The 115,343-nt window shown below is 62.8% G+C and carries 96 protein-coding genes, 5 tRNA genes, 3 rRNA genes, 1 pseudogene and 1 riboswitch (1 of these 106 cut by a window edge); of the genes and pseudogenes, 56 read left to right on the forward strand and 49 right to left on the reverse strand.

Annotated elements, in window-relative coordinates; genetic code table 11:
* Positions 1 to 149: 149 nt before the first annotated feature.
* Positions 150 to 217, forward strand: a riboswitch (S-adenosyl-L-homocysteine riboswitch).
* An 81-nt stretch (positions 218 to 298) separates the two neighbouring features.
* Together metH and AT959_RS15615 are read left to right on the forward strand one after the other, a co-directional pair.
* Positions 299 to 3,961, forward strand: coding sequence for a methionine synthase (gene metH / locus AT959_RS15610; protein ID WP_066886402.1), 3,663 nt, complete (start codon positions 299 to 301; stop codon positions 3,959 to 3,961).
* Between the two features lie 69 nt (positions 3,962 to 4,030).
* Positions 4,031 to 4,246 carry a type II toxin-antitoxin system HicB family antitoxin gene (locus AT959_RS15615; protein ID WP_066884939.1) on the forward strand — a complete coding sequence of 72 codons (216 nt, stop codon included), beginning with the start codon at positions 4,031 to 4,033 and terminating at the stop codon, positions 4,244 to 4,246.
* 38 nt (positions 4,247 to 4,284) lie between these two features.
* On the opposite strand, the gene AT959_RS15620 is transcribed toward AT959_RS15615, so the two are convergent.
* On the reverse strand, positions 4,285 to 5,139 hold the full coding sequence (locus tag AT959_RS15620; protein ID WP_066884942.1) for a hypothetical protein: 855 nt from the start codon (positions 5,137 to 5,139) through the stop codon (positions 4,285 to 4,287).
* A 139-nt stretch (positions 5,140 to 5,278) separates the two neighbouring features.
* On the opposite strand from AT959_RS15620, the gene murB reads away from it, so the two are divergent.
* Entirely contained in the window at positions 5,279 to 6,292 is a 1,014-nt protein-coding gene (murB, locus tag AT959_RS15625; protein WP_066884945.1) for a UDP-N-acetylmuramate dehydrogenase, read from the forward strand.
* On the opposite strand, the gene AT959_RS15630 is transcribed toward murB, so the two are convergent.
* A complete protein-coding gene (locus AT959_RS15630) occupies positions 6,243 to 6,980 on the reverse strand; it encodes an N-acetylmuramoyl-L-alanine amidase family protein (protein ID WP_066884948.1) in 738 nt (245 codons plus the stop codon). The two genes, murB and AT959_RS15630, sit on opposite strands and share 50 nt — an antisense overlap.
* A gap of 56 nt (positions 6,981 to 7,036) precedes the next feature.
* On the opposite strand from AT959_RS15630, the gene AT959_RS15635 reads away from it, so the two are divergent.
* The 3 genes from AT959_RS15635 to AT959_RS15645 are packed head-to-tail and all read left to right on the forward strand — an operon-like array spanning position 7,037 to position 8,382.
* Positions 7,037 to 7,405, forward strand: a complete 369-nt coding sequence (locus AT959_RS15635; protein ID WP_066884950.1) for a c-type cytochrome — start codon at positions 7,037 to 7,039, stop codon at positions 7,403 to 7,405.
* 1 nt (position 7,406) lies between these two features.
* On the forward strand, positions 7,407 to 7,781 hold the full coding sequence (locus AT959_RS15640) for a cupin domain-containing protein (protein WP_066884953.1): 375 nt from the start codon (positions 7,407 to 7,409) through the stop codon (positions 7,779 to 7,781).
* 31 nt (positions 7,782 to 7,812) lie between these two features.
* Positions 7,813 to 8,382, forward strand: a complete 570-nt coding sequence (locus AT959_RS15645) for a hypothetical protein (protein WP_066884956.1) — start codon at positions 7,813 to 7,815, stop codon at positions 8,380 to 8,382.
* 6 nt (positions 8,383 to 8,388) lie between these two features.
* Here AT959_RS15645 and AT959_RS15650 read toward each other — a convergent pair whose 3' ends face one another.
* Positions 8,389 to 8,727 (reverse strand): DUF1840 domain-containing protein, encoded by a 339-nt coding sequence (locus tag AT959_RS15650; protein ID WP_066884960.1) that lies wholly within the window; start codon positions 8,725 to 8,727, stop codon positions 8,389 to 8,391.
* A 75-nt stretch (positions 8,728 to 8,802) separates the two neighbouring features.
* Between AT959_RS15650 and AT959_RS15655 the strand changes: the two genes are divergently transcribed.
* The 4 genes from AT959_RS15655 to AT959_RS15670 are packed head-to-tail and all read left to right on the forward strand — an operon-like array spanning position 8,803 to position 12,284.
* Positions 8,803 to 9,453 (forward strand): class I SAM-dependent methyltransferase, encoded by a 651-nt coding sequence (locus AT959_RS15655; RefSeq protein ID WP_066884964.1) that lies wholly within the window; start codon positions 8,803 to 8,805, stop codon positions 9,451 to 9,453.
* Positions 9,454 to 9,456: 3 nt separating this feature from the next.
* Complete coding sequence (locus AT959_RS15660; protein WP_066884967.1) at positions 9,457 to 10,350, forward strand: ROK family protein; 894 nt, start codon at positions 9,457 to 9,459, stop codon at positions 10,348 to 10,350.
* A gap of 18 nt (positions 10,351 to 10,368) precedes the next feature.
* On the forward strand, positions 10,369 to 11,070 hold the full coding sequence (locus AT959_RS15665; RefSeq protein ID WP_066884970.1) for an MOSC domain-containing protein: 702 nt from the start codon (positions 10,369 to 10,371) through the stop codon (positions 11,068 to 11,070).
* The gene (locus AT959_RS15670; protein ID WP_066884973.1) at positions 11,067 to 12,284 is read left to right on the forward strand and encodes an MFS transporter; all 1,218 of its coding nucleotides are present in this window, start codon (positions 11,067 to 11,069) and stop codon (positions 12,282 to 12,284) included. The genes AT959_RS15665 and AT959_RS15670 overlap by 4 nt, the downstream gene beginning before the upstream one ends.
* Here the strand turns inward: AT959_RS15670 and AT959_RS15675 are convergent.
* The 9 genes from AT959_RS15675 to rsmB form a co-directional block, all read right to left on the reverse strand.
* Positions 12,228 to 13,211: a hypothetical protein gene (locus tag AT959_RS15675; protein WP_066884976.1), complete on the reverse strand. Its 984-nt coding sequence runs from the start codon at positions 13,209 to 13,211 to the stop codon at positions 12,228 to 12,230. The genes AT959_RS15670 and AT959_RS15675 overlap by 57 nt on opposite strands.
* A gap of 51 nt (positions 13,212 to 13,262) precedes the next feature.
* The gene (locus tag AT959_RS15680; protein WP_066884979.1) at positions 13,263 to 15,245 is read right to left on the reverse strand and encodes a primosomal protein N'; all 1,983 of its coding nucleotides are present in this window, start codon (positions 15,243 to 15,245) and stop codon (positions 13,263 to 13,265) included.
* Between the two features lie 300 nt (positions 15,246 to 15,545).
* Entirely contained in the window at positions 15,546 to 16,613 is a 1,068-nt protein-coding gene (gene hemE / locus AT959_RS15685; RefSeq protein WP_066884982.1) for a uroporphyrinogen decarboxylase, read from the reverse strand.
* A gap of 95 nt (positions 16,614 to 16,708) precedes the next feature.
* Positions 16,709 to 18,163: a TrkH family potassium uptake protein gene (locus tag AT959_RS15690; protein ID WP_066884985.1), complete on the reverse strand. Its 1,455-nt coding sequence runs from the start codon at positions 18,161 to 18,163 to the stop codon at positions 16,709 to 16,711.
* Between the two features lie 10 nt (positions 18,164 to 18,173).
* Complete coding sequence (trkA, locus tag AT959_RS15695; protein WP_066884989.1) at positions 18,174 to 19,607, reverse strand: Trk system potassium transporter TrkA; 1,434 nt, start codon at positions 19,605 to 19,607, stop codon at positions 18,174 to 18,176.
* A 90-nt stretch (positions 19,608 to 19,697) separates the two neighbouring features.
* Positions 19,698 to 20,963 carry a sigma-54-dependent transcriptional regulator gene (locus AT959_RS15700; protein WP_066884992.1) on the reverse strand — a complete coding sequence of 422 codons (1,266 nt, stop codon included), beginning with the start codon at positions 20,961 to 20,963 and terminating at the stop codon, positions 19,698 to 19,700.
* Complete coding sequence (locus tag AT959_RS15705; RefSeq protein ID WP_066884995.1) at positions 20,941 to 23,097, reverse strand: sensor histidine kinase; 2,157 nt, start codon at positions 23,095 to 23,097, stop codon at positions 20,941 to 20,943. The genes AT959_RS15700 and AT959_RS15705 overlap by 23 nt, the downstream gene beginning before the upstream one ends.
* Positions 23,094 to 23,765 carry a DUF4390 domain-containing protein gene (locus AT959_RS15710; RefSeq protein ID WP_066884998.1) on the reverse strand — a complete coding sequence of 224 codons (672 nt, stop codon included), beginning with the start codon at positions 23,763 to 23,765 and terminating at the stop codon, positions 23,094 to 23,096. Before AT959_RS15710 ends, AT959_RS15705 begins: the two co-directional genes overlap by 4 nt.
* A complete protein-coding gene (gene rsmB, locus AT959_RS15715; protein ID WP_066885002.1) occupies positions 23,728 to 24,987 on the reverse strand; it encodes a 16S rRNA (cytosine(967)-C(5))-methyltransferase RsmB in 1,260 nt (419 codons plus the stop codon). The genes AT959_RS15710 and rsmB overlap by 38 nt, the downstream gene beginning before the upstream one ends.
* Before the next feature lie 34 nt (positions 24,988 to 25,021).
* On the opposite strand from rsmB, the gene AT959_RS15720 reads away from it, so the two are divergent.
* The 4 genes from AT959_RS15720 (at position 25,022) to AT959_RS15735 (ending at position 27,417) form a co-directional block, all read left to right on the forward strand.
* Positions 25,022 to 25,909 (forward strand): S1/P1 nuclease, encoded by an 888-nt coding sequence (locus AT959_RS15720; protein ID WP_083518455.1) that lies wholly within the window; start codon positions 25,022 to 25,024, stop codon positions 25,907 to 25,909.
* 9 nt (positions 25,910 to 25,918) lie between these two features.
* A complete protein-coding gene (locus AT959_RS15725; RefSeq protein ID WP_066885008.1) occupies positions 25,919 to 26,338 on the forward strand; it encodes an S-adenosylmethionine decarboxylase family protein in 420 nt (139 codons plus the stop codon).
* Positions 26,339 to 26,436: 98 nt separating this feature from the next.
* Positions 26,437 to 27,018 (forward strand): DJ-1/PfpI family protein, encoded by a 582-nt coding sequence (locus AT959_RS15730; protein WP_066885011.1) that lies wholly within the window; start codon positions 26,437 to 26,439, stop codon positions 27,016 to 27,018.
* Positions 27,019 to 27,066: 48 nt separating this feature from the next.
* Positions 27,067 to 27,417: a ribbon-helix-helix domain-containing protein gene (locus AT959_RS15735; protein WP_066885014.1), complete on the forward strand. Its 351-nt coding sequence runs from the start codon at positions 27,067 to 27,069 to the stop codon at positions 27,415 to 27,417.
* Between the two features lie 8 nt (positions 27,418 to 27,425).
* Here the strand turns inward: AT959_RS15735 and fmt are convergent, their stop codons facing one another.
* Positions 27,426 to 28,349 (reverse strand): methionyl-tRNA formyltransferase, encoded by a 924-nt coding sequence (gene fmt, locus AT959_RS15740; protein WP_066885016.1) that lies wholly within the window; start codon positions 28,347 to 28,349, stop codon positions 27,426 to 27,428.
* A complete protein-coding gene (gene def, locus AT959_RS15745) occupies positions 28,346 to 28,849 on the reverse strand; it encodes a peptide deformylase (RefSeq protein WP_066885019.1) in 504 nt (167 codons plus the stop codon). The genes fmt and def overlap by 4 nt, the downstream gene beginning before the upstream one ends.
* Before the next feature lie 142 nt (positions 28,850 to 28,991).
* Here def and AT959_RS15750 point away from each other — a divergent pair, with 142 nt between their 5' ends.
* From AT959_RS15750 to AT959_RS15760, 3 genes are all read left to right on the forward strand, one after another.
* Entirely contained in the window at positions 28,992 to 30,029 is a 1,038-nt protein-coding gene (locus tag AT959_RS15750; RefSeq protein WP_066885022.1) for a LysM peptidoglycan-binding domain-containing protein, read from the forward strand.
* The gene (dprA, locus tag AT959_RS15755; protein ID WP_066885025.1) at positions 30,026 to 31,102 is read left to right on the forward strand and encodes a DNA-processing protein DprA; all 1,077 of its coding nucleotides are present in this window, start codon (positions 30,026 to 30,028) and stop codon (positions 31,100 to 31,102) included. Before AT959_RS15750 ends, dprA begins: the two co-directional genes overlap by 4 nt.
* Before the next feature lie 79 nt (positions 31,103 to 31,181).
* Entirely contained in the window at positions 31,182 to 33,704 is a 2,523-nt protein-coding gene (locus AT959_RS15760; protein ID WP_066885027.1) for a DNA topoisomerase III, read from the forward strand.
* 63 nt (positions 33,705 to 33,767) lie between these two features.
* Here AT959_RS15760 and AT959_RS15765 read toward each other — a convergent pair whose 3' ends face one another.
* Positions 33,768 to 34,682 carry a hydrogen peroxide-inducible genes activator gene (locus AT959_RS15765; RefSeq protein ID WP_066885031.1) on the reverse strand — a complete coding sequence of 305 codons (915 nt, stop codon included), beginning with the start codon at positions 34,680 to 34,682 and terminating at the stop codon, positions 33,768 to 33,770.
* The gene (locus AT959_RS15770) at positions 34,679 to 35,386 is read right to left on the reverse strand and encodes a 16S rRNA pseudouridine(516) synthase (RefSeq protein WP_066885034.1); all 708 of its coding nucleotides are present in this window, start codon (positions 35,384 to 35,386) and stop codon (positions 34,679 to 34,681) included. Before AT959_RS15770 ends, AT959_RS15765 begins: the two co-directional genes overlap by 4 nt.
* Positions 35,387 to 35,409: 23 nt before the next feature.
* On the opposite strand from AT959_RS15770, the gene AT959_RS15775 reads away from it, so the two are divergent.
* Positions 35,410 to 35,880: an SRPBCC family protein gene (locus AT959_RS15775; RefSeq protein ID WP_066885037.1), complete on the forward strand. Its 471-nt coding sequence runs from the start codon at positions 35,410 to 35,412 to the stop codon at positions 35,878 to 35,880.
* A 90-nt stretch (positions 35,881 to 35,970) separates the two neighbouring features.
* Here AT959_RS15775 and AT959_RS15780 read toward each other — a convergent pair whose 3' ends face one another.
* A complete protein-coding gene (locus AT959_RS15780; RefSeq protein WP_066885040.1) occupies positions 35,971 to 37,593 on the reverse strand; it encodes an ABC-F family ATPase in 1,623 nt (540 codons plus the stop codon).
* Positions 37,594 to 37,740: 147 nt separating this feature from the next.
* Here AT959_RS15780 and gshA point away from each other — a divergent pair, with 147 nt between their 5' ends.
* The 6 genes from gshA to AT959_RS15810 all read left to right on the forward strand — a co-directional run bounded on the left by gshA (position 37,741) and on the right by AT959_RS15810 (position 47,546).
* On the forward strand, positions 37,741 to 39,027 hold the full coding sequence (gshA, locus tag AT959_RS15785; protein WP_066885043.1) for a glutamate--cysteine ligase: 1,287 nt from the start codon (positions 37,741 to 37,743) through the stop codon (positions 39,025 to 39,027).
* Between the two features lie 8 nt (positions 39,028 to 39,035).
* Positions 39,036 to 40,061 carry a glutathione synthase gene (gene gshB / locus AT959_RS15790; protein ID WP_240481862.1) on the forward strand — a complete coding sequence of 342 codons (1,026 nt, stop codon included), beginning with the start codon at positions 39,036 to 39,038 and terminating at the stop codon, positions 40,059 to 40,061.
* Positions 40,046 to 41,074 carry an FAD:protein FMN transferase gene (locus AT959_RS15795; protein ID WP_066885046.1) on the forward strand — a complete coding sequence of 343 codons (1,029 nt, stop codon included), beginning with the start codon at positions 40,046 to 40,048 and terminating at the stop codon, positions 41,072 to 41,074. The genes gshB and AT959_RS15795 overlap by 16 nt, the downstream gene beginning before the upstream one ends.
* 124 nt (positions 41,075 to 41,198) lie before the next feature.
* Positions 41,199 to 45,518 carry a response regulator gene (locus AT959_RS15800; protein ID WP_066885048.1) on the forward strand — a complete coding sequence of 1,440 codons (4,320 nt, stop codon included), beginning with the start codon at positions 41,199 to 41,201 and terminating at the stop codon, positions 45,516 to 45,518.
* Between the two features lie 13 nt (positions 45,519 to 45,531).
* The gene (locus AT959_RS15805) at positions 45,532 to 46,668 is read left to right on the forward strand and encodes a response regulator (protein ID WP_066885051.1); all 1,137 of its coding nucleotides are present in this window, start codon (positions 45,532 to 45,534) and stop codon (positions 46,666 to 46,668) included.
* 50 nt (positions 46,669 to 46,718) lie between these two features.
* Positions 46,719 to 47,546: an SIR2 family NAD-dependent protein deacylase gene (locus AT959_RS15810; RefSeq protein ID WP_066885054.1), complete on the forward strand. Its 828-nt coding sequence runs from the start codon at positions 46,719 to 46,721 to the stop codon at positions 47,544 to 47,546.
* A gap of 17 nt (positions 47,547 to 47,563) precedes the next feature.
* Here AT959_RS15810 and dtd read toward each other — a convergent pair whose 3' ends face one another.
* The 8 genes from dtd to AT959_RS15850 form a co-directional block, all read right to left on the reverse strand.
* The gene (gene dtd, locus AT959_RS15815) at positions 47,564 to 48,016 is read right to left on the reverse strand and encodes a D-aminoacyl-tRNA deacylase (protein ID WP_066885057.1); all 453 of its coding nucleotides are present in this window, start codon (positions 48,014 to 48,016) and stop codon (positions 47,564 to 47,566) included.
* Between the two features lie 89 nt (positions 48,017 to 48,105).
* Positions 48,106 to 48,218, reverse strand: a 5S ribosomal RNA gene (rrf, locus tag AT959_RS15820).
* A gap of 102 nt (positions 48,219 to 48,320) precedes the next feature.
* Positions 48,321 to 51,201: ribosomal RNA gene (locus tag AT959_RS15825) — 23S ribosomal RNA — on the reverse strand.
* 211 nt (positions 51,202 to 51,412) lie between these two features.
* Positions 51,413 to 51,488 (reverse strand) — tRNA-Ala (locus AT959_RS15830).
* 13 nt (positions 51,489 to 51,501) lie between these two features.
* Positions 51,502 to 51,578, reverse strand: a tRNA-Ile gene (locus AT959_RS15835).
* A 61-nt stretch (positions 51,579 to 51,639) separates the two neighbouring features.
* A 16S ribosomal RNA gene (locus AT959_RS15840) occupies positions 51,640 to 53,177 on the reverse strand.
* Together the 16S, 23S and 5S rRNA genes with 2 tRNA genes alongside form the textbook arrangement of a ribosomal RNA operon.
* Before the next feature lie 418 nt (positions 53,178 to 53,595).
* Positions 53,596 to 53,853, reverse strand: coding sequence for a hypothetical protein (locus tag AT959_RS15845; protein ID WP_066885060.1), 258 nt, complete (start codon positions 53,851 to 53,853; stop codon positions 53,596 to 53,598).
* 63 nt (positions 53,854 to 53,916) lie between these two features.
* Positions 53,917 to 53,992: transfer RNA gene (locus AT959_RS15850), tRNA-Ala, on the reverse strand.
* Positions 53,993 to 54,121: 129 nt separating this feature from the next.
* Between AT959_RS15850 and AT959_RS15855 the strand changes: the two genes are divergently transcribed.
* A complete protein-coding gene (locus AT959_RS15855) occupies positions 54,122 to 54,457 on the forward strand; it encodes a 4a-hydroxytetrahydrobiopterin dehydratase (RefSeq protein WP_066885063.1) in 336 nt (111 codons plus the stop codon).
* Between the two features lie 4 nt (positions 54,458 to 54,461).
* On the opposite strand, the gene AT959_RS15860 is transcribed toward AT959_RS15855, so the two are convergent.
* From AT959_RS15860 to AT959_RS15885, 6 genes are all read right to left on the reverse strand, one after another.
* Complete coding sequence (locus AT959_RS15860; RefSeq protein WP_066885066.1) at positions 54,462 to 55,457, reverse strand: L-threonylcarbamoyladenylate synthase; 996 nt, start codon at positions 55,455 to 55,457, stop codon at positions 54,462 to 54,464.
* On the reverse strand, positions 55,454 to 56,596 hold the full coding sequence (locus AT959_RS15865) for a 5-(carboxyamino)imidazole ribonucleotide synthase (RefSeq protein ID WP_066886408.1): 1,143 nt from the start codon (positions 56,594 to 56,596) through the stop codon (positions 55,454 to 55,456). The genes AT959_RS15860 and AT959_RS15865 overlap by 4 nt, the downstream gene beginning before the upstream one ends.
* Positions 56,597 to 56,610: 14 nt before the next feature.
* The gene (gene purE, locus AT959_RS15870) at positions 56,611 to 57,108 is read right to left on the reverse strand and encodes a 5-(carboxyamino)imidazole ribonucleotide mutase (RefSeq protein ID WP_066885069.1); all 498 of its coding nucleotides are present in this window, start codon (positions 57,106 to 57,108) and stop codon (positions 56,611 to 56,613) included.
* The gene (gene folD, locus AT959_RS15875) at positions 57,105 to 57,959 is read right to left on the reverse strand and encodes a bifunctional methylenetetrahydrofolate dehydrogenase/methenyltetrahydrofolate cyclohydrolase FolD (protein WP_066886411.1); all 855 of its coding nucleotides are present in this window, start codon (positions 57,957 to 57,959) and stop codon (positions 57,105 to 57,107) included. Before folD ends, purE begins: the two co-directional genes overlap by 4 nt.
* 73 nt (positions 57,960 to 58,032) lie before the next feature.
* A complete protein-coding gene (locus AT959_RS15880; protein ID WP_066885072.1) occupies positions 58,033 to 58,644 on the reverse strand; it encodes an indolepyruvate oxidoreductase subunit beta in 612 nt (203 codons plus the stop codon).
* A complete protein-coding gene (locus AT959_RS15885) occupies positions 58,641 to 60,515 on the reverse strand; it encodes a thiamine pyrophosphate-dependent enzyme (RefSeq protein WP_066885075.1) in 1,875 nt (624 codons plus the stop codon). The genes AT959_RS15880 and AT959_RS15885 overlap by 4 nt, the downstream gene beginning before the upstream one ends.
* Positions 60,516 to 60,796: 281 nt before the next feature.
* Here AT959_RS15885 and aceE point away from each other — a divergent pair, with 281 nt between their 5' ends.
* The 4 genes from aceE (at position 60,797) to AT959_RS15905 (ending at position 67,154) form a co-directional block, all read left to right on the forward strand.
* Entirely contained in the window at positions 60,797 to 63,472 is a 2,676-nt protein-coding gene (aceE, locus tag AT959_RS15890; protein WP_066885078.1) for a pyruvate dehydrogenase (acetyl-transferring), homodimeric type, read from the forward strand.
* 15 nt (positions 63,473 to 63,487) lie between these two features.
* Positions 63,488 to 64,792, forward strand: coding sequence for a dihydrolipoyllysine-residue acetyltransferase (gene aceF, locus AT959_RS15895; RefSeq protein ID WP_240481863.1), 1,305 nt, complete (start codon positions 63,488 to 63,490; stop codon positions 64,790 to 64,792).
* Positions 64,793 to 64,802: 10 nt separating this feature from the next.
* Positions 64,803 to 66,587, forward strand: coding sequence for a dihydrolipoyl dehydrogenase (lpdA, locus tag AT959_RS15900; RefSeq protein WP_066885080.1), 1,785 nt, complete (start codon positions 64,803 to 64,805; stop codon positions 66,585 to 66,587).
* Positions 66,588 to 66,662: 75 nt separating this feature from the next.
* On the forward strand, positions 66,663 to 67,154 hold the full coding sequence (locus AT959_RS15905) for a thioesterase family protein (protein WP_066885082.1): 492 nt from the start codon (positions 66,663 to 66,665) through the stop codon (positions 67,152 to 67,154).
* On the opposite strand, the gene ppk2 is transcribed toward AT959_RS15905, so the two are convergent.
* Together ppk2 and AT959_RS15915 are read right to left on the reverse strand one after the other, a co-directional pair.
* Entirely contained in the window at positions 67,155 to 68,273 is a 1,119-nt protein-coding gene (gene ppk2, locus AT959_RS15910; RefSeq protein ID WP_066885085.1) for a polyphosphate kinase 2, read from the reverse strand.
* Positions 68,274 to 68,330: 57 nt separating this feature from the next.
* Positions 68,331 to 68,786 (reverse strand): SixA phosphatase family protein, encoded by a 456-nt coding sequence (locus AT959_RS15915; RefSeq protein ID WP_066885088.1) that lies wholly within the window; start codon positions 68,784 to 68,786, stop codon positions 68,331 to 68,333.
* A gap of 310 nt (positions 68,787 to 69,096) precedes the next feature.
* Between AT959_RS15915 and AT959_RS15925 the strand changes: the two genes are divergently transcribed.
* Positions 69,097 to 70,056, forward strand: a complete 960-nt coding sequence (locus AT959_RS15925) for a TerC family protein (protein ID WP_088178993.1) — start codon at positions 69,097 to 69,099, stop codon at positions 70,054 to 70,056.
* Here AT959_RS15925 and AT959_RS15930 read toward each other — a convergent pair.
* The 9 genes from AT959_RS15930 to AT959_RS15970 form a co-directional block, all read right to left on the reverse strand.
* Complete coding sequence (locus AT959_RS15930) at positions 70,053 to 72,401, reverse strand: fatty acid cis/trans isomerase (protein ID WP_066885094.1); 2,349 nt, start codon at positions 72,399 to 72,401, stop codon at positions 70,053 to 70,055. The two genes, AT959_RS15925 and AT959_RS15930, sit on opposite strands and share 4 nt — an antisense overlap.
* Before the next feature lie 154 nt (positions 72,402 to 72,555).
* Positions 72,556 to 73,344, reverse strand: coding sequence for a class I SAM-dependent methyltransferase (locus tag AT959_RS15935; protein WP_066885096.1), 789 nt, complete (start codon positions 73,342 to 73,344; stop codon positions 72,556 to 72,558).
* 71 nt (positions 73,345 to 73,415) lie between these two features.
* Positions 73,416 to 73,491 (reverse strand) — tRNA-Phe (locus AT959_RS15940).
* Between the two features lie 85 nt (positions 73,492 to 73,576).
* Positions 73,577 to 75,061 (reverse strand): sensor histidine kinase N-terminal domain-containing protein, encoded by a 1,485-nt coding sequence (locus AT959_RS15945; RefSeq protein WP_066885099.1) that lies wholly within the window; start codon positions 75,059 to 75,061, stop codon positions 73,577 to 73,579.
* Positions 75,062 to 75,733: a response regulator transcription factor gene (locus tag AT959_RS15950; RefSeq protein ID WP_066885102.1), complete on the reverse strand. Its 672-nt coding sequence runs from the start codon at positions 75,731 to 75,733 to the stop codon at positions 75,062 to 75,064.
* A 328-nt stretch (positions 75,734 to 76,061) separates the two neighbouring features.
* Positions 76,062 to 77,747, reverse strand: coding sequence for a cation acetate symporter (locus tag AT959_RS15955; protein WP_066885105.1), 1,686 nt, complete (start codon positions 77,745 to 77,747; stop codon positions 76,062 to 76,064).
* Positions 77,744 to 78,061 carry a DUF485 domain-containing protein gene (locus tag AT959_RS15960; RefSeq protein WP_066885108.1) on the reverse strand — a complete coding sequence of 106 codons (318 nt, stop codon included), beginning with the start codon at positions 78,059 to 78,061 and terminating at the stop codon, positions 77,744 to 77,746. Before AT959_RS15960 ends, AT959_RS15955 begins: the two co-directional genes overlap by 4 nt.
* A gap of 217 nt (positions 78,062 to 78,278) precedes the next feature.
* Entirely contained in the window at positions 78,279 to 79,931 is a 1,653-nt protein-coding gene (gene groL, locus AT959_RS15965) for a chaperonin GroEL (protein WP_066885111.1), read from the reverse strand.
* A gap of 47 nt (positions 79,932 to 79,978) precedes the next feature.
* Positions 79,979 to 80,269 carry a co-chaperone GroES gene (locus AT959_RS15970; RefSeq protein WP_066885114.1) on the reverse strand — a complete coding sequence of 97 codons (291 nt, stop codon included), beginning with the start codon at positions 80,267 to 80,269 and terminating at the stop codon, positions 79,979 to 79,981.
* A gap of 296 nt (positions 80,270 to 80,565) precedes the next feature.
* Here AT959_RS15970 and AT959_RS15975 point away from each other — a divergent pair, with 296 nt between their 5' ends.
* From AT959_RS15975 to AT959_RS15985, 3 genes are read left to right on the forward strand one after another with little or no spacing between them, the layout of a single operon-like run.
* Positions 80,566 to 80,940: a response regulator transcription factor gene (locus AT959_RS15975; RefSeq protein ID WP_066885117.1), complete on the forward strand. Its 375-nt coding sequence runs from the start codon at positions 80,566 to 80,568 to the stop codon at positions 80,938 to 80,940.
* A 4-nt stretch (positions 80,941 to 80,944) separates the two neighbouring features.
* Complete coding sequence (locus AT959_RS15980; RefSeq protein WP_066885120.1) at positions 80,945 to 81,556, forward strand: chemotaxis protein CheC; 612 nt, start codon at positions 80,945 to 80,947, stop codon at positions 81,554 to 81,556.
* The gene (locus AT959_RS15985; protein WP_066885123.1) at positions 81,553 to 82,542 is read left to right on the forward strand and encodes a GGDEF domain-containing protein; all 990 of its coding nucleotides are present in this window, start codon (positions 81,553 to 81,555) and stop codon (positions 82,540 to 82,542) included. The genes AT959_RS15980 and AT959_RS15985 overlap by 4 nt, the downstream gene beginning before the upstream one ends.
* A gap of 3 nt (positions 82,543 to 82,545) precedes the next feature.
* On the opposite strand, the gene AT959_RS15990 is transcribed toward AT959_RS15985, so the two are convergent.
* Positions 82,546 to 84,696, reverse strand: coding sequence for a diguanylate cyclase domain-containing protein (locus tag AT959_RS15990; protein WP_066885127.1), 2,151 nt, complete (start codon positions 84,694 to 84,696; stop codon positions 82,546 to 82,548).
* Between the two features lie 154 nt (positions 84,697 to 84,850).
* On the opposite strand from AT959_RS15990, the gene AT959_RS15995 reads away from it, so the two are divergent.
* The 11 genes and pseudogenes from AT959_RS15995 to AT959_RS16050 all read left to right on the forward strand — a co-directional run bounded on the left by AT959_RS15995 (position 84,851) and on the right by AT959_RS16050 (position 98,677).
* Positions 84,851 to 86,935 (forward strand): methyl-accepting chemotaxis protein, encoded by a 2,085-nt coding sequence (locus AT959_RS15995; protein WP_066885130.1) that lies wholly within the window; start codon positions 84,851 to 84,853, stop codon positions 86,933 to 86,935.
* Between the two features lie 64 nt (positions 86,936 to 86,999).
* Positions 87,000 to 88,439 carry a D-alanyl-D-alanine carboxypeptidase/D-alanyl-D-alanine endopeptidase gene (dacB, locus tag AT959_RS16000; protein WP_066885134.1) on the forward strand — a complete coding sequence of 480 codons (1,440 nt, stop codon included), beginning with the start codon at positions 87,000 to 87,002 and terminating at the stop codon, positions 88,437 to 88,439.
* Positions 88,436 to 89,149 (forward strand): hypothetical protein, encoded by a 714-nt coding sequence (locus AT959_RS16005; protein WP_066885137.1) that lies wholly within the window; start codon positions 88,436 to 88,438, stop codon positions 89,147 to 89,149. The genes dacB and AT959_RS16005 overlap by 4 nt, the downstream gene beginning before the upstream one ends.
* 15 nt (positions 89,150 to 89,164) lie before the next feature.
* Positions 89,165 to 89,773, forward strand: a complete 609-nt coding sequence (locus AT959_RS16010; protein WP_066885140.1) for a YitT family protein — start codon at positions 89,165 to 89,167, stop codon at positions 89,771 to 89,773.
* A gap of 160 nt (positions 89,774 to 89,933) precedes the next feature.
* Entirely contained in the window at positions 89,934 to 91,001 is a 1,068-nt protein-coding gene (gene ada, locus AT959_RS16015) for a bifunctional DNA-binding transcriptional regulator/O6-methylguanine-DNA methyltransferase Ada (protein WP_066885143.1), read from the forward strand.
* The gene (gene alkB / locus AT959_RS16020) at positions 90,998 to 91,639 is read left to right on the forward strand and encodes a DNA oxidative demethylase AlkB (protein ID WP_066885145.1); all 642 of its coding nucleotides are present in this window, start codon (positions 90,998 to 91,000) and stop codon (positions 91,637 to 91,639) included. The genes ada and alkB overlap by 4 nt, the downstream gene beginning before the upstream one ends.
* Before the next feature lie 6 nt (positions 91,640 to 91,645).
* Entirely contained in the window at positions 91,646 to 92,578 is a 933-nt protein-coding gene (locus AT959_RS16025) for a DNA-3-methyladenine glycosylase 2 (RefSeq protein WP_066885148.1), read from the forward strand.
* Between the two features lie 453 nt (positions 92,579 to 93,031).
* A complete protein-coding gene (locus AT959_RS16030) occupies positions 93,032 to 95,563 on the forward strand; it encodes an ATP-binding protein (RefSeq protein WP_066885151.1) in 2,532 nt (843 codons plus the stop codon).
* Complete coding sequence (locus AT959_RS16035) at positions 95,560 to 96,660, forward strand: HD-GYP domain-containing protein (RefSeq protein WP_066885153.1); 1,101 nt, start codon at positions 95,560 to 95,562, stop codon at positions 96,658 to 96,660. Before AT959_RS16030 ends, AT959_RS16035 begins: the two co-directional genes overlap by 4 nt.
* 1,047 nt (positions 96,661 to 97,707) lie before the next feature.
* Positions 97,708 to 98,228, forward strand: a pseudogene (locus tag AT959_RS16045) (IS5 family transposase); the annotation flags it as partial.
* Between the two features lie 83 nt (positions 98,229 to 98,311).
* A complete protein-coding gene (locus AT959_RS16050) occupies positions 98,312 to 98,677 on the forward strand; it encodes a hypothetical protein (protein ID WP_066885158.1) in 366 nt (121 codons plus the stop codon).
* Positions 98,678 to 99,073: 396 nt separating this feature from the next.
* On the opposite strand, the gene AT959_RS16055 is transcribed toward AT959_RS16050, so the two are convergent.
* The 3 genes from AT959_RS16055 to AT959_RS16065 form a co-directional block, all read right to left on the reverse strand.
* Complete coding sequence (locus AT959_RS16055) at positions 99,074 to 99,379, reverse strand: type II toxin-antitoxin system RelE/ParE family toxin (protein ID WP_083518456.1); 306 nt, start codon at positions 99,377 to 99,379, stop codon at positions 99,074 to 99,076.
* On the reverse strand, positions 99,379 to 99,651 hold the full coding sequence (locus AT959_RS16060; protein ID WP_066885161.1) for a type II toxin-antitoxin system ParD family antitoxin: 273 nt from the start codon (positions 99,649 to 99,651) through the stop codon (positions 99,379 to 99,381). The genes AT959_RS16055 and AT959_RS16060 overlap by 1 nt, the downstream gene beginning before the upstream one ends.
* A 481-nt stretch (positions 99,652 to 100,132) precedes the next feature.
* Positions 100,133 to 100,209 (reverse strand) — tRNA-Met (locus tag AT959_RS16065).
* A 128-nt stretch (positions 100,210 to 100,337) separates the two neighbouring features.
* Between AT959_RS16065 and miaB the strand changes: the two genes are divergently transcribed.
* The 5 genes from miaB to lnt are packed head-to-tail and all read left to right on the forward strand — an operon-like array spanning position 100,338 to position 105,376.
* Positions 100,338 to 101,675 carry a tRNA (N6-isopentenyl adenosine(37)-C2)-methylthiotransferase MiaB gene (gene miaB, locus AT959_RS16070; RefSeq protein WP_066885164.1) on the forward strand — a complete coding sequence of 446 codons (1,338 nt, stop codon included), beginning with the start codon at positions 100,338 to 100,340 and terminating at the stop codon, positions 101,673 to 101,675.
* A complete protein-coding gene (locus AT959_RS16075; RefSeq protein WP_066885167.1) occupies positions 101,656 to 102,651 on the forward strand; it encodes a PhoH family protein in 996 nt (331 codons plus the stop codon). The genes miaB and AT959_RS16075 overlap by 20 nt, the downstream gene beginning before the upstream one ends.
* Positions 102,623 to 103,072: an rRNA maturation RNase YbeY gene (gene ybeY, locus AT959_RS16080; protein ID WP_066885170.1), complete on the forward strand. Its 450-nt coding sequence runs from the start codon at positions 102,623 to 102,625 to the stop codon at positions 103,070 to 103,072. Before AT959_RS16075 ends, ybeY begins: the two co-directional genes overlap by 29 nt.
* A gap of 5 nt (positions 103,073 to 103,077) precedes the next feature.
* Complete coding sequence (locus tag AT959_RS16085) at positions 103,078 to 103,929, forward strand: HlyC/CorC family transporter (protein WP_066885172.1); 852 nt, start codon at positions 103,078 to 103,080, stop codon at positions 103,927 to 103,929.
* A gap of 10 nt (positions 103,930 to 103,939) precedes the next feature.
* A complete protein-coding gene (lnt, locus tag AT959_RS16090) occupies positions 103,940 to 105,376 on the forward strand; it encodes an apolipoprotein N-acyltransferase (RefSeq protein WP_240481864.1) in 1,437 nt (478 codons plus the stop codon).
* An 8-nt stretch (positions 105,377 to 105,384) separates the two neighbouring features.
* Here lnt and AT959_RS16095 read toward each other — a convergent pair whose 3' ends face one another.
* From AT959_RS16095 to AT959_RS16105, 3 genes are all read right to left on the reverse strand, one after another.
* On the reverse strand, positions 105,385 to 106,080 hold the full coding sequence (locus AT959_RS16095; protein WP_066885176.1) for a transglycosylase SLT domain-containing protein: 696 nt from the start codon (positions 106,078 to 106,080) through the stop codon (positions 105,385 to 105,387).
* 315 nt (positions 106,081 to 106,395) lie between these two features.
* Positions 106,396 to 108,912, reverse strand: coding sequence for a PEP/pyruvate-binding domain-containing protein (locus tag AT959_RS16100; RefSeq protein ID WP_066885180.1), 2,517 nt, complete (start codon positions 108,910 to 108,912; stop codon positions 106,396 to 106,398).
* Entirely contained in the window at positions 108,909 to 109,523 is a 615-nt protein-coding gene (locus AT959_RS16105) for a TetR/AcrR family transcriptional regulator (RefSeq protein WP_205629944.1), read from the reverse strand. Before AT959_RS16105 ends, AT959_RS16100 begins: the two co-directional genes overlap by 4 nt.
* Before the next feature lie 148 nt (positions 109,524 to 109,671).
* On the opposite strand from AT959_RS16105, the gene glyQ reads away from it, so the two are divergent.
* The 7 genes in view from glyQ to AT959_RS16140 are tightly spaced (at most 58 nt apart) and all read left to right on the forward strand, a layout consistent with a single transcriptional unit that may run on beyond the window.
* On the forward strand, positions 109,672 to 110,616 hold the full coding sequence (gene glyQ, locus AT959_RS16110; RefSeq protein ID WP_066885186.1) for a glycine--tRNA ligase subunit alpha: 945 nt from the start codon (positions 109,672 to 109,674) through the stop codon (positions 110,614 to 110,616).
* A gap of 2 nt (positions 110,617 to 110,618) precedes the next feature.
* Positions 110,619 to 112,727, forward strand: a complete 2,109-nt coding sequence (glyS, locus tag AT959_RS16115; RefSeq protein WP_066885189.1) for a glycine--tRNA ligase subunit beta — start codon at positions 110,619 to 110,621, stop codon at positions 112,725 to 112,727.
* Entirely contained in the window at positions 112,724 to 113,269 is a 546-nt protein-coding gene (gmhB, locus tag AT959_RS16120; RefSeq protein ID WP_066885192.1) for a D-glycero-beta-D-manno-heptose 1,7-bisphosphate 7-phosphatase, read from the forward strand. The genes glyS and gmhB overlap by 4 nt, the downstream gene beginning before the upstream one ends.
* On the forward strand, positions 113,266 to 114,018 hold the full coding sequence (locus tag AT959_RS16125; RefSeq protein ID WP_066885195.1) for a lysophospholipid acyltransferase family protein: 753 nt from the start codon (positions 113,266 to 113,268) through the stop codon (positions 114,016 to 114,018). The genes gmhB and AT959_RS16125 overlap by 4 nt, the downstream gene beginning before the upstream one ends.
* Positions 113,996 to 114,715, forward strand: coding sequence for a M48 family metallopeptidase (locus AT959_RS16130; protein WP_066885197.1), 720 nt, complete (start codon positions 113,996 to 113,998; stop codon positions 114,713 to 114,715). The genes AT959_RS16125 and AT959_RS16130 overlap by 23 nt, the downstream gene beginning before the upstream one ends.
* A gap of 13 nt (positions 114,716 to 114,728) precedes the next feature.
* The gene (gene gloA, locus AT959_RS16135; RefSeq protein ID WP_066885200.1) at positions 114,729 to 115,112 is read left to right on the forward strand and encodes a lactoylglutathione lyase; all 384 of its coding nucleotides are present in this window, start codon (positions 114,729 to 114,731) and stop codon (positions 115,110 to 115,112) included.
* Between the two features lie 58 nt (positions 115,113 to 115,170).
* Positions 115,171 to 115,343, forward strand: partial view of a hypothetical protein gene (locus AT959_RS16140; RefSeq protein WP_066885203.1) — the 5' end (the start) only. 439 nt of this gene lie beyond the right edge of the window; the window shows 173 of its 612 coding nt (coding positions 1–173); it begins with the start codon at positions 115,171 to 115,173; its stop codon lies beyond the right edge, outside the window.

Consider the following 115,343-nt stretch of genomic DNA (forward strand, 5'->3'; position numbering starts at 1 on the left):
CGGCGTGCCGCCGACCGAGGAAACCTACTTCAGCGTGCATTTCGACCTGCGCAGCGGCGGGGTCGGCAAGACCGCGAAGCGCGTCGCGATGAAAGGCTAACTAAATCAAGGCACTTGGCAGTCCGGGCGGCGACCAGTAAACTAGCAGTCCTGCCGAGGAGCGCTGCGACCCTGCAATGGGGCCAGGCTCGGCAATGATCAACGGCGCTCGCAAACCCAGCCGGTTTGTGGCGCCGTTTGTTTTTGCGGTGCCCCCGGTGTGTTTTCTGGTTTTTGCCGATTTGCCGAGGTGATCATGATTCAAGCCGACCGTACCGCCGAACTTTCCGCCCTTCTTGAGCAGCGCCTGCTCGTCCTCGACGGCGCCATGGGCACCATGATCCAGCGCCACGGCCTGCAGGAAGCCGATTACCGCGGCACGCGCTTCGCCGCCCACCCGCACGACCTGAAGGGCAACAACGACCTGCTGGTCCTGACCCGGCCCGATATCATCGGCGGCATTCACCGCGAGTATCTGGAAGCCGGCGCTGACATCCTCGAAACCTGCACCTTCAACTCGACTGCCGTGTCGCAGGCCGACTACAACCTGTCGGAGCTGGTCTACGAACTGAATTTCGAAGGCGCCAAACTGGCCCGCCTGCTGTGCGACGAATTCACCGCCGCCAACCCGGCCAAGCCGCGTTTTGTCGCCGGCGTCCTCGGCCCGACCAGCCGCACCGCCTCGATCTCGCCGGACGTCAACGACCCCGGCTACCGCAACGTCACGTTCGACGAACTGGTTGGCAATTACATCGAAGCAATTACCGGCCTGGTCGAAGGCGGCGCCGACATCCTGCTCGTCGAGACGGTGTTCGACACGCTGAACGCCAAGGCCGCGCTGTTCGCCATCGAAACTTTCTTCGACCGTGCCGGCCGCCGCTGGCCGGTGATGATCTCGGGCACCATTACCGACGCCTCCGGCCGTACGCTGTCCGGCCAGACCGCCGAAGCTTTCTGGAATTCGCTGAACCATATCCAGCCGCTGTCGTTTGGCCTGAACTGCGCGCTCGGCGCCAAGGAGTTGCGCCAGTATATCGAGGAGCTGTCGCGCGTCTGCGATTGCTACGTCTCGGCCCACCCCAACGCCGGCCTGCCCAACGCCTTCGGCGGCTACGACGAGACGGCCGAGATGCTGGCCGACGAGATCGAAAGCTGGGCGAAGACCGGCATCGTCAACATCGTTGGCGGCTGCTGCGGCACCTCACCCGAGCACATCGCGGCGATCGCCGAGCGGGTGGCTGCGGTCAACCCGCGTAAATTGCCGAAAATCGAGAAGAAGCTGCGCCTGTCCGGCCTCGAACCGTTCAACGTCGGCGCCGATTCGCTGTACGTCAATGTCGGCGAGCGGACCAACGTCACCGGCTCGAAAGCCTTCGCCCGGATGATTCTCGAAGGCCGCTTCGACGACGCGCTGGCCGTCGCCCGCCAGCAGGTCGAGAACGGCGCCCAGGTCATCGACATCAACATGGACGAGGCGATGCTCGACTCGCTGGCCGCGATGGACAAGTTCCTCAAGCTGATCGCCTCCGAGCCGGACATCTCGCGGGTGCCGATCATGATCGACTCGTCGAAGTGGGAAGTCATCGAGGCCGGCTTGAAGTGCATCCAGGGCAAGGGCATCGTCAATTCGATCTCGATGAAGGAAGGCGAAGCCAAGTTCCTCGAACAGGCCAAACTCGCTCGCCGCTACGGCGCCGCGGTCATCGTCATGGCCTTCGACGAAAAGGGCCAGGCCGACACCTTTGCCCGCAAGACCGAGATTTCCAAGCGCGCCTACGACCTGCTGCTGAGCATCGGCTTCCCGGCCGAGGACATCATCTTCGACCCGAACATCTTCGCCATCGCCACCGGCATTCCGGAACACGACAACTACGCCGTCGATTTCATCGAGTCGGTGCGCTGGATCAAGCAACACCTGCCGCACGCCCACATTTCCGGCGGCGTCTCCAACGTTTCCTTCAGCTTCCGCGGCAACGACCCGGTGCGCGAGGCGATCCACACCGTCTTCCTCTACCACGCGATCCAGGCCGGCATGACCATGGGTATCGTCAATGCCGGCATGCTCGGTGTGTACGACGACCTCGAGCCGGAACTGCGAGTCAAGGTCGAGGACGTCGTATTGAACCGCCATCCGGGCGCCGGCGAGGCACTGGTCGACTTCGCCCAGACCGTCAAGGAAGGCAAGGCCAAGGACAGCGGCCCGGATCTTTCGTGGCGCGAACAGTCGGTCGAAAAGCGCCTGGAACACGCCCTCATTAAAGGCATCACCGATTTCGTCGTGGCCGATACCGAGGAAGTGCGCGCCCAGCTCGAAGCCGCCGGCAAGCCGCCGCTCGCCGTCATCGAAGGCCCACTGATGGCCGGCATGAACCACGTCGGTGACCTCTTTGGCGCCGGCAAGATGTTCCTGCCGCAGGTCGTCAAGTCGGCCCGCGTCATGAAACAGGCAGTCGCCCACCTGCTGCCCTACATCGAAGCGGAAAAGAGCCGCACCGGCCTGGGTAGCAAGGGCAAGATCCTGATGGCTACCGTTAAAGGCGACGTGCACGACATCGGCAAGAATATCGTTGGCGTCGTCCTCGGCTGTAACGGCTACGACGTCGTCGACCTCGGCGTCATGGTCTCCTGCGACAACATCCTGAAGGCGGCGCTCGAACACCGTGTCGATATCATCGGCCTGTCCGGCCTGATCACCCCGTCGCTCGAGGAAATGGCCCACGTCGCCAGCGAAATGCAGCGCCTGAACATGAAGCAGCCACTGCTGATCGGCGGCGCGACGACCAGCCGCGCCCACACCGCGATCAAGATCGCCCCCAATACCGAAGGTGCCGTGGTTTACGTGCCGGACGCCTCGCGCGCCGTCGGCGTCGCCACCAAGCTGTTGTCCACCGACCAGCGCGCCGGCTACATGGCCGAAATCGTTGCCGAGTACGAAACCGTGCGCGCCGAGCATGCCGGCCGCAAGGGCGCGACGCTAGTCACGCTGGCCGAAGCCCGTGCCAACCGTTTCACGTGGAACCAGCCCTACACGCCAGTAGCACCGAAGCAACTCGGTTTGCAGGCGATTGACCTCGAACTGGAAGACCTCGCGCTGTTCATCGACTGGTCGCCCTTCTTCCAGAGCTGGGATCTGGCCGGCCGCTACCCGGCCATCCTCGAAAACGAGGTGGTCGGCGAAACCGCCCGCCAGCTGTTCGCCGACGCCAAGGCGATGCTCGACAAAATCGTCGCCGAGAACTGGTTGACCGCCCGTGCCGTCTTCGGCCTCTACCCGGCCAAGGCCGAGAATGAAGACATCATCATTTATAGCGACGAAAGCCGGACCACCGAGCTGACCCGCTGGGTCGGCCTGCGCCAGCAGCACAAGCAACCGAAGGGCCGCTTCAATGTGGCGCTGGCCGATTACCTCGGCGACCACGACTACGTCGGCGCCTTCGCCGTCACCGCCGGCCTCGGCATCGACGCCAAGGTGGCCGAGTTCGAAGCTGCCAACGACGACTACTCGGCAATCATGCTCAAGTCGCTGGCCGACCGCCTGGCCGAAGCCGCCGCCGAGTGGCTGCACATGCGAGTGCGCACTCACTACTGGGGGTATGGCGCCAATGAGGCGCTCGACAACGAGGCGCTGGTCGCCGAGCAATACCAGGGCATCCGCCCCGCCCCCGGCTACCCGGCCTGCCCCGACCACACCGCCAAGCGCGAACTGTTCGCCCTGCTCGACGCCCCGGCCAATGCCGGCATGCAGCTCACCGAGTCCTGCGCGATGACGCCGGCCGCCGCCGTCTCCGGCTTCTACATCGGCCATCCGGCGGCTGCCTACTTCGCCATTCCGAAGATCGCCCGCGATCAGCTGGAAGACTGGGCGGCGCGCAAAGGCATGTCACTGAAGGATGCCGAATACTGGCTGGCGCCCTTGCTGTAATCGCCTAATCCCTGCACGGCAGGACGCCGACCGGCATCCTGCCCGCCAAACCATTGAACCGATAGCACCATGAACGAACCCGCACCCTTCAAAATCAAATACGAGGTCTATCCCGAAGACGGGATTTTTGTCGCGCGCTGCCTGGATCTTCCGATCAGCAGCGACGGCGCCACCGAAGAAGAAGCCCTCGCCAACCTGCAGGAAGCGATCGAGCTGTACGCAGAACGCAATGCCGAAGCGCTGATCCGCAAGCTCGAAGAACAAGACGAAGACGACGAGGAATAGCCGGCCGCCGACGGCCGGCTTTCCGGCGAGCCAAATGCTCAGAAGCGGAAGTTCGCCCCCAGGGCAAAGCCGCCCAGTTCGATCTTGTGCAGCAGCTTGTCGTCATCCTGGCCGTAGGCGAGATGACGGTAATCGAGCCGGACGTCGCCCCACTTGAAGGCATAGCCCAGGCCGCTCGCCACCTGCCAGGTATAGGCCGAACCATCACCGCCGAAGTCGGCGTAGTACGGAACGAACCAGTCGCTCTGCCCCAGCTTGAAGCGGCCCTTGGCACCGACGATGAAAGTCGTGATGTCCTGCGACTTCCTGGCGCTGCCCGAGCGATTGAAGTTCATCGTGCTGTTCGGCAGGCTAACGGCAGCATTGAGATTCCACGAACTGCTGACTTCCAGATCCAGGTAGCGGAAGCCGGCCAGCACATCGAGGCTGACTGCCGGTTCGCTGATCAGCGCATAGCCACCGGCCAGGGTCCACACCGAGCCTTTGAAGGACGAGTTGGCGTTGCCGCCAATCTGCGTCGTCGAGACATTGACCGGCCCCGAGCCGGGATTGAAGTCGACACTCTTGACCTTGCTCTCGGTATTGCCGAGGTCGAGATAGACGAAATCAGTCGCCACCAACCACGGCCCCTTGCGCGCCTCGCCGGCAATCATCAGCATCATCTGGATACTGCTCAGGACATCGTTTTCGTCGGCATCGACGTTGGCCGAAGCCGTCCCCCCGGCCGGCGGGCCGTACTTCAGGTCAGCCTTGACGCCAGGCAGCCAGAGATAGGGCATCACCGAGAACTGCCAGCCGCCGGCCGGCTCCTGGGCACTGGCCGCAACCGGCAGCAACAGGCCGGCCAGGGCTGCCGAAGCAATCGAAACAGTTTTTGAAAGCACAGTAGTCATGTGACGAATTCTCCTGTTGGCCCGCTATTTCGAATATGAATCGCAGATATTGGCAGTGTAATGCCGAGATCGCCAGGCAAGCGGATTCCTCCGTCGCAAAGCAAGCAAACTCAGTTGAAATCAACGAAAATGCCACGCCATGAACCTGCAACAAAACGTCGACCTCTGCCCCTTCAACACCCTCGCCCTGCCCGGCCGGGCGGCCCGCTACCAAAAGATCACCGCCCCCGGCCAGCTGACAGCCCCCGAGCTGCGCGCCGCCCGCCGCTTCATCCTCGGTGGCGGCAGCAATCTGGTGCTGACCGGGGATTTCGACGGCCTGGTGCTGCACATGGCGATTCCCGGCAAGCGCCTGCTGCGCGAGGATGCCGAGGCCTGGTATGTCGAGGCGGCGGCCGGTGAGAACTGGCATGACTTCGTACAGTGGACGCTGGCCCAGGGCTGGCCGGGGCTGGAAAACCTCAGCCTGATTCCCGGCCTGGTCGGCGCCGCGCCGATCCAGAACATCGGCGCCTACGGGCTGGAAGTCGGCGAACTGCTGCATTCGCTGAGCGCCTGGGATTTTGAAAATCAGGCTTTTTTGACCGTCGACCGCAAGGATTGCCGTTTTGCCTACCGCGACAGCCTGTTCAAGCAAGAAGGCTGGCATTTGAGCGGCCGGCTGGCCATCGTATCGGTGATTTTCCGCCTGCCGAAAGCCTGGCAGGCCAATATCCGCTACGCCGATGTCGCCCAGGAACTGGCCAGCCAGGCCATCGGCACGCCGACGCCGCAGGACATCGCCGCCGCGATCAGTGCCGTGCGCCAGCGCAAGCTGCCCGACCCGGCGCTGATCCCGAACAGCGGCAGCTTTTTCCACAACCCGGTGGTCAGCCCGGCCCAAGCCGCGACGCTGGCCGCCGAGCACCCCGGCCTGCCGCGCTATCCGCAGGCCGACGGCCGGGTCAAGCTGGCCGCCGGCTGGCTGATCGAGCAGGCAGGCTGGAAAGGCAAGGCGCTCGGCCCGGTCGGCATGTACGAAAAACAGGCCCTGGTCCTGGTCAACCACGGCGGTGCTCGCGGCGACGACGTCAAACGGACGATGGCGGCGGTGCAGGCCGCGGTCAGGGCGAAGTTTGCGGTGGATCTGACGCCGGAACCGATATTTCTCTGACCGACAGGCAGGCCGCGATGCCGGTCGCCACGGCGTCGGCCATCCGCGCCTGGCGTTCCGGGTCGCGCAGTTCCAGCTCCTCCTCGCGGTGCTTGATGACGCCGGCCTCGAACAGCACGGCCGGCAGCGTCGTCCGGTAGAGCACCACCAGATTGTCGTAATACCAGACGCCATTCTCGGCATCGGCCGCCAGGTGCCGGCGACCATGCCAGGTGGAAGGCACGAAGCCGGCCCGGCGCAGCATGGCGCCAATGGTCGAAGCGCAGCGCAGGCTGGTCGACAGGTCCGGATTCTGCGCCGAGACGAAAATGCCGTAACCGCGCTTGACCTCGGTGTAGCTCGCCTCGCGGCCATCCCAGTCCCAAAACTGCAGCCAGGCTTCGCTGATCGAGTCGTGGTGGATTGAAATGAAGAAGTCACTGCCCCTGGCCTGAGCCGGCCGCGCTGCCAGGCTGCCGATATCGCCGGCGAAGTTTATTTCGGCGACGCCCAGTTGCCGGCTGCGCAGCGCGTCGGCGAGCACGCCGGCAAAGACCTGGTTGAATTCGAATTCCGGGCGGCCGCGGGCACTCAGCGCACCGCTATCCTTGACGCCATGGCCGACATCGACGGCGACCAGGGCCGGCGCGGCGAGTGCGGCGGTCGACCAGAGCAAGAGGGCAAAAATCGTCGGGCGGAGGAAAGGCATGCGCAAATTATCGCGGCAATTTAAGATACGCGCCCGACCATAGCCGAGATTTGCCGATGCGTCCGCTCCTAGCCCTGCTTGCCATGATTGCCCTGCCCGCTCTCGCCGAAGACAAGAACGGGGCCGAGGTTTATGAATCGACCTGCAAGGAGTGCCACGGCGACGGCAAACTGAATGCGCCGCGGCTCGGCGACAGCAAACGCTGGGGCGGGCTGGTTCGCGAAGGCCTCAACGAACTGGTGCCAACCGCCCTGCGTGGTATCCGCCAGATGCCAGCGAAGGGCGGCAACCCGGCCCTGAGCGATCTCGAAGTCGCCCGTGGCGTCATCTTCATGGCCAATGCCGGCGGCGGCAAATTCAGCGAACCGACGCCGGCCGATATCGCCCGCTGGCGCAAGAAAGCCGATGCCAGCAAGAAGAAATGAGATGCCGCAACTGACCATTTTCGCCACCGCCAACCCGGAACCGAGCTACGACCGACCGCGCCCGGAGCGCCTGCTCGCCGGCAATCCGCTGCGCACCACGCACCAACACTTTCTCGCCCCTGGCGGCGACCTCTCGGCCGGCATCTGGGCCTGCGAACCGGGCGCCTGGCAGATCGCCTTCGCGCCCGGCAAGGACGAATTTTTCTGCGTCATCGAAGGTCGCCTGCGCATTACCGATGCCCAAGGCAAGGCCAGCGAGTTCGGCCCGGGCGACGCCTGTGTCATTCCCGGCGGCTTTACTGGCACCTTCGAAGTCCTGCAGGCCGTCCGCAAGCACTACGTCGTGCTGGAACGTCCAGCCGGAAGTGCGCTATAGTTTTTCGCCTGACCACGGAGCAAACCCCATAATGACCGAGCCTTCCAGCCTGCCGCGCGGCACCAGCGCCCACATGCCCGACCTGAACTGGAGCCAGGTCCGCGAAACGGTGCTGATGCTGGAACTGGCGGCGATGCAGATCGAGTCGGCGATGAAGGACAGCAACAGCTCGGTCGAAGTGCTGACCAACTCCTTCACCACCATGGCCGGCTACATGCAGACCATCTCCGACACCATCCAGACCCTGCCCGACGACGGCGCGGTCGGCCAGGCCAAGCAGAACCTGGGCGGTGTGTCAGAACACGTGTTGAGCATGGTGCACCAGGCGATCATCGCCTTCCAGTTCTACGACAAGCTGGTTCAGCGCCTGGCCCACGTCGGCCTCAGTCTCGGCGAACTGAGCGACCTGGTGGCCGATACCGGCCGCCTGTTCAATCCGACCGAATGGGTCGGCCTGCAGGGGCGGATCAAGGCCAAGTACTCGACCCGCGAGGAAATCGCCATGTTCGACGCGGTCATGCAGGGCATGCCGGTACAACAGGCGATCGAGCAGTTCATGGCCGACATGAAAGAGAAGAGCGACGATATCGAGCTCTTCTGAGGCGACTCAGAAGTCGGCGGCGGCGCTCCACACGATGTGCGCATCGGGGCCGGAACGCGCCGTCCGCTCCAGCATGTCGATCAGCGGCCAGGCCCGCTGACGCAACACGATCACTGGCTCCTTCTTCTTTTTCAGTTCTTCCTCTTCGTCCTCGTCGACCGGCGGCGCCGCCTCCTCCGAGCGCTGCACGGCCTGGCGCAAGGCATCGGCGGCCGGCTGCATCTCGGCCTGGGTGAACGTCCCACGCTTGGTCGTTTCCTTGCCGATGGCCTCGAGCAGCATCTTGGCCGTTTCGGCGAACATCAGGACTTCGCTTGTTTCGCTTGATTCGAAGGTCACTAGCATATTTTTTCCTTGGCTTTTTCCCGGTTGTCAGAGCGCCCGGCCTTCGTGCACAATGGATCGGGTGGGAGACAAATCATGAAAACTAATATTACTGCGAATCCCCTGGAGACGGGGACCGATGAACTGGAGCGCTATGCGCTCGAAGAATGCAACAAGCGGCAACGGGTCGAGCACCGGGTTTCGGTACTCATCCTGCCAGCCGGCAAAGGCGGACTGGCCGTCAAGTTTGCCGGCCTCGGCGCCCAGGTCACGGTAGTCGACGAAGAGTCACGCCGCCAGGACATCGAAGGCCGCGTTCTCGCCGCCGGACTGCGCGACGAAATCCACTTTACCGCCGGCTCGCTGACCGAACTACCGGAAAAGCTGCGCGGCGAAGCCTTCGACATCATCGTCATTCGCCGCGGTCTGTGCGGCATGCGCTACGGCGAGGCGCGCCAGGTCGTGCGCCAGTTGATGCGCCGCCTGAAAATCGGCGGCAAGCTCTACCTGTCGATCCTCGGCCTGCATTCCGAACTGAGCGAAGCCTATGCCGGCTCGGAAGCACCGATCGACCAGCGCTTTGCCGAACTGGCCCCGGCCATGATCAGCAAATACGGCATCCGCGGCCCGGTCTGCCTCTATAGCGAACGCAACCTGTTCATGCTGCTGCTCGAAGCCGGGGCCAGCGTGCTGCGCACGCTGACCACCACCTACGGCAACGTCAAGGGCATCGCCGTCCGCGTCTGATCCGTGCGTCTCGGTATCGACCTCGGTGGCAGCAAGATCGAAATCATCGCCCTCGGTGACGACGGGCAGGCGTTGCTGCGCCGGCGCGTCGCCACGCCGCAGGGCGATTACCCGGCAACGCTGCAGGCGGTGGCCGGACTGGTCGCCGCGGCCGAAAGCGAACTCGGCCGACGCGGTACGCTCGGCATCGGCATTCCCGGTACCGAGTCGCAGACCAGTGGTTTGATCAAGAATGCCAATTCGACCTGCCTGATCGGCCAGCCGCTGCGCCAGGATCTGCAAAGCCTGTTGCGGCGCGAGGTTCGGCTGGCCAACGACGCCAACTGCTTTGCGCTGTCGGAAGCGATCGACGGCAGCGGCCGCGACGCAGAAATCGTCTTCGGGGTCATTCTCGGCACCGGCGTCGGGGGTGGCATCGTCGTCCGCCAGCAGGTGCTGAGCGGGGCCAATGGCATTGCCGGCGAATGGGGACACAACCCCTTGCCGCTGCCCGATGCCGCCGACCTGCCGCTGCCGCCCTGTTATTGCGGCCGGGCCGGCTGTGTCGAAACCTACCTTTCCGGCCCCGGGCTGAGTGCCGACCACCGGCGCCACGCCGGCGCAACGCTGAGCGCCGAACAGATCGAACAGCGCGCGGCGGCCGGCGATGCCGCCTGCGAAGCGACCCTGCAGCGCTACGAAGAACGCCTCGGACGGGCGTTGGCCGGCATCATCAACGTCCTCGACCCGCAGATCATCATCCTCGGTGGCGGCCTGTCGAAAATGCAACGCCTCTACCGCAACCTGCCGGAGCGCTGCGGTCCACACGTATTTTCCGACGTTTTTTACAACAAGATCCTGCCCCCGGCGCATGGCGATTCCTCGGGGGTACGCGGCGCTGCCTGGTTGTGGAATTGATGGCAAAATCCGGCGACCATGGCAAACATCTCCCTTTTCATCGGCGGCATCCGGCCGCTGCCTGAGTCCGGTCGGCCGACCGGGATCTACAAACAAGCCGTCAGCAGCGCTCTCGAACTCGGTCCGGAAGGCTTCGTCGGCGATCAGCAGGCCGACCGTCGCGTGCACGGCGGCCCTGAAAAAGCTGTGCACCTCTACCCGAGCCGCCATTACGCCCGGCTTGCCGCACGCTTCCCGGCAGCTGCCCCGCTGCTCGTGCCGGGCAGCCTCGGCGAAAACATCGCCACTACGGAGCTCGACGAAAACGACGTCCGCCTCGGCGAAATCTGGTACCTCGGCACGGCCCGGCTACAAGTCTGCCAGCCGCGCAGCCCGTGCTGGAAAATCGACGAACGCTTTGCCTGCGACGGCATGGCCGCCTTCATTGCCGAACAGCGGCTGACCGGCTGGTACTGGCGAGTCGTTACGCCCGGCCGGGTCGCCCCCGGCGACTGCCTGGAACGCGAAAGCGAGGCCAGTGCCCCGACCCTGGCCGCCGCCATGCAACTGTGGCAGGCCCACCGCCCCGACCCGGCCGCCCTCGCCCAACTGGCGGCGACTCCGGGCATTGCGCGGCACTGGCAACAGAAAATCGAACAGCGGCTCGCCTGGCTCCGCCAGAACCCGGAACAAACACCGTCCCCGGTCAAGGCGTTCCACGTGAAACCGGAGAACCTGTGATTCCCCCTGCCTCCCGCAAGCTGTGGCTCAGGCTTTTTGTGCCTTTTGCCGCCGGCTATTTCCTGTCCTACCTGTACCGCACGGTCAATGCCGTGCTTGGCCCGGTTCTCGCCCGCGAATTGAGCCTCGGCGACAACGCCCTCGGCCTGCTGACCAGTACCTATTTCCTCGCCTTCGGCATTGCCCAGTTACCGCTCGGCATGCTGCTCGACCGTTTCGGCCCACGCCGCGTCGAGGCCGGCCTGCTGCTGCTTGCCGCCGCCGGCGCCGCCACCTTTGCGCTGGCCGATGAACTGGGCGGCCTGGCGATCGGCCGCGCCCTGATCGGCCTCGGCGTCTCGGCCTGCCTGATGGCCTCCTTCAAGGCTTTTGCCCAGTGGTTCCCGCCCGAACGCCAGGCCTCGCTGACCGGCCTGATCATGGCGGCCGGCGGGCTCGGCGCACTGACCGCGTCAAAACCGCTCGAACTGGCCCTCGGCTTTGCCAGCTGGCGAGGCATCGCCCTCTCCCTGGCCGCCACCACGCTGCTGGTCGCCGCCCTGCTCTGGTTTCTCGTCCCGGACAAGGCCAGCGAAACCAAGGGAGCCGGCTTCGCCGAGCAACTGGCCGGCGTCAAAAGCATTTTCTCCAGCGCCCATTTCTGGCGTTATGCGCCGATGGGTTTCTGCTTCACCGGCGGCTTCATGGCCGTCCAGGGCCTCTGGGCCTCGCGCTGGATGATGGTGCTGGAAGGCATGGACGGCGCGGCAGTGGGCAGCCGGCTGACGCTGATCAGCGGCGCCATGCTGGCCGGTTTCCTGTTCATGGGTTTCTTCGCGACGGCGCTGGTGCACCGCGGCATCAAGCTGGAAAAAATCTATCTCGGCGCCATGCTGCTCGCCCTCGCCTGCTTCGCGCTCATCACCAGTCAGCCGACCCTGGCCGGCAACCTGCTGTGGCCGGTGCTTGGCGCCTGTTTCTCGCTCTCCAACATTGCCTATTCGCTGGTCGCCCAGGCCTTCCCGCCGGCGATGTCGGGACGTGCCAATACCGCGCTCAACCTGCTGGTCTTTGCCGGCGCCTTCGGGCTGCAATGGGGCATCGGCGTCCTGGTCGACCTGTTGCAGGCTAATGCCTGGGCCGGCGACGCGGCTTTCCGCGCCGCCTTCTGCAGCCTGTTAGGCGCTCAGGTTCTGGCGCTCGGCTGGTTGCTGCGCCCCAACCGCCGGACTTGAGATGGCGAGGTCGACCTGCTGCAGCGAGCCGGCCGCCCCCGCCTCGCTGAGATAGAGCCCGGCCGAGCGGATCTGGCCGAGCAATTCGTTGTCGGCGGTTTTTAGCGAAAACGGGGCGTCCACCGCAGCGGTATACAAGGCGCCGACGCCGCGCGAGGCGAGCGAGCCGAACTGGTCGCCGGACCAGATGGCGAGCTGGTTCCAGGCGCTATCGCCTTCATCGATCCAGCCATTATGGTCGCTGTCGAGCTGGCTGAGATCGGCGAAACCGTTGCCGCTGGCGACGCCGAACAACTCGCTGCCATTGTCGGCCTTGCCGTTGCCATTGCGGTCGAAGACGAGAAAACCGCTACTCGCGCCAAGGCCGGGAATCTCCTCAAGCGTGCCATCGCCGTTGAGATCGAAGGCCATGCGCTCTTCGGTCAGTTCACAGGAATTGCCGTCGAAGCTGAGGACCAGCGGGTCGCGCAACTGGACGCTGGCGGATTCACTGGTCGTTTTCCGGCTGCTGTAGTCGCGGGCCAGATCGAGCGAGTAGTCGAAAGCGATCGACCGGCCATCGGCGGTTTTTACCGTGCCGCTGCCGCAGACGCTGGTCCGTTCCGATTCGGAAATGCATTCAGTCACCGTGCGCTGCCAGCTGATTTCCCGCGTCCGCGTCGGCAATTCGGAATCGACCGGCAAAGTCTCCGGAGCGGCAAGGTTTTCCTTGCATTTCTTGCCGTCGATTGCCGCCAGAATGGCATCGACCAGTTGCTGCAACAGTTTTTGCATGCGCTCGCGGGCGGCAACTTCGTCTTCGCGGCTCTCCGCGGCGAGGCTCTTGAACAATTGCCGGAAGTCCTGCACCGTGGTCGTTTCCAGCGTCTGGCTATACTGTGCCTCGTGGGTCGCCGCCAGTTGTACCGTCGATTCCTGGATTCTCATGTTGCACTCCTTGCCAAGTTTGGAATGACTCCATTGCAAGGGGCGTGCCGGTCAGAACTCGAAAGGGTCGACCTCGATATGCCAGCGCAATTTGGACGGCGCCTTGATCCCCGCAATCGCCTCCCGCCAGCACGGCAGGAAGGCCTGCAAGGCCGGCCGGGAATACGATTCGGCAAGCAGTTGGCCGCGCTCTAGATTGGCCAGACGGGCCATTTTCATCGGGATCGGATCGTAGATCAGGATGTTTTCGTGCTCGGCGATCACCGGCAAGGCCGCAGCGGCCTGCAGGAAGGCGATCGAATCGGCCATCTCCGGCGCCTCGGCGCGCAGCATGGCCTGGAAGGCATAGGGCGGGAAACCGGCCTGCTCGCGTTCCTTGAGCAGGGTCGCGGCGAAACCGGGGTAGTCGTGGGCGACCAGCGCCGCATAGAGCGGGTGATCCGGGTACTCGGTCTGGATCAGCACCTCGCCCTTCAGCTCGGCCCGCCCGGCCCGCCCGGCAACCTGCATCAACTGGGCAAACAGCCGTTCCGGTGCCCGCCAGTCGGCAGCGAACAAGGCCGAGTCGGCGCCGAGCACGCCGACCAGCGTCAATTTTGGGAAATCGTGGCCCTTGGCCAGCATCTGGGTACCGACCAGGATATCGGCCTCGCCGCCATGAATGCGCTCGAGCATCACTTCCCACTGCTTGCGGCTCTTCACCGAGTCGCGGTCGACGCGCAGGATACGGGCTTCCGGAAACTGCTCCTTCAGCCAGTCTTCGAGGCGCTGCGTGCCGCGCCCGAAGGGGTGGATGTCCTGGTTGCCGCAGGTCGGGCAGGCTTTCGGGACGCGGTGTTCGCAGCCGCAGTGGTGACAGCGCAGGCGACGGTCGGCCAGGTGCAGCACCATGTTCGCCGCGCAACGCGTGCAGCGCGAGATCCAGCCGCAGGCCGGACAGGCCAGCACTGGCGCATAGCCGCGCCGGTTGAGAAAGACCAGGCTTTGCTCGCCGCGCGCCAGGCGCTCCTTGATGCCAGCCACCAGCGCCGCGCTGACGCCCTCCTGCAAGGCCATTTTGCGCGTATCGAGTACGTGCACCGCCGGCAACGAGGCTTCCGGATTGGCCCGCTCGTGCAGGGTAAGCAGCCCATAGCGCTTGCTCTGCGCGTTGGCCCAGGACTCCAGCGACGGCGTCGCCGAACCGAGCAGGATCGGGATGCCGAGCTGATGGGCGCGAAAGACCGCGACATCGCGCGCCGAATAGCGCATGCCGTCCTGCTGCTTGAAGGATGGGTCGTGTTCCTCGTCGATGACGATCAGGCCGAGCCTCGGCAACGGCGTGAAAATCGCCAGCCGGGTGCCGAGCACGATGCTTGCCTCGCCGGCAAAGGCGGCCCGCCAGTTGCGCTCGCGCGCCGCCTCGGCCAGTTCGCTGTGCAACGAGACGACGCCGGTATCCGGAAAACGCGCCCGCACCCGGCCTTCGAGTTGCGGCGTCAGATTGATTTCCGGGACCAGCAGCAGAACCTGCTGGCCAGCGGCCAGCGCCCGCTCGATCAGGCGCAGGTAAACCTCGGTCTTGCCGCTGCCGGTGACGCCATGCAGCAAATGGGCTGCAAAGCCGGCGGCCGGGTCGATCGCATTGACGGCAACCGCCTGCTCTTCGGTCAGCTCGGGCGCAGCGACAGGCGGCGTCGACTTGGCCGCCCGGGTATTGCGCCGGGTCGGTGGATCCAGGCGTTTCAGGCCGACCGGCAAAGCCTGCAGCAGCACTTCGCCAAAGGGCGCCTGGTAATAGGCACTGGCGAATTCGCACAGGCGGAAGAAATCGGCCGGCAACGGCGGCAGGTCGCGCAGGATTTCGCCGGCCGGCTTCAACTGGGCGAGCGGCCAGTCGCTACCATCCTGAACATCGACGATGACCCCCAGCCGTTCGCCCCGCCCGAACGGAACCCGGACGCGCAAGCCGATCTCGGCGGTCGACGCCGCCTCGGCGACATAATCGAACAGCCGATGCAGCGGCAAATCGAGGGCAACGCGCAAGACGGGCATGGCTGGAGCGGGGAGTGCCTTCAGTAGTCGAAAACGGGGATCAGGCCCCCGGCCGGCCGGGGGCTGCCGGGCTTGTCCACAAAAGCTGTGGATAACTTTGTGGATTGCTTTCGATTGTTGCCGCTAAGTAACCGTCCCGTAAGGAGTTTGTTACTTTGCCGAAATATTGTGCAACTGCGAATATTGTTTATATTCAATACTTTAAACAAACGCGTTGCTGTCAAGGGGTTTTCCGGACTTTTTCTTCGTGAAAGGCAAAGCGCTGTGTATAAGTCAGGCTTTGCCCCTCACTTATCAATATTACTTACGTAATAGGCGGCTGTGCGAATGGACGGCGTCGACCAGCGCGGTGACGCTTTCCGGCGGCGTGAATTGCGAAATGCCGTGACCGAGGTTGAAAACGTGGCCGGTATTGCCCGGGCCGTAGCTGTCGAGCACCTTCTTCGCTTCGGCGGCAACGACTTCCGGGCCGGCGAACAGCACGTTCGGGTCGAGGTTGCCCTGCAGCGCCACCTGGCCGCCGACGCGACGGCGCGCTTCGCCGATGTCGATGGTCCAGTCGAGGCCGACCGCATCGCAGCCGATGGCGGCGATCTTTTCCAGCCACAAGCCACCGTTCTTGGTGAACACGATGCTCGGAATGCGCTGGCCGTCCTTTTCCTTCTTCAGGCCGGCGACGATGCGCTGCATGTATTGCAGCGAGAATTCCTGGTAGGCCGCATTCGACAGCGAACCGCCCCAGGTGTCGAAAATCATCACGGCCTGCGCGCCACTGTCGATCTGGGCGTTCAGGTAGGAGATTACCGAGTCGGCGGTCACCGACAGGATCTTGTGCAGCAGGTCCGGGCGGTTGTACATCATGCCCTTGATATGGCGGAAATCACTCGACCCCTGGCCTTCGACCATGTAGCAGGCGAGCGTGTACGGGCTGCCGGAGAAGCCGATCAGCGGCACCGAGTTGTCCAGGGCGCGGCGGATTTCGGCCACCGCATCCATCACGTAGCCGAGGTGCTCGTAGGGGTCCGGCGCGGTCAGGTTGTTGATCGCCCATTCCTCGCGCAGCGGGCGCTCGAAACGCGGCCCCTCGCCTTCGGCGAAATAGAGGCCGAGGCCCATCGCGTCCGGCACGGTCAGGATGTCGGAGAACAAGATGGCGGCGTCGAGGTCGTAGCGGGCCAGCGGCTGTAGCGTCACTTCGCAGGCCATGGTCGGCGACTTGCACAGGTTCAGGAAGTTGCCGGCCCGTTTGCGGGTTTCGCAGTACTCGGGCAGGTAACGGCCGGCCTGGCGCATCAGCCAGAGCGGTGTGTAGTCGGTCGGCTCTTTGAGCAGGGCGCGCAGGAAAGTATCGTTTTTGGGTCGGCTCACGTCGGACTCCGCCAGAAAATTCGGAAAGGCGAGATTATCCGCCTTTCCCCGGCTGCGGTCACTTGCGCTGCATCAGGAAAAGCTGGAAGAAGCGGCTATTTGCGCCAGAAAGCCGGCGTCAGCACGACCAGCAAGGTGAATATTTCCAGGCGGCCGAGCAGCATGGCGAAGATGCAGATCCAGGTCTGGAAGTCTTCCAGCACTTCGTAGGTGGTCGATGGCCCGACCACGCCGAGGCCCGGCCCGGTGTTGTTGATGCTGGCGACGATGGCGGTGAAGGCTGAGACGATGTCGAGGCCGGTGAAGGCCATCAGCAGTGTCAGCGAGGCAATGCTGACCATGTACATGAAGGCGAAGGCGAGCACCGCGAAGAGAATCGGCTGCGGCGCCACCTGGCCACCGATGCGGACGTTGTACACGGCGCTCGGGTGCATGGCACGCAGCAGTTCGCGGTAGACCTGCTTGTAGAGCACCAAGGCCCGAATCATCTTGATGCCGCCGCCGGTCGACCCGGCGCTGGTCACGAAACTGGACAGGAACAGCATCCACAGCGGAGCGAAGATCGGCCACTGGGCAAAATCGACGCTGGCAAAGCCGGTCGTTGTCGCGATCGAGACCAGATTGAAGGCGGTATGGCGCACCGCCGTATCGAGATCGGGGTAGGCGCCGTCCTTCCAGATATAGATCGCCACTGCCATGATACTGAGCAGCGTGATGCCGAGGAACCAGCCGGCTTCCGGATCGCGCAGATAGGGGCGTAGCGAGCGCCCGTTGACGGCGAGGAACAGCGTGCCGAAATTCATGCCGGCAATCAGCATGAAGAGGATGGCCACCGCTTCGATGGCTGGCGAATTGAAAAAGCCGAAACTGGCATCGTGGGTGGAAAAGCCGCCCAGCCCCATCGTTGAAAAGGCATGGCAAACGGCATCGAACCAACTCATGCCGGCCCATCGGAAACCGAGGATGCAGGCTATGGAGACTCCGAGATAGACCAGCCACAAGCCTTTCGCCGTCTCGGCGATGCGCGGCGTCAGCTTGGCGTCCTTCATCGGCCCCGGCGTTTCCGCCTTGAACATCTGGCGGCCGCCGATGCCGAGCAGCGGCAGGATGGCGATGGCCAGCACGATCAGGCCCATGCCGCCGACCCAGACCAGCTGGTGGCGCCACAGGTTGACCGACATCGGCAGCGTATCGAGGTTGGCGAGCACCGTCGAACCGGTCGTCGTCAGCCCGGACACCGTCTCGAAATAGGCATCGGTATGACTGATGCCCAGCTGCAGCATCAGCGGGATGGCAGCAAAGGCCGGCAGCACCGTCCACACCAGCACGACCATCAGGAAACCGTCGCGGATGTTCAGCTCGCGCTTGCAATTGCGGTAGCGGTACCAGAGAAAGGCACCGCACAACATGGTCAGCAGAAAGGCCTCGTCGTAGGCGGTTTGCGCCCCGTCGTTGGTAACGTAGGAAACGATCAGCGGCGCCAGCATGGTCAGGCCGAAGAGCATGACGATCATGCCCAGCGCGCGATAAACGGGAGCGAAGCGCGTCATGGTCGACCTCTCAAAGGAAGTGGAAACCCACCTGGAACAGCTTTTCGACCTTCTTGACCAGTTTCTTGCGGGTACAGAAGACGATGACGTGGTCTTCCGCCTCGATCAACGTATCGTGGTGCGCGATCACCACTTCGCCGTGCCGGGTGATCGCCGTCCAGTCGTCGGTCTGGCCGACGATGACAGCCTGCTCGAAATTGCGGACGACGGCCGCCACCGTGACGCCGCTCGGCCAGTCGATCTGGTCGATGCGCTTGCCGACCACCTTCGAGGTCTTGGCATCGCCGTGGGCAACGATTTCCAGCGCCTCGGCCGCGCCGCGGCGCAGCGAATGCACTTCGGCAACATCGCCCTGCCGAACATGGGCGAGCAAGGTGCCGATCGAGACCTGGGCCGGCGAAATACCGATGTCGATCGGCCCGCCTTCGATCATCTCGGCATAGGCCCGGCGGTTGATCAGCGCCACCACCCGCTGGCAGCCGAGCCGCTTGGCCAGACTGCCGGACATGATGTTGTCTTCGTCGTCATTGGTCAGCGCGAGGAAGAGATCCATCTCGGCAATGTTTTCCTGTTCCAGCAACTCCTCGTCGGTGGCATCGCCGAGCAGGACCAGCGCATTGTCGAGTTCGTTGGCCAGCACTTCGGCACGCTCCTTGCGGCCTTCGATGACCTTGACCTCGTAGCGTTTTTCCAGCGTTTTGGCCAGCCGGATGCCGATATTGCCGCCGCCGGCGATCATGATCCGCTCGACCGGCCGCATCATCCGCCGCAGCTGGCGCAGCACCGGCCGGATATGTTCGGCCGCGGCCAGCAGGAAGACCTCGTCGCCAGCCTCGACGACGGTATCACCCTCGGGAAAGACCGGCTGGTCGCGGCGAAAAATGGCGGCGATCCGGGCATCCATTTCCGGCGGCAGATGCTCGCGCATCTGCTTGATCGGCTGGCCGACCAGCAAACCGCCTTCATAGGCGCGCACCGCCACCAGGCTCACCCGGCCCCGGGCGAAATTGAGCACCTGCAAGGCTTCCGGGAATTCGATCAGGCGGCAGATGTAATCGGTAATCACCTGTTCCGGGCAGAGCGCGAAATCGACCGCGAAATTCTCCTCCGACAACAGGCCGGCATCTTCGAGAAAGTCACGCGACCGTAGGCGGGCGATCCGGGTCGGCACATTGAAGACGCTCTGCGCCAGCTTGCAGGCCACCAGATTGCTCTGGTCGCTCTGCGTCACCGCAATGATCATGTCGGCATCTGCCGCCCCGGCCTCGCGCAGCACGCTCGGCGTTGCCGCATTGCCGACCACGGCGCGCAGGTCCAGCTTGTCCTGCAGGGCCATCAGGCGCACCCCGTCGCTATCGACGACGGTGATGTCGTTTTCTTCGGAAACCAGACCTTCCGCCACGCTGGCGCCGACCTGGCCGGCGCCGAGAATGATGACTTTCATGCAACCCCCGTTGTTGACCGCCAGGATCTCCGGCCTCGGCTGCTCTGCATCCCGGAAGGCTCCCCCAAGCCTACCGCTGGCCGAGCGGCCTTATTCCTCGCTGCGCTTGCCGAGTTTTACATCAAGTTGCTTCAACTTGCGGTACAGGTGCGTCCGCTCCAGGCCGGAACGCTCGGCCAGTTTGGTCATATTGCCACCCTCCAGCCGCAGGTGGTGCTCGAAATACAGTTTTTCGAAGGCATCGCGCGCTTCGCGCAAGGGCTGTTCGAGCAGCGGCAACAGCGAGGCCAGTTCGCGGCTGCCGCCCTCGTCACGCGGCATGACGCGGGTCACGTCGTCGGCCGAAATCTCTTCGTCGAGCGCGGTCAACGCCAGATTGCGCACCAGGCCGTAGAGATCGGTCCAGCTCGCTTCCGGCAGGTTTTTCCAGGGCAACGTGCGCAAGGCGTTGAGCGCCCCGGTCGAAAAGCGCCGCGGCTGGACTTCGCCGCGTTCGACGAAATTGGTCAGCAGCAGGCTGGCGATCTCCGGCAATTCGTCGGCATGGCCGGCCAGCGACGGCATGGCAATCCAGATCTCGCCGAGGCGGGTGACCAGCTTGTTATCCCAGCCGGCTTCGAGCAAGGCTGGTAGCGGCCGGGCAATGGCGGCGACCAGTTGCAAATTGAGCTTATCCAGGCGGTCGACCGCATAGGCCAGATTCATTTGCTGCATTTTGCCGAGGGCCGACAGATCGGGCACAAACAGCAGGCCGCCGCTGACTTTCTCCAGCATCTCCTGGGTCAGCGCACTGCTCACGCTGGACAGGTCTAGCCACGGGGCGCGCGGCGGTTGCAGCGTGCGGGCGCAGATTTCCGCCATGCCGCCGGTCGCCCCCTTGAGCAGCAGCAAGGGCGACTTGGCAGCCGCCTGCTCCAGACGCCGCTTGAACTCCTTGACGAAGGCGGAGCGACCAAAGGCTTCCAGGGTCAGCGGCAGGCGCTGCGGCGGCGCATCGTGCTTGAGCGCCTTCTGCACCGTCGACAGCAGCTTCTGCAGCGCGATCGGCTTTTCCAGGAAATCGAAAGCGCCGAAGCGGGTCGCCTCGACCGCGGTATCGATCGTGCCGTGTCCCGACATCATCACCACCGGCATGTTCAGATGGCCGCCGGCATGCCATTCCTTGAGCAGGGAAATGCCGTCGGTATCCGGCATCCAGATGTCGAGCAGGACCAGATCGGGGCGCAGTTCAAGGCGGACCTGCCGGGCTGCCGTGGCGTTTTCCGCCAAGCGGACGTCGTAGCCCTCGTCGATCAGGATTTCCGAGAGCAGTTCGCGAATGCCGACTTCGTCGTCAACGACCAGAATGATTGCCATTTTTGGCTTCCTCTTCTTTCACCAGGGGCAGGCGGATATCGATCCGCGCACCACCCTCCGGTGCATTGCTGATTTCAATGGTGCCCAGGTGTTCTTCGACAATTTTCTTGACGATGGGCAGGCCAAGGCCGGTACCGCGTGCCTTCGTCGTGACATAAGGTTCGAAGATGCGTGGCAGCAGTTCGGCCGGAAAGCCGGGGCCGTTGTCGGCGATCTGCAACCGGGCGCAACGGCCGGCCGTTTCGGTGGAAATCTCGATGCAGGTCTCGCCCCGCCCTTCCAGCGCATCTTCGGAATTGCGCAGCAGATTGTGGATGATCTGCCGCAATTGGGTCGCGTCGCCGAGCACCGGCGGCAGATGTTCGGCCAGCCGGGTTTCGATACGTGCCGACGAGCTTTCGTAAAGACCAAGCACCTCGCCGATCAGCCCGTTGAGGTCGAGCGGCGCCACTTCCGGAGCCGGCATCCTCGCGTAGTCGCGGAAGTCGTCAACCATCCGCTTCATCGCCTGCACCTGGTTGATGATGGTTTGCGTGCCCCGGGCCAGCATGTCGGCGTCGCCATTGGCCAGCTTGCCGGCCAGCTTGAACTGCAGGCGCTCGGCCGACAGCTGGATCGGCGTCAGCGGATTCTTGATCTCGTGGGCCAACCGACGGGCGACTTCACCCCAGGCCGCGCTGCGCTGGGCGGCGATGATCCGGGTCACATCGTCGAAGACGACGACATCGCCGCCGCCGCTCGCTTCCGGCAGGCGCGAGCCGCGCAGCAACAGCACCTGCGGCATGCCGTTCGGCCGCTCGAGTTCGAGCTGGCCTTGCCATTCGGCTTCTTCGGTGCTGGCGAAATGTTCGCGGATGAACTGACCCATGATGCCCTGACGCGGCCAATTTTCGACCGATTCGCCGATCAGCCCGGAGAAATCGTCGTTCAGGATGGTCAGCGCCCCTTCGTTGATGGTGCGCAGCACGAAGCGACGGTCGAAAACCAGCACCCCAGCCGACAGATTGGCGAGGATCGATTCGAGATAGCCGCGCGCCGACTCCAGTTCGGCCCGGTGGCGCTCGGTTTCGCGCCGGGCATCGTCGAGCTGGCGGGTCATCTGGTTGAAGGACTGGGTCAGGATGCCCAGTTCGTCGCCGCTGTAGATCGCCTGGCGCGGTGAAAAGTCGCCCTGCGCCACCGCCTGCGTCCCTTCGGCCAAAATGTAGAGCGGCGCCGCCAGCCGGCGGGCCATCACGTAGGCCAGCGCGAAGGCGCCGAACAGCGCGACGAGCACGGTCAAGGTCAGGGTCAGCGCGTAAATCCGGGTCAGCCCCTGACGGGCCAGCTGCAATTCCTGGTAATCGCGATAGACCGCCTGTACCGCATCGGCGTCGTGCGCCAGGCTGGGCGGCACCGGATGGGTCAGTTGCAGGATGCGCGGCTCCTCGAAGACGTCGCGCGCCGCCACCGCAACCAGCACGCGCAGGTAGAGCTTGCCGCCCTCACCTTCGACCGAGGTCACGGCGCGCGAACTGCGCGCCTGCTTGAGCTGGCTCTGGCTCGGCAGTTCGGGCAGCAGGCTGCTCAGTTCGCTGGTCGCGCTCGACAGCAACTGGCCGCCGACCGAGAACAGTGCCGCCGACTGGACGCCCTTTTCCTCGCGCAAGCGGAGCAGCGCCGAGCGCCGCGATACTTCCTTGATATCCGACAACTCGGTGGCCATGCTGTGCGCCTTGTCGCTGAGATCGGCGAGCAGCGAATCGAGCGCCGAGCGGCCGAGTTGCAGGCCGGATTCGAGCGCCTTTTCGACGCGCACGTCGAACCAGCTTTCGATCGAACGAGTAACGAACTGCACCGAGACGCCATAGACCAGCGCCCCGGGCAGCACGGCGATGACCCCGAACATCAGCATCAGGCGCAGCTTGAGGCGGGCACCGAAGACCTGCGCCTGATAGTCACGCCACAGCGAACGCAACTGCCAGCCGACCAGGCCGACCATGCCGACGGCCAGCACGATGTTCAGGCCGATCAGCAGCGGGTAGTTGCGGGAAAAAATGACGGTGTCGGCCGCCGTCGACATCAGCAGCAGGAACCAGAGTATGCCGCCGACTGCCGCTGCCAGAGCCCCGCCTATGGCGACAAAACGCTTCACTTGGCCTCCGCCGGAAGCGGCTGGGGCGTTACCGCCGCCGGAGCCGGACTGGGCGCCGCAACCGGCAGCGCAACCGGCAGGACTGCCGGCCACAGCTTCCAGTCCGAATTCAGGCTCCACTCCTTGTTGCCGAGCGCGGAGATCTGGAAGGGGCGCGGCAACTGGGTGATGTCGAGGCGCAGGCGCAGCGCCGCCTGATAAGGTTCGCCAGGGCGCACCGTCTTGTCTGCCTTGTCGATAACCAGCCAGTTGCGCAGGTGCGACAGCATGCGCAGCGCTTCGGACAGGGTCGAAAAAGACTGGTGCAGGGCGCCGGTGGACAACCGATATTGCCGGGTCAGCGCATGGTAGGAGAGCCGGAAAGTCTGGCTGCGCGTGCCGAGTTTTTCATCGAGCCAGTACCAGCGCGGTCGGGAAAGTTCGAAATCAACCACAAAATGCAGCACGACGCCTTTGGTCACCGCCTCTTCCAGGCGCGGATTCAGGTCGAAATTGAAATCGGCGGCCAGAATGTAGCCGTCGTCGCCCAGCGTGATTTGCGGATTGGCGATCTCGATCTCGGCGGTCAACGCTACCGCTGGCACGAAAAAGAGCAGCGCCAGCCAGCAGCGCAAACTCAGTCGCAGCTGGTCAAGAAAGCTTTTCGAGCAGGCAGTAGAAGAAGCCATCGTGTTCGGCAGTCGGTAAAAGCTGTTCCTCATGGCAACGGCGGGCCTGCGGCTGGCGGGCGAGAAAATCGTCGATCTGCAGGCCATTTTCGGCCGGGAAGACCGAGCAGGTCGCGTAAAGCAGTTTACCCCCGGGCCGGACGACCTGCCACAAGGCGTCGAGGATGCGCGACTGGGCCGCGGCAAAACTGGCGATGTCGGTTTCCCGGCGCAGCCACTTGGCATCCGGATTACGGCGCACGACACCGCTCGCCGTACACGGCACATCGGCCAGCACCGCATCGAAGGGCTCGCTGTCCCACCAGGTATTCAGTTTGGCGCAATCGGCAGCCTTGATCGCGGCGCTCAGGCCTAGGCGGGCCAGATTTTCAGTCACCCGCTTGCAACGTGAGGGTTTCAGATCGAGGGCCAGCAGATCGAGTTCTGCCCGCTCCAGCAGATGCGCCGTCTTGCCGCCTGGCGCGGCACAGGCATCAAGGACCCGACTGCCCGGGCGCGGGTCGAGCAGGCTGGCGGCCAGTTGGGCGCCGGGGTCCTGCACCGAAACCAGGCCATCGGCAAAACCGGGCAACCGGTCGACCGGCACCGGCTTGTCGAGCGCCAGCCCGGCCTCGCCGACCGCCGTCGCGGCAATTCCTGCGGCCGCCAGCCGGGCCTGATAGTCGGCCCGCTGGCAACGCCGCTGATTGACGCGCAACGCCATCGGCGGCGCTGCGTTGCCGGCGGCGACGATGGCCGGCCAGTCTGCCGGATAAGCCGCCTGCAAGCGGGCCAGCCACCAGTCCGGGTGCTGGAACTGGGCGACCGGATCTTCCACCAGCGCGGCCGTCAAGGCCGTCTGCTGGCGCAGGAAGTTACGCAGCACACCATTGACCAGCGGGCGCAAATGCCCTTCAGCCAGCTCGCCGGCCGCGCTGACGGCCTGATCGACCACGGTATGCGCGGCATCGGGCCGCGTTTCCAGCCGGTAGATGGCGACCAGCAACAGGGCTCGCACTTCCGGCTCGGCCAGCGGCTTGCTGAGCAGGCGACCGAGGAAGAAATCACCCCGGCCATAGCGGCGCAGGCTGCCATAGACGAGATCCTGCACGGCCGGCCGGGCTACCGGGTCGACGCGGGCGAGCAGGCCGTCGGCCAGGCTTTGCCCGGCGAAAACGGCAGTGTTGATGCGGGCGGCTTGCAGCAGGGCAAACCCCAGGGAATTGGGCGGCAGTCTGGACATAGGCCGCGATTATCGCACGGGGCATAATGCCGCCATGCGCCGAATGCTCATTGCCCTGTCCCTTCTGCTGGCCGCCCCCCTGGCACAGGCCTGGAACGCAGCCGGCCACCGGCTGACGGCGGCCATCGCCTGGCAGCAGCTATCGCCGCGCACGCAGGCAGTCATCGCCGAGGCACTCAGTCAGCATCCGGACCACCTGCGCTGGCGCGACCGGGCGCGCAGCGACGAAGCCGGCGCCCTCTTTGCCGAGGCAGCGACCTGGCCGGACGATATCCGCAACGACCCACGCTTTTACGACGAGCAGCGCGAACCGGCGACGCCGCCTCTACCCGGCCTGAGCGACACGGCACGCCACAAGCGTTGGCATTACGTCGACCTCGGCGCCGACGGCAAACCCCGCAAAGGCGAACTGGACAAGCAGATCGAGCGACTCAGCCGAGTCCTGCGGTCGACGGCCCAAATCGAGCAAATTTCCTACGCCCTGCCCTGGCTCATTCACCTGGTCGGCGACATCCATCAGCCGCTGCATGTCGGCCGCCATGACGATGAAGGCGGCACCGAACTGGAAATCGAGAACCCGTTCAACAAGCGCCTACCGTTCACCAGCCTGCATGTTTACTGGGACGACCTGCCCGGCCCGCCCTGGCTGCGCGGCAAACGACTGGACAATAACGCCGCCCGCCTGCTCGACACCTACCCGGCTCCGGCCCAAGGTACGGTCGCGCAATGGCGGGACGAAAGCCACCGCCTGCTCGCGGCGGCCTATCCGCCGGCGACCGGCAGCCTGTTGCCGATCGTCAGTGAGGAGTTTCACCAGCAGGCGCGCGCCATTGCCCAGCGCCGCCTGGTCGAAGCCGGCTACCGCTTGGGCCGTTTGCTGGAAAGCATTTTCGCCCAGCGCGTTTCACGTGGAACGTCATAAAATCACGCCATGCACGGAATCCACCTCATTGCCGACCTGCACGACTGCCGTTGTCCACCGGGCTTCTTGCTCGATGGTCCCGGCCTTGAGGTGTTTTGTGTCGAAGCCTGCACGCGGCACGGTCTGACCGTCGTCGGCCGCCTGTTCCATCCATTTCGCGATGCCCACGGCGAGGCCGCCGGGGTCACCGGCACCGTCGTCCTCGCCGAGTCCCACCTCGCGCTGCATACCTGGCCGGAAATCGGCGCGGTCACCCTCGATGTGTACGTCTGTAATTTCAGTGGCGACAACAGCGAAAGCGCCCATGCCCTCTTCCGCGACGTCATCGCCGCCTTTGCCCCGGCCCGAACCGAGCGCATCGAGGTCAAACGCGGCCAGCTTGGCATTCGCGAGCAGATCATCGACCCAGCCCCGCCCGACCCGGCGTAGCAACCGGCTGCTACCCGCCGCCCGGCAATTCTCCAGACAATGCATGACAGCGCCCCGGCATTTCCGCCAGGCGCCGAACGACAACCAAGGAGACAAAAATGGCTGCCCAGAAAATTCTGATGATTACCGGTGACTACACCGAGGATTACGAAACCATGGTGCCCTTCCAGGCGCTGCTGATGGTCGGTCATGCGGTGCACGCCGTCTGTCCGGGCAAAAAGGCCGGCGATTCGGTGCGTACCGCGATCCACGATTTCGAAGGCGACCAGACCTACAGCGAAAAGCCTGGCCACAACTTCACGCTCAATGCCAGCTTCGCCGACATAAAGGCCGAGGATTACGATGCGCTGGTCATTCCCGGCGGCCGCGCCCCGGAATACCTGCGCCTGAACCCCGAGGTGCTGGCCATGGTCCGCCACTTTGCCGACCGCAACAAGCCGATTGCCGCCATCTGTCACGGCGCTCAATTGCTTAGCGCCGCCGGCGTGCTGAGCGGTCGCTCCTGCAGCGCCTACCCGGCCTGCGCGCCGGAAGTGCGGTCGGCCGGTGGCAACTACGCCGAAATCCCGGTCGACCAGGCCCACGTCGATGGCAACCTGGTCACCGCCCCGGCCTGGCCGGCCCACCCGGACTGGCTGGCCAAGTTCCTGCAGGTTCTCGGTACCCGTATCACGCTTTGATATGCTGCACGGGCAGCCGGCGGCTGCCCGATCCGACCAGGAGGCGCCATGTGTGAAATCTACGTCAAAGCCGACCCCATGCTCTACGAGTCGCGCGCCCGCTCGCTGCGCATCCACGGCTTCGTCACCAAGATCCGGCTGGAAAACCTGTTCTGGGAGATCCTGGCCGAACTAGCCGGTAACGAGGGCATGACGACCAACCAGCTGATCGCCAAGCTCTACGACGAAATCGAAGCCTACCGCGGCGAGGTCGAGAACTTCGCCTCGTTCCTGCGCGTCACCTGCCTGCGCTACCTGACTTTGCGTCACCAGAAAGCGGGCGAACGGCCCAGCCTGGCCGTCGTCGGCACCCTACCGACGGCGGCGCAACACCTATCACGCAGCCTCGGCGCCGCCTGAGCGCAGCTTCAAGGAAGGATATCGAAACGGTCGCCGACCTTCAGCGGACTGCCGGCGAGAAATTGCTGCACCGGCAAGCGCTTGCCACCGGCTTTCTGCAATTCGCTGACGGCCAGCGCGCCGCTGCCGCAGGCCACGACGACACTGCTGCGGTCGACCACCAGAATCTGGCCAATTTCACCCTGCCCGGCCACCGGGCTGGCCTGCCACAACTTGACGGTCTGTCCGCCAAGCATGGCCTGCGCGCCGGGAAAGGGATTGAAAGCACGGATATGGCGATCCAGTTCGGCCGCACTTTTCGACCAGTCGATCAGCGCCTCGGCTTTTTCGATCTTGTGCGCGTAGGTGATGCCCTCCACCGGCTGAGTTTCAGCTGGCAGCGGCAATTTGGCCAAGGCCTCGACAACCAGTCGGCCACCCAGTTCAGCCAGACGGTCGTGCAAGGTCGCCGTCGTATCGGCTGCTGCAATCGGGAAGGCGCCGCGCAACAGCACCGGGCCGGTATCCAGCCCGGCCTCCATCTGCATGATGCAGACACCGGTTTCGGCGTCGCCGGCCAGCAAGGCGCGTTGAATCGGCGCCGCGCCGCGCCAGCGCGGCAACAATGAGGCATGGATGTTGATGCAGCCGAAGCGTGGCAGGTCGAGCACGACTTGCGGCAGGATCAGGCCGTAAGCCGCCACCACCATGACCTCGGCGCCGACGGCTGCGATCTTCTCCTGGGCCACCGTCTCTTTCAGCGTCAGCGGCTGAAAAACTTCGATGCCATGTTCCAGGGCCAGCTTCTTGACCGGCGACGGCTGCAGAGTCATGCCCCGCCCGGCCGGGCGGTCTGGCTGGGTCAGGACCAGCGCCACCTGGTGACCGGCGTCGATAATTGCCTGCAGAGCCTGCGCGGCAAACTCCGGGGTTCCAGCAAAGATCAGCTTCATGCGGTGACGCGCGCCTGCTTGGCCAGCTTGTTCTTGATGCGCGCCTGTTTCAGTTGCGACAGGTGATCGACAAAGACCATGCCATTCAGGTGATCGAGTTCATGCTGAATGCAAACGGCGAGCAAACCATCGGCCGCCAGCGACTGCGGCTTGCCGTCGAGATCGAGGTAATGCACGGTGACCCGCTCGGCCCGCTCGACCTTATCGTAGATGCCGGGCACCGACAGACAGCCCTCCTCGCCGGTCTGGCTCCCATCGTGGTTTTCCAGGCGCGGATTGATGAAGACGCGCAGATCGTTCTTCTCTTCCGAAATGTCGATGACAACCACCTGCTTATGGACATCGACCTGCGTCGCCGCCAACCCGATGCCCGGCGCTTCGTACATGGTTTCAGCCATGTCGGCGACCAATTTACGGATGCTTTCGTCAATATTTGAAACCGGTGCCGCGACTTTTTTCAGACGGACATCGGGGAAACGCAAAATGGGTAGAAGTGCCATATGTAAAAAGGAGGAAAAGCTTGCTCGATTAGGTTATTACGTGCAGAATCTCAAGCAATTCCCGAGATTTGGAGCGGGTTGCCGGATGCTGCTCAGACAGCGTTATTCGCACCTTGTTCCAGCGGCACGAGAGGTTACGACTATGGTTCGCATTATATCCGCGCTCATCCTGGCCGTGACGGCCGTCTGCGCATCCGCTCAAGAGCCGCTCAAGCTCGTGGACAACCCGCCCGACCGCCATATCGTTGTTCCCGGCGATACCCTGTGGGCCATTTCCGGAAAATTCCTGCAGCAGCCTTGGCGCTGGCCGGAAATCTGGCAGATGAACAAGGCCGAAATCAAGAATCCGCACCTGATCTATCCGGGCGATGTCGTCATTCTCGACCGTTCCGGCACCACCCCGCGCCTGCGCATCGGCAAGGCCATCAAGTCAGGCAGCGGTACCGGCAAGCTGCAGCCGCAGGTACACAGCGAAGCCCTACCGCAGGTCATCCCGAGCATCCCGCCCAACATCATCGAAGCCTTCCTATCGCAGCCGCTGGTCATCGAACCCGGTGCCCACGATGGCATCGCCCGCGTCGTTGCTTCGCAGGAAGACCGCACATTCATGGGCAATGGCGACGTCGCCTTCGTTACCGGGATTAACGATGTCAGCGTCGTCAATTGGAGCATCTTCCGTCCGGGTAAACCGCTGAAAGATCCGGAAACCGGCGAAGTGCTCGGCCATGAGGCCTTCTTCCTCGGCAATGCCAAGCTGGTCCAGCCTGGTGAGCCAGCGGTGGTCCGCATCGTCCTGGCCAAGGAAGAGATCGGGCGCGGCGACCGTCTGCTGCCGACCCCGCCGGCCAATATCATCGCCTACGCACCACACCGCCCGGATCAGGAAGTCGCCGCCAAAGTGATGTCGATTTACGGCGGCGTCAATGAAGGTGGCAAAGGCTCGGTCGTCACCTTCAACCGGGGCCGGAACGACGGCCTGGAGGTCGGCCATGTCGTCGCCCTCTTCCGCAACCGGGTTTCGCTGGGCTTTGACGAAAAAGGGCGCCGCGTCTCGACATCGATTCCGGAAGAACGCTACGCACTGGCCTTTGTCTTCCGCACCTTCGACCGGGTTGCCTATGCACTGGTCGTCGAATCCTCGAAGTCGGTAATTGTCGGCGACTCTGCCCGGAATCCATGAACGAATTCGAAGGCTTGGCCGCCTGGTTGCGGCTGACCCTGATTCCCGGCATCGGCGGCGAGACGCAAAGAAAGCTTCTCGCCGCTTTCGGTTTACCGGAAGCCGTTTTCTCGGCCGGCCGCTTGGCTGCCCGCAGCGTCATCGGCGAGCGGGCCGAGTTGCTGTTCGATTTTGACCCATCCGAGGCCATCGACCGCAGCCTGGCCTGGGCCAGCCAACCCGGCCAGCACATCCTGACCCTGGCAGACTCGGCCTACCCGAGCACCCTGCTTGAAATCGCCGACCCACCCAGTGTCCTCTACATCCGCGGCAACGCTGAACTGCTTCGCCAGCGGGGCCTGGCCATGGTCGGCAGCCGCAATGCAACGCCGCAGGGGCTGCAAACGGCCGAAAGTTTCGCCAAGGCGCTGGCCGGCAAGGGACTGAGCATCATCAGCGGCCTGGCCCTCGGCATTGATGCCGCCGCCCATCGCGGCGCCCTCGCGGCCGGTGGCAACACCATCGCCGTCATCGGTACCGGTGCCGACCGTCTTTACCCCGCCCGCAACAAGGAGCTGGCGCTGGCCATTGCCGAGCAAGGCGCCATCGTCTCCGAGTTCCCGCTCGGCACCCCGGCCATCGCCTCCAACTTTCCGCGCCGCAACCGCATCATCTCGGGCCTCTCCTGCGGGGTCCTGGTGGTTGAGGCGGCCCCGGAAAGCGGTTCGCTGATCACCGCCCGCCTGGCCGGCGAACAGGGGCGCGAAGTATTCGCCATTCCCGGTTCGATTCATTCGCCAGTCGCCCGCGGTTGCCATAAACTGATCAAACAGGGCGCCAAATTGGTCGAAACGGCGATGGATGTCCTGGAAGAACTCGGCACTATCGCCGAGCCTGCCACGGCTACCTTGCCGGTAGCCGCTACCGAAGAAAATGCACTGCTCGCCGCCCTCGGCCACGATCCGTGCAGCTTGGATGATCTGGTCGAACGCAGCCGCCTGAGCATCGAGTATTTGCTGACCGAACTGCTCACCCTGGAATTGGCCGGCTTGGTTGCGACCTTGCCCGGCAACCGCTACCAGCGACTCAACTAAATCGCTGCATATATATAGATGGCTTGCCAAGCCGCTCGCAGGGCACTTATCATGCCCCGGCACTCATCAGGCAGAACCCATGACCAAAAAGCTAATCATCGCTGAAAAACCTTCCGTCGCCGCCGACATCGCCAAGGCGCTGGGGGGGTTTACCAAGCACGACGACTATTTCGAAAGCGACACGCACGTTATTTCGTCGGCCGTCGGCCATCTGCTCGAACTATCCTGCCCCGAAGAATTCGAGGTCAAGCGCGGCAAGTGGTCCTTTGCCCATCTGCCGGTCATTCCGCCGCACTTCGCGCTGAAGCCGATCGAAAAGACCGAGTCCCGCCTCAAGGTGCTCAACAAGCTGATCAAGCGCAAGGATGTCGAAGCCCTGATCAACGCCTGTGACGCGGGGCGCGAAGGCGAATTGATCTTCAATTACATCGCGCAACACTCGAAGACCACCAAACCAATCCAGCGCCTGTGGCTGCAATCGATGACCCAGGGCGCCATCCGCGACGGTTTCTCGCGCCTGCGCAATGGTCAGGAAATGCAGGGCCTCGGTGATGCCGCCGTCTGCCGTTCAGAATCCGACTGGCTGGTCGGCATCAACGGCACGCGGGCGATGACAGCCTTCAACTCGAAGACCGGTGGTTTCCACCTGACCACCGTCGGCCGCGTACAAACGCCGACCCTGGCCATCGTCGTCGAACGTGAAAAGAAAATCCGCGAATTCAAACCACGCGACTACTGGGAAGTTGAAGCCAGTTTTGCTGCCAAGGCCGGCGAGTACACCGGCAAATGGTTCGATGAAGGCTTCAAGAAGGAAGACGACGAACACGCCCGTGCCGACCGCCTGTGGGAAAAAGCCAGGGCCGACGCGATCCGTGCCGCGACGCTCGGCAAGCCCGGCATCGTCAGCGAGGAAGCCAAGCCGGAAACCCGCCTGTCGCCGCTACTGTTCGACTTGACCAGCCTGCAGCGCGAAGCGAACGCTCGCTTCGGCTTCTCGGCGAAGACCACACTGTCGATCGCCCAAGCGCTCTACGAAAAACACAAAGTCCTGACCTACCCGCGGACCGATTCGCGCTGCCTGCCGGAAGATTACCTGCCGACGGTCAAGGAAACCCTGACCATCCTGACCGGCGAAGGTGCCGGCAAGGGTCACGATGAAGTGCTGTTGGCCCGCTATTCGCCGTTTGCCCACCAGATTCTGGCGCGCAACTGGGTGTTGCCGAACAAGCGCATTTTCAACAACGCCAAGATCAGCGATCACTTCGCCATCATCCCGACGCCACAGGCACCGAAGAACCTCAATGAAGTCGAACAGAAACTCTACGACTTCGTCGTCCGCCGCTTCCTGTCGGTGTTCTTCCCGGCTGCCGAATACATGGTGACCACCCGTATCACCCGCGTCGAAGGCCAGCCCTTCAAGACCGAGGGCAAGGTTCTGGTCAATCCGGGCTGGCTGGCCGTACATGGCAAGGAAGGCCAGGAAGGCACCGAAGGCAACCTGGTTGCGGTCGACAAGGATGAAAAGGTCAAAACCGAGGAAGTCACGGTCAAGGCCAATGAAACCAAGCCGCCGCCGCGTTACTCGGAAGCCACCCTGCTCTCCGCCATGGAAGGCGCCGGCAAGATGGTTGACGACGAGGAGCTGAAGGCGGCGATGGCCGGCCGCGGCCTCGGCACCCCGGCAACGCGCGCCCAGATCATCGAAAACCTGATCGGCGAGCAATACATGCTGCGCGAAGGCCGCGAACTGATTCCGACCGCCAAGGCCTTCTCGCTGATGACGCTGCTCAACGGCCTCGGCATCAACGAACTGACCCAGCCGGAACTGACCGGCGACTGGGAATGGAAGCTTGGCCGCATCGAAAAGGGTGAATTCACCCGCGACGAGTTCATGCGTGAAATCGCCGAGATGACCCGGCACATGGTCGAACGTGCCAAGACTTTCGACAGCGACACCATTCCCGGCGATTTCGGCGTGTTGACCGCCAAATGCCCGCGCTGCGGCGGTGAGATTCGCGAAACCTACAAGAAATTCCAGTGTGGTGGCTGCGATTATTCGCTGTGGAAGATCGTCGCCGGCCGCCAGTTCGAACCGGCGGAAATCGACACCCTGATCAACGAAGGCCAGATCGGCCCGCTGACCGGCTTCCGCAACAAGATGGGGCGCACCTTTGCTGCCGCCATCAAGCTGAACGACGAAAAGCTGCCTGAATTCGACTTTGGCCAGGACAAGGCCGACGAAGCGAACAGCGAACCGGTGGACTTCTCGGGGCAGACCAGCCTCGGCAAGTGTCCGAAATGCACCGGCAACGTCTACGACCACGGCACATCCTACGTCTGCGAAAAATCGGTCGGCCCGGACAAGAGTTGCGATTTCCGCTCCGGCAAGATCATCCTGCAGCAGCCGATCGATCCGGCCCAGATGCAGAAACTGCTTAACGATGGCAAGACCGACCTGCTGAAGGAGTTTGTCTCCAACCGCACACGCCGCAAGTTCTCGGCCTACTTGGTCGCCAAGGATGGCAAGGTTGGCTTCGAGTTCGAGAAAAAGGTCGCCAAGCCCAAGGCGCCGGCCAAGAAAAAGGCGGCCGAAGCAGAATAAGAAAAGGGGCCGACGGCCCCTTTTTCTTGTCCCACGACAGGGACTGGCGTTTCACGTGAAACCTCAGCGCCGGGCAGTAGCCCCCGGCAACTGGCAGGACAACAAGGCCGCCCGCACCGCATCGATCGCCTGCGGTCGCGGGAAAGTCACTCGCCAGACCAGGCCGACCGTACGCGACGGCTGCTGGCCGGCAAAGGGCAACACCTTGACCAGCGGCTCCTTGTCGATCAGCGGATCAGCCGCCGTGCTCGGCATCACCGCGACGCCGGCACCGCTCGCCACCATGTAGCGAATGGTTTCCAGCGAACTGCCTTCGAGTGAATCGGCCAGCGCATCGGGTGCCGTCAGGCGTGGGCAGGATTCCAGCACCTGGTCACGGAAGCAGTTGCCTTGACCGAGCAACAGCAGGTGCTGACCATCCAGTTCATCGGCATCGACATCGGGCCGGCTGACCCAGGGATGACTAGCCGGCACGACGACACGGAACGGCTCCTCGTATACCGGCTGCGCCACCAGCCCGGCTTCGGCGAAGGGCAACGCAATGACGATAACGTCGAGCTCCCCTGCTTTCAGCGCCGGAATCAGGTTGGCGGTGAAGTCTTCCTTCAGGAACAGCGGCATCGCCGGCGCTTCCTTGTGCAAGGCCGGGATCAGTTGCGGCAGCAGATAGGGGGCAATGGTATAGATGACGCCGACCCGCAACGGGCCGCTCATCGGATCGCCGGCCGAGCCTGCGATTTCTTCCAGGCGCACCGCTTCATCGAGCACCCGCTTGGCCTGGGCGACGATCCGTTCGCCGAGGGCGGTAATCCGCACGTCGCTGGCGGTACGCTCGAAAAGCGCCGCACCAAGTTGGCCTTCGACCTTTTTCAGGGCAACCGACAAGGTCGGCTGGCTGACATGGCAGGCCTCCGCCGCCTTGCCGAAATGACGCTCCCGGGCAAGTGCCACGATGTAGCGCATTTCAGTCAGGGTCATGCGCTGTAGCCCAGCTTTTGCAGGTCAGCCGGCGTCAGCCAGCGCCATTCGCCGGGTTTCAAATCATCCGGTAATCTCAGTTCGCCGACAGCCTCACGATGCAGCGCCTCGACCCGGTTGCCGGTCGCTGCGACCATCCGTTTGACCTGATGGTATTTGCCTTCGGTCACAGTCAGGCGCAGCAGGTTTGCACCGGCAATTTCGGCGCCGGCCGCGACGATCGGTTCCGGCTCGTCGTTCAACAGCACACCGCCCAGTAGCTGATCGATCTGCGCCTGATCGAGCGGGTGCTTGGTGGTCGCCAGATAGACCTTGGGCACCTTGCGCTTGGCCGACGACAAGGCATGATTCAACTGGCCGTCGTTGGTGATCAGTAGCAAGCCGGTAGTGTCTTCGTCGAGGCGGCCGATCGGCTGTACCTCGCGCTCGCGCAATGGCACCGGCAGCAATTCGAGTACGCCCTGATGATGCTTGGGCTTGCGCGAACATTCGTAGCCGACCGGCTTGTTGAGCATCAGCGAGGCATGTTCGAGATAGGGCCAATCGACCCCATCGACCGTGAAGATCAGGCCTTCGGTCGGGATTTCGGCAAAGGGGTCGTCGCAGACCTGGCCATTGATGGCGACACGTTCGTGCCGGATAAGCGAACGGCAGCCTTTGCGGGTGCCGAAGCCGTGTTTCTGGAGGATACGTTCTAGTTGCATGGCGAGAATGCTAACATCCGACCATGAATTTCGAACACCTTATCCAGATCAACGACCCGGAAAACCCGCTGGTCGATACCCTGAACCGCGACCAGCTCTGGCAGGGGCTGCTGCATCGCGTCGAGAACCCCGTGCCCTTCCTGCCCGGGCTCGAAGCCTGCACCATTCTTGAGCGGCAAGGCAATGAACTGTTGCGCGAACTCGATTTCGGCGCCGCCGTGATCCAGGACCGCGTGACGCTGGCCGAAGCGCACTGGGTCCGCTTCGACATCCTGCCCTCCGAAGCCCATGCCGGCGGTAGCCTGACTATCACCATCGAGGAGCCGGAGCCGTTTTTCCTGTTCCTGCGCTTCGCCTATCAGACAACGCTGGCCAACAACCCGAATTCGGAAGACCGGACCTATATCGAGTACGTCAAGTCGGCCTACCACCAGTCCGACGTCGACTGCGTCCGCATCATCCGCACCCTCGCCGCCGGCGGCAATCCACAGTAAGCCCCGCAATAAAAAGGCCGGCAGCGCATTGCGCTCCGGCCTTCCGTTGCCTGCGGTCGACGCCCGCCAACGGGCAAAAACCGCTCTCGCTTAGTTGACGCCCTGGCTGGCCAGGTAGTCCTCGTAACCGCCGAGGTAGTCGATGATCTTGCCATCGCTCTTCACTTCGAAGACGCGGGTGGACAGCGAGGAGACGAACTCCCGGTCGTGCGAGACGAAGACCAGGGTACCGGGGAATTTTTCCAGGCCGCTGTTCAGCGCTTCGATCGATTCCATGTCGAGGTGGTTGGTCGGCTCGTCCATGATCAGTACGTTATGCTTCGACAGCATCAGCTTGCCGAACAACATGCGCCCCTGCTCGCCGCCGGAAATGACATTGACCGGCTTCTTGACCTCGTCACCGGAGAACAGCAGGCGGCCCAGGGTGCCGCGAATCAGGGTTTCCAGGTCGCCGCCATCCTCGATGGTGGCGCGGGCATAACCGGCGATCCACTCGGTCAGGCTCTGCTCACCGGCGAACTGGGCGCTATGGTCCTGCGCGTAGTAACCGGGATTGGCCTTTTCGGCCCATTTGATCGTGCCGAACTGCGGCGTCACTTCACCCATCAGCAGCTTGAGGAAAGTCGTCTTGCCGACACCGTTTTCGCCGATCACGGCAATCTTTTCACCGGCGTTGATGGTCAGCGTCAGGTCGTTGAAGATCTTGCGCTCGCCGCCTTCGTAGGCAAAGGAGAGGTTTTCGATCTCGACTGCCTGGCGGTGCAGCTTCTGCTTCTCGTCGTAGTCGAAGCGGATCCAAGGGTACTGACGCGACGACGGCTTGACGTCTTCCGGCTTCAGCTTGTCGATCAGCTTCATCCGGCTGGTCGCCTGCTTGGCCTTGGAGGCGTTGGCCGAGAAGCGGCGGACGAAGGTCTGCAGCTCGGCGATCCGTTCCTTGGCCTTGGCATTGGCGTTCTGCTGGCGCTCGCGGGCGGCCTGGGCAGCTTCCATGAAGTCGTCGTAGTTGCCGGCGTAGGTGGTGATCTTGCCGTAGTCGAGGTCGGCCATGTGGGTGCAGACCTGGTTCAGGAAGTGGCGGTCGTGCGAGATGATGATCATCGTCGACTCGCGGGCATTGAGGATGTCTTCCAGCCAGCGGATGGTATTGATGTCGAGGTTGTTGGTCGGCTCGTCGAGCAGCAGGATGTCCGGATTGGCGAACAGCGCTTGGCAGAGCAGCACGCGCAGCTTCCAGCCGGGGGCAACCTGGCTCATCGGGCCATCATGCTGTTCGGTCGGGATGCCGACACCGAGCAGCAGTTCGCCGGCGCGCGACTCGGCGGTGTAACCGTCGTATTCACCGACCTTGCCTTCCAGCTCGGCGGCCTTCATGTAGTCGTCTTCGCTCGCTTCCGGATTGGCGTAGATCGCGTCGCGTTCCTGGATCGCCGCCCACAGTTCCTCGTGGCCCATCATCACGACGTCGAGGACCCGCATGTCTTCGTAGGCGAACTGGTCCTGTTTCAGATAGGCCATGCGCTCGTGCTTCTCTTTCGAGACATTGCCGGCCGACGGTTCAAGCGCCCCGCAGAGGATCTTCATGAAGGTCGACTTGCCGGCGCCGTTGGCGCCGATCAGGCCGTAGCGGTAGCCTTCGCCAAACTTGACGTTAACGTTCTCGAACAGGGGTTTGACCCCAAACTGCATGGTGATATTGGCGGCGACAAGCACGGCGGTTCCGATCTGAAAATAACGGTAAAACGAAGGGCCGAATTTTACCTGTTTTCAAGGGGTTGACCGCAGCAAGGGCGCATTTTGCTGCACTGCGGTGTAAGATTTGCGACCACAAGAAAAACCTCGGGATTGAGATACAGCACCATGGTTCCACACCTGACAACCGCCCTCACCGGCCCCCTGCTCGAACTCGAACGCAAGTTCCTCGACAGCAGCCCCCAGATCGAACACTGGCTGCGTGGCCAATGGCAGGAATACACGCCGCCCTTCTACTCGTCGTGCGATCTGCGCAACTCCGGCTTCAAGCTGGCCCCGGTCGACACCAACCTGTTCCCGGGCGGCTTCAACAACCTCAATCCGGCCTTCCTGCCGCTCTGCGTGCAGGCAGCAATGAGCGCCATCGAAAAATTCTGTCCGGAAGCGCGCAGCCTGCTGCTGATTCCGGAAAACCACACGCGCAACCAGTTCTACCTGCAGAACGTCGCGCAACTGGTCGATATCCTGCGCCAGACCGGCCTCAACATCCGCCTCGGCTCGATGCTGCCGGAAATCGACAAGCCGACACCGATCGAACTGCCGAACGGCCAAAGCCTGCTGCTCGAACCGCTGGTCCGCAACGGCAACCGGCTCGGCGTCGCCGGCTTCGAGCCCTGCGCCATCCTGCTCAATAACGACCTCTCGGCCGGCATCCCGGCCATCCTGCAGAACCTGCACGAGCAGGTCGTACTGCCGCCGCTGCACGCCGGCTGGGCGGTGCGCCGCAAGTCCAACCACTTCGCCGCCTACGACCAGGTTGCCAACGACTTCGCCAAGGAAATCGGCATCGATCCCTGGCGCATCAACCCAGCCTTCTCGGTCTGTCGCAGCATCAATTTCCATGAACGCCAGGGCGAGGAATGCCTGGCCGCCAACGTCGCCGCGGTGCTCGACATCGTCAAGGAAAAGTACAAGGAATACGGCATCGACGAAACGCCCTACGTCGTCGTCAAGGCCGACGCCGGGACCTACGGCATGGGGGTGATGACGGTGCGCGATGCCGACGAGGTGATCGCCCTCAACCGCAAGCAGCGCAACAAGATGAGCGTCGTCAAGGAAGGCCTCGAAGTCTCCGAGGTGCTGATCCAGGAAGGCGTCCATTCCTTCGAGACGCTCAACGAGGCGGTCGCCGAACCGGTGATCTACATGATCGACCGCTACGTGGTCGGCGGCTTCTACCGCGTGCACACCGGGCGCGGCAAGGACGAGAACCTCAACGCCCCGGGCATGCACTTTGAGCCGCTCGCTTTCGATACCGGCTGCAACCTGCCGGATTACCGCTGCGGCAACCCGGACTCGCCCCCCAACCGTTTCTACGCCTATGGCGTGGTCGGTCGCCTGGCCTGCCTGGCCGCCGCCGTCGAACTCGACCGCACGGCCCCGGAAAACGACTGAACACGACCTTGCCGACCCAACAACTCCATTTCGAAAAGCACCTGCTCGGTGGCAGCAGCCAGTCGCTGCGCCTGGCCTTCGTGCTCGATCCGCTCGACCATTTGAAGGCCTGGAAGGATTCCTCGGTGGCGATGATGCGCGCCGCCGAAAAGCACGGCCACGACGTCTACGCCATCGACGCCGCGACGCTGTGCTGGCGCCGGCCCGAGCCGGGTCATCACGCCGGCGGCGTCTTCGGCGAAGCGGTGCATCTGCACCTGCGCCCGGACGACCACGACTGGTTCCGCGAAACCCGCCGCGAATGGCTGCCGCTCAAGGCCTTCGACGCAGTCGTCATGCGCAAGGACCCGCCCTTCGATTTCGAATACCTGACCGCCACCTGGCTGCTCGAACGGGCCGAGGCCGACGGCGTCCGCGTCTTCAACCGGCCGCGGGCGCTGCGCGATCATTCGGAAAAGCTGGCGATCACCGAGTTCGACCACTACACGCCGGCCACGCTGGTCGCCCGCGATGCGCACCAGCTGCAGCATTTCATCGACGAACAGCGTGACGTCATCTTGAAGCCGCTCGACGGCATGGGCGGCAGCCAGATCTTCCGTATCCACCGCAACGATCCGAACCGCAATGTCATCCTCGAAACGCTGACCCACGACGGGGCGCGCACCGTGATGGCGCAGCGTTACCTGCCCGAGATCAGCGCCGGCGACAAACGCATCCTGCTCATTGCCGGCAAGCCGGTGCCGTTCTGCCTGGCACGCATTCCCAAGGCCGGCGAAACGCGCGGCAACCTGGCCGTCGGCGGTACCGGCGTCGCCCAGGAACTGTCGCCGCGCGACCGGGAAATCGCCGAAGCCCTCGGCCCCATCCTGTTCAAGCGCGGCCTGCTGTTGGTCGGCCTCGACGTCATCGGCAGCCACCTCACCGAAATCAACGTTACCAGCCCGACCTGCATGGTCGAGATCCGCCAGCAGACCGGTTTCGACGCGGCCGGTGCCTTCATCACCGCCCTCGAGCACGCATGCGGCATTGCCTGATCCTGCTCGCGCTGGCGTTGCTCGCCGCTTGCGGCCGCACGCCGCTGCAGGAACAGCAGGCCTACGTTTTCGGCACCCGCGTCGAAGTACTGGTCGTCAGCGCCGAGCCGGAACAGGGCCGGCAGGCAATAGCCGCCGTGCTGCGCGAATTCGACCGCCTGCACCGCGCCTACCACGCCTGGCAGACCTCCGAACTGACCGCCCTCAACGATGCCATCGCGGCCGGTAAGCCTCTTACCGTAACGCCGGAACTGGCGGCGCTGGTCGGCGAGGCGCAAGCCCTCAGCAAGCAAGGCAATTACCTGTTCGACCCGGGCATCGGCCAGTTGATCAAGCTCTGGGGTTTCCAGGCCGACGAGTTCAAGGCCGAACTGCCGCCGGCGGCGGCGATCAAGGACTGGCTGGCGAAAAAGCCGTCGATTGCCGACATCGTCATCGACGGCAACCGGATCAGCAGTCGTAACCGCCAGGTCGCCCTCGACTTCGGCGGCTACCTGAAAGGCGTCGCCCTCGACCGCGCCGCCGCCATCCTGCGCGCCCAAGGCATCAACCACGCGCTGATCAACATCGGCGGCAACGTCATGGCGCTCGGCAGCAAGGAAGGCAAGAAATGGCGGGTCGGCATCCAGCACCCGCGCCAGCCCGGCCCGATGGCCACCGTCGCCCTCGACGACGGCGAGGCGATCGGCACCTCCGGCGACTACCAGCGCTTCTTCGAAGTCGACGGCCAGCGCTATGCCCACCTGCTCGACCCACGCACCGGCTACCCGGCCGACCAGACGCAGGCGGTCACCGTACTCATTCCGGCCGGACCGAAAGCGGGCACGCTCTCCGACGCCAGCTCGAAGCCGATCTTCATCGCCGGCCCGGACGGCTGGCGGGAGATGGCGAAGCAACTCGAAATTGGCCTCGTTTTGCGGGTCGACCGCAGCGATCGGATTTTTGTCACCGAAGCGCTGCGCCAACGCCTTGAATTCATCGGCCAGGCACCGGCGCTGACTACAGTTCCCTAAAACAGCCGCGGTCTAGCGCCAGGCAGCGCCAAATCATCCCCCCAAGCAGCAGTTTTATGGCATAAACGACCAGTATCACTGAAGCGGCAAGCGATAGCCGTTGGCAAACGATTAGGGGGAGTCAATGTTCCGCGGCATTTCCTTGCGCAAATCCGGGTTTGCGAACAGTCTGGTCCTACGGATCGGGCTGCTGATCCTCTTTTCCCTCGGCGCCTTCGCCCTTGCCCAGTACTATCTGGTCGGCCAACCGACGGTTTCCCGATTGGCCGATGGCCAGATGCGACTGGCCGCCGAACGGGTCGAAGCCCGCTTCATCCGCCTCCAGCAAACCGTCGAGTCGACGCTGCGCGCCAGCCAGAACTGGGGCATGAACGGCGGCCTCGATCATTCCCAGCTTCAGCGCTTCAACGAGTTCTTCTTCCCGATTCTGAGCAATCACGATGAAATGCTCACCATCATCCTGGCTCACGAATCCGGCCGCGAACTGTCGCTGCGCCTCGATGAAAACGGCAACTGGCTGAACCGGATCAGCAACCCGGCCGAATGGGGCGACCAGACCTACTGGATCACCTGGAACGCGCACCGGGAAATCGCCAAGGTCGAGATGCGCCGGCGCGACTACGATGCCCGCCAGCGCCCCTGGTTCACCGGGGCGATGAGCCTGACCACCAGTCATGCGGTGCACTGGACCGCGCCCTACATTTTCTTCACCTCGCAGGCGCCGGGCGTCACCGCCTCGATGCGCTGGCGGGCCGCCGACGGCTCGACCTACATCATTGCCCACGATGTACTGCTCGCCGACATTGCCGCCTACACCACCCAAATGTCGCTGAGCGCGCATGGCAAGGCCGCCCTGCTGCTCAAGGACGGCCGACTGATCGCACCGCCGCTCGATCCGCGTTTCAAGGATGCGCAGTCGGTTTCCCAGGCCCTGATGAAAACCCCGGCCGAACTGGACATCCCGGAACTGGATGCCGGCTTTCAGCTATGGCAGAGCAATCCGGCCCATGGCGAAACCCTGCCCGCTTTCGAACGTCCCGACGGGCGCTGGCGATCCCTGTTCCGGCCGATCGAAGGCGATACGACCGGCATCCTGCTCGGCGTCGTCGCGCCGGAACGCGATTTCATCCCGCTCTCGCAGCAGGACGTCCTGTTGCTCGGGCTGATCACCCTGGCCGCGCTCGCCCTCGGCATGGCGGTGGCGATCCGGATCTCGCGGCATTTCGGCGCCCCCTTGAAGGAACTGGCCGGCGAGGCGGAACGGATCGGCCATCTGCAACTCAGCGAGCCGGTGACGACCAGCGCCCCCTGGCAGGAGGTCAAGCAACTGGCCACCTCGCTCGACGACATGCGCCAGCAATTGCTCGACTCGCAAAACATGCTGCAGGAGATCAATAGCGATCTCGAGCAATCGGTCGCCCGCCGAACGCACGCCCTGCACCAGAGCCAGGAAGCCCTGCAAAAGCGCGAGGCCTTTTTTCGGGCCATTTTCGACAATGCCGCGGTCGGCATCCTCAGCCTCGACCCGGACAAGAAACCGACCCTGATCAATCGTGCCTTTGCCGCCTTTGTCGGCCATCCGCTCGACCGCCTGCTCGAACCCTCACCGCCGCAACTGCTGGCGCCGGCCGAACGCCAGCGGCTCGATGACGCCCTGGCCGCCATGGCCGGCGGCCAGCTCAACAACCTGCGCAGCGAATTCGAGTTTCTCGGCGCCGGCGGCGAAAAGCACTGGGGCGATGTCCAGATGACCGCCGTGCGCAACGCCAGCGGCGAACTCGACTCGCTGCTCGTTACCGTCCTCGACATTACCGACCGCCGCGAGATCGAGGCCGAACTGATCCGCCAGTTCTCCTTCTTGCAAGCCCTGCTCGACACCATTCCCAACCCCATTTTCTACAAGGGGCCGCACACCCGCTTCCTCGGCTGCAATCGCGCTTATGAGCGCTTTTTCGGCGTCGACCGCAGCGATTTCGTCGGCAAACGGGTGCTCGATCTCGACTATCTGCCGGAAGAGGCCCGCCGCACCTACCAGGCCGAAGACGAAGCCATCATCGCCGAATGCGGCCGCATCTCGCGCGAAGTCGCGCTGCAGGCGGCGGACGGCAGCCTGCACGACACCCTGTACTCGGTCACCGGTTTCCGCACCACCGAAGGCGAACCCGGCGGCCTGATCGGCGTCATCGTCGATATCACACCGCTGAAGAATGCCGAGCGCGAGGCCGAGCGAGCCCGGGCGGCGGCCGAAGCCGCCTCGGCCGCGAAGGCCGATTTCCTGGCCAACATGAGCCACGAAATCCGGACGCCGATGAACGCCATCATCGGCATGACCCATCTCGCGCTACAGACCGAACTGACGGCGCGCCAGAAAAACTATCTGAGCAAGGTCGATGGCGCCGCCAAGGGCCTGCTCGGCATCATCAACGACATCCTCGACCTGTCGAAGATCGACGCCGGCAAGATGCTGCTCGAACGGGCGCCGTTCCGCCTCGACGCCAGCCTGCAGCAACTGGCCGACGTTTGCCAGCTCAAGGCCCGCGAACGCGGCCTCGAACTGCTCTTCGACGTCGCCCCAGAGGTCCCGGACCAACTGCTCGGCGACCCGCTGCGCCTGGGCCAGGTCCTGCTCAATCTGGTCGGCAACGCGCTCAAATTCACCGAACAGGGCGAAGTCACGGTCAGCATCAAGCCGCTCGCCGAAACGGCCGACGAGATCAAGCTCTGTTTCGAGGTCCGCGATACCGGCATCGGCATGAGCGAAGCGCAGCAACAACAAGTCTTCGCCGCCTTCAGTCAGGCCGACAGTTCGACTACCCGGCGCTATGGCGGCACCGGCCTCGGTCTGTCGATCTGCAAACGCATCATCGAACTGATGGGCGGCGAAATCGGCCTCAACAGCACCCCCGGGGTCGGTAGCTGCTTCCACTTCACCGCCCGCTTCGGCCGCGTCGCCGAGGCGGCCGAAGCCCCCCGCCGCCTCGGCCTGCCCGACCACCTGCCGACCCTGATCGTCGATGACAGCGCCGGCGCCCGGGAAATTTTCGGCCACATGCTGCAAGCCATCGGCCTCGACTGCCGCACAGTCGACAGCGGCCCGGCCGCGCTCAGCGAAATGCGGCGTGCCGCCGAGCATGGCGAGCCCTACGGCCTGCTCGTCATCGACTGGCAAATGCCCGGTATGGACGGCATCGAAACCCTGCGGCAGCTACATCAGGCCGGCCTGATCGGCGCCGGGCAGAAAGTCTTGATGACTACCGCCTACGACCACGAGGAACTCGCCAACAGTCTCGGCGAATTGCCGGTCGGCAGCGTCCTGGCCAAGCCGGCAACTCCGTCCTCGCTGTTCGATTGCGTCGTTGAAGCCCTGCACAGCGGTACTCGCCAGCTACAGCCGATCTTCCAGAGCCCGGCGCTGACCGGCATCGACTTCAGCGGACGCCGCCTGCTGCTGGTCGAGGACAACGACGTCAATCGCGAACTGGCCGAAGAAATGCTCACCGTCGTCGGTTTCACGGTCGATGTTGCGGTCAACGGTCAGGAAGCGGTCAATCTGGCTCGGCAAAACCGCTACGACCTGGTCCTGATGGATTGCCACATGCCGGTCATGGACGGCTATGAAGCAACTCGCCTGATGCGTGCCGAAGCGCAGTTGGCCGGCTTGCCGATCATCGCCATGACCGCCAACGCACTGCCCAGCGACCGCAGTCAATGTCTGGCTGTCGGCATGAACGACCATATCGCCAAGCCGATCGATGTCGCCCAGCTCTACGCCACGCTGGCCCGCTGGCTAGGCACGGCAGGCGGGGCCGAACCCGCCAGCGCCAGCCAGACCGCACCCGCGAACGGGCTCAACGAACGCGCCGCACTGGCCCGCCTCGGCGGCAATCGCGAGCTCTTCCAGCGCCTGCTCCGCCGCTTCAGCGAAAACCAGCGTAACGTCATCGCCCAGTTGCAGGCAGCGCAACTCGCCAACGATCCGGCCAGCATGATTCTGCTCGCCCACACGCTGCGCGGCCTGGCCGGCAACATCGGAGCGGAACAACTGGCTGTAGTCGCCGGACGCCTGGAAAGCTGGCTCAAGCAGCACAGCCTGAGCCAGTCGGCCGAGCGCCAAGCACTGCTCGACGAACTAGCCCTCGCCCTCGCCCCGGTCCTTGCCCTGGTCGAGCAGACCCCGCCAGGGGAGCAGACCGCCGTCGCCGCGCTGCACCCGGACCGCAATTATCAGCGCCAGGCTCTGGTCCGCCTGCAACAGCTTATGGATAATGATGATGCGACAGCCGCCCACCAGCTGGACGAGATGCAGGGCTGGTTACGGCAGCAGGCAACCCCGGAATTGGTCGACCGGCTGGCCCGGGAAATCGGCCGCTATGACTTCGAGAATGCGCTGCAAACGCTGCACCAGATTGCCGACGAACTAACCATCGGGCTAAAGCCCGTCTAGATCCGGAGTTACCATGTCCTCGCTGCTCCCCAAACAAAGCATCCTTGTCGTCGATGACACGCCGGAAAACATCGACCTGCTGACCGAGGTACTGTGCGACGACTATCGCATCCGGGTCGCCACGTCCGGCGAAAAAGCACTGAAAATCGTCTATTCCGACGAGCCGCCCGACCTCATCCTGCTCGACATCATGATGCCCGGCCTCAGCGGCCTGGAAATCTGCCGCCGCCTGAAAGCCAATCCGGATCGCCGGCGCATACCGATCATCTTCGTCACCGCCATGAGCACCACCGAGGACGAGCAACTGGGCCTCGAACTGGGTGCCGTCGACTACATCACCAAGCCGATCAGCCCGCCCATCGTCCGCGCCCGCGTCCGTACCCACCTCGCCCTCTACGACCAGACCCGCGAACTGGAACGCATGGTGCACCAGCGCACCCACGAACTGCTGACCACCCGCCAGCAGATCATCCGCCGCCTTGGCCGCGCCGCCGAGTTCAAGGACAACGAAACCGGCAACCATGTGCTGCGCATGAGCCATTACGCCCGCCTGATCGCCGAAGCCCATGGTCTGGGCCAGGAATACGCCGACACCATCTTCAACACGGCACCGATGCATGATATCGGCAAGATCGGCATCCCCGACGCCATCCTGCTCAAACCCGGCAAGCTCGACGCCGAAGAATGGAAGGTCATGCACCAGCACCCGATCATGGGGGCCGAAATCATCGGCAAGCATGAAAACGAGCTGCTCGAAACGGCGCGCATCATCGCCCTGACCCATCACGAAAAATGGGATGGCAGCGGCTATCCGCAAGGTCTCAAGGGGGAAAATATTCCGCTCGAAGGGCGCATCGTCGCCATCGCCGACGTCTTCGATGCCCTCGTTTCCGTCCGCCCCTACAAGCAGGCGTTTCCTGTCGAGCACTCGCTCGGCCTGATGGACGCCGAAAGCGGCCGCCATTTCGATCCAGCCCTGATGAAAGCCTTCAAGCTGGCCCTGCCGGAAATCCTCCGCGTCAAGGAAATCTACGCCGACGAATACGGCGCGCTGACCGATCTCGAATTCCAGATCAAGGAAATCTACACCCACCAGAACACCCCACCCGGCTACCCGGGCGTCCTGACCAGCCCGAAGGCCGCCGAGTAAGCGGCGCATTTTTGCCGTTTCCGGCCCGTCCACCGCAGGACTCTGCGCCAATGGCGAGCCGCAGCGATCTCGCACAGGCCGCCGCCTGGCTGGCCGAAGCGAACGGCCTGCTGATTACCGCCGGAGCCGGTATCGGCATCGACTCCGGCCTGCCCGACTTTCGCGGTCCCGGCGGCTTCTGGGCCGCCTATCCAGCACTCGGCCGGGCCCGGATCGCCTTCGAGAGCATCGCCAACCCGGAGGCCTTCCGCAGCGAACCGCGGCTGGCTTGGGGCTTCTACGGCCACCGCCTCGAACTCTACCGGCGGACCATACCGCACGCCGGCTTTACGCTGCTGCAGGCAATGGGGAAACAGATGGCCCACGGCAGCTGGGTATTCACCAGCAATGTCGATGGCCAGTTCCAGAAAGCCGGCTTCAGCGAACAGCACATCTGCGAAATCCACGGCTCCATCCATCACCTGCAATGCAGCGCCGGCTGCACCGAGCGGATCTGGTCGGCAGCCGATTTTCAGCCCAATATTGATAGCGAACACGGCCGGCTGCTCGGCGAATTACCGAGCTGTCCGCACTGCGGCCAACTTGCTCGCCCCAATATCTTGCTGTTCGACGACTGGGGCTGGGTCGAGCGGCGGACGACGCTGCAATATCAACGCCTGAAACAATGGATGGCTACGGTCGACCGGCTGGTTTGCCTCGAAATCGGCGCCGGCCGGCAGATCCCGACCGTCCGTCGCTTTTCCGAAAATGCCGGCGGCCGACTGATCCGCATCAACCCGGCCGAGCCGGAAATCGACGCAAGTAACCAGCAACTGGCCCTCCCGCTCGACGCTTTGGACGGCATATCCCGCCTCTACAAGGCCTGCCGGCGGCGCTGAAGGCCTTGCCCGGTGCCCTATTCGGGCGCCCGTGAGTCGATCGTCAGGGTGACCGGGCCATCATTGACCAGACTGACTTTCATGTCTGCGCCAAAGACACCGGTCGGCACCGGCTTGCCGAGTTCCGCCGCCAGCTTTTCGACAAAACGCTCGAACAGCGGCTGCGACACCTCGCCCCGCGCCGCCCGACTCCACGACGGTCGATTGCCCTTGCGCACCGAGGCATACAAGGTGAATTGCGAAACCGCCAGAATGTCGCCAGCGACCTCCTGCACACTGCGATTCATGACACCATCCGCATCACCAAACAGCCTCAGCCGCACCAGCTTGCCGGCCATCCAGTCGAGATCGGCGTCACCGTCATCCGCCTCGAAGCCGGCCAACACCAGCAAACCGGGACCGATTTTGCTGCTGATCCGACCGTCGACCGCCACAGTGGCCTCCAGCACGCGCTGAACCACTACCCGCATGAGCACACTCCCAAAGCCTCGATATTATTCCCGACCAATAAAGCCGAAAGCCCCGCCTGCGTAAGCAGAAGGGGCTTTGGGTATTGGGAGCCTGGCGGTGACCTACTTTCGCGAGCGGAAGCTCACTATCATCGGCGCTCATCTGTTTCACGGTCCTGTTCGGGAAGGGAAGGGGTGGGTCCAGAGGGCTATAGCCGCCAAGCGTAACTTGTGTGTTTGTCGCGGGTTGAATCGCGCCAAACGCAAAATAGGAGAAGGTTGTTTGTTGTGACTGCTATGAGTTGCTGCAGTATTACAAGGTTATAGGATCAAGCCACACGGGCAATTAGTATCAGTTAGCTTAACGCATTACTGCGCTTCCACACCTGACCTATCAACGTCGTGGTCTTCGACGACCCTTTAGGGAGTTCAAGACTCCGGGAAATCTCATCTTAAGGCAAGTTTCACGCTTAGATGCTTTCAGCGTTTATCTCTTCCGAACATAGCTACCCGGCGATACGACTGGCGTCATAACCGGTACACCAGAGGTTCGTCCACTCCGGTCCTCTCGTACTAGGAGCAGCCCCCTTCAAATTTCCAGCGCCCACGGCAGATAGGGACCAAACTGTCTCACGACGTTTTAAACCCAGCTCACGTACCTCTTTAAATGGCGAACAGCCATACCCTTGGGACCGGCTACAGCCCCAGGATGAGATGAGCCGACATCGAGGTGCCAAACACCGCCGTCGATATGAACTCTTGGGCGGTATCAGCCTGTTATCCCCAGAGTACCTTTTATCCGTTGAGCGATGGCCCTTCCATACAGAACCACCGGATCACTATGACCTGCTTTCGCACCTGCTCGACTTGTGGGTCTCGCAGTCAAGCACGCTTTTGCCATTGCACTTTATGGACGATGTCCGACCGTCCTAAGCGTACCTTCGTACTCCTCCGTTACCTTTTGGGAGGAGACCGCCCCAGTCAAACTGCCCACCATGCACGGTCCCCGATCCGGATTCACGGATCAAGGTTAGAACCTCAAATAAATCAGGGTGGTATTTCAAGGTTGGCTCCACCGAAACTAGCGTCCCGGTTTCACAGCCTCCCACCTATCCTACACAGACCGATTCAAAGTCCAATGCAAAGCTACAGTAAAGGTTCATGGGGTCTTTCCGTCTTGCCGCGGGGAGATTGCATCTTCACAAACATTTCAACTTCGCTGAGTCTCAGGAGGAGACAGTGTGGCCATCGTTACGCCATTCGTGCAGGTCGGAACTTACCCGACAAGGAATTTCGCTACCTTAGGACCGTTATAGTTACGGCCGCCGTTTACCGGGGCTTCGATCAAGAGCTTGCACCCCATCACTTAACCTTCCGGCACCGGGCAGGCGTCACACCCTATACGTCCACTTTCGTGTTTGCAGAGTGCTGTGTTTTTATTAAACAGTCGCAGCCACCATTTCACTGCAACCCCATCGGGCTTTCGTCGCGAGGACTTATACCCTACCGGGGCACACCTTCTCCCGAAGTTACGGTGTCAATTTGCCGAGTTCCTTCTCCTGAGTTCTCTCAAGCGCCTTAGAATTTTCATCCTGCCCACCTGTGTCGGTTTGCGGTACGGTCGAATCTAGACTGAAGCTTAGTGGCTTTTCCTGGAAGCTTGGTATCAATCACTTCAGTGCCGTAGCACCTCGTTATCACGCCTCAGCTTAGCCCCCCGGATTTGCCTAAGGGGCACGCCTACACGCTTGAACCACCTATTCCAACAGATGGCTGACCTAACCTTCTCCGTCCCCACATCGCATCTAGAATCGGTACAGGAATATTGACCTGTTTCCCATCGACTACGCATTTCTGCCTCGCCTTAGGGGCCGACTCACCCTACGCCGATGAACGTTGCGTAGGAAACCTTGGGCTTTCGGCGAGGGAGCTTTTCACTCCCTTTATCGCTACTCATGTCAGCATTCGCACTTCTGATATCTCCAGCATCCTTTACAAGACACCTTCACAGACCTACAGAACGCTCCCCTACCATATCTTTCGATATCCGCAGCTTCGGTGCACAGTTTGAGCCCCGTTACATCTTCCGCGCAGGACGACTCGACTAGTGAGCTATTACGCTTTCTTTAAAGGATGGCTGCTTCTAAGCCAACCTCCTAGCTGTCTATGCCTTCCCACTTCGTTTCCCACTTAACTGTGTCTTGGGGACCTTAGCTGGCGGTCTGGGTTGTTTCCCTCTTGACAATGGACGTTAGCACCCACTGTCTGTCTGCCTTACTCGCACTTGACGGTATTCAGAGTTTGCCATGGGTTGGTAAGTCGCGATGACCCCCTAGCCATAACAGTGCTTTACCCCCGTCAGTGATATAAGACGCACTACCTAAATAGTTTTCGGGGAGAACCAGCTATTTCCGGATTTGTTTAGCCTTTCACCCCTATCCACAGCTCATCCCCTAATTTTTCAACATTAGTGGGTTCGGACCTCCAGTACCTGTTACGGCACCTTCATCCTGGCCATGGATAGATCATCCGGTTTCGGGTCTACGCCGTGCTACTAAACGCCCTTATCAGACTCGCTTTCGCTACGCCTCCCCTATTCGGTTAAGCTCGCAACACAACGTAAGTCGCTGACCCATTATACAAAAGGTACGCAGTCACCGAACAAGTCGGCTCCCACTGTTTGTATGCATGCGGTTTCAGGTTCTATTTCACTCCCCTCCCGGGGTTCTTTTCGCCTTTCCCTCACGGTACTAGTTCACTATCGGTCGATCACGAGTATTTAGCCTTGGAGGATGGTCCCCCCATGTTCAGACAAGGTTTCACGTGCCCCGCCCTACTTTTCGCTAACTTAGTACCACGGATTGGTTTTCATGTACGGGGCTATCACCCACTACGGCCGGACTTTCCATTCCGCTCCATTAACCATTCCGCTATCACTAGCAGGCTGCTCCCCGTTCGCTCGCCACTACTTGGGGAATCTCGGTTGATTTCTTTTCCTCCGGCTACTTAGATGTTTCAGTTCGCCGGGTTCGCCTCCCACACCTATGTATTCAGTGTGGGATACCTCAAAAGAGGTGGGTTTCCCCATTCGGATATCGGGGGATCAAAGCTTCATTGCCAGCTCCCCCCCGCTTTTCGCAGGCTTGCACGTCCTTCATCGCCTGTGATCGCCAAGGCATCCACCACATGCACTTAGTCGCTTGATCCTATAACCTTGTGTTCTCGTCAGAGAACGGCTACAGGCAAACTCATATTTGTGCTGTCTTGTCCGGGCTAAGGGACAAGAACAGATGCAATCACAACGTGTTGCCAACGCCTCATCAGCGCTGCAACACAACCTTCTTCCATTTTGTTAAAGAGCGTAGCAATTGATTGCTCAAAAGCTAAAGATAAACAACCCTGCTTATCTTTAGGTTTTGGTGGAGGATGACGGGATCGAACCGACGACCCCCTGCTTGCAAAGCAGGTGCTCTCCCAGCTGAGCTAATCCCCCTTGATTTTGACGTTGGTGGGTCTGGTTGGAATCGAACCAACGACCCCCGCCTTATCAAGACGGTGCTCTAACCGACTGAGCTACAGACCCTCGTCTGTTTGCTACTACTGAACAACCGATAGGTTGTGGGTGCCAGAGATGCTTTCTCTAGAAAGGAGGTGATCCAGCCGCAGGTTCCCCTACGGCTACCTTGTTACGACTTCACCCCAGTCACGAACCCCGCCGTGGTAAGCGCCCCCCTTGCGGTTAGGCTACCTACTTCTGGCGGAACCCGCTCCCATGGTGTGACGGGCGGTGTGTACAAGACCCGGGAACGTATTCACCGCGACATGCTGATCCGCGATTACTAGCGATTCCGACTTCATGCAGGCGAGTTGCAGCCTGCAATCCGGACTACGATCGGCTTTCTGGGATTGGCTCCACCTCGCGGCTTGGCAACCCTCTGTACCGACCATTGTATGACGTGTGAAGCCCTACCCATAAGGGCCATGAGGACTTGACGTCATCCCCACCTTCCTCCGGTTTGTCACCGGCAGTCTCGTTAAAGTGCCCAACTAAATGATGGCAATTAACGACAAGGGTTGCGCTCGTTGCGGGACTTAACCCAACATCTCACGACACGAGCTGACGACAGCCATGCAGCACCTGTGTTCCAGCTCCCTTTCGGGCACACCCAAATCTCTTCGGGCTTCTGGACATGTCAAGGGTAGGTAAGGTTTTTCGCGTTGCATCGAATTAATCCACATCATCCACCGCTTGTGCGGGTCCCCGTCAATTCCTTTGAGTTTTAACCTTGCGGCCGTACTCCCCAGGCGGTCAACTTCACGCGTTAGCTCCGGTACTAAATGGTTTTACCCACCCAACACCTAGTTGACATCGTTTAGGGCGTGGACTACCAGGGTATCTAATCCTGTTTGCTACCCACGCTTTCGTGCATGAGCGTCAGTATCGACCCAGGGGGCTGCCTTCGCCATTGGTGTTCCTCCACATCTCTACGCATTTCACTGCTACACGTGGAATTCCACCCCCCTCTGCCGTACTCTAGCCTTGCAGTCACAAGCGCAGTTCCCAGGTTGAGCCCGGGGATTTCACGCCTGTCTTACAAAACCGCCTGCGCACGCTTTACGCCCAGTAATTCCGATTAACGCTCGCACCCTACGTATTACCGCGGCTGCTGGCACGTAGTTAGCCGGTGCTTCTTATGCCGGTACCGTCATCCGCACAGGGTATTAACCCATGCGATTTCTTCCCGGCCGAAAGAGCTTTACAACCCGAAGGCCTTCTTCACTCACGCGGCATGGCTGGATCAGGCTTGCGCCCATTGTCCAAAATTCCCCACTGCTGCCTCCCGTAGGAGTCTGGACCGTGTCTCAGTTCCAGTGTGGCGGATCATCCTCTCAGACCCGCTACAGATCGTCGCCTTGGTGAGCCTTTACCTCACCAACTAGCTAATCTGATATCGGCCGCTCAATCAGCGCAAGGCCCGAAGGTCCCCTGCTTTCCTGCGCACAGAATATGCGGTATTAGCGTAACTTTCGCTACGTTATCCCCCACTGAAAGGTACGTTCCGATACATTACTCACCCGTTCGCCACTCGCCACCAGGATTGCTCCCGTGCTGCCGTTCGACTTGCATGTGTAAGGCATGCCGCCAGCGTTCAATCTGAGCCAGGATCAAACTCTTCAGTTCAATCCAACTAATACTCACAATTCACTGACGGTAGATAATTAAATCTACCTCGATGGATCTCTCCATCCGTGTGATTGCCTTTAATACTTTTGTGCAACTTGCGTTGCTAGCATCAAGACACCCACACCTATCGGTTGTTCAAGTTGTTAAAGATCAATTCCGCCGCGCCGTCGTTTTCACTTCGTCTGCAGCAGAGAGGCGAGATTATGAAGAACTTCTTACAAACCGTCAAGCTTTTCTTCAAATCTTTTTCACCGCTCTTTACTTCCACTTCACCCTTCAACCACCCCGGGAAGCCCCGGCGCCGCTGAAGAGGTGCGCATTATATACACGCCCGAACCTTCGTCAACCACTTTCAACACCAACCTTAATAAAGCGAAATCCGGCACATCTGAATCGGCTCTCACTGGCACCGTATCTAGCGACCAGCCTTTGCCGCTGTTTCAAGCCAGCGATCCAGCTCATCTCGCTCAATGAAGGTTTCCAGACGATTGATATTGCCGGGCAATTGTTTGCCCTCCCACTGCTCGGTTGCCCACCGTTTGACACTAGCCGCCAGTTCGTTGTGTTCAATTGCCCGCGCCAGCATGACTTCCGCCTCGTGCTCAGAAGTCAGCCCTGGCGCAATAAGCCGGGCTGCATCATGGAGACTCAGGGCTGTTTTCAGCTTATCCATAAACCACCTCCAAGAAAGAAAAGAAAAAAGGCCTGAATCATCAGGCCTTTTTATCGAGTTTGGTGGTGGAGAGGATGAGGATCGAACTCACGACCTCCGCATTGCGAACGCGGCGCTCTCCCAACTGAGCTACCCCCCCAACGCGCAGAGATTCTATCTCACTCCAATTCGCTTATCAAAGGCAATCTCAGCGGGGCTTCCTGGTTTTGAACCAACCCAGGGCAAGGGGTTCTTATATAGACAGCCAATTAGCGCAAGAGGAAAACCAATGAGTCTTTGCGACATCGCCGAGCGCCGTTGCCAACCCTGCGAAGGCGGCACCGCTGCCCTTGACCCGGCCACCGCCGAATCGCTGCTGCTCTCGCTCCCCGGATGGAAGCTCAGTGAGCAGCAAATTGAAAAGACCTTCAATTTCAAGAACCACTATGAAACGATGGCCTTTGTAAATGCGATTGCCTGGGTATCTCACCGGGAAAACCACCATCCCGAACTACGGGTTGGTTACAAGGATTGCCGGGTGAGCTACTCGACCCATGCCATCGGCGGCTTGTCGGAAAACGATTTTATCTGCGCCGCCAAACTCGAGCGCCTATTGGAGATATAGGCACTCAGCCCTGACCGGCACCCGCCGCTGCTCGCCGCAAGCGGTCGGCGACCGCAGCCCACACTTGTTCGGTCGGCAAAGCCTCAACGGCAATCAGATCGACGCCGGCATGATCCATTTCGCGCAGCGCTGCGTACAGTTCATGCGCATAGCCAACCGGATCGGCCGGAAGCATGCGCCAGCAATGTGGGAAACCGGCTTGCGGTGGCTGGCTGTGGCAAATGACGCCGCAACGCCCGCCTTTGTGGCGCTGGGCATTGAGAAAATCGAGCAGGCGTTCGCTGCCGACCAGGCGCATTGGCGTTTGCGGGGCGTAATGAGCTTCAAGCGACCCGGAGACCCGCGGCGCGCCAGTCGCCGTTTCAATCAAGGGGACCAGACCGAGCACCGCCTCCAGATGGGTCGGGGCGATATGCCCGGGGCGCAGCACGACCGGCTGCCCTCGCGAACAATCGACGATCGTCGACTCGATGCCCACCTTGCAGGCACCGCCATCAAGAATCAGCGGCACTTGATCGCCCAATTCTTCCTGAACATGCGCCGCAGTGGTTGGACTGATCCGCCCGAAGCGGTTGGCCGAGGGCGCGGCGATACCGGCATGCTCCCCCGCCACCGCAGCAAAGCGGCGCAACAACTCGAGGGCAACCGGATGACCCGGCACCCGCAAGCCGACGGTATCCTGGCCACCGGTTACCGCATCGGGCACCCAGGCCTGCTTTTTCAGGATCAGGGTCAGCGGGCCGGGCCAGAAGGTTTCCATCAATTCCCAGGCAACAGCAGGAACCTGCTCGGCCCAGTGGTCGACCGCATCATGCCCGGCGAGATGGACGATCAGCGGATGATCGGCCGGCCGTCCCTTGGCGGCAAAAATCTTGGCGACGGCGGCCGGGTTGGCGGCATCCGCCCCCAGACCGTAAACCGTCTCGGTCGGAATGGCGACCAGTTCGCCGGCGCGCAACAACTCGATGGCGCGGGCGTAATCGGTGTCCGAAGGCGTCATTCGTCCTTGATGCCAATGGCGGCACGGGCGGCCAGCGCGGTTTTCTGCACCGCCTCGGCGTTGTCGCCGATCACCGTGAAGTGGCCCATCTTGCGCCCCGGACGAGCGTGATGCTTGCCATAGAGGTGTAGCTTCAGATTGGGGATCGCATACAGCTTGGTCCAGTCCGGCTCGCGGTAGGTTTCACCGTCATACCACAGGTCGCCGAGCAGATTGACCATCACCGAGGCCGAGTGAGCACGTGCTTCGCCGAGCGGCAAACCGCATAGCGCGCGAACCTGTTGCTCGAACTGATTGGTGACGCAGGCATCGATGGTGTAGTGGCCGCTGTTGTGGGGCCGAGGCGCCATTTCATTGACGATCAACTGGCCACGGCTGATGAAGAACTCGACGCCCATGGTTCCGATATAGCCAAGCTTTTCGGCAATGCGCGCGGCGACCTCTTCGGCGTCGCCACGGACGCAGCCGGTGGTCCGCGCCGGCACGATGGAGACATCGAGAATGCCCTGGGTGTGCTGGTTTTCACCGGTTGGGAAACACTGCACCTGGCCGTGCTCGTCACGGGCGAGGACGACGGAAACTTCGTAATCGAGCGTCAGGCGCTGTTCGAGGACGCAATGCTCGCCCTTGAAGTGGCCGAAAGCCAAAAGCGCTTCTTCGCGGCTGTTGACCGTGACCTGCCCCTTGCCGTCGTAGCCGAAGCGGGCGACTTTCAGGATAGCCGGGAACAACGCCAGGTCGGCATTGCGGATATCGTCTTCGCAATTGATCGCGGCAAACGGACCGTGCGGCAGACCGTTGTCGCGCAGGAAGGATTTTTCGGCGATGCGGTTCTGGCAGATGGCAACCGCCGCTGCCGACGGACGCACCGGCACGAACTTGGCGAGGTAATCCAGCGTAGCGGCCGGAACGTTCTCGAATTCGGTGGTGATCGCCGCGCAGCCGTTGGCGAATTCATCGAGCGCCGCGTAGTCATCATAAGAGACACAGAAATGGCGTTCGGCGATCTGAGCGGCCGGGGAATTCTTGTCCGGGTCGAGCACCCAGACCTGGTAGCCCATTTCGTGGGCAGCCGTCACAAAGAAGCGGCCGAGCTGGCCGCCCCCGAGCATGCCCAGCGTGGCGGGCGGCAGGATCATCGTCGACGACATCCTTATACTTCCGGCAATTTCATGGCCAGCACCTTTTCGGTCTGAGCCTGACGGAAGGCCTGCAGTTTGGCATTCAGTTCCGGGTTGTCATTGGCCAGCATGGCGACGGCGAACAAGGCCGCGTTGGCGGCGCCGGCTTCGCCGATGGCGAAGGTGGCGACCGGAATACCCTTCGGCATCTGGACGATGGAATGCAGCGAATCGACACCAGAGAGCGCCTTCGACTGGACCGGCACACCGAGTACCGGGACGATGGTCTTGGCGGCCAGCATGCCCGGCAGGTGGGCGGCGCCACCGGCGCCGGCGATGATCGCCTTGAGACCGCGCTCGCCCGCCATCGCGGCGTAATCGAAGAGCAGATCCGGCGTGCGGTGCGCCGAGACGACACGGCTTTCAAAGGGCACGCCGAATTCCTTGAGAATCACGGCGGCTGCCTGCATGGTCGGCCAATCGGAATCGGAACCCATGACAACGCCGATCAGCGGCTGGTGATTGCTCATAGTCCGGCCTTTCGTTCGGCAGCTTCGATGGTGTTGGCAAGCAGCATGGTGATGGTCATCGGACCGACGCCACCCGGCACCGGCGTGATCTGGCCAGCAACTTCCTTGCAGCCATCAAAATCGACGTCACCACAGAGTTTACCGTCGGGCAGACGGTTGATGCCGACGTCGATGACGACGGCACCCGGCTTGACCATGTCGGCGGTGACGAAACGCGGCTTGCCGACAGCAGCGACCAAAATGTCGGCGCGACGGGTATGGGCCAGCAGGTCTTTGGTGCGCGAATTACAGACGGTGACCGTGGCGCCGGCATTGATCAGCAGCAGCGCCATGGGTTTACCGACGATGTTGGAGCGGCCGATGACCACGGCTTCCTGACCGGTCAGGTCGACGTTGCCCTTCTCGAACATCTTCATTACGCCATACGGCGTGCAGGGGATGAAGCGCGGATTGCCCTGGGCCAGCGCGCCGACGTTTTCGGCGTGGAAACCATCGACATCCTTCTCGGCGGCAATCGCTTCGAGCACGGCTTCTTCATCGAAATGCTTGGGCAGCGGCAACTGAACGAGGATGCCGTGGATATTCGGGTCGGCATTCAGTTCGGCGATCTTTTTCAGCACCGTGGTCTGGTCGACCGCAGCATCGTAAGTGATCTTCTCGGAGTGCATGCCGATGGCCAGGCAACCATTGACCTTGTTGCGTACATAGACCTCGGAAGCCGGGTCTTCACCGACCAGAATAACCACCAGGCCGGGCCGGTGACCCTTGGCAGCCAGCGCTTCCACGCGGGCCTTGAAGCTCTGGCGAAGTTCCTCGGCCAGGGCCTTACCGTCGATAATTTGTGCCGTCATCGTCGCATCCAACAAAAAAGAAAAGGGGAAAGGCGAAGGCCTTTCCCTTTGAATTGGCGCGCATTTTATCAGATTACGCCAAGGCAGCCTCAGCTTCGCCAACCGCGGCCCGTCCGGCGGCAAAAGCCCGCCGGTTCAGCTCGACCAGTTTTTCGCCCTTGCGCTGGAAACGCTGGAGAACACAGGCGAGCAGCGTTTCGGCCGAAAACGGCAGATGATCGGCGATGGCGCCGAGCATCACGGTATTGCCGAGCCGAATCTCACCGAGTTCCTGCGCGATTGAGGTGGCATCGAAAGCGACGACCTTGTTGCCACTCTTCCTGATTTCGCCGAGCGGGTCGGCCGGATAATCGAACAGACCGAGTTCGACTACCGGCGGCACCAGCCGGGCCGTATTCATCAACGTGATACCACCCGGCCGCAACATGTGCTGCCAGCGCATCGCTTCGGCCGATTCGAAACCGAGCAGCACATCGGCCGTGCCCGGCGTAATCTGCGGCGACAGCACCTTCTGGCCGAAACGCAGGTGCGAGGAAACCACCCCGCCACGTTGCGCCATGCCGGCCACTTCCGTCTTCTTGGCATCGTGACCGAGAGCGATGGCTGCTTCGGCGAGGATTTCAGTCGCCGTCATGACACCCTGGCCGCCGATACCGACAACGAGGATATTGGTCGTTGCACTCATGCCGGACAGCCTTTCTTGACGAGTTGGATCGGCGACACCGGCGCGTAATGAACGATCGCCCCCGGCGCGCAGGGCTGGACGCACAGCGTACAGCCGGTACACACCGAGCTTTCAATGCGGACGAAGGCGAGATCGACTTCGCGACCACTCGGCTTGATTTCCTTGGCCCGCCGCGTGACATGGATGGCCGGGCAGCCGACATCGATGCAGTTGCCGCAGCCGGTGCACTTGTCGTCGATCACCTCGAAGGGTTTCAGCTTGTGGTAATCCTTGATCAACACGCAGGGCTGGTCGGTGATGATGACCGACACTTCCGGCACCTTGACCTCGTCGCGGATGGTCTTGAACAAAACCGGCAATTCATAGGGGTTGACCGTATGAATACGCTCCTCCTTGACGCCGAGCGCCGCCACCAGCTTAGCGAAATCGACGCGCGGCGCCTCCTCGCCATATATATCCCGCCCGTTGCCCGGGTTGTCCTGGCCGCCGGTCATGCCGACAGCGCGGTTATCGAGCAGCAGCACCGTGACATTGCCTTTGTTGTACACCATGTCGAGCAGGCCCTGCATGCCCATGTGCAGGAAAGTCGAGTCGCCGATCACGGCAACGATCCGCTTGTCCTTGTCGGCTTCGCCACGCCCCTTGTCGAGGCCGAGCGCCATGCCCATCGAGGCGCCCATCGAGACGCAGGTATCGAGTGCATTCCACGGATGGCCGGCGCCCAGCGTGTAGCAACCGATATCGCCGGAAATGGTCAGGTTGCGCACTTGCGACAGCGTGTAATAGACGCCGAGGTGCGGACAGGCGACGCACATCGTCGGCGGCCGCGGGAAAACCGGCAGCGGCACTACCGGGCTCGACACCGGCACCGGCTCGCCGAGCAGCTTGGCGATTGCTGGCTTCAGTACATTCGGCGCCAGCTCACCCTGCAGCGGCAGGATTTCCTTGCCGATGACCTTCAGGCCCTGCGCCTTCAGTTCGGTTTCGACCAGCGGCTCGACTTCCTCGACCACCACCACCTGATCGACCAGCGCCGCCAGTTCGCGACATTTCTCGAACGGCACCGGCCAGGAGAAACCGAGCTTGAGCACCGGCGCCTCCGGGAAGCACTCCTTGACGTGCATATAGGCCGGGCCGGAAGCAATGAAACCGAGACGGCGATCAGCCCCCGGCTCGATGAAGTTCAGCGCCGAAGTTTCGGCCAGCGCTCGCAATTCGATGTCGCGCTTGAACATCAGCGGAATGCGCTTGCCGGCATTGCCCGGCACCATGACGAAGCGCCCCGGCTCCTTCTTGAAGCCAGCGCCCCGATGGGCCACGCGCTCGCCGACCTGGACCAGCGATTTGACGTGATTGATCCGCGTCGTCATACGCAGGATGACCGGCACCTGAAATTGCTCCGACAACGCGTAGGCCTCCAGCGTCATCGCATAGGCCTCCTGCGAATCGGCCGGCTCGAGCACCGGCACATGGGCGAAGCGCCCCCAGTAGCGCGAGTCCTGTTCGTTCTGCGATGAGGACAGGCCGACGTCGTCGGCAATGGCGATCACCAGGCCGCCGATGACGCCGGTCAGGGTCAGCGTCATCAGTGCGTCGGAGGCGACGTTCATGCCGACATGCTTCATGCAGCAGAAAGCGCGGGAACCGGCATAGGCGGCGCCGATCGCCACTTCCAGCGAGACCTTCTCATTGACCGACCACTCGGCGTAGAGATCCGGGTAGGTCGAAATGACTTCCAGCATCTCGGTCGACGGCGTCCCCGGATAGGCTGCGGCGACCTTGACGCCGGCCTCCCAGACAGCGCGGGCGACCGCTTCGTTACCGGACAAAAGTAGGCGGCTCGCCGCCGGCGCTGGCATCACTGCTGCCATGGGTGCTCCCGTCATCAACACGAAAACCTTCGATTATAGGGAGCCGCCCAAGGCGCAATTTGATACAGCGCAACTGATTTCGTCTTTTAATTTTGTTTCACTTTGCGCGGAAAAAAATATTGCATCAGGGATAATCCCAATATTGCACGATGCGAAGTTTGTTTTTACAATGCGAAATAGCATGTAGGTGTAAACACGGGCTCGCGAAGCAGCCCATAAAGAGCTAGAGTTGTTTTGCTCAACAGGCAAAACAAAATGAAATCCAACCTAGGAGACAAACCATGGCCGATCAGCCGAACGCCCTGCTTGACCCTGCTGACGTAGATCCGCAGGAAACCAAAGAATGGATTGACGCCCTCGACGGCGTCATTTCACAAGAAGGCCCGACCCGCGCCCACTACCTGATTGAAAAGGTGATCGGCCAGGCCCGCCTGCAGGGGGTCGACATCCCCTACTCGGCCAATACCGAATACATCAACACCATTCCGGTCGATAAGCAGCCCAAGTACCCGGGCAATGCCGACATGGAAATCAAGATTCACTCCTATATCCGCTGGAACGCGATGGCCATGGTCGTTCGCGCCAACAAGGAAACCAACGTCGGCGGCCACATCGCCTCCTTCGCTTCCGCCGCCGCGCTGTACGACGTCGGCTATTCGCATTTCTGGCGTGCGCCGAGCGCCGACAATGGCGGCGACCTGATTTTCTTCCAGGGCCACTCGGTACCGGGCGTCTATGCCCGCGCCTTCATGCTCGGCCGCTTCACCCAGGAACAGATGGACAACTTCCGCCAGGAAACCGGCGGCAAGGGCATCTCCTCCTACCCGCACCCGTGGCTGATGCCCGACTTCTGGCAATTCCCGACCGTGTCGATGGGCCTCGGCCCGATCCAGGCCATCTACCAGGCCCGCTTCATGAAGTACCTCGACTCGCGCGGCCTGGCCAAGGCCGGTGATCGCAAGGTGTGGGCCTTCCTCGGCGACGGCGAGACCGACGAAGTCGAATCGCTCGGCGCCATCGGCATGGCCGGTCGCGAGAAGCTGGACAACCTGATTTTCGTCATCAACTGCAACCTGCAGCGCCTGGACGGCCCGGTGCGCGGCAACGGCAAGATCATCCAGGAACTGGAAGCCGAATTCCGCGGCGCCGGCTGGAACGTCGTCAAGCTGATCTGGGGCACCCACTGGGATGCGCTGTTCGCCCGCGACAAGAAGGGCATCCTGAAGAAACGCATGATGGATTGCGTCGATGGCGAGTACCAGACCTTCAAGGCCAAGAACGGCGCCTACGTCCGCGAGCATTTCTTCAACACGCCGGAACTCAAGGAACTGGTCGCCGATTGGACCGACGACGAAATTTGGCAACTGAACCGCGGCGGCCACGACCTGTTCAAGATCTTCGCCGCCTACAACGCCGCCACCACCCACAAGGGCCAGCCGACGCTGATCCTGGCCAAGACCATCAAGGGCTTCGGCATGGGCGATGCCGGCGAAGCGATGAACATTTCCCACCAGCAGAAGAAAATGGACATCGAGCAGATCGGCCGCTTCCGCGACCGCTTCTCCCTGCCGGTGCCGGACGACAAGCTGGCTGAACTGCCCTACCTGACCTTCCCGGAAGATTCCGAGGAATACAAGTACATGCGCCAGCGCCGCATGGACCTCGGCGGCTTCCTGCCGCAGCGCCGCCGCAAGGCCGAGCCGCTGGCCGTGCCCAGCCTCGACAAGTTCGAAGCGCTGTTGAAGGCATCCGGCGAAGGCCGCGAACTGTCCACGACGATGGCCATCGTCCGCATCATGAACATGCTGTTGAAGGACAAGAACGTCGGCAAGAATGTCGTGCCCATCGTGCCGGACGAATCGCGCACCTTCGGCATGGAAGGCATGTTCCGCTCGGTCGGCATCTGGAATCAGGAAGGCCAGAACTATGTGCCGGAAGACCATGACCAGTTGATGTTCTACAAGGAATCGAAGACCGGCCAGGTACTGCAGGAAGGGATCAACGAATCCGGCGCGATGAGCGACTGGATCGCCGCCGCCACCGCCTACTCGGTGCATGGCGTGCAGACCATTCCGTTCTACATCTGCTATTCGATGTTCGGCATGCAGCGCGTTCTCGACCTGTGCTGGGCGGCTGGCGACCAGCGCGCCCGCGGCTTCCTGATCGGCGGCACCGCCGGTCGCACGACACTGAACGGCGAAGGCCTGCAGCACGAGGACGGCCATAGCCTGATCCTCTCCAATCTGATCCCGAACTGCATTTCCTACGACCCGACCTTCCAGTACGAAGTCGCCGTCATCGCCCAGGACGGCATGCGCCGCATGCACGTCGAGCAGGAAGACGTCTTCTACTACATCACCGTGATGAACGAGAACTACGAGCACCCGGAAATGCCGGTGGGCGCGGAAGCCGACATCATCAAGGGGATGTACGCGTTCAAGAAGGGTGGCGAATCGGCCGGCCCGCGCGTCCAGCTGCTCGGTTCCGGCACCATCTTCCGCGAAGTCATCGCTGCCGCCGAACTGCTCAAGAACGACTGGGGCGTCGAGGCCGACCTGTGGGGCTGCCCGAGCATGAACGAACTGGCCCGCAACGGCCTGGATGTTCAGCGCTGGAACATGCTGCACCCGCTCGAAGCACCGAAGCTGTCGCACGTCGAAGAAAAGCTGGCCGGCGCCAAGGGTCCGGTCATCGCCGCCACCGACTACATCAAGCTGTTCTCCGAGCAGATCCGTCCGTTCGTCAAGGCACCGTACGTCACGCTCGGCACCGATGGTTTCGGCCGTTCCGACACCCGCGAAAAGCTGCGTCACTTCTTCGAGGTCGATCGTCACTGGGTGACGCTGGCTGCCCTGAAGGCGCTGGCCGACAACGGCGAGATCGCCCGCGAGAAGGTCGCCGCTGCCCTGGTCAAGTACAACCTTGACCCGAACAAACCCAACCCGATGTCGGTTTAATCAGGGAGAGACAACATGAGCCAAATCATTGAAGTCAAGGTCCCCGATATCGGCGACTTCGCCGAAGTGCCGGTCATCGAACTGTTCGTCAAGGTCGGCGACAGCATCAAGGTCGACGACGCCATCGTCACGCTCGAATCCGACAAGGCCACGATGGACGTCCCGTCCACCGTCGCCGGCGTCGTCAAGGAAGTGCTGGTCCAACTCGGTTCCAAGGTTAGCGAAGGTGCCGTCCTGATCAAGGTCGAAAGCGGCGCCGCCGCACCGGCTGCTGCTCCGGCCGCCCAGGCCGCAGCCCCGGCCGCTGCCGCACCGGCCCCGGTTTCTGCCCCGGCAGCACAGTCCACCGCAGCAGTCGCCCCGGCCGCCCTCGCTCCGGCCCTGCCGCTCGGCGCCAAGGTCCATGCTTCGCCGTCGGTCCGTGCCTATGCCCGCGAACTCGGCGTCGATCTCTCCAAGGTGCCGGCCAGCGGCCCGAAGAACCGCATCGTCAAGGAAGACCTGACCAAGTACGTCAAGGGCGTCATGTCCGGCGCCATTTCCGGCCCGGTCGCCGCCGCAGCTGGCGGTGTTGTCGGTGGCGGCGTGCTCGACCTGCTGCCCTGGCCGAAGGTCGATTTCGCCAAGTTCGGCGAGATCGAGGTCAAGCCGCTGTCGCGTATCAAGAAGATTTCCGGCCAGAACCTGTCGCGTAACTGGGTGATGATCCCGGCCGTGACTTATCACGAAGATGCCGACATCACCGATCTGGAAGCCTTCCGCGTCCAGTTGAACAAGGAAAACGAGAAGTCCGGCAACAAGCTGACCATGCTCGCCTTCCTGATCAAGGCCTGCGTCAAGGCGATGCAGCGCTTCCCGGAATTCAATTCCTCGCTCGACGGCGACAACCTGGTGCTGAAGAAATACTTCAACATCGGCTTCGCGGCCGACACGCCGAACGGCCTGGTCGTACCGGTGATCAAGAACGCCGACAAGAAGGGCGTCTTCGAGATCGCCAAGGAATCCGGCGAACTGGCCAAGCAAGCCCGCGACGGCAAGCTGAAGCCGGCCGACATGTCCGGCGCCTGCTTCACGATCTCCAGCCTGGGCGGCATCGGCGGCACCTACTTCGCACCGATCGTCAATGCACCGGAAGTTGCCATCCTCGGCGTCAACAAGTCGGCGATGAAGCCGGTTTGGGACGGCAAGCAATTCGTGCCGCGCCTGACCCTGCCGCTGTCGCTGACTGCCGACCATCGCGTCATCGACGGTGCGCTGGCCACCCGCTTCAACGTCTATGTCGCCGAACTGCTGGCCGACATGCGCCGGATGATCGTTTAAGGGGAATGCGATGAGCCAGATTATTGAAGTCAAGGTCCCCGACATTGGCGACTTCGCCGAAGTCCCGGTCATCGAGCTGTTCGTCAAGGTCGGCGACAGCATCAAGGTGGACGACGCCATCGTCACGCTGGAGTCCGACAAGGCGACAATGGATGTGCCGAGCCCGGTCGAAGGCGTGGTCAAGGAAGTGCTGGTCCAGCTCGGCGCCAAGGTGGCTGAAGGCGCCCTGCTGATCAAGGTGGAAACAGGTGCCGCCGCTGTGGCGCCGGTTTCTGCCCCTGCAGCACAGTCGACCGCAGCAGTCGCCCCGGCGGCAGCGCCCGTCGCCGCTCCGGTGGCCGGCAGCCATGCCGGCGGTGCCGACATCGAGTGCGAGATGCTCGTCCTCGGCGCCGGCCCCGGCGGCTATTCGGCAGCCTTCCGCTCTGCCGACCTCGGCATGAAGACGGTCATCGTCGAGCGTTACGCCACCCTCGGCGGCGTCTGCCTCAACGTCGGCTGCATTCCGTCCAAGGCACTGCTGCACGTCGCCGCGGTGATGGACGAGGCCAACCACATGGCCGATCTCGGCGTCACCTTCGCCGCGCCGCAAGTCGATATCGACAAGCTGCGCGCCCACAAGGACAAGGTCGTCGGCAAGCTGACCGGCGGTCTGGCCGGCATGGCCAAGGGCCGCAAGGTCGACATCGTGCGCGGTTTCGGCACCTTCCTCGATCCGCATCACATCGAGGTCGAAGTGACCGACGGCGCGGGCCAGGACAAGACCGGTTCGAAGAAGGTCATCAAGTTCCAGAAATGCATCATCGCCGCCGGTTCGGCCGCCGTGCATCTGCCTTTCATCCCGAAGGACCCGCGCATCGTCGATTCGACCGGCGCGCTTGAACTGCGCTTCGTGCCGAAAAAGATGCTGGTCATCGGTGGCGGCATCATCGGCCTCGAAATGGCGACCGTCTATTCGACCCTCGGCGCTCGCGTCGATGTCGTCGAAATGATGGATGGCCTGATGCAGGGTCCCGACCGCGACGCCGTCAAGGTCTGGGAAAAGCAGAACGCCAGCCGTTTCGACAAGATCATGCTGAAGACGAAGACCGTTGCGGTAGACGCCAAGGAAGACGGTCTTTACGTCACCTTCGAAGGCGAAGGGGTGTCACCGGAACCGGTCAAGTACGACATGATCCTGCAAGCCGCCGGCCGCGCGCCGAACGGCAAGAAGATCGGTGCCGACAAGGCCGGCGTCGCCGTCACCGACCGTGGTTTCATCAACGTCGATGCCCAGATGCGGACCAACGTACCGCACATCTTCGCCATCGGCGACGTCGTCGGCAATCCGATGCTGGCCCACAAGGCGGTGCATGAAGCGCACGTCGCGGCCGAAGTCGCCGCCGGTCACAAGGCCGCTTTCGATGCCACCGTGATCCCGGGCGTCGCCTACACCCACCCCGAAGTGGCGTGGGTCGGCTACACCGAAGATCAAGCCAAGAAGGAAGGCCGCAAGGTCGAGTCCGCCAAGTTCCCGTGGGCGGCTTCCGGTCGCGCCATTGCCAACGGTGCAGAGTACGGCTTCACCAAGCTGATCTTCGATGCCGAAACGCATCGCGTCATCGGCGGGGCGATTGTCGGCCCGAACGCCGGCGACATGATCGGCGAAGTCTGCCTGGCCATCGAGATGGGCTGCGACGCGGTCGATATCGGCAAGACCATCCACCCGCACCCGACGCTCGGTGAAACGGTGGGCATGGCAGCCGAAGTGGCGCACGGCACCTGCACCGATGTGCCGGCCCCGCGCAAGAAGTAAGTCCCGCTAGGCTAAACTAGCGTTTGGTTTGGGCGACGGCAACCCCGTCGCCCTTTTTTATGTCTGTTGAACGCGATGACTGCCACTACCCAACTACCCCGCCGCTCCGCCGAGGAGCAAACCCGTCTCGAAGCCGCCCTGCGCGACGTTTTCGAGCACAAGCTCTGCTTCAACGAACTGCTCGGTTTCAAGGTCGAATCGCTCGATCCGGCCGCGCCGCAGATCAGCTTCGCCATGCGCCAGGAACTGATCGGCCATTACCAGCATGGCCGCCTGCATGGCGGCGTGATCGCCACCGTGCTCGACACCGTCGGCGGCCTGGCGGTGACGGTCGCCGTCGCCGAAAAATTCAACAGCGAGACGACCGAACAGGTCGGCCACCGCTTCGGCCGCATCGGCACCATCGACCTGCGCACCGACTACCTGCATCAGGGCATCGGCAAAAAATTCACGGCCACCGGACGGATCACCCGTCTCGGCGGCCGCATCGCCTCGGTGCAGATGACACTGGAAAATGAAACCGGCCTGCTCATCGCCACCGGCGGCGCCTCCTACGTCATTAGCTGATCACAGGATCGGCAGCCCCTGCTGCTCGCCGCGCTCGTAGACGACATTGGCGCGACCGACGATCAGCGGGTCGAGATTGCCGATCCGCTCGGTGTCCTTGTTGTTGTACGGCAACTTGTGCAACACGTAGCGCATCGCATTGAGGCGCGCCCGCTTCTTGCAGTTTGACTTGATCACCGTCCACGGCGCGTCGGCAGTGTCGGTGTGGAAGAACATCGCCTCCTTGGCCTTGGTGTAGTCGTCCCACTTGTCGAGGGAAGCCATGTCGATCGGCGACAGCTTCCACTGCTTCAGCGGATGCACCTTGCGCTCGCGGAAGCGCCGGCGCTGCTCCTCGCGGCTGACCGAAAACCAGAATTTGATCAGATGTGTCCCGTTGCGCGCCAGCATGCGCTCGAACTCCGGGGCCTGACGGACGAATTCGCCGTACTCCTGGTCGCTGCAGAACCCCATCACCCGCTCGACGCCGGAACGGTTGTACCAGGAGCGGTCGAACAGCACGATCTCGCCATTGGTCGGCAGATGCTGTACGTAACGCTGGAAATACCACTGGCCGCGCTCGATCTCGCTCGGCTTTTCCAGCGCGACGACACGGGCACCGCGCGGATTGAGATGCTCCATGAAGCGCTTGATGGTACCGCCCTTGCCCGCCGCATCGCGCCCCTCGAAGAGGATCACCACCTTCTGCCCGGTTTCCTTGACCCAGGCCTGCAGCTTGAGCAACTCGACCTGCAGCCGGTATTTCTGCCGCTCGTAGTTGCGGCGCTGCATCAGGTTTTTGTAGGGGTAACCGCCGTCGCGCCAGTCCCGGGCCAGTTCCTCGTCGGGACTGACCGGCAAGTCACCGGTGACGACGCCTTGCTGCTTGAGCAGACCCTTGAGCAAGGCGACCGACTCTTCGCTCGACAGGCCGGCAATAACGTCACGCATGGCGCCCATTTTTGCCTCCTGGGCACCGTCGACCGCAGCACTGACGCTGAAGGCCTCGATGGCCGGGGGCTTCAGGACCGGGGCGACATCACCACTGGCCACTGGCCGCGGCGGCCGCGCGCTGACTTTCTTCGGGGCAGCGGCAGGAACCGCCGGCTGGCTTGCTGTTGTCTTTTTTCTGCTAACCATGCTCTCTCCATCGATCGATGCCAAAGAGCTTATTTCACGCCTAAGCCGTGCCCTTGTCTAGTCCAGCAATTCGACCGGAATCATCGCCCGCAGCACGGTCTGGCTATCGCCCCGACGGACCCGGCTGCTCAACCACCACAAGGCGCCCTTCTTGATGCTCCAGTCCGCCTCCTGACCAGCGAGCAGCAAGGAAGCCAAACGACCGAGCGAGGGCTGGTGGCCGATGATCAAGACCGAACCGGGGGCCTGCGGCCAGCCGGAAGCAGCGATCAGTTCGGAAACGCAAGCCTCGGGACCGATCTTGCGATGGGTCTCGAAGGGCAGTTTCAGGGCTTCGGCCGTTTGTTGCGTGCGCACGGCCGGGCTGACGATGATGCGCAGATCCTTCGGTTGATGCGCGCGAATCCAGGCGCCCATGGTGCGCGCCTGCTTCTCGCCGCGCTCGGTCAGCCGGCGCTTCATGTCGTCCTCGCCATCCTCCGCTTCGGCGTGGCGCCACAGCAACAAATCCATGCTCGTCTCTCTGTTCAAAACCGGCATCATGGGCCTCCATTGTTACGTCCGCATTGCAAAGTATAGGCCGGGGCCATCAGGGAAAGGTTGACAGTTGGCCCCGGCCTTCACTAGAGTCAAGGCATCCCAAGGGGGAGTAGCTCCCATCCGGCCTGTCGTCATCACGAAGCCCCCGCTTCCGGCAACCGGGCAGCAGAACAGCGCTGCGAGCAAGACCTTTGCCGCGACGGCAAGGCTCCTTTGGCATTCCATGGCCCTGCCCACTCCGGCACGGGCCATTTGCTTTGTGGAATGCGCGAAAGGAAACATCATGGAAACCATCGGCAGTCTGGGCTTATGGACGGGCTTTGCCGCCATTGTGCTGGTCATGCTGGCCATCGACCTCTTCGTCGTCGGTGGCGGCAAGGAGCATCGAGTCACTTACAAGGAAGCGGCCATCTGGTCGATGGTCTGGATCAGCCTGACCTTCGCCTTCGCTGGCGCGTTGTGGTGGCATCTCGACGGCAGTTTGGGACGCGAAGTCGCCAATACCCGGGCCCTCGAATTCATCACCGGCTACTTGATCGAAAAAGCCCTGGCGGTCGACAACGTCTTCATCTGGCTGATGCTGTTCGGCTACTTCGCAGTACCTGCCGAATTGCAGAAGCGCGTGCTGCTCTACGGCGTGCTCGGCGCCATCGTCATGCGCACGGTGATGATCTTTGCCGGCGCCTGGCTGATCAGCCAGTTCCACTGGATTCTGTACATTTTCGGCGGCTTCCTGCTGATCACCGGCGTCAAGATGTACTGGTTCGCCGACGAAAAGCCCGACCTCGACAACAACCGACTGATCCAGTGGCTGCGCCGCCATCTGAAGATCAGCAGCGACTTCGACGGTCAACGCTTCTTTACCTGGCAAAACGGCGCCCGTCACGCCACCCCGCTCTTGCTCGCCCTGGTCCTGGTCGAGATCTCCGACCTGATTTTCGCCGTCGATTCGATCCCGGCCATTTTTGCGATCACTACCGACCCGTTCATCGTGCTGACCTCCAACATCTTCGCCATCCTCGGCCTGCGTGCCATGTACTTCCTGCTCGCCGGGGTCGCCGACCGTTTCTCGCTGCTCAAGTACGGTCTGGCCGTCGTCCTCATGTTCATCGGCGTCAAAATGCTGCTGATCGATCTCTACAAGATTCCGGTTGGCTTTTCGCTGGCCGTCGTTGCCGTCATCATCGGTACCTCGGTCTGGGCCTCGCTGCGCAAGGAAGCCCGAATGAAACGCAAGGGCTAGCGATTTTCGAGGCGGCTGTAGTCGAGGATGGCCGCCTCGCGCGGGGCGATCCGCCGCCATTCGGCATGAATCGCATCGCTCAGTGGCCAGAAACGGGGATCTGTCCGGCGTACGCCGTAACGCTCGGTCAGGTGAACCAGGTCGGCCTCACGCTTCAAGCCGGCCACCAGATCGGCGAAATTTGCCAATTCGGAGGCGTCGACCGCATAGATCGCATTCGGATAGGCGCCAACGACGCCATCGAGCGCCAGCAACGTGTCTTCCTCGGGCAGGCGACGTTTCGACTCGCGGATGATTTCGGCAACATTGCTGTGGGCGCTGTTGCGGACCAATGAAACGAGATGCAGGCTGCGGTCAGCCCGACGCACGACCAGCAAGCTATTCTCCGGCATCACCGAAGCGGCGAGGCCGGCGACCGCCCCCAGGCGGCGCAAGTGGCCGACCTCCGGCCGGCTCCAGCCATTCGCCGCCCAGTCCAGACTGGCTTCGCGCACCGGCGCCATGCGTTGGAGCAGCGCGTGGTACAACTCGTCGAGGGGCTTGGCGCTGCGGAAACGCATGCCGCTTTCCTGCGAAAAATAGGCGGCAGCATCGGAAAAATAGCGACTATGAGCTCCGTTTCGGCCGCGATACCAGTGATCGAGCACCGGCTGACGGGCCTGCAGCGGCAGCAGGGTGAGGAAATTCAGTTCGCCTTCCATGCGCAGGAAATCCATGTACAGACGTGTAGCGACCTGATGGCCGAGGTTGCCGTAAACGTCGAAGCCGGCGACCAGCAGGTAATGCATCCGTTCCAACAGCGGATAGCCGAGCAACAGCGTCGTCTGCGGCTTTTCTCCGGCTAGGCCGCGCACGACGGAAGCACTGTCGAAATGGCGAAAAACGGTCAGCGCAGCATTCGGATTCCGGCCGTCGCCATTCCACAGATTATTTACGTGGGGCAGGAAGTCCTTGCTCGCCGACCGCTCCATCACCGTGCTCTTTGCCTCCAGATAGCGGTTTTCCAACGCTGCATAGTCGCGCCAGGCGAGCAGGCTGGCGGTACTTTCGTGCTCGGCCGGCAAACGCAAGGCCGGCATCGCGGCATCGAGCATGGCGTCCATCAGACGGTTTTCCTTGCTGTCCGGATTGACGAATACCACCCAGAAATGATCGTTGATCACGTTCAGGGCGACCTGCCCCCGGCAGACCGGCCCTTTCATGAAGCCCATCAGCGTGAATTGCGCCTCGTCCAGCATGAAGCGGTAGCGCGCCTCAACCGGCAGGGTGCGGAAAGTCACGAAGGGGTTCGAGGCGATTTCCGGTGCGTAGCCGGGCAACTGCTCGACCCGGTAGTTCGCTGCCAGGAACCAGCCCCGCAATCGATTCAGGCGCGCCGCATCGAGTTTGAGCGGCATGTGCGTCTTGGCAACCGCCGTCGCCTCGAGCCTTTGCAGACGGTAATAGACCCGCTCGACGTCCGGATCGTCATAAGGGCGGCGCGTCACCACCCGCTCAACCGGCAGGCCCGGCGGCGTTCGGCTACGCACCAGTTCAAAGAAGACGCCGGGCAACTCGTCGAAGTAAAGATGACCGATATACCAGTGCTCGTAGATGTAACGGGCCGCCAGTTGCGCCTTCAGGCTGTCGCCATTGAGGAATTGCTCCCACTCGCCGGCCCGAGCCAGGACTGCCCCCGGCAACGGCTCGGGTGGCGTATAGGGCGCCCCGGCCTCCAGCCACTGGCTCAGCGTCGCATGCTCGGCTGCCGGCAAGGCCGGCAAGCCAAAGGGCATGCCGCGCTGCGGATGTTGCCGGGCATACGCGTCCATGCCCTCGGCCCGTACACAGACCTGCGTGCGATCGAGCGAAAAATCAAAATCCCGCTCCGCCAAGGCGCCGGCAGCCGGCCCGGGATTTTCCTGCTTCAAGCTGAGCAGACGGTGCATGACCCCGGCCGTACGATTCGCTTCCGGCGTCGACTGCCGCTCATTGAGCACCGGGAAAAAGCCCATCTGGCGCCAGGCCGCCGTTGTCTGCGCATCCTGCCCAAGGCGGGTCGGCTGAGCGGCCAGCAGGCGCGTGCTGGAATAGACGATTTCGGGATTGGCACCGCGCGTCAGGCCGGCATAACTGGCCAGGTTCAACTGGCACGGCGCATCGTAACAGGCGTGGCAACTGACGCAACGTTGATCGAGGAGCGGCCGGACATCCCGCCAGTAGTCGGGCGCCGGGCCGTTGGCCGTTACCGGCAAGCGGTCAAAGCGGGCCGGGTCGGCGATCCCGAAACGATCGTCAAGGTGCAGCGAAATCACTGTCGCGCAGGCGCTCAACAACAGAAAAAGGAGGGGAGCTAGTTTGCGCATCGCTTGACCTTCGGAGCCACTGGCAGCTGGCGACAGGCATCCCGCCCGATGCCGGAAATAGAGAATGGCGGGGAGAATACCCGAGGCCGGCACGCCATGCCATGCCATGCCATGCCACAGCGCACAGATAGCACCGTCTGCGCGGCGCAACGATCTAGTCGGCCTTGGCCTTCAGTGTTTTTTTCGGGTAAATGTCGAAGCGACTCGATTTGCCTTCGAGCGCATAGCCTGGCTGCACCCCGGCAATGGTCGGCGCCTTGCGCGGCCGCTTGACCACCACCCGGTGCGTCGCCAGCGCCAAGGCGGCCGCCAGCAGGGCCGGCGCATCATCATCGGCACCGGCCAGGGGGCGAAACAGGCGCATTTCCTTTTTCACCAGCGCGCTCTTGTCGCGATGGGGAAACATCGGGTCGAGATAGATGACTTGCGGCGCTTCGTCCGGCCAGGCTTGCATCAGCTCAATGGCATTGCCGAAGCGCAAACGCATCCGATCGACAATCGGGGCGACCTCGGGGTCGGCCATGGCCCGCCCCAGACCATCCTCCAGCAGGGCGGCAATCACCGGCTGGCGTTCAATCAGCATGACCGAACAACCAAGCTCGGCCAGCACGAAGGCGTCGCGGGCGAGACCGGCGGTGGCATCGAGGACGAGCGGCCGCACGCCGGGCTGGATACCGACCGCCTTGGCGATCATCTGGCCGCTGCCGCCACCAAACAGGCGACGGTGCGCCACCGCTCCCTCGACAAAGTCGACCCGCACCGGCCCCGGCGCATTCGGCCCCAGTTCGACAAACTGCAGGCCTTCGTTGCCCAATTGCACGGCAAAATCAGCCTCGCCCGTCAGCGGCAAATGCAAACGCGCTGCCCAGCCAGCCGCCGCAGCCTCAAAGGCAGGCTCCAGCGCTTCAACGCGGATAATGGCTGGCAGGGAGTCGTTGCTCATCGGGTACCCCAAAAGCAAAAAAGCCAACCATTACTGGTTGGCTTTTTCTTCCTTGCGAACAAGGATAATTCTGGTGGCCAATCGCGGAATCGAACCACGGACACGCGGATTTTCAATCCGCTGCTCTACCAACTGAGCTAATTGGCCAAAACGAGCGCGCATTATAGCGATGAGAATCAGTGCTGGCAAGACAATTCAGCATTCGATGCAAAAAAAGCTCGCCCTACCCCAATCAGGTGCCAATCGGCGGCGACTGACGATAGAGCTCCGAAAAATCGTCGGGCTCCGGCGGCGGCGGCGGTGGCGCCTGCCAGGCCGCAAAGACCACCCGTGCCACGGCGCCCCGGCCCTGCGGATTGGGCCGCAAACTGGCACGCGAACCGTGCTGCATGGCGATTTCCTGAACGATGGCCAGGCCCAGCCCGCTGCCCTCGGTCATCGCATCATCGACCCGGTAAAAGCGCTCGAAAACCAGTTCCGCCTGCTCTTCGCTAATCCCGATACCGTCATCCTCGACTTCCAGAACCACGCTAACCTGATTGTTCAGGATACGACAGGTGACATGGCCGCCCCCAGGCGTATAGCGCAGCGCGTTGTCGATCAGGTTCTTGGCCATTTCGCGCAGCAGGAAGGCATTGCCCATGATCATCGCGTCGCCTTCCGCTTCGTAGCCGAGATCGATGCCCTTGTCGATGGCGACCATAACCCAGTCCTCGACCACCTCGCGAATCAGGGCGGCGAGATCGAGCGGCTCATGCCGTTGCTGGGCCGGCTCCCCCCCTTCGGTGCGGGCCAGGGTGAGTAGCTGATTGACCAGGCGCCCGGCCCGATCGACCCCGACCGCGATCTGGCGCAGGGCATGGCGCAACGCCTCCGGATCAGTTTCGCGGATGGCGAACTGGGCCTGGGTTTTCAGGCCAGTCAGCGGCGTGCGCATCTGGTGCGCAGCATCGGCGACGAAACGCTGTTGTGCCTCGACGTTTTTCTTCATGCGTTCCAGCATGGCGTTGAAGGCTTCGACCAGCGGCTCCAGTTCTTCCGGCACGCGACGAGTGGCAATCGGCGACAAGTCGGCCGGTTCGCGCGCCTCGATGGTTTGGCGCAGCCGGGTCAGGGGCCGCAGCCCCCGCGAAAGACCAAACCAGACCAGCATGACGGCCAGCGGAATGATCACGAACTGCGGCAGGATGACGCTGGCGACGATCTTGTTGGCCAGTTGGGTCCGCTTCTCGGTCGTTTCGGCGACTTCGACGACAATCCAGCGCTCACGCGGCAAGGTCGGGTCGGCCAGCCAAGTATAGGCAAAGCGCAGATCCTGGCCGTTGTATTCGGCGTCCCGCAGATAGATTTCCCCGGACAGCGAGGCGTCGCCGGGCAGTTCGCTGGGCATCGGCAGTTCCTTGTCGCCGGCGAGCAACTTGCCATCCTGGGTGACGACGTGAAAGTACACGCTATCGGTCTCATCGGCCCGCAGCAAGGCCCGGGCCGAGGCCGGCAAGGTCAGCACCGGCTTGCCACCGACCAGCTTGACCTGGCGGGCGATGGCCGCGACATGCTCGCGCAGGGCCTGATCGTAGGGAAAATTGGCGACGTTGTTGGCGAAGTAATGGGTAAAGGCGATGCTCAGCGGCCAGACAAAAAGCAGGGGGGCCAGCATCCAGTCGAGAATCTCGCCAAATAGCGAGCGCTCGGTATCGGAACCAGGCGTCGTTGCCAATTACTCGCCCTGCGGACGTTCGAGGCAATAGCCCAGGCCGCGCACGGTAGCGATCTTGACGCCACCGGGTTCGAGCTTCTTGCGCAGACGATGGACGTAGACCTCGATGGCGTTGTGGCTGACTTCCTCGCCCCAGCCGCACAAATGATCGACCAGCTGGTCCTTGCTGACCAGGCGGCCCATCCGCGTCAACAGCACCTCCAGCAAGCCGATTTCCCGCGCCGAAAGTTCAAGCGAGTGACCCTGGATCTGGGCGACGCGCCCAACCTGGTCATAGCTCAGCAAACCACACTGGATGGTCGGCGTCGTGCCGGCCGAGCGGCGGGTCAAGGCCCGCACCCGGGCCTCCAGTTCGGCCAGTTCGAAGGGCTTGACCATATAGTCGTCAGCCCCCAGATCGAGCCCCTTGACGCGGTCGCCCGTGCCATCAAGCGCCGTCAGGATCAGCACCGGCAACTGCGAGTGGCGGGCCCGCAAACGCTTGAGCACCTCGAGACCGGAGAGCTTGGGCAAACCAAGGTCGAGAATCAGCAGATCGTAGGAAACCGTCATCAGCGCCGTTTCGGCCTCCAGGCCATTCGGCGCCCAATCGACGGCATAGCCCCCCTGGCGCAACGAACGGGCGAGCCCGTCGGCAATGATCGCGTCGTCTTCAGCAATAAGAATGCGCATTTATACGTTTGGCCTATGCTGGCGTAAGATTTTTGTAAGCCTGTCGCATTATTCTGCGCGGGCTGTTCTCCTTTTATGGTCTTTGGAGTCTGCGGTTACACCGCGACTCAGGGGGTCGCCCGATCCTGCACTGGGCAACCCCCTACCGTTTTTTTCCCCTAAAGCCCGACAAGTCTAACAAATAAACTGCCCTGCAATTTTTGCAGTGCACCAGCACGTCCGCATTTGCAGACGAGCTCTGCGGTCGACTGCTTTTTCGACGCAAAAATCAGGACGAAAAAAAGCCCGGGTCGAAACCCGGGCTTTTGCTTGACGGTGTTCTGTCGGCTTAGTGCGAAGAGGCGGTCGAAGCACCCAGACCGGTTTCCGAACGAATCAGCTGATCCGGGAACAGGGCACGTTCCTTCTTCGCCTGCTCGGAGTTGTCCAGGATGGAAACGAGCCAGATCGTGAAGAAGGCAAGCGACATCGAGAAGATAGCCGGCGACGAGTACGGGAACGGTGCGGAGCCCTTCGGGTTACCCAGCACAGCTTCCCAGACGTTGGCGGACATCACGGTCAGGGCAACGGCGGCGATCAGGCCGACGAAACCACCAACAGTTGCACCGCGGGTCGTGCAGTTCTTCCACAGAACGGACATGAAGAGAACCGGGAAGTTGGCGGAACAGGCGATGGCGAAAGCCAGCATGACCATGTAAGCGACGTTTTCCTTTTCGAACAGGATGCCCAGAACCACAGCCAGGATGCCGAGGCAGATGGTGGTGATCTTGGAAACGCGCAGTTCGTCTTCGGAAGTTGCCTGGCCCTTCTTGAACACGGTGGCGTACAAGTCGTGCGACACGGCGGAGGCGCCGGACAGGGTCAAACCAGCCACCACAGCGAGGATGGTTGCGAAAGCCACGGCCGAGATGAAGCCGAGGAACAGGTCACCGCCAACTGCCTTGGAGAGATGCACAGCAGCCATGTTGCCGCCGCCCTTCAGGCCCTTGGCAATTTCGCCGCCGACGTAGAAGTCGCCCGGATTCTGCACCAGGTTAACAATGGCGCCGAAGCCGATGATGAAGGTCAGGATGTAGAAGTAGCCGATCCAGGTGGTTGCCCAGGCAACCGACTTGCGGGCTTCCTTGGCGGACGGCACGGTGAAGAAGCGCATCAGGATGTGCGGCAGGCCAGCCGTACCGAACATCAGGGCCATACCGACCGAGATCGCGGAAATCGGATCCTTGATCAGGGCGCCCGGCGACATGATGGCGTCGTGCTTGGAGTGAACTTCAACGGCCTTGGCGAACAGCGCTTCCGGGCTAAAACCGAACTGCAGCAGCACGGAGACGGCCATGAAGGTCGCACCGGTCAGCAGCATGACGGCCTTGATGATCTGCACCCAGGTGGTGGCGGTCATGCCGCCGAACAGCACGTACATCATCATGATGATGCCAACCATGATCACGGCGTAGGTGTATTCCAGACCGAAGAGCACCTTGATCAGCTGACCAGCACCGACCATCTGCGCAATCATGTAGAAGGCGACGACGACCAGGGAGCCGGTAGCGGCAAAGGAACGAACCGGGGTCTGGGCGAAACGGTAGGCAGCCACGTCGGCAAACGTGAACTTGCCGAGGTTGCGCAGACGCTCAGCCATCAGGAAGGTGATGATCGGCCAGCCGACCAGCCAGCCGATCGAGAAGATCAGGCCGTCGAAGCCGTTGGCGAAGACCAGGCCCGAAATACCGAGGAAGGATGCGGCGGACATGTAGTCGCCGGCAATGGCCAGACCATTCTGGAAGCCGGTGATACCGCCGCCGGCCGTGTAGAAGTCAGCTGCCGTCTTGGTCTTGCCGGCTGCCCACTTGGTGATGTAAAGCGTGAAACCGACGAAGGCGCCGAACATGGCGATCGCGGTCCAGTTGGTTGCCTGCTTGGTCGTGTTGCCGAGATCGGCACCGGCCGCCATGGCTGCACCGGCAGCCAGCAGAGCGACGAGGCCGCTCAGGATGTACTTGGTGTTGGTTTTCACTTACCGGCCTCCTTCAGCACTTGGGCGGCTTCGGCGTCAAACTCCGTATTGGCGCGACGCACGTAGATAACGGTGATGATGATGGTGAAGACGATGACCCCCAGGCCCATCGGGATACCAATGGAAGTGACCATGCCGGCGCCCATCTTGGTCGCCAGCCATTCCTTGTTGAAAGCGATCAGCAGGATGTAGCCGTAGTACACGATCATCATGAGCGCTGTCATGATGAAGGCGTATGAATTACGCTTCGCAATCAGAGACTGGAACTTGGGATTGTTCCGAATCTGCGCGTAGCTGTCTGTGTGTTGTGACATCGATTTGCTCCTCAGACTTAGTGATTATTAGAGGCATTGCTGCGGAGCGTAATTTAGGCGGGGCTACTTACAGCCAACTTACAGCGCGTAAGCGATTTCGAAATAGTTAATTCATTTAACGACACGCACCAAAAACCCTTGATATTTCAGGCCAAGCGCCAAGAAAAAGCCCCGCACAAGGCGGGGCTTTCGGTGAGCGTAGAGGCTCAGCAGGACATTACATACCCATGCCGCCCATACCACCCATGCCGCCCATACCGCCCATGTCAGGCATGCCGCCGGCCGGCTTGTCTTCAGCCAGTTCGGCCACCATGCATTCGGTGGTCAGCATCAGGCCGGCCACGGAGGCGGCGTTCTGCAGTGCGGTGCGGGTGACCTTGGTCGGATCGAGCACGCCCATTTCAACCATGTCGCCGTACTCGCCGGTGGAAGCGTTGTAACCGTAGTTACCCTTGCCACGCTGCACCTTGTCGACCACAACAGACGGCTCGTCACCGGCGTTGGCGACGATTTCACGGAGCGGCTGCTCCATGGCGCGCAGCACGATCTTGATGCCGGCGTCCTGGTCGTGGTTGTCACCCTTCAGCTTGCCGATGGCAGCGCGGGCACGGATCAGGGCAACGCCGCCGCCGGCGACGATACCTTCTTCCACGGCAGCGCGGGTAGCGTGCAGGGCGTCTTCAACGCGGGCCTTCTTTTCCTTCATTTCGACTTCGGTGGCGGCGCCAACCTTGATGACGGCAACGCCGCCAGCCAGCTTGGCAACACGTTCCTGCAGCTTTTCCTTGTCGTAATCGGAAGTGGCTTCTTCGATCTGGATGCGGATCTGCTTGACGCGAGCTTCGATGGCAGCAGCTTCGCCGGCGCCGTCGATGATCGTGGTGTTTTCCTTGGCGACTTCGATGCGCTTGGCCTGGCCCAGATCCTTCAGGACAGCCTTTTCCAGCGTCAGGCCGGTTTCTTCGGCGATCACGGTACCGCCGGTCAGGATGGCGATATCTTCCAGCATAGCCTTGCGACGGTCGCCAAAGCCCGGGGCCTTGACGGCAACGGTCTTCAGGATGCCACGGATGTTGTTGACGACCAGGGTAGCCAGGGCTTCGCCATCGACATCTTCAGCGATGATCAGCAGCGGACGGCCGGCCTTGGCGACTTGTTCCAGGATCGGCAGCAGGTCGCGGATGTTGGAGATCTTCTTGTCGAAGAGCAGGACGAACGGGTTTTCGAGCAGGGCTTGCTGCTTATCGCCGTTGTTGATGAAGTACGGCGACAGGTAGCCGCGGTCGAACTGCATGCCTTCGACGACGTCGAGTTCGTTGGCCAGGGACTTGCCGTCTTCAACGGTGATGACGCCTTCCTTGCCAACCTTTTCCATGGCATTGGCGATGATTTCGCCGATGTCGGAATCGGAGTTGGCGGAAATGGAGCCGACCTGAGCGATTTCCTTGGTCGTCGTACAGGGCTTGGAGATCGCCTGCAGTTCGGCGATGGTGGCGGTCACAGCCTTGTCGATACCGCGCTTCAGGTCCATCGGGTTCATGCCGGCGGCAACGAACTTCATGCCTTCGCGAACGATGGACTGAGCCAGCACGGTGGCGGTCGTGGTGCCGTCACCAGCGATGTCGGAAGTCTTGGAAGCGACTTCCTTGACCATCTGGGCGCCCATATTGGCGAACTTGTCCTTCAGTTCGATTTCCTTGGCGACGGAAACGCCGTCCTTGGTGACGGTCGGGCCGCCGAAGGAACGCTCGAGCACAACGTTGCGGCCTTTCGGGCCAAGGGTGACCTTGACTGCATCGGCCAGGACATTGATGCCTTCGACCATGCGGGCACGGGCGGAATCACCGAATTTGACTTCTTTAGCTGCCATTTAATAGCTCCTGAAATTTGATCTGTTTGGAACGTCGACCGCGGCAATTAAGCCTGCAGGACACCCATGATGTCTTCTTCACGCATGACCAGGACTTCCTGGCCATCGACCTTGACGGCCTGGCCGGCGTACTTGCCGAACAGAACGCGGTCACCCACCTTGACGTCCAGGGCGATCTGCTTGCCGTTGTCGTCACGCTTGCCCGGGCCAACGGCCAGGACTTCGCCCTGATCCGGCTTTTCGCCAGCGGAATCAGGAATGACGATGCCGGAAGCGGTGGTGCGTTCGGCTTCAACGCGCTTGACGATCACACGGTCGTGCAAAGGACGGATATTCATAAAGCTAACTCCTCGTGGTTCACAGAGATGAAATTGGCCGGCACACCCAACGGGTTCCCGGGAACGGAGCGGGCGACTGTTAGCACTCGCATCCGGTGAGTGCTAAATAATAAGGTCGCCCCCCCGCTATTTCAAGGGCCGATCCTGAAATTTTCTTTCGCGCCAGCAGCCGTCCCCTCTCGGGCCACCAAAACAGTTCCTTACAAGCTCAGCCCGGCGAAGCTTCCGGTAGAGTTTTTGCATAGAATTAATCTTGGCAATATCGACAAGGTCACGACTTTAGTCATAATTCGCGCATGGAAAAAAACACTCACCCGCTCCTGCTCATCGTTGACGACAGTCGCATGTCGCGCATGCTGGTCCGCGCCATCGTCGCCGACAGCCGGCCAGACTGGCGCATTGCCGAAGCCTGCAACGGTGACGAGGCGCTCCAGATCGTCGCCGAGGAATGCCCTGACTACATCAGCATGGACGTCAACATGCCGGGCATCAGCGGCCTGGAAGCCGCCGGCCGCATTCGCATGCGCCACCCGGAAGCCCGCATCACGCTGTGCACCGCCAACATTCAGGAAAGCACCCGGGAAGCGGCGGCCCGGGCCGGCGTTCATTTCGTGGCCAAGCCGATCACCGCACAATCGGTCGCTGACGCCATCGCTTTTTTCGAGGCCTGAACGCGTGCCCCTGAACGAATTGCAGCGCGATGCGCTGGGCGAGATCTTCAATATCGGTGTCGGCCGGGCCGCTTCCAGCCTGAGCCAGATTGTCAGCGACGAGGTGCTGCTGAGCGCCCCCGAAGTCATGGTCGTCCATCGCGAGCAGGCCGCCAAGGTCCTGCTCGGCGCCGAACTGAACCAGTTCAGCACGGTCAGCCAGAGCTTTTCCGGCCCTTTCGACGCCCAGGCCATGCTGGTCTTTCCCGAGTCGAATGCACTGGAAATCGTCCGCCTGATGGTCGGGCCGCACATGAGCATCGAGGAACTTTCAGAATTCGAGCAGGAAGCGATGTGCGAAATCGGCAACATCATCCTCAACGCCTGCATGAGTTCGCTGGCCGACATCTTCCACATCCGCTTTGAAAGCACCCTGCCGCTGCATCGTTTCGGCGACACCTACAACCTGCCCATCCTCGACGGCGACGAGGAGCAGATGGTGCTGCTCCTGCAGGTGGACATGATCATCAGCCAGCAGCGCATCCAGGGCCACATCCTGTTTCTGCTCAGCGTGCCTTCGATGAGCGCCCTGCTCGACCATATCGACCGTTACCTCAGTGCGCAGGGACTGGCATGACGGAACGCGAACTCGACAGCATCGGCATCGACCTCGGCAGCGTTATCGACAGCCTGCAGGTCGGCATCATCATTCTCGACAGCGAGCGCCGCATCCGCCACTGCAACCGCTGGCTGACCCAGCGCAGCGGACTGGCGGCCAGCGCGATTGACGGCAGGCCGCTGTACGAGGTATTTCCCGAGGCGCACGGCAGCCGGCTTGAGCAGGCAGTGCACCACGCCATTGACGACCGCCTGCCGTCGCTGCTCTCACCGGCGCTGCACGGGACGCTGCTGGCGCTCTACCAGACGCCGGGCGACCGCCGTCACGACCGGCGCATGCAGCAGATGATCCACGTCGTACCGCTCAGCGACAAGGCGCAACAAGGAGCCTGCCTGATCCAGATCAGCGACATGACCGCCAACATTTCGCGCGAGCGCCTGCTCCGCCAGCAAACCGAGACCCTGCGCCGGACGACTACCCAGGATCCGCTGACCGGTGTCGCCAACCGGCGCAAGTTCGACGATGTGCTGGCCAGCGAGTTTCACAAGGCGCAGCGCAACAAGCTGCAACTGGCCCTGATGATCATCGATCTCGATGCATTCAGTCGCTACAACACGCATTACGGCCGCGAGCGGGGCGATGTCTGCCTCAGCGAAATCGCCGCCGCCCTGCAGGATGTCGTTCGCCCGCTCGGCGACCTGCTCGCCCGCTACGCCGGCGACAAGTTCGCCCTGATCCTGCCCGGCATGGATGAACGCGAGGTCTGCCGCCTGGCCGAAAACCTGCGCCTGCGGGTGGGCACGCTGGGCATTGGCAATGCTGCCAGCAATACGGGCTACCTGACGGCCAGCATCGGCGTCACGGTCATGCAGCCGAGCGCCGATGCCGACACCCACACCCTGCTCTCCTCGGCCGATGTCGCGCTCTACCAGGCCAAGCACGAAGGCCGCAACCGGGTCGTCTTTTTCTCCGCCGAGGACGGCAGTTTCAGGAGCTACGGCTAAGCCTCACGCCATGCCCGGGCCGAACAGGCGATAGGCATTGCGCCCCCCGGCCTTGGCGGCATACAGCGCCGCATCGGCACTGCGCTTGAGGACATCCATGTCCTCGCCATGCTCGGGGAAGATGGCCACCCCGACGCTGGCCGAGATGCGTGCCTCGCCCGCTTCCAGCAGGTATTCCTGGCCCAGGCTGCCGACAATCCGCCGGGCGACATCCTCCGCCTCGGCCGGGTTGACGATCTTGGGCAGAATGACGGCGAACTCGTCACCACCCAGCCGGGCGACGGTATCCGATTCGCGCACCAGCAGACGCAGGCGACGCGCCGTTTCAAGCAGCAGCTCGTCGCCAGCAGCATGCCCCATGCTGTCGTTGACCGCCTTGAAGTGGTCGAGGTCAATGTACAGCAGGGCAAACGCCTCGCCATAGCGCCGCGCCTGCGTCATCGACATCTGCAGGCGGTCGTAGAACAGCGCACGGTTGGGCAGATCGGTCAGCGGATCGCTCTGCGCCTTGTGGCGCAATAACTCCTCGGCCTCCTTGCGCTGCGTGATGTCAATGAAGGTGGCGACGTGACGGCCGCCGCTTTCCGCCGCCTCGCCATGAATCAGCGAGATGGCCAGCCAGGACGCATAGATCCTACCGTCGCGCCGCTTGTTCCAGATTTCGCCCTCCCAGTGACCATTACGCGCCAGGGCCTGCCACATCGCAGCATAAAACTCTGCCCCATGCCGGCCGGAGGCGAGCAATTTCGGGTCGCGGCCGAGCACCTCGCGCACCGGGTAGCCGGTAATCACCGAAAAGGCCGGGTTGGCCTGGATGATCAGGTTTTCACTATCGGTGACGATGATCCCTTCGCTGGCATTTTCCATCACCGCCGCGGCGATCTGCAGCGCACGCTCGTCGGCGATGCGGTCCGTCATATCGCTGACGTTGACCACCCATTGCGGCGCTTCGTTGGCCCCGACATCGATCTTCGCGACATGCACGTCGGCCACCCGAGCCAGCAGGCTGCCGGCCCGCAGGAAGCGCAGGCGCGAACTGGCCGAGACCGGTTCGCCGCGGAGCCGGCGGCCGAGGCGATCGGCCACCACGCCCCGGTCGAGCGGGTGAATGTAGTCGAGGATGGGATGCCCGATCATCTGCTCCGGCGCGCAACCGAGAATCTCCGCCGCCCGCTCGTTGGCAAAGATGATGAGGAAGGCCGGCGCCTCGAAAATCATGATGCCGTCCTGGCTGGCCTCGATCACCGAGCGATAGCGCGCCTTGCTGTCATTGATCAGGCGCTCGTTGCGTTGACGCTCAGCAACCTCTTCAAGCAGGTGGGCATTGGCCGCGGAAAGTTCCTGGGTGCGCTCGGCAATCAGGCGCTCCTGACCAGCACTGACCTCGCTCAGACGCCAGAAATAGCGGCGCGAGCGAGCCGCGGCATAGTGCAGCAACCCGGCGACCAGCAGGGCGGCGGCAACCATCAGGAAAACGGCGCGCTGCCGTTGCTGCGTGCGCACCGCGAGCATTCTGGCCGCCGGCATGGTCACGCTGATGCCGCCGCGCACCATGCCCTGCACGTAACCCTGCCCGGCATGACAGGCCAGACAGGACTTTTTGACATAAAGCGGCGCCATGTAACGGTAGACCGCCGCCTCACCCGTGCCGAGCAGTGACAGCGCTTCCTCGGCCTTGTGCGTCTCGAAGCGCTGCAGGGCCGAGGCCTCCCATTCATCGGCCCCGTTACCCGGCCGGATCGGCTTCAGACTGGTAATCCGGAACTTGACGCCGTCGGCCTGCTCGGCGATCTCCGCAATCTGGCGAGTCATGAAAGCCGGGTTGATCATCGTCAGGCGCGTCCCATCGACCGTCGTCAGATCCCGCTTCGGATGCGACAGATAAGGATTGGGCTGGGTTAGTTCGGTGACCGGGACATAGACGCCACCATGCCCGGCATTCCAGTCACGGGTCAGTTCGACCAGGCGAAACAGCGCGTTGCCCCGCTCGCGGGCGAGATACTCGATGTTGTCGTCGATGAAGCGGAAGTCGATGGCAACGGCGAGGCCACAGATTACCGCCACGACCAGATAGATGAACGCGACCCCTAGCCGGTAACCGGCGAATTGCGGGCTAGCCGACACCGAAGGATCAGCGCTTGATGCAATCGTCATTATGACCAATTCATATTAAAGGAATCAGACAGTTAGCCGTTGAAAACAAACTACAGGATATGGCTAGAATGCCCCCTCCAGGTGTGATTTTTGCTCATTAGTAGCTGCTGCCTACAGCCAACCGACAATTCGAGAAAACTCCTACAAACGCACCATGAAGAACAATCAGCCCGTCACCCAACGCGAAGTCGCATTTCCATTAAACACCTATTTGGTGTCCCATACCGACCTTAAAGGAATCATCACTGCGGCCAACGACGCCTTTGTCGAGATCAGCGGCTTTACGCGTGAAGAGTTGATTGGCAAGAATCACAATATCGTCCGTCACCCGGACATGCCGGAAGCCGCCTTTGGCGATCTCTGGCAAACCGTCAAAGGCGGCCTGCCCTGGCGCGGCCTGGTCAAGAACCGCTGCAAGAACGGCGATTTCTACTGGGTCGAGGCCTTCGTCGTGCCGGTCAAGAAGAATGGGCAGATCACCGGCTACATGTCGGTGCGCACCCCGGCCAGCCGCGACCAGCGCGCCGCTGCCGAAAAGGCCTATGCTGCCGCCGGCCAGAAAGGCAGCCTGCCGGCCAGCGGCCGGCGCACGCTGGCGCTGCGCACCCGCCTGTGGGTGGCAATTGCCGTCATCCTGAGCCTGATGACGGCGATTGGCCTGCTCGGCCTGAACGGCATCGCCGAAACCAATGACCAGCTCGACCGCATGTACAAGGAAAAACTGGCGCCGTCGAACATGGCCAGCCGGATGATGCTGCTGCTCGCCGACAACCGCGCCCAGGTCATGCTCGCCCTGCAGCACGACCCGGCCAATTCCTCAGCGAAACTGCACGACCATGCGCTCGACCTGCATATCGAGGCGACGCTGAAGAATCGCGAGCAGATCAATGCCGAACTCGAGGGCCTGAAAAAGACCGCGCTCAACGACAAGGAACAGCAGTTGCTCGCCCGCTTTGGCGACACCCGGGAGCGCTTTTCGAAGGAAGGCATCGCCGTCGCCCGCAACCTGCTCAAGGAAGGGCAGTTCACGCAGGCCAACGAATTGCTGCTGCTCAAGATCAATCCGCTGTATGCCGAAATGCGGCGCGATGGCGAAGCGCTGATCCAGGAATTCGCCCACTCGGCGGAAGCAAATTTTGCCACGGCCGAAGCCAATTACCGGACCATCCGCAACATCACCATCGGCAGCATGGTCTTCGCCCTGCTCGCTGCGCTGGTCGGCGGCGCGCTCCTGATTGGTGCAATTCTAGGTCCGATCCGCAAGGCCATCACCCATTTTGAACAGATTGCCGAAGGCAAGCTGACCGACGACATCGACGTCGGCGGCCGCGATGAAACCGGCCTGCTGCTCTGCAACCTGGCCACCATGCAGGGCACACTGAAGGCGATGCTCGACGAGATCACCGCCGCCTCGCGCGCCATCGACAGCCGCTCCCGCTTGCTCGAAGAGCAGATGACGCAGGTCGCCGTGCAATCGGACCAGCAACAGGCCAGCGTCGAAGGCGTCGCCTCGGCAACCGAGCAATTCAGCCAGTCAGTGCAGGAAGTGGCGGCCAATGCCCAGGACACGGCGACGGCGGCCCGCGAATCGCAGGCCCAGGTCATCGAAAGCAACGCCAGCATCAACCAGAGCATGGCGGCGACCAACCGCGTCGTAGCGGCAGTGCATGACTCGAATACGACGATCGACCAACTCAACCAGTCGATTGCCAAGATCGGCGACATCACCAAGGTGATTGCCGACATCGCCAGCCAGACCAACCTGCTCGCCCTCAACGCCGCCATCGAAGCGGCGCGGGCCGGCGAACAGGGCCGCGGCTTCGCCGTCGTCGCCGACGAGGTGCGCAAGCTGGCCGAACGGACGACGACTTCGACCGCCGACATCAACACCACGGTTTGCGAAATCCAGTCGGTCACCGCGCAGGCGGTAGCCAGCATGGACCGCGCCGCGCTCGAAGTGGAAACCGGCATCGGCAAGCTGCGCGAAAGCGTCGCCGGGCTGGAAGGCATCACCGAGTCGTCGAGCCAGGTTTCGCTGATGGCCGGCCAGATTTCGGACGCCGCCCGCCAGCAGGGCGTGGCCAGCGAAGAAGTGGCGATCAGCATGCAGCAGATCACCGACCTCATCGAACGCAACACCACCTCGGCCCGCTCGGCCCGCCAGGCGGCCGACGAATTGCTGGTCACCGCCGGCCAGCTCGACAAGCTGATCGCCGGCTTCGAGCTCTATCGCCGCTAGGGCGTCGGCAGGGCAGGCGCAGGCCGTTAGAATGGGAGGCTCCGGCCTCCCATTCCGCTTTCCGATGACCCTGAAACTACTCGCCGCCCTCGCCGGCGCCCTGCTCGGCCTGCCCGCCCTGGCCGACGGCCTGCCGCCCAATGTGCTGAAAGCGCTGAAGGCGGCGCAGATTCCCGCCGCCAGCGTCGCTGTCGTCGTCCAGCCGGTTGATGCCGCGACGCCGCTGGTCGCCCACAATGCGGCCCCGGCAATGAACCCGGCCTCGGTGATGAAGCTGCTCACCACCTACGCCGCGCTCGACCTGCTCGGCCCGGCCTACACCTGGAAAACCACGGCCTGGATCGAGACTCCGGCGGTCGACGGCGTTTTGAACGGCAATTTGTACCTGAAAGGCAGCGGCGACCCGCGCTTCGCCATCGAACACCTGGCCGGCCTGCTCCGCCAGCTACGCGTCCGCGGCATCCAGCACATCGCCGGCGACATCGTGCTCGACCGCACCGTCTTCAACGTGCCGAGCATCGACCCCGGCGCCTTCGACGACAAGCCGATGCGCCCCTACAACGTCGGCCCGGACGGCCTGCTGATCAATTTCCGGGCGCTGCGCTTCACGCTGCAGCCGGACAACGGCAAGCCGCGCCTGCTGCAGGAAACGCCGAGCGAGGGCCTGCGCCTCGACAACCGCCTGCGCAGCGCCGACGGCGGCTGCGGCAGCGACTGGAAGGAGCGCATCGACGTCCGCCTGACCCCGGAAAACAACGGCAACCGCCTCGAATTCAACGGCAGCTACAGCCCGCTGTGCGGCGAAAAGACGCTCAACCTGGCGCCGCTGCCGGCCGACGCCCACAGCAGCGGTCTGCTCCGTGCGCTGTGGAAGGAACTCGGCGGCAGTCTGGCCGGCCAGGTCCGCGGCGGCGGCATCCCGCTCGGCAGCAAGCTGGTCGCCAGCCACGAATCGCCGCCGCTGGCCGATGCCGTGCGCGACATCAACAAGTTCAGCAACAACGTCATGGCCCGCCAGGTTTTCCTGACCCTCGGCAACGATACGGCGCCGGCCACCCCCGAACGTGCCCGGCAGCGCGTCACCGACTGGCTGAACGGGCGCGGCCTGCGCTTTGCCGAACTGGTGCTCGACAACGGCTCCGGCCTGTCGCGCAGCGAACGGATCAGCGCCGACAGCCTGAACCGCCTGCTGCTCGATGCCTGGAAAAACCCGGTAATGCCCGAATTCATCTCCAGCATGCCGATCGTCGGCATCGACGGCACGATGAAAAAACGCCTGAACGGCTCCGACGCCACCGGCCGCGCCCACATCAAGACCGGCACGCTGGACGGCGTCAAGACCGCCGCCGGCTACGCGCTGGATGCCCAGGGCCGGCGTTACGCGGTGACTTTCCTGATCAACCACCCGAAAGCCCAGGCCGGCAGCGCGGCAATCGATGCGCTGCTGGTCTGGGTCGCCCAGCGCCGGGTCGGCGAAAAAGCACCGCTGCTGGAGAACGAATGAGCGACTTCACCGACCTGCCGCAGGCCTTGCCGGCTGCCGTACTGAATGAGGCCGGCCTCAACCGGCAGGCGGTCTTCGCGCTGGCCGAGCTGCCAGCCGAGATGCGCGCCAGCCTCGAAGCCATCGCCCCATTGGCCGGCTACCGGCAACTGATCCTGATCGGCCAAGGCGGCCGCCGGCTATGGGAATGCGTCAAGGCTTCGGGCATCCGCAGCGCCGACCCGATCGACGACTTCACCGTGCGCACCATCGCCCAGTGCTTCGCCGCCCACCTGCCCGACAACCGTTACCAGTTGCTCTACCCGAGCCATCACCCGATTGGCCTGCAGCAACTCGGTAGCTTGGCCGGCTGGCACCACGCCTCGCCCTTCATGGTCGGCATCGACGCCGAATGGGGCAGCTGGTCGGCCTATCGCGCCGTCGTGCTGGCCGATACCCGTTTTCCCGTTTCCTCACCGGTCCACCGCAGCCATCCGTGTTCGGCTTGCCGGACGCAGGACTGCATCGCCGCCTGCCCGGCCGGCGCGCTCGGCGACGGCCCATTCAAGCTGGAGCGCTGCGTCGCCTACCGCAAGCAGCCCGACTCGGCCTGCCGGACGACCTGCCTGGCCCGCCTGGCCTGCCCGGTCGGCGTCCGGCATCGCTACACGGACGAACAGATCAGCCACAGCTACAGCATCTCGCTGCGCATGATCGAAGAGTTCTACTGACACCTGCCGCGCCGTATGTCCAAACACCCCATCAGCCGCCACACGTTGTTCGAAGACGCCCAGGCCCTGCTCGTCGCGCCGCTTTTCGTCGCCTTCGCCGTCCTTCTCTTCAAGGAAGCCGGGCTGCTCACCGGCGGCACGGTCGGCATCGCCTTCCTGATCCACTACCTCAAGCAATGGCCGTTCGGCCTCGTCCTCTTCGTCGTCAATCTGCCCTTCTACCTGCTCGCCATCCGGGCCATGGGGCGCAGCTTCACGCTGAAGACCTTTCTCGCCGTCAGCCTGCTCTCGCTGTACGCCGAACTGCTGCCCCGGCTGGTCGAGTTCCAGGCGCTGAACCGGGTTTTCGCCGCGCTGATGGGCGGCTTCCTGGCCGGTGTCGGCCTGCTCATCCTGATCCGCCACCGGGCCAGCCTGGGCGGCCTCGGCATTCTCGTCATCCACTTGCAAAATACCCGCGGCTGGCGGGCCGGCCACCTGCAGATGGCGGCCGACAGCCTGATCCTCGGCGCTGCCATCTTTGTCCGCGACCCGCTCAGCGTCGGCCTGTCGATCATCGGCGCACTGGCCCTGAACCTGGTCATCGCGGTCAATCACAAGGCCGGCCGCTACATGGGTACCTGAATCTGGTTTTTGCCCTTTTTCGCCGGTCGCCCCTAGGGCCAGCCGTTGTCTTTATGGTCGCAGGACTCTTGTTACGGCGAATTTGAAAGCAAGAGACAGGGTGCGCCGGCATTGCGCAGCGACTAAAGTTGGTCCGACAATGAACGGGAAAGGACAAGCGATGGCCAACGACATACTCTCTGCTGCAACTCTGGCCGACCCGCGCTGGGCCGCCGTCATCGGCCGCGACCGCGAGGCGGACGGCCTGTTCGTCTACGCCGTGCGAACGACCGGCATCTACTGCCGCCCGGGCTGCCCGTCGCGCCCGCCGAAGCCGGAAAACGTCGCCTTTTACGCCACGCCGGAGGCTGCAGCGGCCGCCGGCTTTCGCCCCTGCCAGCGCTGCCGGCCGGATACGGCATCGCTGGCCGTGCGTCAGCAAGCCATCATCAGCGACCTCTGCCGCTACATAGAACAAGCCGAACAGCCGCCGACGCTAGCGCAACTGGCGACCCGGGCCGGACTCAGCCCGCATCACCTGCACCGCCTGTTCAAGGCGAGCACCGGCCTGACCCCGCACGCCTACGCCAGCGCCATACGGGCCGGGCGGCTGCGCCAGAACCTGGCCCAAGCCGCCAACGTCACCACCGCCATTTTCGCCGCCGGCTACAACAGCGGCAGCCGCGGCTACGCCGAGTCGGATGCGCTGCTCGGCATGACACCCGGCGCCTACCGGGCCGGCGGCCGGCGCCAGGAAATCCGCTTCGCCAGCGGCTCCTGCAGCCTCGGCTACGTCCTCGTCGCCCGCAGCGAGCGCGGCCTCTGTGCCATCCTGCTTGGCGACAAGCCGACGGCCCTCGCCGACGATCTCGAACAACGCTTTCCAGCGGCACAGCTGATTGCCGATGATGGCGAACTGGCGCAGCAACTGGCCGAGGTCGTCCGCTTCGTCGACGCCCCCAAAACCGGGCTCGACCTGCCGCTCGACATCCGCGGCACCGCCTTCCAGCAGCGCGTCTGGCAGGCCCTGCGCACCATCCCGCCCGGCCAGACAGCCAGTTACAGCGAGATCGCCGAGCGCCTCGGCGCACCGAAGGCAGTGCGCGCCGTGGCCGGCGCCTGCGCCGCCAATGCGCTGGCCGTCGCCATTCCCTGCCATCGCGTCGTGCGCAGCGACGGCGGGCTGGCCGGCTACCGCTGGGGCATCGAGCGCAAACGAGCACTGCTCGCCCGCGAGGCGGAAGAATGAACGGCGACCTGTTCGCCGGCGCCAGCGGACCGGAACAGATCGGCCCCGGCAGCTGGCTGCAGCATGGCGCAGCGCTCGATGCCGCACCGGCGCTGTTCGCCGAAGTGCAGCACCTGACCGCTGCCGCCCCGTTCCGCCAGATGCAGACTCCCGGCGGCTCCCGGATGTCGGTGGCGATGAGCAATTGCGGGCCGTTCGGCTGGGTCACCGACCGCAGCGGCTACCGCTATGCGGCAACCGACCCACTCAGCGGCCTGCCCTGGCCACCGCTGCCGCCGCTCTTTCTGCAAATTGCCGGTGCCGCCGCCGAACGGGCCGGCTACCCCGGCTTCGTGCCCGACGCCTGCCTGATCAACCGCTACGCACCCGGAGCGCGGATGGCGCTGCATCAGGACAAGGACGAGCGCGATTTCACCGCCCCCATCGTTTCGCTATCACTCGGCCTGCCGGTCGTTTTCCTGTTCGGCGGCGACCAGCGCAGCGACCCGCCGGCCCGCCTGCTGCTCAGCCACGGCGACGTGCTGGTCTGGGGCGGCCCGGACCGCCTGCGCTTTCATGGCGTCATGCCCTTGAAGCCGGGCCGGCATGAACTTTTGGGTGAACAGCGCATCAACCTGACATTCCGCAAGGCGCGCTGAACGACCATGAACCCCAGTCTGCATAGCTGCCTTATTGACCTGCCGGCGCATTTCCGCTGCCAGGACATCCTCGCCTTCCACCGCCGTGACAGCCAGCAACTGGCCGAACAGGTCGAGGGCGACGCGCTGCGCAAAGGCCTGCTCTGGGCCGGCCAGCCGGCCTGCCTGAGCATCCGCTTCACGGCCGGCCAAGCCACGGCGGAATTGGCCATCGACGGCCCGTCGACCGCGCCCCGCAGGAAGTCCCCTTGGGGGACAGGAACCGCCGCCACGCTGAACCTGCTGGCCCAGCGCCTGCTCGGCCTGACCCAGCCGGTCGATGCCTTCGCCGCCGCCTACCGCGACCATCCGCAACTCGGCCGCCTGCTTGCCGAACGGCCCGGCCTGCGCGTGCCGCAGACCGCCACTCCGTTCGAGGCGTTGAGCTGGGCGGTGACTGGCCAGCAGATCAGCGTCCATGCCGCCGTCGCCGTCCGCCGCAAGCTGATCCAGACGACCGGCAGCCAACATTCGAGCGGCCTGTGGTGCTACCCGGATGCGGCGCAGGTCGCCGCCAGCAGCGAAGCCGAATTGCGCCAGGCCGGCTTTTCGCAGAGCAAGGCGGCAACCCTGTTCGCCCTCGCCCGACAGGTCGCCGACGGCCAGCTACCGCTCGACGACTGGCTCGCTTGCGAAACGGCGAGCCTGCCGGTCGACGCCATCCGTGAGCAACTTTTGCAGGTCCGCGGCATTGGCCCATGGACGGTCAACTACGCCCTGCTGCGCGGTTTTGGCTGGCTCGACGGCTCGCTGCACGGCGATGTCGCCGTCCGCCGCAAGCTACAACACCTGCTCGGCGCCAATGCCCCGCTCAGCGAACGGCAGACCGCAGCCTGGCTCGATGAATTCAAGCCGTGGCGGGCGCTGGTCGGCGCCCATCTGTGGGCGATGCCGCTCTAATCGCCGGCTAGCTGCGGAATCGCGCTGTGTTGCCCACCGAATCTCATCGGTGTTGACCGGACATGATCATCAACTTGACCGGCCACGTCGAACGGCAGCTCGGTGCCCTCTGCGGATCTTCGCGGTCTTGGTGTTCCAAAGGCGGATTACTGAGTCAAGCAGTCGTACAGCGCGGGGAGTGACCGGGAGCTAATCTGCCTTTGATGCCGTTGGGACACCTCCCGGACTATGTCAACAATGTGGCTGGTTGCTGCCGGTAGTGGCTTCGCATAAGCCGTTCTGTAATAAAAGTTACGCTGCTGCGAGCGATTTCCCCTTGTTCCGGCAAAAAATATCAGAAACAACAACCACTAAGACCCCGCAGCATCAACCCTATTTTTGATATATATATTTGATTAAAGTCTGACAAATTAATGACAATTCGACCGCACATAAAACAATACGGGGAAAAACATGGGGGAGAACCGAGGCTGGAGTGGTCAGGCCACTGTCGACCGGCTGAGTCGGCGTTCGATGCTGATTTTCATGCTGCTGGCGCTGGTCGCCATCTGCACTTACCTGCTGCTGGCCGGTGAAACCAGCGACGAGCGGGCCAGCGCTGCGGAGATCAACTACGCCGGCAAGCGACGCATGCTTTCACAACGCATCGGCCTGCTCAGCGCCGAATACCTGCGCACGCAGCAAGCCGAAGAACTGAGCGAACTGGCCGCCGCCCTGCGGCAGATCGAGGACATCCACGCCACATTGCGCCACGGCGATCCGCAGCGCGGCCTGCGCCCGCCACACAGCGCCGAGCTGAAGGCCCGTTACCAAGGCCCGCAGGGGCTCGATGCAACAATGGCCAGCTTCCTCGCACTCGGCAGCACACTGCTGCGCCAGGCCAGCAACGGCGAGGACTACCGTGCCAGCGCCGAGGCACTGATTCACCTGAGCCGGGGCGAACTGCTGACCGCCCTCGACCAGCTGGTCGACCTCTATCAGCGCGAGAGCGAAGCCAGCACCGACACCCTGCGCCTGCTGTTGTGGTGCGCCCTGCTGGCCGGGCTCGGCCTGTTCGCGCTGGCCGCCTTTGGCGTGTTGCGCCCCCTGATCGCCCAGGTGCGACACTCGCTGGAGGAGCAGGAGGCTTCGGAAACGGCGCTACGTCAGGCCGTGGAGAAAAACCAGCTGATCCTGCAGGCAGCAGGCGAAGGCATTTTCGGCGTCGACCGCAACGGCCGCATCAGCTTCGCCAATCCTGCCGCCACCGCCCTGCTCGGCCGCGACAGCGGGCAACTGGGCGACTTGGAAAGCCACCACGCGATCATGCACGGCGGCGGCAGTTGCCCGATCTGCCAAGTACTCGCCGACGGCGGCACGCCGCGCCGCTCGGAAGGGCAATTCAGCCGCCCCGGCAACGCCGCCGACTTCCCCGTTGAATACACCGTGGCGCCGCGCGCCGACGGCGAAGGTGCGGTCATCTCCTTTCGCGACATTTCCGAGCAGCGCGCCGCCCAAGCCAAGCTGCAGCGGTTCCAGCAGCGCCTGGTCGATGCCATAGAGGCGCTCGACGACGCCTTCACGCTGTTCGACAGCGACGACCGACTAACCCAGTACAACCTGCGCTTCACCGAGACCTTCCCGCTGCGCGGCGAGGTCATCAGGCTGGGCATGCGCTTTTCCGAGTTCGTCCGGGCCATCGCCGAGCAGCAGCTCTATACGGTGCCGGACGAGCGGCTCGACGACTGGATCGACGAGCGCATGGCCATGCACCAACGGGCCGAGGGTTCAAGCGAAATCCCGCTGGGCGACGGGCGCTGGCTGCGCGTCACCGAACGGCGCACACGCGAAGGCGGGACGCTGGTGATCTGGTCCGACGTCAGTGACCTGAAGCAGGCGCGCATTGCCGCCGACCAGGCCAACCAGGCCAAATCAGAATTCATGGCACGCATGAGCCACGAACTGCGCACGCCGCTCAACGCCATCCTCGGCTTCGCCCAGGTCCTCGACCACAATGGCAAAACGCGGCTGAGCGCCGACCAACAGGAATGCGTCAGCCACATCCTGCTCGGCGGCCACCACTTGCTGGCCTTGATCAACGAGTTGCTCGACTTGGCCGCAATCGAGGCCGGGCATCTGCAGGTCGCCATGGAAGAGTTCGCCCTGGCGCCGTTGCTGCAGGAGTGCATCGCGCTGGTCTCGCCGCAGGCGGCCGACCGTCAGGTCCGGCTGACCAGCGCCGACACCGCCGGCGTGCACGTCCGCGGCGACGGCAAGCGGCTCAAGCAGGTGTTGCTCAACCTGTTATCGAACGGCATCAAGTACAACCGGGTCGGCGGCCAGCTGACGCTGATGCTTGGCCAAACCACCGGCGGCATCCGCCTGAGCGTTGCCGACACCGGCCACGGCATCGCCCCCGACCTGGCCCGCCGCGTCTTCCTGCCCTTCGACCGGCTCGGCACCAGCCACGGCGAAGGTACCGGCATCGGCCTGTCGATCACGCGCCGCATGGTCGAGCTGATGGGCGGGCAGATCGGTTTCGACAGCGAGCTCGGCGTCGGTACCACGTTCTGGATCGAACTTGACGCGGCGACCAGCGAATCCCCGATCGCCTCCCGGATTCCGGCCCCGGCCGCGCCAGCCCCGGAGCAGCCGGCCCCCCCGGCGTTGCCTTGCGTAGTGGCCATCGGCCTCGAAGCGGCCGAAACCGAGACGCTGCGCCTGATTGTCAGCACCTTGCGCGACATCCGCCTGATCACCGCCGCCAACCTGGCGGAAGCGCATGCCGTCATTGCCGCCCAGGGTTGTCGCGCCGTAGTCGCCGAGCCGGCGCTGGCCCGGCAACTGCTCGCCGAACTGCCAAGCACCGACAGCCGCCGGCCGTTCGTCATCGCCCTCGGCGAACGTCCACTGGTCCACGCCAGCGAGCCGCGCATCCACCACTGGCACCCGAAACCGATGAAAGTCCGGGAAATCGCCCGCACCTTGAGAGAGGCCACCGCATGACCGCCCGCCAACACCTGACCGCCCCCAAGCACCCGGCGATCGCCGAGCATCGCTACCACGAGGCCCGCATCTTGGTCGTCGACGACCAGGCCGCCAATGTCCGGCTGCTCGAAGTCTTTCTCGCCGAGGCCGGCTACCACCACGTCGAAGGCATGACCGATTCGACCCTGGTCCTCGAACGTATGGATGCCGGCCCGCTCGACCTGCTGCTGCTCGACATGCGCATGCCGACTCTCGACGGGCTGTCGGTACTGCACCTGCTGCAGGAGGCGATCCACCAGGAAGGCCTGCAGGTCATCGTGCTGACCGCCCAGGCCGAGCGCGAAACGCGGCTGGCGGCGCTGGGCCTGGGCGCCCGCGACTACCTGGTCAAGCCCTTCGATACCGAGGAAGTGCAGTGCCGCATCCGCAACGCGCTGGAAACCCGCTTTCTCAACCAGGACCGCGAGGGCGAGGCCGAGCGGCTGGAGGAACTGGTAACGCGGCGCACCGAGCAACTGATCGAGACCCAGTTCGAACTGATGCGCTGCCTTGCCCGGGCCGGTGAATTCCGCGACAGCGATACCGGCTCGCACATTTTGCGCGTCTCTGTCGGCTGCCACCTGCTGGCCCAGGCCGCCGGCCTCGGGCGCCGCCAGGTGGAATTGATCCGCTACGCGGCGATGATGCACGACATCGGCAAGATCGGCATCGCCGACGAGGTGCTGCTCAAGCCGAGCAAGCTGACACCGGAGGAGTTCGAGCAAATCAAGGCACACTGCCAGTTCGGCGTCGACATCCTCGGCGACTACTACGCCGATGTTACCCAGATGGCCCGCGACATCGCCTTCACCCACCATGAACGCTGGGACGGTCAAGGCTACCCGCGCGGCCTGGCCGGCGAGGCGATTCCGATCGAAGGGCGGATCACCGCCATCATCGACGTCTACGACGCGCTGACCTCAGCGCGCCCGTACAAGAGCGCGATGCCTGCGGAGGATGCACTGGCCATCATCCGCGATGGGGCCGGCAGCCAGTTCGACCCGCGCCTGGTCGCGCACTTCATCGCCGTGTTCCCCGAATTTCAGCGCCAGATGCGGCAGTTCAATCACCACTGAGCCGCAACCGGAGGGCTGGAGCATGAAAATTCGTTCACGCTCAATGGCCCACGCTGTGGGCTCGTAAACTTGTAGAAAATCGTGTCCCCCCTTGCCATTTGAAGGCGCGAAAAATGGCTAAGGAACCGGCACATTGCAGCCCGACGCTGACAGAGCAGCCAACGGCGGCAAAGGCCGAGTTGTCCGCGTAGGCGATCAGCAGGTTTCTGAAGCGGTCGTTCAGATGAGTGCTTCCCGGAAGCATCGAACGGCGGCAGTTGGCCGACTAGAGCCGATTGCTCTGCCTGATACCGGCCATTCCTGGCTAAGGCAGCTTCCAGGGAGTTGTCACGACCGCAGCGTGCCCAATCCGGCCAGTCGGCTTTCTCCTGAGCAGCCATACAGCCAAAGGCAGTTTCTGCGAACTGGAGTGCTACAAAGCCACCGCTGGCAGCCTCACCCTACCGGCCAATACCGGCTATTGGCGATTTTTCTCGATAGCAGACGTCCGTAGATACGATTATGCTATCGTTCTTGATGGCCGCTTTTTACGACTCTATTTAACAGCTATGGTGTGTTGGTCAAACTCTCCGAAATCTAGAAACGGCGAAGATTTCCGGCGATATGACAGTTCTCAGTTGGGGATCGGCCGCCAAGTTAGGGCGCAAAACTGCGCCCTAAATCAAAATTAGATTTTCAGAACGTCATGCGCTTCTGCGTGGAACAAAATGCAACCCGTGTCCGTTACCGAGCTTGAGGCAGAATTTCAGCGCAACATTGACTCATTGTCATCAAGCCTGATTGAGGTCTTTTCGTTGAAGTTCAAGCAGGAGGTTCCCAACCTAAGCGATCCGCTTATGCGTTGGCTTGACTTCAGGCTTCGTTACATAGATCCGCAGCCACGTCAGATTGTCTTATCCGGCAAACTTCCAAAGCGAGGGTTGCCGCAAAACACAAAATCAGCCTTCAAAAAAATATACAAGCTAGAGCGTGTGGACATTTGTGATTAAGGGACTGTTCACAAAGGGCTGATTGTGTTCACATCCTGTCTTTTGGATTGAAGACGGGATGCTGAGATTGCTGTTACGTGACGACCAGTGGCTACGAATCGAGCCGATGCTGCACGGCAGGGTTGGAGACCGTGGCCGTAGCGGTGCAGATAATCGTTTGTTTGTCGAAGCGGTTCTCTGGATGGCAAGAACTGGCGCCCCCTGGCGTGATCTCCCGCTTGGCTTCGGGCCATGGAATACGGTGTTCAGACGCTTCTCGCGTTGGGCAGACAAAGGCGTCTGGCAGGCACTTTTCACCAAGCTTTGCGAAGATGCAGACTTTGAGGAAGTGTTTCTCGACAGCACGATTGTGCGGGCGCACCAGCACGCAGCCGGCGCACCCAAAAAAACGGGCAACAAAGTGTTGGCCGTTCTCGTGGGGGGCTGAGTACCAAAATTCATGCGGCGGTTGATGGCCTGGGCAATCTGGCGCGCTTCCGTCTGAGCGGTGGCGAACGACATGACATCACCGAAGCGGCGAATCTCATTGATGGCATGACAAACGTCAGCGCAGTCGTGGCCGACAAGGCGTTTGACGCTATGCCGCTTACGTTTCTGAGTTTTTCCAAGATGACGAACTTGATCTCCAGAGCACAGTTGCTGGCAATATTGAATATTGCCTGATGGACCTTGCTGCATCCAAAGTCAATGTAGACAAAAAGCTGGCAAGTAACTTTATAGAGTTCAGATACCGTGTCACGAAAGACTTCGATGAGTGGCTCAACCTCATCAAAGAGAAAGCATACCGCGCTGGGCTACCCCTAAGGACTGAACTTCTTTCGATGGTGCACGGCTCTCCTGAGGAATTGGGGCACGAAGCTGAAGCTGAAAGCCTTGGGTTTAACTCTTCCAGGATACATCCAGACGTCTACATGAACGAACTACTCTGCGGCATGAGAGTAATTCATCAGGTATTGCCAGCCATCATGAAAAAACTGGGTATCGACGAGGAATTCAAGCTGGACGAATCTGAGCTTCGAGCAAAATAATTTAGCCTGCCTATGGTTCAGGTTGCACCGCACCTCTTCGTGCCCAACTTGATGTCTGTACGTGCAGCGGTGTGTTCAAAGTACTTCACCCGTCGCCGGAAGTAGAAGGTTGAGCTATGTCGGGACTGCTTCAGGTAGCTGCTTGCCATTGTGCCCCACCTTTGCGCCCCACCCGGCAGGCTTCAGCGCATGAAAAAGCCGCTGACCCTTTCGGATCAGCGGCTTCTGCATTTCTGGTGGTGATGGACAGAATTTAACCATCACCACCAGAAAATATCAGTCCATTGATCTATTGGGACTTTTTGTCGCCGCCTCGGTATCGAGGTTGATCAATGTGTCACACCCATGTGCAACACCTTGGGAGCGAGTATAAACCACTGTCTCCGGCAAGGTTCATCAGCACTTTGGCCAGAGGTCGATTGACGGAATATCTCTCGCATGGTGCAGCACTCTCGCCACGACAACCCCTTGCTCATTTGGGAAATAGAACAGGATGTATGGCGTCGATGTAGGCCAGCTTCGAATGCCTGGCGACAGTTCGTTTCTCTCCCGGCCCATCAGCGCTTGATCCAGCAACCGGATAGCTTCTGCTTCTATCTGGTCAAGCATACGATCAGCCGCCGTGACGCTATCTTCGGCAACGTATAGCCAAGCCTCCAGCAAGTCATTCTCGGCGCTGGCTGAATAGAACACTTTCCCCATCAGACCGCCTTCGGTGATGCCAGGACTGCCCTGCCGCGCTCCTTGATGCTGGACATACTCACCTCACGCACGCGACCGGCATTTATATCGGCAACACCTTGGGCAATGTCAGCCTTGAGTGCTGACAGATTGGCGGCCTGAACGCCTTGATAGGCTTCAAACAAGCGCAGTGCTTCCCTGATCACTTCACTGGCAGAGCTGTAGAGTCCTGATTCGACATGCTGGCGAACGCGGCTTTCGAGTTCCGGCGGCAACGATACATTTAGGGACATGGCAGGCTCCAAGGTTATGTCAGACATTGCCATTTTATGCCATTGCTGCAAAAAGGCCAGAACGAACCAAGCTGCCGCCTTCGATGCGTTAGTGCAGACATTTCAGCACGGAACGATGATTTTCAAATTCGCGTCGCGCAAACGACAAGGCAAGGTATCCGGAAGTCCCTTTTTTTTTCTAAGACTTCGCTCCTTGCCATGATCGTGCCATCACCGCGCCAAGAAGATCAGGCGATTGCCTCCTCTTCCCGACCGGCCTTCCTCATTGCTTCAATCTCGTCGCTGGCCAGTTCCTTGATCAACAACTCAGGCAAGTCCTTCTCAGCGTCATCGATACACTTCTCAATCCGTAGAGCGTTCCATGCCAGGAGCGGGTGAGATAGTCGCGTGCCATGTGCAACACCTTTGTGTAACACCTAGCGGGGTAAATGGCATGAAAAAAGCCGCTGACCCTTACGGATCAACGGCTCTTTGAATCTGTTGGTGGTGATGGGCAGAATCGAACTGCCGACCTATGGGTTATGAATCCATCGCTCTAACCGACTGAGCTACATCACCACGCTTGAGGGCGCGGATTATAGGGTGGCTCTGATTGGCGGTCAACGAATTTGTGCTCGGTTATAATTCGAAACTTTCCCGCACCCGGGTTGCCGAAGCGGCACCCACCATTCTGCGAAGTAATATCCATGCCCAAAAAACTGTTCATCCGCACCTTTGGGTGCCAGATGAATGAGTACGACTCGGACAAGATGGCCGACGTTCTCAATGCCGCCGAAGGCGTTGTCAAAACCGACAACCCTGAAGAGGCCGACATCATTCTGTTCAATACCTGCTCGGTGCGCGAAAAGGCGCAGGAGAAGGTTTTTCACGACCTTGGCCGGGTCAAGCACCTGAAGAAGCTGAATCCGAACCTGGTGATCGGAGTCGGCGGCTGCGTCGCCAGCCAGGAGGGCGACGCCATCGTCGCTCGCGCGCCTTACGTAGACGTGGTCTTCGGACCGCAAACCCTGCACCGCCTGCCGCAGCTGATTGCCGAACGCAAGGAGAAGGGCAAGGCGGCGGTTGACGTCTCTTTCCCGGAAATCGAGAAGTTCGATGCCATGCCGCCGGCCGAAGTCAAAGGCGCCTCGGCTTTCGTCTCGATCATGGAAGGCTGTTCGAAGTTCTGCACCTTCTGCATCGTGCCTTACACCCGTGGCGGCGAAGTGTCGCGCCCGTTCGACGACGTGCTGACCGAAGTGGCCGGCCTCGCTGCCAACGGCGTCGGCGAAGTGACACTGCTCGGCCAGAACGTCAACGCCTATCGCGGCGACATGGCGGAAACCGATGAGAAGGCCGACCTGGCGCTGTTGATCGAATACATCGCCGAAATTCCCGGCATCGAGCGCATCCGCTACACGACCTCGCATCCGCGCGAAATGAGCGATCGCCTGATCGAGACCTACCGCAAGGTGCCAAAGCTGGTCTCGCACCTGCACCTGCCGGTCCAGGCCGGCTCGGACCGCGTGCTGGCGGCGATGAAGCGCGGCTACATGACCATCGAGTACAAGTCGATCATCCGCAAGTTGCGCGCGGCGCGGCCGGACATTTCGCTGTCCTCCGACTTCATCGTCGGCTTCCCCGGCGAGACGGATGAGGACTTCGAGAAGACGATGAAGCTGATCGACGATGTCGGCTTCGACAACTCCTTCTCCTTCATCTACAGCCCGCGCCCCGGCACCCCGGCCGTCGAGATGGATGATTCGACGCCGGCCGAGGTCAAATCGGCCCGCCTCTCGCGTCTGCAAAAGCGCATCGACGAACAGGCGCAGGTGATCAGCCAGGCCATGGTCGGCAGCATCCAGCGCGTCCTGGTCGAAGGCGTCTCGAAAAAGGACGCCCACGAACTGGCCGGGCGCACCGACAACAACCGTATCGTCAACTTCATCGGCAATCCGCGGCTGATCAACACCTTCGTCGATGTCCGCATCACGTCGGCCTTGCCGCATAGCCTGAGGGGCGAAATTGTCATCCGAGAAGACTAGAGCGGCACCGAAAAGCAAACCGGCGGAAGTCACGCTGGCGCCGGTCGACAACGTTTTGCTGGCCAATCTGTGTGGCCCGCTCGACGAGAACATCCGGCAGATCGAAACCGGCTTCGATGTCGTCATTCGCCGGCGTAACGAGCGCTTTTCGATTTCCGGCGAAAAAGCCGGGTTGACCGCCGACGCCATCCGCCATTTCTACGGCATGGCCCGCGAGCCGCTGTCGGTCGATGAAATCCAGCTCGGCCTGATCGAACTGATCAACGCCCCGGTCCGCCGCATCTCGCGGAAGGCCGAAGGCCCGGTCGACGGGCCGCAACTGGTCACCCGCAAGACCGAGTTGCACGGCCGTACGCCGCGCCAGGTCGCCTACCTGAAGGCGATCCAGGAACATGACATCACCTTCGGCATCGGCCCGGCCGGCACCGGCAAGACCTACCTCGCCGTCGCTTCAGCCGTCGATGCCTTCGAGCGCGACCTGGTCGAGCGCATCATCCTGACCCGGCCGGCCGTCGAAGCCGGCGAGCGCCTCGGCTTCCTGCCCGGCGACCTGACCCAGAAGATCGACCCCTACCTGCGCCCGCTCTACGACGCGCTGTACGACCTGATGGGCCACGACCGGGTCAGCAAGCTCTACGAAAAGCGCGCCATCGAGATCGCCCCGCTCGCCTTCATGCGCGGCCGGACACTGAACCACGCCTTCATCATTCTCGACGAGGCGCAGAACACGACGCCGGAGCAGATGAAGATGTTCCTGACCCGCATCGGCATCGGCGCCAAGGCCGTCGTCACCGGCGACATCACCCAGATCGACCTGCCCAAGGGGCAAAAGAGCGGCCTGCGCGAAGCGCACGATATCCTGAAGGGCGTGCGCGGCCTGGCCTTTACCGAATTTACCAAGGAAGACGTGGTCCGCCACCCGCTGGTCGCCCGCATCGTTGCCGCCTATGAATCCCACGCCAAGCAAACGCCTTAACCTGTCCGTGCAATATGCCTGTAACCGCGACGGCTTACCCTTACGGGCAGATTTCGTGCGCTGGGCACGGGCGGCGCTGGTTGGCGGCGGCGAAGTCGCCATCCGCCTGGTCGACGCCGACGAGGGGCAGGCACTGAACAACGAGTACCGCGGCAAGGACTACGCGACCAACGTGCTGTCCTTTCCGTATGACACCGAACCGCTGGTGACGGGCGACCTGGTCATCTGTCCGAGCGTCGTGGCGCGCGAAGCGGCCGAGCAGAACAAGCCGCTGGACGCCCACTACGCCCACTTGGTGGTGCATGGTATGCTGCATTTGCAGGGCTGGGATCATGACAATGACGATGATGCCGAGGCCATGGAAAATAAAGAAAGGGAGATTCTCGCCGCGATGGGTTATCCAGACCCGTATGCGGTTTAAACATCATGGATAGTGACAGTAAACCGAGTTTTATCGAACGACTGACTTCCCTGCTGCTGCGCGAACCTGAAGATCGCGAGCAGCTACTTGAAATATTGCACGCTGCCTACGAGCGCAACCTGATGGACGCCGATGCGCTGACCATCATTGAAGGTGCGCTGGCCGCTTCCGACACCCGGGTGACCGACGTGATGATTCCGCGGGCCCAGATGGACGTCATCGACGTCGATGACCCGATGAGCGAAATCGTCCCCGTCGTCATCGAAGCCGCCCACTCGCGCTTTCCGGTGGTCGATGGCGACCGCGACAAGGTGCTCGGCATCCTGCTCGCCAAGGATCTGCTGCGCATCCACACCGAAGAGAGTTTCGATTTGCGCGACTGGCTGCGCCCGGCCGTCTTCATCCCCGAATCGAAGCGGCTGAACGTGCTGCTCCGCGAATTCCGCGTTTCGCGCAACCACATGGCGATCGTCGTCAATGAATATGGCGGCGTCGCCGGCCTGGTCACCATCGAGGACGTACTCGAACAGATCGTCGGCGACATCGAGGACGAATACGACTTCGACGAAGCACACGACAACATCCGTCTCGATGCCTCCGGCCGTTACCGGGTCAAGGCACGGACCGAAATCGAGGACTTCAACGAGGCATTCACGACGAAATTCTCCGACGAGGAATTCGATACCGTCGGCGGACTGGTCCTCCGTCACCTCGGCCGCGTCCCGAAACGCAACGAGATCGTCGACATCGAAGGCGTCCGCTTCCAGGTCCTGCGCGCCGACAGCCGCCGCCTGTACACGCTACTGGTCACCCCGCCGCCCAAATCCGAAGCCGGTGCTGAAGACTTTACTGGCTAGACACCCGGCAGTGCGCTACCTCATCGCCGCAACCATAGGGGTCGCCGGCGTGCTGTGCTTCGCCCCTTTCGGCCTGTTCTGGCTGGCCCCGCTGATCTGGCTCGGCCTCTTCCAGCTGCTGTGCAGCGCCGGAACGACGCGGCAGGCGGCCCTGAGCGGCCTGGCGTTCGGCCTCGGCTTCTTCCTGACCGGCGTTTCCTGGGTTTACGTCAGCCTCTCCGTCTTCGGCGGCATGCCGTGGTGGCTGGCCGGACCGGCCGCCTTCCTGTTCTGTGCCGTGATGGCGCTGTTCCCGATGCTGGCCGGCGGCATTTTCAAACGCTGGCAGCCGAACGGCTTGTGGCGGCAGGCGCTCTGCTTCGCGGCGCTGATTGCTGCGGTCGACTGGCTGAGAAGCTGGATTTTCACAGGCTTTCCCTGGCTCGCCCTCGGCTATTCACAAGCCGCGCCCAGCCCCCTGAGCGGCTTCGCGCCGCTGCTGGGGGTGCATGGCCTGTCACTGCTCGTCGCCCTGAGCGGCGCCCTGCTCGTCCGCTGGCGGACCGGGGTGATCTTCGCGACGCTGCTGATCATCAGCGGCTTCGTGCTGCGCCAAGTGCCGTGGACGGCGCCGGTCGGCGAACCGGTCAGCGTCGCGCTGATCCAGGGCAATGTGCCGCAGGAAATGAAGTTCCGGCCGGAAGCATTCCTGCGCACGCTGAGCCTTTATCAACAACTGATCGAGCAGAACCCGGCGCAACTGACCATATTGCCGGAAACGGCGTTGCCGATCTTCTTCAACCAGTTGCCGCCGATGTATGTCGAACGCCTGCAAAAGGCCGTCTGGGCGCATGGCGGCGACCTGATTACCGGCACCCTGAGCGGCGACCCCGATGCTTACTGGAACAGCGCGGTCAGCCTCGGCGTCTCGCCGACCCAGGTGTACAGCAAGCGCCACCTGGTGCCCTTCGGCGAGTTCATTCCGCCCGGCTTCGCGTGGTTCATGGCGCACGCCAACATTCCGATGTCGTCCTTCTCACGCGGCCCGGAAAACCAGCCGCCGCTCGCCGTCGCCGGCCAGAAGGTGGCGGTCAACATCTGCTACGAGGATGTTTTCGGCGAGGAACTGATCGGCGTGCTGACCCAGGCCGGCATCCTGGCCAACCTGTCGAATACCGCCTGGTTCGGCCATTCGCTGGCCCAGCCGCAGCATTTGCAGATCGCCCAGATGCGCGCCGCCGAAACCGGCCGCCCGATGTTGCGGGCGACCAATACCGGGATGACCGCCATCGTCTCGGCCAGCGGCAAGGTGCAGGCGGTGCTGCCGGCGTTCACCACCGGCGTGCTGCGCGGCGAAGTGCGCGCCCATCAGGGGCTGACGCCCTACGCCCGCTTCGGCAACTACGCTTTCCTGCTGCTCGCCGGCCTCTGCCTGCTGTTCAGCCAGCTGCCGTCACGCCGGCGCTAACGACTGTTTCAGGTCGTCCGCAGCCGCTGCGTCGCCTGTTCCAGGCGTTGCTTCTCGGCCAGCACTTTCAATGAGTAGCGCCGTTCCGGGTCGTTGCTGGCACCGCCGAACTGCTGCAGGCCATCTTCCAGCCCGCCGTTACGGCTAATCGATTCTTTCAGCACGCGCGCCCCGACCTGGACATTGGTCACCGGATCGAGGAAGGCGGCGGGAGCCGCTTCATCCGGCAACTTGTCGAGATGGAAGCGCGGCACGACCTGCATCAGGCCCTGGGCACCGAACACGCTCTGCGAAAAGGGATTGAAGCCGGACTCGACGCCGATCACCGCGATGATCAGCAGCGGGTCGAGGTGCAACTCGCGGCCGACCGTCTGCGCCGTCGCGAAGATCGGCTGCAAGGCGTCGGTGGACACCCGGTAACGCCGGGAAACGTAATCCAGCGCACCGCGCATCCGCGGATTGAGGGCCGAGGGCGTTGCCTCGGACGGCGGACTTTCCGGCTCTTCGACGGCGGCAACGGCCGCCGCTTCACTGACCGGGGCAGCCGACTTCAGGCTGTCCGACACATTGAGATAACCGCTCAGCAAGCCGAGCAGCACAAAAACAAAAACCAGCCCGGCCGCCATCAGAAATTTCTGGAGCAGGACATAAACGACTGTTGAGACCCGCTGTACGGCGGGAGAGAGAGTAGTCGAAGCGAACATGCGACCTCCTTCACTGTTGCCACTACCGAAAACATCTCCGGCAGCGAACGGTTACAGGGGGTACGACATCGGCGAGGGCGGGGGAAAGTGGCAAGCGGCCGAAACCCGCAAGGCACCAGGGCTGGCGCCGGAAAAACCGATGTTGCACCGCAACACGAATCGCACTCTATTGATTTAATTGAATATTGTCAACAAACACCGGCCAGGCTTCGCCTAAAAATGTTGCACAAACACCAACACACCGGGCGCCAGGCCGCATGTCGACAGGCTCCCGGTGCATCTCGGCGCGGGCAAAAAAAGATCGCCCGCCGCCCCTCAGGCCACCTCGACCAGACGCCGGACCATGCCCGCGATGCCATCGACCTCGACCAGTTCGCCATCCCTCAGTTGGTCGACGATACCGGGCAGATTGACCACCGCCGGCAAGGCGAATTCGCGGGCGACGATGGCGCCGTGCGACAGGTAACCGCCGGTTTCGACGACCAGGCCGCCGGCCTTGAGGAACAGCGGCGTCCAGCCGGGATCGGTGGACGGCGCGACGAGAATCTCGCCCGGCTGCAGCGCCAGCCCCTCGGCTGGATGGCGCAGCCGGCGGACCCGGCCACGCGCCACGCCGGTCCCGGTGGCGACGCCACGGAAACCTCCCGCCTCGTCCGGTTTTGCCGGTTTTTCATCGGTCGACCGCAGCACCGGCAACGCCTGGCCAGCCGGCGCCAGTGCCAGCCATTCGCGCGCTTCGGTCGCCTGCCAGCGGGCGAACCACGCGCTGCGTTCGGCGACGCGGGCACGCAAGCCAAGCCGTGACAGGTGGCCGCCAGCGTAGCGTTCGACCTCGCTGGGCATCAGGTGAAAGATCTCGTCGGGCCGGTCGAGTACCCCTTCGCCGACCAGCCGCTCGCCGATCAGCAGCCAGAGCCGCCGCCCGGCGGCGAGCAGGGCGATGATCGCGCTGCGCGCCGCCTCGCGCCGGTTGCTGTCGCGATTGGCGGCCTTGACCTGGGCGCGCAGCAAGGGCCGGTACCAGAACGGCAGTTCGCGTTTGATCCGTTGCCAGGCCGCGTTGGCCGCCGCGTGCTGGCGGGCACGCAGCGCGGCGGCATCGACCTCGGCCAGCGCCGGCAACTGCTCGAGCAGTTGTTCGGGCTCCTCATGCCAGCGCGGACTACGCAGGTAGGTCTCGTAATGGCCGCGATGGCCATAGCGGTCGAGAAAAGCGGCGAAGGCCTCGGCAAATTCCGGGTCGTCCTGCGGTCGACCGCCGGTTTTGGCCGATTTTGCCTGGCGGGCCAGGTCGAGCAAGGCGTACCCCTGCTCGGCCGTCACGCTCGGCTCGCCACCGGCCAGCAGCGCCGCCCCGAGCGCCGCGCTCTCGCCGGGAAAAGCACGCTCCAGCGTGTCGAGCAGCAGGCTCAGGCTGCCGCCCCCCGAGCCTTGCAGGAAGAACATGCCGGCAAACTCCCGGGCGGGCTTGAGCACGCGCAGTAGCAAGGCCGTGATCTCCTCATTGCACTCCGGCAGGGGCACATCCCGTAGTTGCCGGGCAATGGCCCGCGCCTGGGCGACTTCCGCATCGCCCCGCCGCCCCATCGCCGGCGCCTGGCGCAGGTAACGCAGCGTGTTGGCGATCCGGCCCAGACGTTCGCGCCAGTTCGGCGGCGTGCTCGCGATAACCGGCTGATGACCGCCCATCAGGGCATTGAAGCGCTCGGGCAGCAGGCCGATGCCGTCCCAGGCCTCCCACTGCAGGATCGAGGCTTCGAGGTAGAGCCGCCCATCGAACAGTCCGGCACGCTGGACGCCGGGCAACAGCGGGTAGCCGGCCAGCTTCCAGCCCTGTTCGAGCAGATCGTTGCAGCCGCGCCGCGAGAAATTCCAGTCCATCGCCTGCAGAGGCTCGGGCATGATTTCGCAGGTATTGCCGCGCGTCCAAAGCGCCGGCTGGCCGCGCAGGGCCGGGTAGGTGTAGTGCGGCCGCCGCGTCACCGGCCGGGCCTGGGTCAGCCAGAATTGCCCGCCGTCCCAGACCCATTCCAAATCGTAGAACGGCGCCACGAAATCGCAGGCGACCGCCGCATCGCGCAGCAGTGCGGCCAGGCGCTCCGCCTGCCCGGCGTCGAACACTGCCGCCTGTGCCTTTGCCGGTGGCAATGACTCGCGCACGGTGCCGCCCGCCGCGGCTGGCCGGCTGATCGTCGCCTTGCTGCCGATCCGCGTTTCGATCAAGCGCCAGGTATCGCTGCTGTCCTCGGCGAAGACATATTCGTCGCCCGCCGCCTCGCCGCCGACCAGGCTTTCGCCCAGGCCCCAGTTGGCGTGCACGATGATCCGGTCTTCGCGGCCGCTGGCCGGGTCGCAGGTGAAGGCGATGCCCGAGGCCTCGGCCGCCAGCAGCGGCATGACGACGACGGCCATCGCCACGTCGCCAGCGATGCCCAGCCGCTGGCGGTAAGCCGCTGCCGTCGGCGTATCGAGCGAAGCCCAGACCTCGGCAATCGCTGCGGTCAACGCCGAAAAATCGCCAATATTCAGACAGGAGCGGTAGATGCCGGCGAACGACGCCGCTGCCGCATCCTCGCCAAGCGCTGACGAGCGCACGGCCAGCGGCTTATCCAGCCAGCCGCGTGCGGTCAGTTCGGCCTGCAACAGCCGCTGCAGTTCGAGCGGCACACCGGCCCCGCGCAGCCGGCTCCAGGCGGCCGGAATCACGAAAAAGTCGGGCACCGGCAGGCCGTAGCGCAACAACAGCCCGAGCTGGCGCCCCTTGCCACCGACCACCTGCGGCGGCGTGTCGGCAGCAGCCGTCGCCGGAACCAACCCCATCTCCGGGCTCATGACCGCCCTCCCATGCCGTTGCAGACCAGATCGAGCATGGTCGCCAGTTCGTCGGCCAGCGCCAGGCGCTCGTCAGTCAGGCAGCGCAGCAGCGTCGCCAGATGGGCAAATTGCAAATGCATCGCCAGCAGCGCGACCGGCAGGTCGGCGCGGAATTCGCCGGCCGCCTGGCCCTGGGCGATCAGCTCGCTGAAGATCGCTTCCATGCCGCTGCGCTCGCGCCCTTCGGCCGGCAGCCGGGAATCGCTCAGGCGAAAGCGGGTGTAGGGCAGCAGAAAGGCGCGCCGGCTCTCGCACCAGGCCGCCTGCAATTCGAGAAAGCGGGCCAGCCGCGCCCGCCCCGGTGCCGCCCGGGCCAGTTCTGGCTGGATGTCCGGCCAGGCGGCGCGTAGTTCGCGATGAAAGACATGGCGCAGCAAGGCTTCCTTGACCGGGAAATGCCGGTACAGCGTGACCTTGGAGAGATCGGCCGCTTCGGCGATGCGCTCCATCGTTACCACCTCGAAGCCCTCGGCCTCGAACAACGCCCAGGCGGTATCGGCAATATGGTCGAGTTGTTGTTGGCGCTTGCGTTCGCGGCGACCGGGCGGCTCGTCTCCACTTTGGGGCATGCGATGCATCGGCATAATGGCGTCCTCAATAAAATAACTTCGTTAATTATTGAACGACGTTCATTATTTTTCAAGCATTGCGCCACTCTGACCAAGGCCGCTAAAAGCTTGTAAAATTCAAGGTCTTCCGTCTTTTCGAGTGCGTCCGATGACGACCAGCAACAGTTCCACGAAAAAGCCCACCTTCCAGGAAATCATCCTGCGTCTGCAGCAATACTGGAGCGCGCAAGGCTGCGCCCTGCTGCAGCCCTACGACATGGAAGTCGGCGCCGGCACCAGCCACACCGCCACCTTCCTGCGCGCCATCGGCCCCGAGCCGTGGAAAGCCGCCTACGTGCAGCCCTCGCGCCGTCCGAAGGATGGCCGCTACGGCGAGAACCCGAACCGCATGCAGCACTACTACCAGTACCAGGTGGTGCTGAAGCCGGCACCGGACAATATTCTCGAGTTGTATCTCGGCTCGCTCGAAGCGCTCGGTTTCGACCTCAAGAAGAACGACGTCCGTTTCGTCGAGGACGACTGGGAAAACCCGACGCTGGGCGCTTGGGGCCTGGGTTGGGAAGTCTGGATGAACGGCATGGAAGTGACCCAGTTCACCTACTTCCAGCAGGTCGGCGGTATCGACTGCAAGCCGATCACCGGCGAAATCACCTACGGCATCGAACGCCTGGCGATGTACCTGCAGGGCGTCGAGAACGTCTATGACCTCGTCTGGACCGACGGCCTGACCTACGGCGACGTCTATCACCAGAACGAAGTCGAACAATCGACCTACAACTTCGAGCATTCCGACGTCGACTTCCTGTTCCACGCCTTCGGTGCCCACGAGAAGCAGGCGCAACACCTGATGGGCGCCCAACTGGCGCTGCCGGCCTACGAACAGGTGCTGAAGGCGGCGCACACCTTCAACCTGCTCGACGCGCGCGGCGCCATCTCGGTCACCGAGCGTGCCGCCTACATCGGCCGCATCCGCAACCTGGCGCGCGCCGTGGCACAAGCCTATCTCGACAGCCGCGCCCGCCTCGGCTTCCCGATGGCACCGAAGGAATGGGCCGCCGAAGTGCTCGCCCAGATTGAAAAGAAAGTTGCCTGAACATGACCGCCAAGAATCTGCTCGTTGAACTGTTCGTCGAGGAACTGCCGCCGAAGGCGCTGAAGAAACTGGGTGAAGTGTTTGCCCAAACCCTGACCGCCTCGCTGAAAAATGCCGGTCTGGCCGCGTCGACCGCCGCCGTCACCGCCTACGCCTCACCGCGCCGACTGGCCGCCCACGTCACCGAGGTCGCGGCAGTGGCTGCCGACAAGCCGGTCGTCCAGAAGCTGATGCCGGTCGCCGTCGGCCTCGATGCCGCCGGCAATGCGACGCCGGCCCTGCTCAAGAAACTGGCCGCCCTCGGCGCCGATGCCTCCTGCGTGCCGAACCTGCGCCGCGAAAATGACGGCAAGGCCGATGTGCTGTTCTACGAAAGCCTGGCCAAGGGCGCGACGCTGGCCGAAGGCCTGCAGAAGGCGCTGGAAGCCGCACTGGCCGCCCTGCCGATCCCGAAAGTCATGAGCTACCAGCTTCAGGACGGCTGGAGCAGCGTCAATTTCGTCCGCCCGGCACATGGCCTGGTCGCCCTGCACGGCAGTGACGTCGTGCCGCTGGCCATCCTCGGCCTGAACTCAGGACGCGAAACGCACGGCCACCGCTTTGAAGCCACGGTCGATCCGGTCGTATTCGCCAATGCCGACGAATACGCCAGCAAGCTGGCCTCTGACGGCGCCGTGATCGCCTCGTTTGCCGAGCGCCGCGCCGAAATCGCCCGCCAGCTCGCAGCCGCAGCGGCCCAGGCCGGCGGCAAGCCGATCGACGACGAGGCTCTGCTCGACGAAGTCACCGCACTGGTCGAACGGCCGAATGTGCTGGTCGGCCAGTTCGAGGAGGAATTCCTCGCCGTGCCGCAGGAATGCCTGATTCTGACCATGAAGGCCAACCAGAAATACTTCCCGCTGCTCGACGCGGCCGGCAAGCTGACCAACAAGTTCCTGGTGGTCAGCAACATCAGCCCGGCCGATGCTTCCGCCGTGATCGGCGGCAACGAGCGCGTCGTCCGTCCGCGTCTGGCCGACGCCAAGTTTTTCTTCGACCAGGATCGCAAGAAATCGCTGGAATCACGCGTCGCCGGCCTGGCCAAGGTCGTCTATCACAACAAGCTGGGCACCCAGGGCGAGCGCATGCAGCGCGTTGCGGCGATTGCCCGCGCCATCGGCCAGCAACTGGGCGGCGAAACGCTGGCGCTGCAAGCCGAACAAGCAGCCGTGCTGGCCAAGGCCGACCTGCTGACCGACATGGTCGGCGAGTTCCCGGAACTGCAGGGCATCATGGGGCGCTACTACGCGCTGCATGACGGCCTCGCCGCCGACATCGCCGATGCCATCGAAGACCACTACAAGCCGCGCTTTGCCGGCGACTCGTTGCCGCGCAACCAGGTCGGCACCATCGTCGCACTGGCCGACAAGCTGGAAACGCTGGTCGGCATGTTCGGCATCGGCCAAATCCCGACCGGCGACCGCGACCCGTTCGCGCTGCGTCGCCATGCGCTGGGCACCATCCGCATGCTGGCCGAAGGCAATCTGGATTTGCCGCTCGATAGCCTGCTCAACGTTGCCGGCCAGGCCTTTGCTGCGGTGGACGGCTTCAAGACGGCCGAAACCACGCTCGCCGACTTCATCTACGACCGCCTCGCCGGCAGCCTGCGCGAGCAGGGCTACACGGCGCAGGAAGTTGATGCCGTCGTCTCGCAACGGCCACAACGCCTGGGCGACATTCCCAAGCGCCTGGCTGCCGTGCGCGCCTTCTCGGCCCTGCCCGAAGCCGCCGCGCTGGCTGCCGCCAACAAGCGGGTCGGCAACATCCTGAAGAAGGTCGAAGACAGCGTCGACGCCTGGGTCGATGCCGCCCTGCTCAAGGAAGCCGCCGAAGTCGCGCTGCACGCGGCGCTGGTCGAAGTGGTACCGCAGGCCGATGCCGCCTTCGATACCGGCGACTATGCCGAGTCGCTGCAGGCGCTGGCCGCGCTGCGCGCCCCGGTCGATGCCTTCTTCGACGGCGTCATGGTCAATGCAGACGATCCGGCCCTGCGCAGCAACCGTCTGGGCCTGCTCGCCAAGCTGCACGCGGCGATGAACAAGGTCGCCGACATTTCGAAACTGTCGGCATGAAGCTCGTCATTCTCGACCGCGACGGCGTCATCAACTTCGACTCCGCCCAGTTCATCAAGAGCCCGGCGGAGTGGAAGCCGATTCCCGGCAGCCTGGATGCGATTGCCCGCCTCAACCAGGCCGGTTATCGCGTCGTCGTCGCCACCAACCAGTCCGGCGTCGGGCGCAGCCTGTTCGACATGGATACGTTGAACAGCATCCACGAAAAGATGCACAAGGCGCTGTTCGCCGTCGGCGGGCGCATCGAGGCCATTTTCTACTGCCCGCATGCGGCCGACTCCGACTGCGAATGCCGCAAGCCGAAACCCGGCATGTTCAAGCGTATTTCGGAAACGATGAACACCGACCTCAAGGGCGTGCCGGCGATCGGCGATTCGCTGCGCGACCTGCAGGCCTGCGCCGTGCTCGGTTGCCAGCCGATCCTGGTGCACACCGGCAAGGGCGAAAAGACCAAGGCTGAAGGCAACCTGCCGGAAGGCACGCTGGAATTCGCCAACCTGGCCGCCGCCGTCGACTTCATCCTGAACGAAAGCAAGGCATGACCGTCATCCGCTCGTCGCTGTTCATGGCCTGGGCCATCCTGTGGTCCATCGTCTCGGCGCCGCTCGTCGTCATTGCCGCGCTGGCGCTGCGCGGCCTGTGGGGTTACCGCTTCGGCAAGCTGTGGCGGCTCGGCATCCAGTGGGGCGTCGAAAACCTGCTCGGTATCCGCCCCAAGGTGATCGGCCTGGAAAACATGCCGCTGGAACCCTGCGTCATTCTCGCCAAGCACCAGTCGGCCTGGGAAACGATGACGTTGCAGGACTACGTGCCGAACGGCGCCTACTGCGTTTTCGTACTGAAGAAAGAACTGCTCAAGGTGCCGCTGATCGGCTGGGGCCTGGCCGCCATGAAGATGATCTCGATCGACCGCGCCGCCGGCAAAGACGCGCTCGACCAGGTCGTCACCCAGGGCCGCGAGCGCCTGAAGCAGGGCTTCTACGTCATCCTCTTCCCGGAAGGGACGCGCGTTGCGCCCGGCCAGACCAAGCGCTACAAGCCGGGCGGCGCCTATCTCGCCACCCATGTCGGCTGCAAGGTCGTGCCGATCGCCCACGACGCCGGCGAACTGTGGCCGCGCCAGGCTTTCCTGAAAAAACCGGGGACCATCACTGTCAGCATCGGCCCGGCTTTCGACGCCACCGGAATGAGCGAAGCCGAGGTCAATCGCCAGGCCGAAGCCTGGATTGAAGCCGAGATGCGCCGGATCTCGCCGCATCGTTACCGCGATGCCGCCCGCAGCAACGCCTGAGGCCGCCCGCCGCATCGTCCTCGACGGCCAGCCCGTCGCCTATCAGCTGCGGCGCAGCCAGCGGCGGACCATCGGCCTGACCATCGACCATCGCGGGCTGCGTGTCGGCGCACCGCACCAGGCCCGCCTCGGCGACATCGAAGGCCTGATCCGTCAGCATGGCCAGTGGGTGCTCGACAAGTTGGCCAACTGGCGCGAACAGCCGCCGCCGGCCACGCTGGCCGTCGGCGATGGCACCGTGGTTTTTGCCCTTGGCGAGCCGTTGACCGTAGCAATCACCGAAATTGCCCGCAGCCGCTGGCAATTTGCCGGCAACCGGCTTTATCTGAGCCCAACCGCCTCGGCCAGCGCCAATCAACTGCTCGAAAAGGCGCTGCGCGAAAAGGCGCGCGCCGTTTTTACCGAGCGCCTCGGCCACTACGCCCCCCGGCTCGGCGTCGCCCTACCGCCGTTGCGCCTGTCGTCGGCCCGCACGCGCTGGGGCAGTTGCAGCCACAGCGGCGGCATCGCCCTCAACTGGCGGCTGATCTTCATGCCGCTGCCGATCGTCGATTACGTCGTCTGCCACGAACTGGCCCATCTCAAGGAAATGAACCACAGCCCGCGCTTCTGGTCTGTGGTCGAGCAACTCTGCCCGGAATGGCGCAGCCGGCGCCTCGAACTGCGCCAGCACGCCCGGCAAATTCCCCAACTCTGAACAGGAAAACAGCATGCGCATTCTGCACACCATGATCCGCGTCGGCGATCTCGACCGCTCGATCGCCTTCTACACCGAAATCCTCGGCATGCAGCTGATCCGCCGCCAGGACTACCCGGAAGGCCGCTTCACGCTGGCTTTCGTCGGCTACGGTCCCGAAGACAAGGAAGCGGTGCTCGAACTGACCCACAACTGGGACACGCCGAGCTACGAACTGGGCAACGGCTACGGCCACATCGCCCTCGCCGTGCCGGATGCCGCGGCGGCCTGCGCCGAGATCAACAAGCGCGGCGGCAAGGTGGTGCGCGAAGCCGGGCCGATGAAGCACGGCACGACCATCATCGCCTTCGTCGAAGACCCGGACGGCTACAAGATCGAACTGATCCAGCGCGCCTGAGGCAGATCAAGGCCATTCGCTGCGCCGCCGCCGATACTGTGCGGCCAAGGAGATCGACATGGCCTTTCCCGACTACTTTTCCCGCATTCCCACCATCACGCTGCATGACCCGCTGGCCGAAGTGCTCGGCGCGGCCGAGGGCGGCCTGATCGAATATTCGTTTGCCGATGCCGTCCGCCTGACCGGCCACGCCTGCCCGACCGTCGCCGGCGCCTGGCTGACCGGAGTCGG

The sequence above is a fragment of the Dechloromonas denitrificans genome, from assembly GCF_001551835.1.
GTDB lineage: Bacteria > Pseudomonadota > Gammaproteobacteria > Burkholderiales > Rhodocyclaceae > Azonexus > Azonexus denitrificans.

Bases quoted from the DNA above. Each gene is read 5' to 3' on its own strand.
- AT959_RS15615 (WP_066884939.1), top strand. From the start codon at position 4,031: ATGAACGAACCCGCACCCTTCAAAATCAAATACGAGGTCTATCCCGAA.
- AT959_RS15620 (WP_066884942.1), bottom strand. From the start codon at position 5,139: ATGACTACTGTGCTTTCAAAAACTGTTTCGATTGCTTCGGCAGCCCTG.
- murB (WP_066884945.1), top strand. From the start codon at position 5,279: ATGAACCTGCAACAAAACGTCGACCTCTGCCCCTTCAACACCCTCGCC.
- AT959_RS15630 (WP_066884948.1), bottom strand. From the start codon at position 6,980: ATGCCTTTCCTCCGCCCGACGATTTTTGCCCTCTTGCTCTGGTCGACC.
- AT959_RS15635 (WP_066884950.1), top strand. From the start codon at position 7,037: ATGCGTCCGCTCCTAGCCCTGCTTGCCATGATTGCCCTGCCCGCTCTC.
- AT959_RS15640 (WP_066884953.1), top strand. From the start codon at position 7,407: ATGCCGCAACTGACCATTTTCGCCACCGCCAACCCGGAACCGAGCTAC.
- AT959_RS15645 (WP_066884956.1), top strand. From the start codon at position 7,813: ATGACCGAGCCTTCCAGCCTGCCGCGCGGCACCAGCGCCCACATGCCC.
- AT959_RS15650 (WP_066884960.1), bottom strand. From the start codon at position 8,727: ATGCTAGTGACCTTCGAATCAAGCGAAACAAGCGAAGTCCTGATGTTC.
- AT959_RS15655 (WP_066884964.1), top strand. From the start codon at position 8,803: ATGAAAACTAATATTACTGCGAATCCCCTGGAGACGGGGACCGATGAA.
- AT959_RS15665 (WP_066884970.1), top strand. From the start codon at position 10,369: ATGGCAAACATCTCCCTTTTCATCGGCGGCATCCGGCCGCTGCCTGAG.
- AT959_RS15675 (WP_066884976.1), bottom strand. From the start codon at position 13,211: ATGAGAATCCAGGAATCGACGGTACAACTGGCGGCGACCCACGAGGCA.
- AT959_RS15680 (WP_066884979.1), bottom strand. From the start codon at position 15,245: ATGCCCGTCTTGCGCGTTGCCCTCGATTTGCCGCTGCATCGGCTGTTC.
- AT959_RS15690 (WP_066884985.1), bottom strand. From the start codon at position 18,163: ATGACGCGCTTCGCTCCCGTTTATCGCGCGCTGGGCATGATCGTCATG.
- trkA (WP_066884989.1), bottom strand. From the start codon at position 19,607: ATGAAAGTCATCATTCTCGGCGCCGGCCAGGTCGGCGCCAGCGTGGCG.
- AT959_RS15700 (WP_066884992.1), bottom strand. From the start codon at position 20,963: ATGGCAATCATTCTGGTCGTTGACGACGAAGTCGGCATTCGCGAACTG.
- AT959_RS15710 (WP_066884998.1), bottom strand. From the start codon at position 23,765: ATGGCTTCTTCTACTGCCTGCTCGAAAAGCTTTCTTGACCAGCTGCGA.
- rsmB (WP_066885002.1), bottom strand. From the start codon at position 24,987: ATGTCCAGACTGCCGCCCAATTCCCTGGGGTTTGCCCTGCTGCAAGCC.
- AT959_RS15720 (WP_083518455.1), top strand. From the start codon at position 25,022: ATGCGCCGAATGCTCATTGCCCTGTCCCTTCTGCTGGCCGCCCCCCTG.
- AT959_RS15725 (WP_066885008.1), top strand. From the start codon at position 25,919: ATGCACGGAATCCACCTCATTGCCGACCTGCACGACTGCCGTTGTCCA.
- AT959_RS15730 (WP_066885011.1), top strand. From the start codon at position 26,437: ATGGCTGCCCAGAAAATTCTGATGATTACCGGTGACTACACCGAGGAT.
- AT959_RS15735 (WP_066885014.1), top strand. From the start codon at position 27,067: ATGTGTGAAATCTACGTCAAAGCCGACCCCATGCTCTACGAGTCGCGC.
- fmt (WP_066885016.1), bottom strand. From the start codon at position 28,349: ATGAAGCTGATCTTTGCTGGAACCCCGGAGTTTGCCGCGCAGGCTCTG.
- def (WP_066885019.1), bottom strand. From the start codon at position 28,849: ATGGCACTTCTACCCATTTTGCGTTTCCCCGATGTCCGTCTGAAAAAA.
- AT959_RS15750 (WP_066885022.1), top strand. From the start codon at position 28,992: ATGGTTCGCATTATATCCGCGCTCATCCTGGCCGTGACGGCCGTCTGC.
- dprA (WP_066885025.1), top strand. From the start codon at position 30,026: ATGAACGAATTCGAAGGCTTGGCCGCCTGGTTGCGGCTGACCCTGATT.
- AT959_RS15760 (WP_066885027.1), top strand. From the start codon at position 31,182: ATGACCAAAAAGCTAATCATCGCTGAAAAACCTTCCGTCGCCGCCGAC.
- AT959_RS15765 (WP_066885031.1), bottom strand. From the start codon at position 34,682: ATGACCCTGACTGAAATGCGCTACATCGTGGCACTTGCCCGGGAGCGT.
- AT959_RS15770 (WP_066885034.1), bottom strand. From the start codon at position 35,386: ATGCAACTAGAACGTATCCTCCAGAAACACGGCTTCGGCACCCGCAAA.
- AT959_RS15775 (WP_066885037.1), top strand. From the start codon at position 35,410: ATGAATTTCGAACACCTTATCCAGATCAACGACCCGGAAAACCCGCTG.
- gshA (WP_066885043.1), top strand. From the start codon at position 37,741: ATGGTTCCACACCTGACAACCGCCCTCACCGGCCCCCTGCTCGAACTC.
- AT959_RS15795 (WP_066885046.1), top strand. From the start codon at position 40,046: ATGCGGCATTGCCTGATCCTGCTCGCGCTGGCGTTGCTCGCCGCTTGC.
- AT959_RS15800 (WP_066885048.1), top strand. From the start codon at position 41,199: ATGTTCCGCGGCATTTCCTTGCGCAAATCCGGGTTTGCGAACAGTCTG.
- AT959_RS15805 (WP_066885051.1), top strand. From the start codon at position 45,532: ATGTCCTCGCTGCTCCCCAAACAAAGCATCCTTGTCGTCGATGACACG.
- AT959_RS15810 (WP_066885054.1), top strand. From the start codon at position 46,719: ATGGCGAGCCGCAGCGATCTCGCACAGGCCGCCGCCTGGCTGGCCGAA.
- dtd (WP_066885057.1), bottom strand. From the start codon at position 48,016: ATGCGGGTAGTGGTTCAGCGCGTGCTGGAGGCCACTGTGGCGGTCGAC.
- AT959_RS15845 (WP_066885060.1), bottom strand. From the start codon at position 53,853: ATGGATAAGCTGAAAACAGCCCTGAGTCTCCATGATGCAGCCCGGCTT.
- AT959_RS15855 (WP_066885063.1), top strand. From the start codon at position 54,122: ATGAGTCTTTGCGACATCGCCGAGCGCCGTTGCCAACCCTGCGAAGGC.
- AT959_RS15860 (WP_066885066.1), bottom strand. From the start codon at position 55,457: ATGACGCCTTCGGACACCGATTACGCCCGCGCCATCGAGTTGTTGCGC.
- AT959_RS15865 (WP_066886408.1), bottom strand. From the start codon at position 56,596: ATGATCCTGCCGCCCGCCACGCTGGGCATGCTCGGGGGCGGCCAGCTC.
- purE (WP_066885069.1), bottom strand. From the start codon at position 57,108: ATGAGCAATCACCAGCCGCTGATCGGCGTTGTCATGGGTTCCGATTCC.
- folD (WP_066886411.1), bottom strand. From the start codon at position 57,959: ATGACGGCACAAATTATCGACGGTAAGGCCCTGGCCGAGGAACTTCGC.
- AT959_RS15880 (WP_066885072.1), bottom strand. From the start codon at position 58,644: ATGAGTGCAACGACCAATATCCTCGTTGTCGGTATCGGCGGCCAGGGT.
- AT959_RS15885 (WP_066885075.1), bottom strand. From the start codon at position 60,515: ATGGCAGCAGTGATGCCAGCGCCGGCGGCGAGCCGCCTACTTTTGTCC.
- aceE (WP_066885078.1), top strand. From the start codon at position 60,797: ATGGCCGATCAGCCGAACGCCCTGCTTGACCCTGCTGACGTAGATCCG.
- aceF (WP_240481863.1), top strand. From the start codon at position 63,488: ATGAGCCAAATCATTGAAGTCAAGGTCCCCGATATCGGCGACTTCGCC.
- lpdA (WP_066885080.1), top strand. From the start codon at position 64,803: ATGAGCCAGATTATTGAAGTCAAGGTCCCCGACATTGGCGACTTCGCC.
- AT959_RS15905 (WP_066885082.1), top strand. From the start codon at position 66,663: ATGACTGCCACTACCCAACTACCCCGCCGCTCCGCCGAGGAGCAAACC.
- ppk2 (WP_066885085.1), bottom strand. From the start codon at position 68,273: ATGGTTAGCAGAAAAAAGACAACAGCAAGCCAGCCGGCGGTTCCTGCC.
- AT959_RS15915 (WP_066885088.1), bottom strand. From the start codon at position 68,786: ATGGATTTGTTGCTGTGGCGCCACGCCGAAGCGGAGGATGGCGAGGAC.
- AT959_RS15925 (WP_088178993.1), top strand. From the start codon at position 69,097: ATGGAAACCATCGGCAGTCTGGGCTTATGGACGGGCTTTGCCGCCATT.
- AT959_RS15930 (WP_066885094.1), bottom strand. From the start codon at position 72,401: ATGCGCAAACTAGCTCCCCTCCTTTTTCTGTTGTTGAGCGCCTGCGCG.
- AT959_RS15935 (WP_066885096.1), bottom strand. From the start codon at position 73,344: ATGAGCAACGACTCCCTGCCAGCCATTATCCGCGTTGAAGCGCTGGAG.
- AT959_RS15950 (WP_066885102.1), bottom strand. From the start codon at position 75,733: ATGCGCATTCTTATTGCTGAAGACGACGCGATCATTGCCGACGGGCTC.
- AT959_RS15960 (WP_066885108.1), bottom strand. From the start codon at position 78,061: ATGTCACAACACACAGACAGCTACGCGCAGATTCGGAACAATCCCAAG.
- groL (WP_066885111.1), bottom strand. From the start codon at position 79,931: ATGGCAGCTAAAGAAGTCAAATTCGGTGATTCCGCCCGTGCCCGCATG.
- AT959_RS15970 (WP_066885114.1), bottom strand. From the start codon at position 80,269: ATGAATATCCGTCCTTTGCACGACCGTGTGATCGTCAAGCGCGTTGAA.
- AT959_RS15975 (WP_066885117.1), top strand. From the start codon at position 80,566: ATGGAAAAAAACACTCACCCGCTCCTGCTCATCGTTGACGACAGTCGC.
- AT959_RS15985 (WP_066885123.1), top strand. From the start codon at position 81,553: ATGACGGAACGCGAACTCGACAGCATCGGCATCGACCTCGGCAGCGTT.
- AT959_RS15990 (WP_066885127.1), bottom strand. From the start codon at position 84,696: ATGACGATTGCATCAAGCGCTGATCCTTCGGTGTCGGCTAGCCCGCAA.
- AT959_RS15995 (WP_066885130.1), top strand. From the start codon at position 84,851: ATGAAGAACAATCAGCCCGTCACCCAACGCGAAGTCGCATTTCCATTA.
- dacB (WP_066885134.1), top strand. From the start codon at position 87,000: ATGACCCTGAAACTACTCGCCGCCCTCGCCGGCGCCCTGCTCGGCCTG.
- AT959_RS16005 (WP_066885137.1), top strand. From the start codon at position 88,436: ATGAGCGACTTCACCGACCTGCCGCAGGCCTTGCCGGCTGCCGTACTG.
- AT959_RS16010 (WP_066885140.1), top strand. From the start codon at position 89,165: ATGTCCAAACACCCCATCAGCCGCCACACGTTGTTCGAAGACGCCCAG.
- ada (WP_066885143.1), top strand. From the start codon at position 89,934: ATGGCCAACGACATACTCTCTGCTGCAACTCTGGCCGACCCGCGCTGG.
- alkB (WP_066885145.1), top strand. From the start codon at position 90,998: ATGAACGGCGACCTGTTCGCCGGCGCCAGCGGACCGGAACAGATCGGC.
- AT959_RS16025 (WP_066885148.1), top strand. From the start codon at position 91,646: ATGAACCCCAGTCTGCATAGCTGCCTTATTGACCTGCCGGCGCATTTC.
- AT959_RS16030 (WP_066885151.1), top strand. From the start codon at position 93,032: ATGGGGGAGAACCGAGGCTGGAGTGGTCAGGCCACTGTCGACCGGCTG.
- AT959_RS16035 (WP_066885153.1), top strand. From the start codon at position 95,560: ATGACCGCCCGCCAACACCTGACCGCCCCCAAGCACCCGGCGATCGCC.
- AT959_RS16050 (WP_066885158.1), top strand. From the start codon at position 98,312: ATGGACCTTGCTGCATCCAAAGTCAATGTAGACAAAAAGCTGGCAAGT.
- AT959_RS16055 (WP_083518456.1), bottom strand. From the start codon at position 99,379: ATGGGGAAAGTGTTCTATTCAGCCAGCGCCGAGAATGACTTGCTGGAG.
- AT959_RS16060 (WP_066885161.1), bottom strand. From the start codon at position 99,651: ATGTCCCTAAATGTATCGTTGCCGCCGGAACTCGAAAGCCGCGTTCGC.
- miaB (WP_066885164.1), top strand. From the start codon at position 100,338: ATGCCCAAAAAACTGTTCATCCGCACCTTTGGGTGCCAGATGAATGAG.
- ybeY (WP_066885170.1), top strand. From the start codon at position 102,623: ATGAATCCCACGCCAAGCAAACGCCTTAACCTGTCCGTGCAATATGCC.
- AT959_RS16085 (WP_066885172.1), top strand. From the start codon at position 103,078: ATGGATAGTGACAGTAAACCGAGTTTTATCGAACGACTGACTTCCCTG.
- AT959_RS16095 (WP_066885176.1), bottom strand. From the start codon at position 106,080: ATGTTCGCTTCGACTACTCTCTCTCCCGCCGTACAGCGGGTCTCAACA.
- AT959_RS16100 (WP_066885180.1), bottom strand. From the start codon at position 108,912: ATGAGCCCGGAGATGGGGTTGGTTCCGGCGACGGCTGCTGCCGACACG.
- AT959_RS16105 (WP_205629944.1), bottom strand. From the start codon at position 109,523: ATGCCCCAAAGTGGAGACGAGCCGCCCGGTCGCCGCGAACGCAAGCGC.
- glyQ (WP_066885186.1), top strand. From the start codon at position 109,672: ATGACGACCAGCAACAGTTCCACGAAAAAGCCCACCTTCCAGGAAATC.
- glyS (WP_066885189.1), top strand. From the start codon at position 110,619: ATGACCGCCAAGAATCTGCTCGTTGAACTGTTCGTCGAGGAACTGCCG.
- gmhB (WP_066885192.1), top strand. From the start codon at position 112,724: ATGAAGCTCGTCATTCTCGACCGCGACGGCGTCATCAACTTCGACTCC.
- AT959_RS16125 (WP_066885195.1), top strand. From the start codon at position 113,266: ATGACCGTCATCCGCTCGTCGCTGTTCATGGCCTGGGCCATCCTGTGG.
- AT959_RS16130 (WP_066885197.1), top strand. From the start codon at position 113,996: ATGCCGCCCGCAGCAACGCCTGAGGCCGCCCGCCGCATCGTCCTCGAC.
- gloA (WP_066885200.1), top strand. From the start codon at position 114,729: ATGCGCATTCTGCACACCATGATCCGCGTCGGCGATCTCGACCGCTCG.